At 50.8% G+C, this 109,224-nt stretch carries 134 protein-coding genes, 1 pseudogene and 2 riboswitches (2 of these 137 only partly in view); of the genes and pseudogenes, 30 read left to right on the top strand and 105 right to left on the bottom strand.

The window, feature by feature from the left end:
- On the bottom strand, positions 1-1,094 hold the 5' portion of the coding sequence (locus B2M23_RS11405; protein WP_052237232.1) for a DUF2284 domain-containing protein. It extends 436 nt beyond the left edge of the window; only the first 1,094 of its 1,530 coding nucleotides appear in the window; the start codon lies at positions 1,092-1,094; its stop codon lies off the left edge, out of view.
- Positions 1,095-1,415: 321 nt separating this feature from the next.
- On the opposite strand from B2M23_RS11405, the gene B2M23_RS11400 reads away from it, so the two are divergent.
- Together B2M23_RS11400 and B2M23_RS11395 are read left to right on the top strand one after the other, a co-directional pair.
- On the top strand, positions 1,416-2,108 hold the full coding sequence (locus tag B2M23_RS11400) for an iron-sulfur cluster assembly scaffold protein (protein WP_038352273.1): 693 nt from the start codon (positions 1,416-1,418) through the stop codon (positions 2,106-2,108).
- An 11-nt stretch (positions 2,109-2,119) separates the two neighbouring features.
- The gene (locus B2M23_RS11395) at positions 2,120-3,118 is read left to right on the top strand and encodes a GGGtGRT protein (RefSeq protein WP_038352274.1); all 999 of its coding nucleotides are present in this window, start codon (positions 2,120-2,122) and stop codon (positions 3,116-3,118) included.
- A 162-nt stretch (positions 3,119-3,280) separates the two neighbouring features.
- Here the strand turns inward: B2M23_RS11395 and B2M23_RS11390 are convergent, their stop codons facing one another.
- From B2M23_RS11390 to B2M23_RS11160, 51 genes and pseudogenes are all read right to left on the bottom strand, one after another.
- Positions 3,281-3,583 carry a hypothetical protein gene (locus B2M23_RS11390; RefSeq protein ID WP_038352275.1) on the bottom strand — a complete coding sequence of 101 codons (303 nt, stop codon included), beginning with the start codon at positions 3,581-3,583 and terminating at the stop codon, positions 3,281-3,283.
- A gap of 710 nt (positions 3,584-4,293) precedes the next feature.
- Entirely contained in the window at positions 4,294-5,307 is a 1,014-nt protein-coding gene (locus B2M23_RS11385; RefSeq protein ID WP_052237233.1) for a GH25 family lysozyme, read from the bottom strand.
- A 1-nt stretch (position 5,308) separates the two neighbouring features.
- Entirely contained in the window at positions 5,309-5,590 is a 282-nt protein-coding gene (locus B2M23_RS11380) for a phage holin (RefSeq protein ID WP_052237234.1), read from the bottom strand.
- Entirely contained in the window at positions 5,580-5,906 is a 327-nt protein-coding gene (locus B2M23_RS11375; protein WP_052237235.1) for a hypothetical protein, read from the bottom strand. Before B2M23_RS11375 ends, B2M23_RS11380 begins: the two co-directional genes overlap by 11 nt.
- Before the next feature lie 31 nt (positions 5,907-5,937).
- Positions 5,938-6,279, bottom strand: coding sequence for a hypothetical protein (locus B2M23_RS11370; protein WP_038352277.1), 342 nt, complete (start codon positions 6,277-6,279; stop codon positions 5,938-5,940).
- Positions 6,279-6,539 carry a hypothetical protein gene (locus B2M23_RS11365; RefSeq protein ID WP_038352278.1) on the bottom strand — a complete coding sequence of 87 codons (261 nt, stop codon included), beginning with the start codon at positions 6,537-6,539 and terminating at the stop codon, positions 6,279-6,281. The genes B2M23_RS11370 and B2M23_RS11365 overlap by 1 nt, the downstream gene beginning before the upstream one ends.
- A gap of 258 nt (positions 6,540-6,797) precedes the next feature.
- Positions 6,798-11,069 carry a phage tail spike protein gene (locus B2M23_RS11360; protein WP_052237485.1) on the bottom strand — a complete coding sequence of 1,424 codons (4,272 nt, stop codon included), beginning with the start codon at positions 11,067-11,069 and terminating at the stop codon, positions 6,798-6,800.
- Between the two features lie 3 nt (positions 11,070-11,072).
- Entirely contained in the window at positions 11,073-12,551 is a 1,479-nt protein-coding gene (locus B2M23_RS11355) for a distal tail protein Dit (protein ID WP_038354086.1), read from the bottom strand.
- Complete coding sequence (locus B2M23_RS11350) at positions 12,544-14,679, bottom strand: tape measure protein (RefSeq protein WP_052237486.1); 2,136 nt, start codon at positions 14,677-14,679, stop codon at positions 12,544-12,546. The genes B2M23_RS11355 and B2M23_RS11350 overlap by 8 nt, the downstream gene beginning before the upstream one ends.
- Complete coding sequence (locus B2M23_RS21800; RefSeq protein ID WP_423240880.1) at positions 14,669-14,911, bottom strand: DUF5361 domain-containing protein; 243 nt, start codon at positions 14,909-14,911, stop codon at positions 14,669-14,671. The genes B2M23_RS11350 and B2M23_RS21800 overlap by 11 nt, the downstream gene beginning before the upstream one ends.
- A 152-nt stretch (positions 14,912-15,063) precedes the next feature.
- Entirely contained in the window at positions 15,064-15,342 is a 279-nt protein-coding gene (locus B2M23_RS11340) for a hypothetical protein (RefSeq protein WP_038354088.1), read from the bottom strand.
- An 8-nt stretch (positions 15,343-15,350) separates the two neighbouring features.
- Entirely contained in the window at positions 15,351-15,908 is a 558-nt protein-coding gene (locus B2M23_RS11335; protein WP_038354089.1) for a phage tail tube protein, read from the bottom strand.
- A gap of 13 nt (positions 15,909-15,921) precedes the next feature.
- On the bottom strand, positions 15,922-16,260 hold the full coding sequence (locus B2M23_RS11330) for a hypothetical protein (RefSeq protein WP_052237487.1): 339 nt from the start codon (positions 16,258-16,260) through the stop codon (positions 15,922-15,924).
- Positions 16,257-16,517 carry a hypothetical protein gene (locus B2M23_RS11325; protein ID WP_038354090.1) on the bottom strand — a complete coding sequence of 87 codons (261 nt, stop codon included), beginning with the start codon at positions 16,515-16,517 and terminating at the stop codon, positions 16,257-16,259. The genes B2M23_RS11330 and B2M23_RS11325 overlap by 4 nt, the downstream gene beginning before the upstream one ends.
- Positions 16,510-16,851, bottom strand: coding sequence for a hypothetical protein (locus tag B2M23_RS11320; protein ID WP_038354091.1), 342 nt, complete (start codon positions 16,849-16,851; stop codon positions 16,510-16,512). The genes B2M23_RS11325 and B2M23_RS11320 overlap by 8 nt, the downstream gene beginning before the upstream one ends.
- Complete coding sequence (locus B2M23_RS11315; protein ID WP_038354092.1) at positions 16,848-17,240, bottom strand: Gp19/Gp15/Gp42 family protein; 393 nt, start codon at positions 17,238-17,240, stop codon at positions 16,848-16,850. The genes B2M23_RS11320 and B2M23_RS11315 overlap by 4 nt, the downstream gene beginning before the upstream one ends.
- Positions 17,241-17,251: 11 nt before the next feature.
- Positions 17,252-17,401, bottom strand: coding sequence for a hypothetical protein (locus B2M23_RS21215; protein WP_167617707.1), 150 nt, complete (start codon positions 17,399-17,401; stop codon positions 17,252-17,254).
- Positions 17,402-17,415: 14 nt separating this feature from the next.
- Positions 17,416-18,294 carry a phage major capsid protein gene (locus B2M23_RS11310; protein ID WP_038354093.1) on the bottom strand — a complete coding sequence of 293 codons (879 nt, stop codon included), beginning with the start codon at positions 18,292-18,294 and terminating at the stop codon, positions 17,416-17,418.
- Positions 18,295-18,312: 18 nt separating this feature from the next.
- Positions 18,313-18,807 (bottom strand): DUF4355 domain-containing protein, encoded by a 495-nt coding sequence (locus B2M23_RS11305; RefSeq protein ID WP_052237488.1) that lies wholly within the window; start codon positions 18,805-18,807, stop codon positions 18,313-18,315.
- Positions 18,808-18,904: 97 nt separating this feature from the next.
- Positions 18,905-19,252, bottom strand: a pseudogene (locus B2M23_RS11300) (VG15 protein); the annotation flags it as partial.
- 39 nt (positions 19,253-19,291) lie between these two features.
- Complete coding sequence (locus B2M23_RS11295; protein WP_167617875.1) at positions 19,292-20,092, bottom strand: phage portal protein; 801 nt, start codon at positions 20,090-20,092, stop codon at positions 19,292-19,294.
- A 615-nt stretch (positions 20,093-20,707) separates the two neighbouring features.
- Positions 20,708-21,253 (bottom strand): hypothetical protein, encoded by a 546-nt coding sequence (locus B2M23_RS11285; protein ID WP_152025450.1) that lies wholly within the window; start codon positions 21,251-21,253, stop codon positions 20,708-20,710.
- A 277-nt stretch (positions 21,254-21,530) separates the two neighbouring features.
- Positions 21,531-21,818, bottom strand: coding sequence for a hypothetical protein (locus B2M23_RS11280; RefSeq protein WP_081571195.1), 288 nt, complete (start codon positions 21,816-21,818; stop codon positions 21,531-21,533).
- Entirely contained in the window at positions 21,784-22,320 is a 537-nt protein-coding gene (locus B2M23_RS11275; protein ID WP_081571194.1) for a hypothetical protein, read from the bottom strand. The genes B2M23_RS11280 and B2M23_RS11275 overlap by 35 nt, the downstream gene beginning before the upstream one ends.
- A 140-nt stretch (positions 22,321-22,460) precedes the next feature.
- Positions 22,461-22,838, bottom strand: a complete 378-nt coding sequence (locus B2M23_RS11270; protein WP_038354094.1) for a hypothetical protein — start codon at positions 22,836-22,838, stop codon at positions 22,461-22,463.
- 144 nt (positions 22,839-22,982) lie between these two features.
- Complete coding sequence (locus B2M23_RS21795; RefSeq protein ID WP_038354095.1) at positions 22,983-23,282, bottom strand: HNH endonuclease; 300 nt, start codon at positions 23,280-23,282, stop codon at positions 22,983-22,985.
- Positions 23,283-23,355: 73 nt separating this feature from the next.
- Positions 23,356-24,009, bottom strand: a complete 654-nt coding sequence (locus B2M23_RS11260) for a DNA-methyltransferase (protein ID WP_038354096.1) — start codon at positions 24,007-24,009, stop codon at positions 23,356-23,358.
- A 103-nt stretch (positions 24,010-24,112) separates the two neighbouring features.
- Complete coding sequence (locus B2M23_RS11255; RefSeq protein WP_038354097.1) at positions 24,113-24,523, bottom strand: hypothetical protein; 411 nt, start codon at positions 24,521-24,523, stop codon at positions 24,113-24,115.
- A gap of 170 nt (positions 24,524-24,693) precedes the next feature.
- The gene (locus B2M23_RS11250; RefSeq protein WP_038354098.1) at positions 24,694-24,921 is read right to left on the bottom strand and encodes a hypothetical protein; all 228 of its coding nucleotides are present in this window, start codon (positions 24,919-24,921) and stop codon (positions 24,694-24,696) included.
- A complete protein-coding gene (locus B2M23_RS11245; RefSeq protein WP_038354099.1) occupies positions 24,918-25,322 on the bottom strand; it encodes a hypothetical protein in 405 nt (134 codons plus the stop codon). Before B2M23_RS11245 ends, B2M23_RS11250 begins: the two co-directional genes overlap by 4 nt.
- Entirely contained in the window at positions 25,306-25,557 is a 252-nt protein-coding gene (locus B2M23_RS11240) for a hypothetical protein (RefSeq protein ID WP_013379592.1), read from the bottom strand. Before B2M23_RS11240 ends, B2M23_RS11245 begins: the two co-directional genes overlap by 17 nt.
- Positions 25,554-25,877 carry a Lar family restriction alleviation protein gene (locus tag B2M23_RS11235; RefSeq protein ID WP_038354100.1) on the bottom strand — a complete coding sequence of 108 codons (324 nt, stop codon included), beginning with the start codon at positions 25,875-25,877 and terminating at the stop codon, positions 25,554-25,556. The genes B2M23_RS11240 and B2M23_RS11235 overlap by 4 nt, the downstream gene beginning before the upstream one ends.
- Positions 25,874-26,053 (bottom strand): hypothetical protein, encoded by a 180-nt coding sequence (locus B2M23_RS11230; protein ID WP_038354101.1) that lies wholly within the window; start codon positions 26,051-26,053, stop codon positions 25,874-25,876. The genes B2M23_RS11235 and B2M23_RS11230 overlap by 4 nt, the downstream gene beginning before the upstream one ends.
- Complete coding sequence (locus B2M23_RS21210) at positions 26,050-26,208, bottom strand: DUF7167 family protein (RefSeq protein WP_167617709.1); 159 nt, start codon at positions 26,206-26,208, stop codon at positions 26,050-26,052. The genes B2M23_RS11230 and B2M23_RS21210 overlap by 4 nt, the downstream gene beginning before the upstream one ends.
- A complete protein-coding gene (locus B2M23_RS11225) occupies positions 26,205-26,558 on the bottom strand; it encodes a hypothetical protein (RefSeq protein WP_146209100.1) in 354 nt (117 codons plus the stop codon). The genes B2M23_RS21210 and B2M23_RS11225 overlap by 4 nt, the downstream gene beginning before the upstream one ends.
- A complete protein-coding gene (locus tag B2M23_RS11220) occupies positions 26,555-26,950 on the bottom strand; it encodes a hypothetical protein (RefSeq protein WP_081571193.1) in 396 nt (131 codons plus the stop codon). Before B2M23_RS11220 ends, B2M23_RS11225 begins: the two co-directional genes overlap by 4 nt.
- 342 nt (positions 26,951-27,292) lie before the next feature.
- The gene (locus B2M23_RS11215; RefSeq protein WP_081571192.1) at positions 27,293-27,727 is read right to left on the bottom strand and encodes a hypothetical protein; all 435 of its coding nucleotides are present in this window, start codon (positions 27,725-27,727) and stop codon (positions 27,293-27,295) included.
- Positions 27,720-28,058, bottom strand: coding sequence for a hypothetical protein (locus B2M23_RS11210; protein WP_181396957.1), 339 nt, complete (start codon positions 28,056-28,058; stop codon positions 27,720-27,722). Before B2M23_RS11210 ends, B2M23_RS11215 begins: the two co-directional genes overlap by 8 nt.
- A complete protein-coding gene (locus B2M23_RS11205; protein ID WP_052237418.1) occupies positions 28,042-28,341 on the bottom strand; it encodes a nucleoside triphosphate pyrophosphohydrolase family protein in 300 nt (99 codons plus the stop codon). Before B2M23_RS11205 ends, B2M23_RS11210 begins: the two co-directional genes overlap by 17 nt.
- Positions 28,338-28,649 carry a hypothetical protein gene (locus B2M23_RS11200; RefSeq protein WP_038353644.1) on the bottom strand — a complete coding sequence of 104 codons (312 nt, stop codon included), beginning with the start codon at positions 28,647-28,649 and terminating at the stop codon, positions 28,338-28,340. Before B2M23_RS11200 ends, B2M23_RS11205 begins: the two co-directional genes overlap by 4 nt.
- Positions 28,646-28,900, bottom strand: a complete 255-nt coding sequence (locus B2M23_RS11195; protein ID WP_038353643.1) for a hypothetical protein — start codon at positions 28,898-28,900, stop codon at positions 28,646-28,648. Before B2M23_RS11195 ends, B2M23_RS11200 begins: the two co-directional genes overlap by 4 nt.
- 3 nt (positions 28,901-28,903) lie before the next feature.
- Complete coding sequence (locus B2M23_RS11190) at positions 28,904-29,452, bottom strand: replicative helicase loader/inhibitor (protein WP_052237417.1); 549 nt, start codon at positions 29,450-29,452, stop codon at positions 28,904-28,906.
- Positions 29,445-30,302 carry a hypothetical protein gene (locus B2M23_RS11185; RefSeq protein WP_052237416.1) on the bottom strand — a complete coding sequence of 286 codons (858 nt, stop codon included), beginning with the start codon at positions 30,300-30,302 and terminating at the stop codon, positions 29,445-29,447. The genes B2M23_RS11190 and B2M23_RS11185 overlap by 8 nt, the downstream gene beginning before the upstream one ends.
- Before the next feature lie 39 nt (positions 30,303-30,341).
- Positions 30,342-30,752, bottom strand: a complete 411-nt coding sequence (locus B2M23_RS11180; protein ID WP_038353642.1) for a single-stranded DNA-binding protein — start codon at positions 30,750-30,752, stop codon at positions 30,342-30,344.
- Positions 30,749-31,489 carry a hypothetical protein gene (locus tag B2M23_RS21445; protein WP_038353641.1) on the bottom strand — a complete coding sequence of 247 codons (741 nt, stop codon included), beginning with the start codon at positions 31,487-31,489 and terminating at the stop codon, positions 30,749-30,751. Before B2M23_RS21445 ends, B2M23_RS11180 begins: the two co-directional genes overlap by 4 nt.
- Positions 31,490-31,497: 8 nt before the next feature.
- Complete coding sequence (locus tag B2M23_RS11170) at positions 31,498-31,992, bottom strand: siphovirus Gp157 family protein (protein ID WP_038353640.1); 495 nt, start codon at positions 31,990-31,992, stop codon at positions 31,498-31,500.
- A complete protein-coding gene (locus B2M23_RS11165) occupies positions 31,979-32,236 on the bottom strand; it encodes a hypothetical protein (RefSeq protein WP_038353639.1) in 258 nt (85 codons plus the stop codon). Before B2M23_RS11165 ends, B2M23_RS11170 begins: the two co-directional genes overlap by 14 nt.
- 437 nt (positions 32,237-32,673) lie before the next feature.
- Positions 32,674-32,817, bottom strand: a complete 144-nt coding sequence (locus B2M23_RS21205; protein WP_167617872.1) for a hypothetical protein — start codon at positions 32,815-32,817, stop codon at positions 32,674-32,676.
- A gap of 85 nt (positions 32,818-32,902) precedes the next feature.
- Positions 32,903-33,052 carry a hypothetical protein gene (locus B2M23_RS21200; RefSeq protein WP_167617870.1) on the bottom strand — a complete coding sequence of 50 codons (150 nt, stop codon included), beginning with the start codon at positions 33,050-33,052 and terminating at the stop codon, positions 32,903-32,905.
- 3 nt (positions 33,053-33,055) lie between these two features.
- Positions 33,056-33,193, bottom strand: a complete 138-nt coding sequence (locus B2M23_RS21195) for a hypothetical protein (protein ID WP_167617868.1) — start codon at positions 33,191-33,193, stop codon at positions 33,056-33,058.
- Positions 33,194-33,357: 164 nt separating this feature from the next.
- The gene (locus tag B2M23_RS11160; protein ID WP_038353638.1) at positions 33,358-33,558 is read right to left on the bottom strand and encodes a helix-turn-helix transcriptional regulator; all 201 of its coding nucleotides are present in this window, start codon (positions 33,556-33,558) and stop codon (positions 33,358-33,360) included.
- Between the two features lie 95 nt (positions 33,559-33,653).
- Between B2M23_RS11160 and B2M23_RS21680 the strand changes: the two genes are divergently transcribed.
- Positions 33,654-33,788 (top strand): hypothetical protein, encoded by a 135-nt coding sequence (locus tag B2M23_RS21680; RefSeq protein WP_256198559.1) that lies wholly within the window; start codon positions 33,654-33,656, stop codon positions 33,786-33,788.
- Here B2M23_RS21680 and B2M23_RS21190 read toward each other — a convergent pair.
- The 3 genes from B2M23_RS21190 to B2M23_RS11150 are packed head-to-tail and all read right to left on the bottom strand — an operon-like array spanning position 33,785 to position 34,738.
- Positions 33,785-33,937, bottom strand: a complete 153-nt coding sequence (locus B2M23_RS21190; RefSeq protein ID WP_167617866.1) for a hypothetical protein — start codon at positions 33,935-33,937, stop codon at positions 33,785-33,787. The two genes, B2M23_RS21680 and B2M23_RS21190, sit on opposite strands and share 4 nt — an antisense overlap.
- A gap of 37 nt (positions 33,938-33,974) precedes the next feature.
- Complete coding sequence (locus B2M23_RS11155) at positions 33,975-34,493, bottom strand: Rha family transcriptional regulator (protein WP_052237415.1); 519 nt, start codon at positions 34,491-34,493, stop codon at positions 33,975-33,977.
- Entirely contained in the window at positions 34,490-34,738 is a 249-nt protein-coding gene (locus B2M23_RS11150; RefSeq protein WP_052237414.1) for a helix-turn-helix domain-containing protein, read from the bottom strand. The genes B2M23_RS11155 and B2M23_RS11150 overlap by 4 nt, the downstream gene beginning before the upstream one ends.
- 176 nt (positions 34,739-34,914) lie before the next feature.
- Between B2M23_RS11150 and B2M23_RS11145 the strand changes: the two genes are divergently transcribed.
- From B2M23_RS11145 to B2M23_RS11135, 3 genes are all read left to right on the top strand, one after another.
- Positions 34,915-35,769 (top strand): XRE family transcriptional regulator, encoded by an 855-nt coding sequence (locus tag B2M23_RS11145; RefSeq protein ID WP_052237413.1) that lies wholly within the window; start codon positions 34,915-34,917, stop codon positions 35,767-35,769.
- A 70-nt stretch (positions 35,770-35,839) separates the two neighbouring features.
- Positions 35,840-37,213, top strand: coding sequence for an SNIPE associated domain-containing protein (locus tag B2M23_RS11140; RefSeq protein ID WP_038353637.1), 1,374 nt, complete (start codon positions 35,840-35,842; stop codon positions 37,211-37,213).
- A 151-nt stretch (positions 37,214-37,364) separates the two neighbouring features.
- Positions 37,365-38,765, top strand: coding sequence for a recombinase family protein (locus tag B2M23_RS11135; RefSeq protein ID WP_038353636.1), 1,401 nt, complete (start codon positions 37,365-37,367; stop codon positions 38,763-38,765).
- Between the two features lie 153 nt (positions 38,766-38,918).
- Here B2M23_RS11135 and B2M23_RS21185 read toward each other — a convergent pair whose 3' ends face one another.
- From B2M23_RS21185 to B2M23_RS11090, 9 genes are all read right to left on the bottom strand, one after another.
- Positions 38,919-39,164 carry a helix-turn-helix transcriptional regulator gene (locus B2M23_RS21185; RefSeq protein ID WP_052237412.1) on the bottom strand — a complete coding sequence of 82 codons (246 nt, stop codon included), beginning with the start codon at positions 39,162-39,164 and terminating at the stop codon, positions 38,919-38,921.
- Positions 39,161-39,382 (bottom strand): hypothetical protein, encoded by a 222-nt coding sequence (locus B2M23_RS11125; protein ID WP_038353620.1) that lies wholly within the window; start codon positions 39,380-39,382, stop codon positions 39,161-39,163. The genes B2M23_RS21185 and B2M23_RS11125 overlap by 4 nt, the downstream gene beginning before the upstream one ends.
- Positions 39,370-40,029 (bottom strand): hypothetical protein, encoded by a 660-nt coding sequence (locus B2M23_RS11120; RefSeq protein WP_038353619.1) that lies wholly within the window; start codon positions 40,027-40,029, stop codon positions 39,370-39,372. Before B2M23_RS11120 ends, B2M23_RS11125 begins: the two co-directional genes overlap by 13 nt.
- Positions 40,013-40,825, bottom strand: a complete 813-nt coding sequence (locus tag B2M23_RS11115; protein ID WP_081571189.1) for a Rha family transcriptional regulator — start codon at positions 40,823-40,825, stop codon at positions 40,013-40,015. The genes B2M23_RS11120 and B2M23_RS11115 overlap by 17 nt, the downstream gene beginning before the upstream one ends.
- A 79-nt stretch (positions 40,826-40,904) precedes the next feature.
- The gene (locus B2M23_RS11110; protein ID WP_038353618.1) at positions 40,905-41,462 is read right to left on the bottom strand and encodes a DUF6431 domain-containing protein; all 558 of its coding nucleotides are present in this window, start codon (positions 41,460-41,462) and stop codon (positions 40,905-40,907) included.
- Positions 41,463-41,735: 273 nt separating this feature from the next.
- On the bottom strand, positions 41,736-42,104 hold the full coding sequence (locus B2M23_RS11105; protein ID WP_038353617.1) for a hypothetical protein: 369 nt from the start codon (positions 42,102-42,104) through the stop codon (positions 41,736-41,738).
- 43 nt (positions 42,105-42,147) lie between these two features.
- Positions 42,148-42,215: riboswitch (Fluoride riboswitch) on the bottom strand.
- 362 nt (positions 42,216-42,577) lie between these two features.
- The gene (locus B2M23_RS11100; protein ID WP_146209142.1) at positions 42,578-44,344 is read right to left on the bottom strand and encodes a dynamin family protein; all 1,767 of its coding nucleotides are present in this window, start codon (positions 44,342-44,344) and stop codon (positions 42,578-42,580) included.
- Positions 44,310-45,845: a MutS-related protein gene (locus B2M23_RS11095; RefSeq protein ID WP_038353616.1), complete on the bottom strand. Its 1,536-nt coding sequence runs from the start codon at positions 45,843-45,845 to the stop codon at positions 44,310-44,312. Before B2M23_RS11095 ends, B2M23_RS11100 begins: the two co-directional genes overlap by 35 nt.
- Complete coding sequence (locus B2M23_RS11090) at positions 45,842-47,353, bottom strand: MutS-related protein (RefSeq protein WP_038353615.1); 1,512 nt, start codon at positions 47,351-47,353, stop codon at positions 45,842-45,844. The genes B2M23_RS11095 and B2M23_RS11090 overlap by 4 nt, the downstream gene beginning before the upstream one ends.
- Before the next feature lie 63 nt (positions 47,354-47,416).
- A riboswitch (Fluoride riboswitch) is annotated at positions 47,417-47,474 on the bottom strand.
- A 453-nt stretch (positions 47,475-47,927) separates the two neighbouring features.
- Here B2M23_RS11090 and B2M23_RS11080 point away from each other — a divergent pair.
- From B2M23_RS11080 to B2M23_RS11055, 6 genes are all read left to right on the top strand, one after another.
- Positions 47,928-48,239 (top strand): DUF3784 domain-containing protein, encoded by a 312-nt coding sequence (locus B2M23_RS11080; RefSeq protein ID WP_038353613.1) that lies wholly within the window; start codon positions 47,928-47,930, stop codon positions 48,237-48,239.
- Positions 48,240-48,290: 51 nt separating this feature from the next.
- Entirely contained in the window at positions 48,291-51,053 is a 2,763-nt protein-coding gene (mgtA, locus tag B2M23_RS11075) for a magnesium-translocating P-type ATPase (RefSeq protein ID WP_038353612.1), read from the top strand.
- Between the two features lie 18 nt (positions 51,054-51,071).
- Positions 51,072-51,266 carry a conjugal transfer protein gene (locus tag B2M23_RS11070; protein ID WP_110060342.1) on the top strand — a complete coding sequence of 65 codons (195 nt, stop codon included), beginning with the start codon at positions 51,072-51,074 and terminating at the stop codon, positions 51,264-51,266.
- A gap of 42 nt (positions 51,267-51,308) precedes the next feature.
- Positions 51,309-51,992 carry an MgtC/SapB family protein gene (locus B2M23_RS11065; protein ID WP_038353611.1) on the top strand — a complete coding sequence of 228 codons (684 nt, stop codon included), beginning with the start codon at positions 51,309-51,311 and terminating at the stop codon, positions 51,990-51,992.
- A gap of 111 nt (positions 51,993-52,103) precedes the next feature.
- A complete protein-coding gene (gene mgtA / locus B2M23_RS11060; RefSeq protein WP_038353610.1) occupies positions 52,104-54,764 on the top strand; it encodes a magnesium-translocating P-type ATPase in 2,661 nt (886 codons plus the stop codon).
- 15 nt (positions 54,765-54,779) lie between these two features.
- Entirely contained in the window at positions 54,780-55,286 is a 507-nt protein-coding gene (locus B2M23_RS11055; RefSeq protein WP_013379769.1) for a winged helix-turn-helix domain-containing protein, read from the top strand.
- 60 nt (positions 55,287-55,346) lie between these two features.
- Here B2M23_RS11055 and B2M23_RS11050 read toward each other — a convergent pair whose 3' ends face one another.
- From B2M23_RS11050 to larC2, 7 genes are all read right to left on the bottom strand, one after another.
- On the bottom strand, positions 55,347-55,748 hold the full coding sequence (locus B2M23_RS11050; RefSeq protein WP_038353609.1) for an SRPBCC family protein: 402 nt from the start codon (positions 55,746-55,748) through the stop codon (positions 55,347-55,349).
- Between the two features lie 21 nt (positions 55,749-55,769).
- Positions 55,770-56,519, bottom strand: a complete 750-nt coding sequence (locus B2M23_RS11045; RefSeq protein ID WP_038353608.1) for a GNAT family N-acetyltransferase — start codon at positions 56,517-56,519, stop codon at positions 55,770-55,772.
- 163 nt (positions 56,520-56,682) lie between these two features.
- Positions 56,683-57,501, bottom strand: a complete 819-nt coding sequence (locus tag B2M23_RS11040) for an Rpn family recombination-promoting nuclease/putative transposase (RefSeq protein WP_038353607.1) — start codon at positions 57,499-57,501, stop codon at positions 56,683-56,685.
- A gap of 319 nt (positions 57,502-57,820) precedes the next feature.
- Complete coding sequence (gene larC / locus B2M23_RS11035) at positions 57,821-58,549, bottom strand: nickel pincer cofactor biosynthesis protein LarC (RefSeq protein ID WP_038353606.1); 729 nt, start codon at positions 58,547-58,549, stop codon at positions 57,821-57,823.
- A gap of 9 nt (positions 58,550-58,558) precedes the next feature.
- Entirely contained in the window at positions 58,559-59,308 is a 750-nt protein-coding gene (gene larB / locus B2M23_RS11030; RefSeq protein WP_038353605.1) for a nickel pincer cofactor biosynthesis protein LarB, read from the bottom strand.
- A gap of 117 nt (positions 59,309-59,425) precedes the next feature.
- Entirely contained in the window at positions 59,426-61,210 is a 1,785-nt protein-coding gene (locus B2M23_RS11025; protein ID WP_038353604.1) for a hypothetical protein, read from the bottom strand.
- 23 nt (positions 61,211-61,233) lie between these two features.
- Complete coding sequence (larC2, locus tag B2M23_RS11020; RefSeq protein WP_038353603.1) at positions 61,234-61,734, bottom strand: nickel pincer cofactor biosynthesis protein LarC2; 501 nt, start codon at positions 61,732-61,734, stop codon at positions 61,234-61,236.
- Positions 61,735-61,919: 185 nt separating this feature from the next.
- On the opposite strand from larC2, the gene B2M23_RS11015 reads away from it, so the two are divergent.
- Positions 61,920-62,300 carry a winged helix-turn-helix transcriptional regulator gene (locus B2M23_RS11015; protein WP_038353602.1) on the top strand — a complete coding sequence of 127 codons (381 nt, stop codon included), beginning with the start codon at positions 61,920-61,922 and terminating at the stop codon, positions 62,298-62,300.
- A 179-nt stretch (positions 62,301-62,479) separates the two neighbouring features.
- Here the strand turns inward: B2M23_RS11015 and rsgA are convergent, their stop codons facing one another.
- The 3 genes from rsgA to B2M23_RS11000 all read right to left on the bottom strand — a co-directional run bounded on the left by rsgA (position 62,480) and on the right by B2M23_RS11000 (position 64,865).
- Positions 62,480-63,565: a ribosome small subunit-dependent GTPase A gene (gene rsgA, locus B2M23_RS11010; protein ID WP_038353601.1), complete on the bottom strand. Its 1,086-nt coding sequence runs from the start codon at positions 63,563-63,565 to the stop codon at positions 62,480-62,482.
- A gap of 207 nt (positions 63,566-63,772) precedes the next feature.
- The gene (locus B2M23_RS11005; protein ID WP_038353600.1) at positions 63,773-64,282 is read right to left on the bottom strand and encodes a GNAT family N-acetyltransferase; all 510 of its coding nucleotides are present in this window, start codon (positions 64,280-64,282) and stop codon (positions 63,773-63,775) included.
- 40 nt (positions 64,283-64,322) lie between these two features.
- Positions 64,323-64,865 carry a helix-turn-helix domain-containing protein gene (locus tag B2M23_RS11000; RefSeq protein WP_341473454.1) on the bottom strand — a complete coding sequence of 181 codons (543 nt, stop codon included), beginning with the start codon at positions 64,863-64,865 and terminating at the stop codon, positions 64,323-64,325.
- Positions 64,866-65,007: 142 nt separating this feature from the next.
- On the opposite strand from B2M23_RS11000, the gene B2M23_RS10995 reads away from it, so the two are divergent.
- Positions 65,008-65,589, top strand: a complete 582-nt coding sequence (locus tag B2M23_RS10995; protein WP_038353598.1) for a LysE family transporter — start codon at positions 65,008-65,010, stop codon at positions 65,587-65,589.
- A 2-nt stretch (positions 65,590-65,591) separates the two neighbouring features.
- On the opposite strand, the gene B2M23_RS10990 is transcribed toward B2M23_RS10995, so the two are convergent.
- From B2M23_RS10990 to B2M23_RS10975, 4 genes are all read right to left on the bottom strand, one after another.
- Positions 65,592-66,350, bottom strand: coding sequence for an EFR1 family ferrodoxin (locus tag B2M23_RS10990; RefSeq protein ID WP_038353597.1), 759 nt, complete (start codon positions 66,348-66,350; stop codon positions 65,592-65,594).
- 15 nt (positions 66,351-66,365) lie between these two features.
- Complete coding sequence (locus B2M23_RS10985) at positions 66,366-66,728, bottom strand: ArsR/SmtB family transcription factor (RefSeq protein WP_038353596.1); 363 nt, start codon at positions 66,726-66,728, stop codon at positions 66,366-66,368.
- Positions 66,729-66,739: 11 nt separating this feature from the next.
- Complete coding sequence (locus B2M23_RS10980) at positions 66,740-67,519, bottom strand: nitroreductase family protein (protein WP_341455921.1); 780 nt, start codon at positions 67,517-67,519, stop codon at positions 66,740-66,742.
- A 139-nt stretch (positions 67,520-67,658) separates the two neighbouring features.
- Positions 67,659-68,183 (bottom strand): PadR family transcriptional regulator, encoded by a 525-nt coding sequence (locus B2M23_RS10975; protein ID WP_038353595.1) that lies wholly within the window; start codon positions 68,181-68,183, stop codon positions 67,659-67,661.
- Positions 68,184-68,306: 123 nt separating this feature from the next.
- Here B2M23_RS10975 and B2M23_RS10970 point away from each other — a divergent pair, with 123 nt between their 5' ends.
- The gene (locus B2M23_RS10970; protein WP_038353594.1) at positions 68,307-69,659 is read left to right on the top strand and encodes an MATE family efflux transporter; all 1,353 of its coding nucleotides are present in this window, start codon (positions 68,307-68,309) and stop codon (positions 69,657-69,659) included.
- 102 nt (positions 69,660-69,761) lie between these two features.
- Here B2M23_RS10970 and B2M23_RS10965 read toward each other — a convergent pair whose 3' ends face one another.
- Genes B2M23_RS10965 through B2M23_RS10940 form a run of 6 tightly spaced genes read right to left on the bottom strand, consistent with a single transcriptional unit; the run spans position 69,762 to position 72,857 of the window.
- Positions 69,762-70,259, bottom strand: coding sequence for a hypothetical protein (locus B2M23_RS10965; protein WP_038353593.1), 498 nt, complete (start codon positions 70,257-70,259; stop codon positions 69,762-69,764).
- 38 nt (positions 70,260-70,297) lie between these two features.
- The gene (locus B2M23_RS10960; protein ID WP_038353592.1) at positions 70,298-70,948 is read right to left on the bottom strand and encodes a hypothetical protein; all 651 of its coding nucleotides are present in this window, start codon (positions 70,946-70,948) and stop codon (positions 70,298-70,300) included.
- A gap of 12 nt (positions 70,949-70,960) precedes the next feature.
- On the bottom strand, positions 70,961-71,521 hold the full coding sequence (locus B2M23_RS10955; protein ID WP_038353591.1) for a hypothetical protein: 561 nt from the start codon (positions 71,519-71,521) through the stop codon (positions 70,961-70,963).
- Between the two features lie 3 nt (positions 71,522-71,524).
- Positions 71,525-71,842: a hypothetical protein gene (locus B2M23_RS10950; RefSeq protein WP_038353590.1), complete on the bottom strand. Its 318-nt coding sequence runs from the start codon at positions 71,840-71,842 to the stop codon at positions 71,525-71,527.
- Positions 71,842-72,360 (bottom strand): hypothetical protein, encoded by a 519-nt coding sequence (locus B2M23_RS10945; RefSeq protein ID WP_038353589.1) that lies wholly within the window; start codon positions 72,358-72,360, stop codon positions 71,842-71,844. The genes B2M23_RS10950 and B2M23_RS10945 overlap by 1 nt, the downstream gene beginning before the upstream one ends.
- Before the next feature lie 26 nt (positions 72,361-72,386).
- Positions 72,387-72,857 carry a hypothetical protein gene (locus B2M23_RS10940; protein ID WP_052237408.1) on the bottom strand — a complete coding sequence of 157 codons (471 nt, stop codon included), beginning with the start codon at positions 72,855-72,857 and terminating at the stop codon, positions 72,387-72,389.
- A gap of 537 nt (positions 72,858-73,394) precedes the next feature.
- Between B2M23_RS10940 and rpe the strand changes: the two genes are divergently transcribed.
- The 7 genes from rpe (at position 73,395) to B2M23_RS10905 (ending at position 79,642) form a co-directional block, all read left to right on the top strand.
- Positions 73,395-74,039, top strand: coding sequence for a ribulose-phosphate 3-epimerase (gene rpe, locus B2M23_RS10935; protein WP_038353588.1), 645 nt, complete (start codon positions 73,395-73,397; stop codon positions 74,037-74,039).
- Between the two features lie 76 nt (positions 74,040-74,115).
- The gene (locus tag B2M23_RS10930; RefSeq protein ID WP_038353587.1) at positions 74,116-74,868 is read left to right on the top strand and encodes an SDR family NAD(P)-dependent oxidoreductase; all 753 of its coding nucleotides are present in this window, start codon (positions 74,116-74,118) and stop codon (positions 74,866-74,868) included.
- A 10-nt stretch (positions 74,869-74,878) separates the two neighbouring features.
- A complete protein-coding gene (locus tag B2M23_RS10925; RefSeq protein ID WP_038353586.1) occupies positions 74,879-76,144 on the top strand; it encodes a PTS transporter subunit IIC in 1,266 nt (421 codons plus the stop codon).
- 15 nt (positions 76,145-76,159) lie between these two features.
- Positions 76,160-76,600 (top strand): PTS sugar transporter subunit IIA, encoded by a 441-nt coding sequence (locus tag B2M23_RS10920; protein WP_038353585.1) that lies wholly within the window; start codon positions 76,160-76,162, stop codon positions 76,598-76,600.
- A gap of 58 nt (positions 76,601-76,658) precedes the next feature.
- Entirely contained in the window at positions 76,659-77,198 is a 540-nt protein-coding gene (gene hxlB / locus B2M23_RS10915; RefSeq protein WP_038353584.1) for a 6-phospho-3-hexuloisomerase, read from the top strand.
- 28 nt (positions 77,199-77,226) lie between these two features.
- Entirely contained in the window at positions 77,227-77,526 is a 300-nt protein-coding gene (locus B2M23_RS10910) for a PTS sugar transporter subunit IIB (protein ID WP_038353583.1), read from the top strand.
- A gap of 37 nt (positions 77,527-77,563) precedes the next feature.
- Positions 77,564-79,642, top strand: coding sequence for a BglG family transcription antiterminator (locus B2M23_RS10905; protein ID WP_038353582.1), 2,079 nt, complete (start codon positions 77,564-77,566; stop codon positions 79,640-79,642).
- An 856-nt stretch (positions 79,643-80,498) separates the two neighbouring features.
- Here the strand turns inward: B2M23_RS10905 and B2M23_RS10900 are convergent.
- The 7 genes from B2M23_RS10900 to B2M23_RS10870 all read right to left on the bottom strand — a co-directional run bounded on the left by B2M23_RS10900 (position 80,499) and on the right by B2M23_RS10870 (position 87,705).
- Positions 80,499-81,188 (bottom strand): response regulator transcription factor, encoded by a 690-nt coding sequence (locus B2M23_RS10900; RefSeq protein ID WP_038353581.1) that lies wholly within the window; start codon positions 81,186-81,188, stop codon positions 80,499-80,501.
- Positions 81,181-82,548: a sensor histidine kinase gene (locus tag B2M23_RS10895; protein ID WP_038353580.1), complete on the bottom strand. Its 1,368-nt coding sequence runs from the start codon at positions 82,546-82,548 to the stop codon at positions 81,181-81,183. Before B2M23_RS10895 ends, B2M23_RS10900 begins: the two co-directional genes overlap by 8 nt.
- A gap of 91 nt (positions 82,549-82,639) precedes the next feature.
- The gene (locus B2M23_RS10890) at positions 82,640-83,080 is read right to left on the bottom strand and encodes an MOSC domain-containing protein (RefSeq protein ID WP_038353579.1); all 441 of its coding nucleotides are present in this window, start codon (positions 83,078-83,080) and stop codon (positions 82,640-82,642) included.
- On the bottom strand, positions 83,077-83,568 hold the full coding sequence (gene moaC / locus B2M23_RS10885; protein WP_172611356.1) for a cyclic pyranopterin monophosphate synthase MoaC: 492 nt from the start codon (positions 83,566-83,568) through the stop codon (positions 83,077-83,079). Before moaC ends, B2M23_RS10890 begins: the two co-directional genes overlap by 4 nt.
- A 7-nt stretch (positions 83,569-83,575) precedes the next feature.
- Entirely contained in the window at positions 83,576-84,532 is a 957-nt protein-coding gene (gene moaA / locus B2M23_RS10880; protein ID WP_038353577.1) for a GTP 3',8-cyclase MoaA, read from the bottom strand.
- The gene (locus B2M23_RS10875) at positions 84,529-86,463 is read right to left on the bottom strand and encodes a molybdopterin biosynthesis protein (RefSeq protein ID WP_038353576.1); all 1,935 of its coding nucleotides are present in this window, start codon (positions 86,461-86,463) and stop codon (positions 84,529-84,531) included. Before B2M23_RS10875 ends, moaA begins: the two co-directional genes overlap by 4 nt.
- Positions 86,464-86,481: 18 nt before the next feature.
- A complete protein-coding gene (locus B2M23_RS10870; RefSeq protein WP_038353575.1) occupies positions 86,482-87,705 on the bottom strand; it encodes a molybdopterin molybdotransferase MoeA in 1,224 nt (407 codons plus the stop codon).
- A 273-nt stretch (positions 87,706-87,978) separates the two neighbouring features.
- Between B2M23_RS10870 and B2M23_RS10865 the strand changes: the two genes are divergently transcribed.
- Positions 87,979-89,703, top strand: coding sequence for an amidohydrolase (locus B2M23_RS10865; protein ID WP_038353574.1), 1,725 nt, complete (start codon positions 87,979-87,981; stop codon positions 89,701-89,703).
- A gap of 61 nt (positions 89,704-89,764) precedes the next feature.
- Here the strand turns inward: B2M23_RS10865 and B2M23_RS10860 are convergent, their stop codons facing one another.
- The 4 genes from B2M23_RS10860 to B2M23_RS10845 all read right to left on the bottom strand — a co-directional run bounded on the left by B2M23_RS10860 (position 89,765) and on the right by B2M23_RS10845 (position 94,824).
- Complete coding sequence (locus tag B2M23_RS10860) at positions 89,765-90,562, bottom strand: histidinol-phosphatase HisJ family protein (protein WP_038353573.1); 798 nt, start codon at positions 90,560-90,562, stop codon at positions 89,765-89,767.
- Positions 90,563-90,575: 13 nt separating this feature from the next.
- Complete coding sequence (locus B2M23_RS10855) at positions 90,576-92,189, bottom strand: type II toxin-antitoxin system RnlA family toxin (protein ID WP_038353572.1); 1,614 nt, start codon at positions 92,187-92,189, stop codon at positions 90,576-90,578.
- Between the two features lie 132 nt (positions 92,190-92,321).
- The gene (locus B2M23_RS10850; RefSeq protein WP_038353571.1) at positions 92,322-93,827 is read right to left on the bottom strand and encodes an FGGY-family carbohydrate kinase; all 1,506 of its coding nucleotides are present in this window, start codon (positions 93,825-93,827) and stop codon (positions 92,322-92,324) included.
- A gap of 28 nt (positions 93,828-93,855) precedes the next feature.
- On the bottom strand, positions 93,856-94,824 hold the full coding sequence (locus B2M23_RS10845; protein ID WP_038353570.1) for a sugar-binding transcriptional regulator: 969 nt from the start codon (positions 94,822-94,824) through the stop codon (positions 93,856-93,858).
- 247 nt (positions 94,825-95,071) lie between these two features.
- Here B2M23_RS10845 and B2M23_RS10840 point away from each other — a divergent pair, with 247 nt between their 5' ends.
- From B2M23_RS10840 to B2M23_RS10815, 6 genes are all read left to right on the top strand, one after another.
- On the top strand, positions 95,072-96,112 hold the full coding sequence (locus tag B2M23_RS10840) for an NAD(P)H-dependent glycerol-3-phosphate dehydrogenase (protein WP_038353569.1): 1,041 nt from the start codon (positions 95,072-95,074) through the stop codon (positions 96,110-96,112).
- A gap of 148 nt (positions 96,113-96,260) precedes the next feature.
- Positions 96,261-96,713, top strand: coding sequence for a Cys-tRNA(Pro) deacylase (gene ybaK / locus B2M23_RS10835; protein WP_038353629.1), 453 nt, complete (start codon positions 96,261-96,263; stop codon positions 96,711-96,713).
- Positions 96,714-96,738: 25 nt separating this feature from the next.
- Positions 96,739-97,431: a response regulator transcription factor gene (locus B2M23_RS10830; RefSeq protein ID WP_038353568.1), complete on the top strand. Its 693-nt coding sequence runs from the start codon at positions 96,739-96,741 to the stop codon at positions 97,429-97,431.
- A gap of 472 nt (positions 97,432-97,903) precedes the next feature.
- Positions 97,904-98,827 carry an ABC transporter ATP-binding protein gene (locus B2M23_RS10825; protein WP_038353567.1) on the top strand — a complete coding sequence of 308 codons (924 nt, stop codon included), beginning with the start codon at positions 97,904-97,906 and terminating at the stop codon, positions 98,825-98,827.
- Positions 98,820-99,659 (top strand): ABC-2 family transporter permease, encoded by an 840-nt coding sequence (locus B2M23_RS10820; RefSeq protein WP_038353566.1) that lies wholly within the window; start codon positions 98,820-98,822, stop codon positions 99,657-99,659. The genes B2M23_RS10825 and B2M23_RS10820 overlap by 8 nt, the downstream gene beginning before the upstream one ends.
- 37 nt (positions 99,660-99,696) lie before the next feature.
- The gene (locus B2M23_RS10815; protein WP_038353565.1) at positions 99,697-100,605 is read left to right on the top strand and encodes a sensor histidine kinase; all 909 of its coding nucleotides are present in this window, start codon (positions 99,697-99,699) and stop codon (positions 100,603-100,605) included.
- Between the two features lie 35 nt (positions 100,606-100,640).
- Here B2M23_RS10815 and B2M23_RS10810 read toward each other — a convergent pair whose 3' ends face one another.
- Entirely contained in the window at positions 100,641-101,630 is a 990-nt protein-coding gene (locus B2M23_RS10810) for a 2-hydroxyacid dehydrogenase (RefSeq protein ID WP_038353564.1), read from the bottom strand.
- A gap of 167 nt (positions 101,631-101,797) precedes the next feature.
- On the opposite strand from B2M23_RS10810, the gene B2M23_RS10805 reads away from it, so the two are divergent.
- A complete protein-coding gene (locus B2M23_RS10805) occupies positions 101,798-102,841 on the top strand; it encodes an NAD(P)H-dependent amine dehydrogenase family protein (RefSeq protein ID WP_038353563.1) in 1,044 nt (347 codons plus the stop codon).
- A gap of 52 nt (positions 102,842-102,893) precedes the next feature.
- On the opposite strand, the gene B2M23_RS10800 is transcribed toward B2M23_RS10805, so the two are convergent.
- The 9 genes from B2M23_RS10800 to rffA form a co-directional block, all read right to left on the bottom strand.
- Positions 102,894-103,820: a hypothetical protein gene (locus B2M23_RS10800; protein ID WP_038353562.1), complete on the bottom strand. Its 927-nt coding sequence runs from the start codon at positions 103,818-103,820 to the stop codon at positions 102,894-102,896.
- A gap of 413 nt (positions 103,821-104,233) precedes the next feature.
- Positions 104,234-104,803: a nitroreductase family protein gene (locus B2M23_RS10795; protein ID WP_158308581.1), complete on the bottom strand. Its 570-nt coding sequence runs from the start codon at positions 104,801-104,803 to the stop codon at positions 104,234-104,236.
- Positions 104,804-104,888: 85 nt separating this feature from the next.
- Positions 104,889-106,247, bottom strand: a complete 1,359-nt coding sequence (locus tag B2M23_RS10790; protein ID WP_038353561.1) for an ArnT family glycosyltransferase — start codon at positions 106,245-106,247, stop codon at positions 104,889-104,891.
- Positions 106,237-106,413, bottom strand: a complete 177-nt coding sequence (locus B2M23_RS21180) for a hypothetical protein (protein ID WP_167617862.1) — start codon at positions 106,411-106,413, stop codon at positions 106,237-106,239. Before B2M23_RS21180 ends, B2M23_RS10790 begins: the two co-directional genes overlap by 11 nt.
- 15 nt (positions 106,414-106,428) lie before the next feature.
- Positions 106,429-106,776, bottom strand: a complete 348-nt coding sequence (locus B2M23_RS10785; RefSeq protein WP_038353560.1) for an EamA family transporter — start codon at positions 106,774-106,776, stop codon at positions 106,429-106,431.
- A complete protein-coding gene (locus tag B2M23_RS10780; protein ID WP_038353559.1) occupies positions 106,769-107,116 on the bottom strand; it encodes a DMT family transporter in 348 nt (115 codons plus the stop codon). The genes B2M23_RS10785 and B2M23_RS10780 overlap by 8 nt, the downstream gene beginning before the upstream one ends.
- Positions 107,097-108,062 (bottom strand): glycosyltransferase family 2 protein, encoded by a 966-nt coding sequence (locus tag B2M23_RS10775; protein ID WP_038353558.1) that lies wholly within the window; start codon positions 108,060-108,062, stop codon positions 107,097-107,099. The genes B2M23_RS10780 and B2M23_RS10775 overlap by 20 nt, the downstream gene beginning before the upstream one ends.
- Positions 108,052-109,182, bottom strand: a complete 1,131-nt coding sequence (locus B2M23_RS10770; protein ID WP_038353557.1) for an ATP-grasp domain-containing protein — start codon at positions 109,180-109,182, stop codon at positions 108,052-108,054. Before B2M23_RS10770 ends, B2M23_RS10775 begins: the two co-directional genes overlap by 11 nt.
- A 20-nt stretch (positions 109,183-109,202) precedes the next feature.
- On the bottom strand, positions 109,203-109,224 hold the 3' end of the coding sequence (rffA, locus tag B2M23_RS10765) for a dTDP-4-amino-4,6-dideoxygalactose transaminase (protein ID WP_038353556.1). The gene runs 1,109 nt beyond the window's last position; only the last 22 of its 1,131 coding nucleotides appear in the window; the start codon falls outside the window, past its right edge; the stop codon is at positions 109,203-109,205.

Genomic DNA, 109,224 nt, shown 5'->3' with positions numbered 1-109,224 from the left:
TCAGTCTTTTCTTCTTCCTCGGGAACGTTAAATTTTGGAATCGGACGCTTTTTAAATTCCTCTTCCGCTTCCTCAACACTCCGTTTAAAACCGAGCCATTTGTATTTGGAATCTTCTTCGTCCTCTGAGACAGTCTCTGGCTGAGCGGACGGCTCCGGCACAATGGTTTCCAGTTCCACAGCCGGTTCGGGCTCTGCACTGGACTCAATCATTTCCTCTACCAACGCGACGGTTTCTTCAGGTGCTGCAGGAACCTCCTCAGGCTCTTCCTCCCGCCAGGGGCGCTCTTTGACATAGTCGCCGCTGTCTAAAGCTTCACTCTTAAAGCCAATCCAGCTCTTTTGCGGCTTGTAGGCAGGATCTTCTGCCTTTTCCAGATTTTGCTTTTTCATATTGTCGATCCAGCTCTCCTGGCGTTTAACACTTGGACGTACCTCGTTCCGGGCCTCAGGCGCTGTGTCCGAAAAACGCAGCCAGCTCTTTTTAGCATCCGGAAAATGGGCCTTGATGGCATCCATCGGGATCTTCTCATTACTCATAAGAGCCATCACTGCGCACAGTTTTTCCGGCAGATGGCCTTCCTTTGGCCAGAGCAGGAGCACGCCGATTTCATACTTGCAGATGGCGTCCACGTCAAAGCCCAGGGACTCGAGCGAGAACCGCATGAGCTCTGGATGGCGGCACTTCTGCCCCTTTGGCTTGGCGCAACCTTCTCCGGAAATGTCGCAGACGTGGCAGTTGCCCGGCATTAAAGACAGTGTTCCCGGGAATTCTGCCTCCAGGTCCAGAAGGTCTTTCCATGATTCAACCTTCATGGCCTGCATAACCTGCTTGCAGTACTCGGCCACAGGCTGAATACCGAAGATTTTCTGGCGGTCTTCCCGTGGAATTTCATATTCTCGGGCAATCAGGTACATATACTTAAATTCCTTTAAAAACAAAGCCTCGTCGAAGGCGTAGTCCGGACAGGACCAATATTTGTTGTAGTTGGGACAAGCCGCGCAGTAGCGGCGGGTTTTTCGCAGTTGATGATACTCTTCGAGCATTTTGTCCATTTCTACCGGACCGATGCTAAATTTGTGAATATAATCCATCCCATTACCTCTTTTCATCTATACAAAATTTCATCTCATTAGATACAACGTTCGGGTAAATTTTAGCAAATTTACATTTAGATTCATTGTACCTTACCTTTAAACGAACATCAACCCAACTTTTTGTCTATTACAGATAACTTTTCACAAAAAAAGTTCAATTTTCTAAGAATGGCTAAATTTTACTCTATTAGCCGTTTTCATTTTCTACATTTTTGTCCCAGCGGGACAAAAAATACGAAATGACAAAAAATTACCATATTTTTTTTGAGACACCCATATTATAATAGCTGTAGGAAAAATTCGAAGGGAGTTTAGCGAATGGAATATTCTCATGAAGTAAATAGTATGTGCTGCGTAGCCAGCAATGCAAATCACGGCTGTGCCCCAATCCCTGAAGAGGGCAGATGGGTACAGGCAAAAGAAGTTAAAGACATTTCCGGTTTAACACACGGTGTAGGCTGGTGCGCCCCTCAGCAGGGTGCCTGTAAATTAACCTTAAATGTAAAGGACGGTATTATTCAGGAAGCCCTGATTGAAACCATCGGCTGCTCTGGTATGACACACTCTGCCGCGATGGCATCTGAAATCCTGCCGGGTAAAACAATTCTCGAAGCCCTGAATACAGACCTTGTCTGCGACGCCATCAACACCGCTATGCGCGAACTGTTTTTACAGATCGTTTATGGCCGTACTCAGACAGCTTTCTCTGAAGATGGTCTTCCGGTCGGTGCTGGCCTTGAAGACCTGGGTAAAGGCTTGAGAAGCCAGGTTGGTACCATGTATGGCACACTGGCCAAAGGCCCGCGTTACCTGGAAATGGCAGAAGGTTATGTCACGAAAGTCGCTTTAAACGAAAAAGACGAAATCATCGGTTACTCTTTCGTACAGCTCGGCAAAATGATGGAAAACATCAAAAAAGGCATGGACCCGAAAGAAGCCATGGATGCAGCTTCCGGCCAGTATGGACAGTTCGATGGTGCTGCTAAGTACATCGATCCGAGAAACGAATAGGAGGTTCTGAGATGCCATTATTTGAAAGTTATGAAAGAAGAATCGACAAAATCAATGAAGTCTTAAAAGCAAACGGCATTGCTTCTTTAGAGGAAGCAATGGCCATCTGCGATGAAAAAGGCATTGACGTTGCAGGTATCGTAAAGGGTATTCAGCCAATCTGTTTTGAAAATGCCTGCTGGGCTTATACACTTGGCGCCGCACTGGCCATCAAACGCGGTGCAAAAACAGCGGCTGACGCGGCTGAAATCGTCGGAGAAGGCTTACAGGCTTTCTGTATTCCGGGCTCTGTTGCTGAACAGCGTAAGGTTGGTTTAGGCCATGGTAACCTGGGCGCAATGCTGCTGCGTGAAGAAACCGATTGTTTCGCTTTCCTGGCTGGCCACGAATCCTTCGCTGCTGCTGAAGGTGCTATCGGGATTGCCAGAAATGCTAACAAGGTTCGCAAAAAACCATTGCGCGTTATCTTAAATGGCCTTGGCAAAGACGCGGCTCTGATTATTGCCCGCATCAACGGTTTTACCTATGTAAAAACCGATTATGACTATGCGACTGGTACTCTGAACATTGTGGAAAAAACCGCTTATTCGGACGGTGAACGCGCCGCGGTTAACTGCTACGGCTCTAACGACGTTCAGGAAGGTGTTGCCATCATGCACCATGAAGGCGTGAATGTTTCCATTACCGGGAACTCCACCAACCCGACCCGCTTCCAGCATCCGGTTGCCGGCACTTATAAAAAAGAAGCCCTTGAACAGGGTAAAAAATACTTCTCAGTTGCTTCCGGTGGCGGTACAGGACGTACCCTCCACCCAGATAACATGGCAGCTGGCCCTGCTTCCTACGGTATGACCGATACCATGGGACGTATGCACTCCGACGCTCAGTTCGCCGGTTCCTCTTCCGTTCCAGCCCATGTTGAAATGATGGGCCTGATCGGCATGGGTAACAACCCAATGGTTGGCGCTACCGTATCTGTAGCAGTTGCCATCGAGGAAGCCATGAAATAATCTCAAAACAGCTAAACTACGTGTCTATGCGGGTTTCAACAATTTTAAGAATAAGTAAAAATAAGTAAAAATGACATGATAAGACACAAATAAGACACGCGCAAGACACACACTTAAGACACAAATTAAGCCGTCCTTTTTCGGGGCGGCTTTTGTAATTTCTCAATTTAAATATTTCAAGTCTTCAAGGACGCGCTGAGGCCCATCGGTTTCTCCGTACACCTGTGGATCGTGTATAATGACAGTCCAACTTTTTTCGGTATTATCGAAAAGTAGTTCTGTTTCTTTCCCCTGCGTTTTCACGAAATACCGCAGTCCCGGGGTTCCACACTTTACCATACCCTTCCGGATGCTTAAAATCTCCTCAATTATAAATACCTCTTTCTCGACATGAAAAGCACAAGGGATGTATTTCCCCTTAATCTTTACCAAATCGACCTTTGCATTGCCATATTTTCGCCGCATAGTATCACCTCATAAAGAACGTTTGTATTTATATTATAGAACTTTTGTTTTATTTTTGCAATAAAAAAATAAAACTCCCGATCCGAAGACCGAGAGCTCTAAAAAAGGAAAAGTTAGTTGGGAGAGTAATTTGTATTTTAAAAAGTAAGAGGTATGTGTGTTTAAGATTATTTATACCCCCGCGGAGTGGGTTTTAAACCATCAAAAAAACCGCCTTAACCAATTCGTTAAAGGCGATTTTTCATCCAATAGACATTGGATATCTCCGAATTGTTTTTCAAGCCAAATTGTGCTATAATCTCACTCACAGGGGCATCCGGCCCTTGTGGCACTGGCACGGTCAAATCCAGTCCCAGAAATGGGGTGAGGCTTATGGATAGTAACCAATTGATCTTGGTTTTAATCCTGATCGGGTTCATTCTGGAGCTCATTAAAAATGGAAAAGACCGCTAGCCCTTCCACAGAATAGCGGTCTACTCTCATGTTGTATTGGGGCGGACCGTTGCCGGTGTCCCTGTTTCTTTTTCTATTATACCACATTTCCATCAAAATTCCTTAAGTTTTAAGCTTTTCACAAAAACAAAAAAGGCCGCCCTTCAAAATGGAGGACGGCCAAAACGGAATAGAAATGAAAAAAGATTCCGTTTATCTCTTTATTTATGTAAAAAATACAACACAAACCTTTAAAACAGCTTAAAAGTATAAATGTATCATCCAAATAGCAGTGCAAAGGTCTGTTCTCCGACAATCCCATCCGCGATTAATCCGTTGCTGGCCTGGAAGTCTTTGACCGCCTGGAACAACTGTGGTCCTGGGATACTGTCGAACTCGCCATGATAGAAGCCCAGCTCCGCCAGGCGTTTTTCGTAGGCCAGAATCTGATCTTCCGCTGGAGCCTGGGTCTGATCGCCAAAGAAACCGTCGACCGGCACCCCATAGGCACGCTGCCCGTTCATGACACCAAGGTTTGTTTCCGGTCCCTCCAGATTGTCGATCGGGGCTCCTGGGTTATAGTTGCAGATATTCATCCAATATTGAATGGTATCTACACCCCATGGTGCGGTTCTTGGGCCACTTGGTGCTGGCTGTGGTGGCGGCGTTACACCGGTGCCACCGCCCGCGTAGGCGTCCCAAGCCGCATGATCGCCATAGAACACATTTAAGTCTAAGCGGTCACCCCATCCTGACAGATAGCCGCCAGAAGTGTACTGTAACATGGCAGCATCCGCCCAATAAGAAATGGGATACATGGGCGCATCCGGCCAGTAGCCATCACAGCTGTCGGTACTGTAGTAGGCCACCCACAAACCATAGTCTCCCGCTACAACGGCGGACCAGTCCCATTCGTTTACCACGGAGCCTGACATGTAAATCATGGGCTTAATGCCTGTTCGCGCCTGTACTCTGTCCAAGAATTCTTTGGCGTATCCCGGCCCGCGAGTCACCGCGTGGGTTTCCCAATCTAAAACCAGAACCGCTTCCCCGATATAGCCTTGAATATTATCCACGAAATAATCCGCTTCAGCGATCCCGGAGCTGTTCCCATCCGCAAAGTGGTACACGCCCAGCTTCTTACCGGCCGCTTTGGCCTGCTGGTAAGCGCGGTCACAGTCACCATTCACATAGTCAAGCCCTTCCGTGGCTTTTACAATCACAAAATCCGCAGGGATGGCAGCAGTATCTATGCCCCTCTGCCACGCGCTTATATCAATTCCGTTTAACATCTTATTTGTCCTCCTTCTTTTTCAAAACGTCCTGAGCCGTTTCCTGAATACTTGTTTTTGCCATTGTTACCCCGCTATCCGCTGTCTTTGGTGTTGTTGGGTCTACTAATACACCCCAAGCCACTAAAAGCATTAAGATCGTATTCACAGCGTCCTGGATCGGGCCAAAGTCGATAGTTAACCCAAACAGCGGCGCGATGCTCTGCCCAAAAACAACCAGAGCCGACAACATGCCGGCCCAGAATGGTAAACTCTTTAATCGTATTTTCCAGTTAATGTTCATTTTTTATTACGTCCTCTCTAATTTCTAAATCTAACACACGTTCATACAGTTCTTTAGCGGTCCCATTGCCGCCCATCTCCTGGTAGGGTTCGTAAAGATGTTCCAAATTCTTTAAATCTGATATACACACCCATCCTCTGGAGATAAAAAAATGGCAGGCCTGATAGATCCGGTCATGCAAAATGCTTTGTATTCCCTCTTCCATGAGCTCGATGCGTTTCGTCTGTTCCCTAACCATTTTGCGGATCGGCTTTGTAAATATCCAGATTGCAGTAAGCCCGCCGACAATTTCGACAAGCAATCTAAAATAATCCATCCAATATGTGGACCTCCTTTTCTCTTTTGACCTACACTTCTTCTTCCAGCATAAACTCAAGGGCCTGGAATACTTCCAGGCTCAGATCATGGGTGGCGGTTTCTAAAATGGCTTCTGGAACAGTGTGGACCGGTACGTCATTTTCAATGCTTAGAAGGTCAATGAGTTCTTTCTGGTAAGCATCGCCGCCATCCGGGTATTCTTCCTGAAGCTTGGTGAATTCCTCGAAGTAGCAATCATATTCCTTAATAAAGGTCTTTCTGTTTTTATTTAGAGCATATGAAGCCTTTGCAGGCAAACGCACGTCGATGATCTCACTGATCTGGTTGATATGGTTGATGATTTCCTGGTTGGTCATTTTTACAGTATTCATTATTCTGTAACCTCCTGACTATTGTTTTTCTCTGCGATCATTTCATCCTGAACGCTGTATGCATAAGTTTCAAAGTCCGCCTGGTCTTTCATGGCCTGCACCCGATTGGCTTTATACTGGGCCTGGTTTAAAATAGAACGCCCCATATCCATTGTTTCGGGGGCGTCACTGTTGATATTGGCATAAAACTGACAGATACGGTCATCTCCGACTTTTGAATACTCATTGATATTGATGGTTTTTGTTCTTCCGTCTAACATTTTAATTTTCCTCCTGGTTTAATAATTGTTTTTGAACGTTATAAACATATGCTGTAAATTCAGATTCGTCCTTTAAAACCTGCTCTTGATTTTGATAATATCGTGTTGAATCGAATACTTTTCTGCCAACATCAAGGTCATAAGGACTATTTTTGTTTAGAACTGCGTGAAACTCGCAGATGTCTTCTAAATCAATCCGCGAAAACTCAGTAATGAATATTTTAATACTTTTTCCTGACAGTATGACAAACCCCTCCTTTATGCTACATAGTAAAACGCGGTATATGAAATATCCGGAAGATTGCTTTGTCCCCAGGCCTGGACCGTTCCATTCGGGTTTATGCGAATCTGGCTCAAGCCCTGGTTCCCGTTATTGCCAGAGTATGTCAGGGTTAAACTTGGCCGATAGCCTGCTGGTAAAGTTAATACTGTTACCCAAGGACCCGCTGTGATGTTGCCTGACAGGGTAAAGGCTAAAAAGCAAAATTTCCCCATCGCATTGTAGACAATTTTGTTCATATACCCCGATAATTTTGTAAAGCCGCTTGCTGGTGTAAAGTCCACTTCTTCGGTACAACCAAACCCTTGAACATACGGGCTTTGTCCTGTATTCATTGTAATGCCTGCAACTGCCGCGGTACTTCCTGGTGCCATTAACGATAACGACTTTGTGTTTTCAGAACGCACTGCCTGTAGAAATGGGTATAGCCCCACATCCATTGTCGTTGAACAGGTAGTTGCCCCTAAATAGCCTGTACTTAATAAAAGCTGTTGGGTTCCACCGACAAAGGTTCCATCATAGGCCTGATGTGATACCCACCCTTTTGCCTTGAACTGAATGCGTCCAATCTCGGCGGCACTCGCATTTTTAATCGTGACCGTCTGCGTTCCTTGCATTGAAAGATTCCCAGTCATAGCAACGTTTCCGGCACTGTCCACCTTGAAATTCTTGGTGTCAATGGTGCCATTAGAAAGATCTATCTTGGTTCCAGCACTGTTGGCAACGTAGTTTTTACTGGTGATGGCTGTTCCATAGAACTTATCGGCTGTAATAGCACCGGCCGCAATTTTGTCCGCGGTAATCTGCCCGGCCGCGATCTTAGCGGCGGTGACGGCACCAGCTGCCAGCTGTGTCGCTGTGATGGCATTGGCCGCGATCTGGGCTGCGGTGATGGTCCCTGCGGCAATCTTATCGGCCGTGACAGCGCCCGCCGCCAACTTATCCGCTGTCACTGCGCCTGCCGCCAGTTTGTCCGCATTGATGGAACCCGCGGCAATGGTTCCCGCGGTAACCGCATTGGCGGCAATTTTGCCAGCAATGACCGAGTTAGCTGCCAGTTTATCTGCATTGACCGCGCCAGTGGCAATGGTCGAAGCCGTCACCGCATTTGCTGCGATTTTACCAGCGATGACCGACCCTGCCGCCAGTTTTTCGGCTGTTATGCTTTCGGCGCCGATTCTTGCCGCCGCTAAGGTGCCCGTTGTGATCTTGCCCGCGTCTAAGTTCGCAATTAACGCATTCGTAATGGTGGCATTCGCAATGGCGTTTGTTCCAAACTGCGAAGCTGTCCATTTACTGCCGTCCCAACGGTAAATCCTATTTCCATCATCGGTATCAAACCAGGTGTCCCCGGTTTTTCGCCCCGTTGTCGGCGGCTGTGCGGTCTGGTAGAAGACGGTATTTTTGCCGTCCGCGCTGGTCTGGGCGGTGGCCGCTGCCTTTTTCGCCTGATCCGCAAGCGTATAGGCGCTGTCGGCTTTTGTCTGGGCGGCCGCCGCATTCTGTTTCGCTGTATCGGCGGTGCTCTGTGCCGAAGCAGCTGCCTGAGCCGCTGCGTTAGCCTTGTTTTGAGCTGTTGTGACCGCTTCCTGTGCGGCGGCGATTTCTTCCTCTGTGGCATCCACTCTGCCCGTAACCGCTGCCAGATTTTTTTCAGCGGCTTCCAGGTCTTTGGCGGCCTGGTCTGCGGCTGTCTGTGCCGCGCTGGCATTGCTCTGTGCTGTCTGTGCATCCTTCGCGGCCTGATCGGCTGCGGTTTTGGCTGCCGCCGCATTGGCTAAAGCGGTACTGGCGTTGCTGCCTGCCGTCGTGATGCTGCTGTTTACGGCATCCGACAGGGCGCCTGAACCAAAAGGACTGGCAGACCATTTTGTCCCGTCCCAGACATAAGCCTTATAGCCGTTGGCGGTGTCAAACCAGGTGTCACCCTTTTTATTTCCGGTTAATCCGGGCTGGGTATTCTGATAATAAATCTTATTCTTGCCATCGGCAGTGGTCTGTGCATTATTGGCGGTATCCACCGCCCCATTAATCATTCCAGACACCGTACTGGATAATTTATCCAGATCAATGGCTCCGGGTGCGATCTGCACCCCATTGATGGTGCCCACCGTGATATTCGCCGCATTCAGGTTCACAACCTCAATCTGGGCAGCGTCCAGCCGTCCTGCGGTGATCTTATTCGCTGTTAAGCCGACGATTTTTGCGTCCGTGATGCTGCCGTCTGCGATCTGCGTGGTGCCGATGACCCCTGTGCCGATCATAGCGGTAGTAATGCACCCATTCTTAATGTTGGCGAGGTCAATGTCCGCCTTGCCAATAAGAGCAGTGTCGATTTCTGCGACATCGGCTTTTAAGTTTTCAATGTCCGCTGTTACCGCAGAAAGGTCTCCAATCTCTGCCACGTCTGCTTTTAGTTTTTTAATATCTGCTTCCGTCACAGTCAGCTTATTTGTGATCGTTACATTTTCAGCTTCTAAATCACCAACTCGTGCTACCGCTGCGGAAGCTTCGCCAAGCGCTATATCCGCGGTATCTTTCGCGTCATTCGCTGTGCTATTGGCCGAACTGGCGGTTGTGTTAGCTGTGTTGAGACCTGTGGCCAACGTCGGTGTTGTGTAGGTTATTCGATCATCGGACCAACTGCATTTGTACCGGCTCCAGATGTATTTTCCAGGCTCCCAAGCCGGGCAAACCGCCTGCCACCTTCCGCCGGTTGGCGTGGTATCTGATGTTGACAAGTAGAACTGTTCTTCAATCGCAGTTGCGGAAACACCCTGCTCGCCCCCCGTTCCGTCAAGGACATGTGTGATGGTTACTTCTGCGCTTGTGAGCATGCTGCCTTCTTTATTTTTGGCCGCAAGCTTATACACGGCTTTGCCAATGACGTCTGTCGCGGTGATTGTAATTGAAGGGGTGGTGACCGCCGTCTGGGGTGCATCTGCCCGAACCCAGGTTACTTCAACGGCGGATGTTACATCCACATTGCCTTTTAGCACGCGTGCGGTCAAGGTCGTCTCGCCTTCGCCGTTTCGGAATACCGTCCCGTTATCGCTCAAAATTTCTGCGGTATAGGGTAGCGCCTCCTGAATCAGCTGATCAAGACGCCCCGTAATATCCGTTGAAAGTTTGTTCTCCAGAGCCTTGAAATTGGAAAAGACATTTTTATTCTTTGTTGGATCTGAAAAAGAAACCTCTTGTTCGCTGACCCGCGCCTCCAAAAGCAGTGTTGGCGTAAACTTGTCATCATGGATTTTAACGGTATCGCCAATTTCCAACGTGCGGCTACCATCCACTTCGTAAGTAATTGCTGGTACGCTGATCTCCTTAAGCTTTGCCAGCGCTTGACCATAGAGTGTGTTGATATTGTCGGTCTCATAATTCCAGCGATAGAGAATCCATCGATCATTTTTCCCTGAAATCTGTGCTGGGTATTCTTCTGCCGTCTGAGGAGCGTAGAGATAAGGTTGCCCACTGTGTGTGTAATACAAAACTCGGCCATCCGCGTCGTATTCGGTCTTTTCAACCGTCGTGATGCTCAGGCCGTCTTTTCCCTGCGGATAAATAGCGCTATATAGGTTGGTTTTATCAATTGTTCGGCGGATCGCCTCAATCTCTTTGCCATAGTATAGCGTTACATCCTGCCGGCGAGTTCCTACCCCTTGATGGGTATCGTCATGTTTTTTATAGATATTTAGCACAATACGCTTGAGGGTGCCATCGCGGTTAAGCTCTGTGATAAACTCACATTCCGCGTCAAATTTATTTACAAGCGACAAAAGTCTGGACAGCTTTGAATCCGTCCCCTCCCATTCTAATGTTCTGCTATACTCTGCAACTTCATTGAAGCCGATAACCAGATCAGAATAAAACTTTCCTCCAATCAGCGTCTCATTGTTAAAATAATCAACAAACTTTCCCGGACCATTTGCTTTAAAGGGTGCGGCCTGCTCGTTGAGAAGCTCAAGGTTCAGATTTTCACAATAACAGGCTAAATCCTCCTCTGTTTCCTCGGTCCGCATGATATTAAACAGGTAGTCCTGCCCTTCGTATTGAAAGGAGACATAGTTCTTTTCCGTTAAGTATTGAAGCGCCGCATTGCCTGTTTTCGGAACCGAAAAATCAAAGGTGCTGGTGGCTTCCGTCAGATAGCGGTGCCAGACATCATCAAAAAAGTGAAGTGCCCCCGGCTTCTCGTTGTCAATAAAAGCAACGCGCTGCAAGGTCTTATCGTGAATACTGATTAACATAACCTACAACCACCTCTTTCTATACTCAACTGTGATTTCAGGCGGTTCTTTGCACCAGCTGGAAGTGTAAAATTCAATGTCGGTTTCCCCGGGCGGCAGCGGGTAAAAAGCACTACCGGTCACCATCTCATCGTTTCTGGGAAGTCCGCGAACCGTGATGCTGTCGCTCTCGCAGTCAACCACCACCTCGCTGCCGGCAGAATACCGGTTTGGTATATCTTTATAGGCCTCGACATTATTTTTATCAGCATAAAAATTACCCACCTTATTGATAGACATATATTTCTCTGAATCCCCCCAATCCCCTAAAACAACATAAATGTAGGTTACTTTTTTATTTTCGATTTCAGGAACGTTAATCGAATAATAACTGCCATAGTAATGAAATCTTAATTTGCTTCCTTCTTTTAATAGATCGCATTCACCGTGGTTAACCCGAAACGGATTTTCCACATAAACACTTGGCGTAAACAAAATATCTTTAAACTCTCCATCAGGAACCCAGGTGATTACATGCGCCGTGTTTCCTACCTTATCCGATTTGTACATTCCATACCCGGCAATTAACTTGTCACTCTCATCCGTTAGCAGTACTTGTTGGAGTCCTGTTTGTCCCATTAATCCTGTTACAAAATAAGACCGCCACCAACAATAAAAGTTTTTTGCTCCGACTTCCCCCCTTGAATCTTCTGGCAGCATTGCTCGATAGCACCCGCCATGCCATTGTCTGCCGGACCCTTTATTGTTAAGTGACAGCCATTCATCTTCCTCCAACGTTAGTGACCCATTAAGCAAAATTGATTCATTTTCGGGATTTTGTCCGGTATACGCACTAAAGCTGTAGAACCCTGTCAAAAGCCTTTCACTTCTATCATAAGGCGTTGTATCCGCCTCCTCGATATTGCCCATCTCGAAGGCCCCTCCGGTGTGCACGATGCCGATATAGCCGTTCTCCGCCTTGTGTTTGATTCGATAAACTGGATAAACAGAGCCGCTACCGTCGTTGTTAACATGCGCTACCAACTTGCCCTCTTCCATCTTCGCTTGAACGGTGGTGATTAAGTCAGACTCAAGGTAAGGGTCTGCGCAGTAAAATTCGATCTCGCCAACCACGCTAAGACAGCCAGAATCCGGGGAATCAATCCGAGATAAGGTTCCCGTATAATGGGCGTTTGGTTCATCAGCAAAACGGAGCTTGTGGTTATCGCCACTACAAAAGGCTTTGAGTTTTCGGTAGCGTGCTATAAAGTTACGAGCTGTATAGGCTTCGAGTTTATAGCGTATGATAATGGTGCGGCCTGCTTGGCGTTTTCCGTAGTATTCCATACCATCCATCCCAATAGGACGGTCTTCATCGGAAATGCTATACTCCAAGGACTCACGGCCGGAAACAGAGAGTGTTTTATATCCCTCAACAGCGTCTTCAATATAGACACCATCAAGAGAGATGGCTTCATCACTTGCATTTCTTGCATCATACATCCGTCAATACACCTCCTATCCGATTTCTACGTTTTTCGTCAAAATCATTTTTTTCCTTTGAATACTTTGCAGTGCCATATCCAACCTTCCGACCATCAAGAATTGCCTCCACAACCGCCTGTACCACAATCGGCCTTTTGGCTTCCTCTTTGGGCAGCTGTTCCGCGCTCGCAAGGGCACTCTTGCCGCGGAGCATTGATTGGCGAGGGACCACCGACACGGCCATTTCACCATCAAAGCGCGTAGACATAAGATCATCGGTTAAGCTTGATAGCGTCTTTTCTACGGCCGGAAATCCTTTCTGTAACCCTTTTGCAAGGGATTGCATGATCCACGCCCCATTGGGAACAAGAAGTGCCAAGTCGTAGGCTTTCGGTCCTTTGTGTTCAGCAATCCATGATCCGATGCCAGAAACAAAGTCTTTAACACCCTCAAAGGCGCTCACAAGCCCGTTTTTCAGGCCTTCGATTATGTTAGCGCCAGCGTCAAGCAGCCATGAACCGGCGTCTGAAAAAAAGCCCTTGATCTTGCCCGGCAATCCGCCGACAAATTCAATCACGATATTGGTTGCATTGGATGCGCCTGTTGATAAAGCGTTCCATATACTTGAGAAAAACCCTACGATTCCATCCCATAGACTTCGGATTGTGTCCCCTGCCCTTATAAAGAAGTCACTGATACTGGAAACGAGCGACTCAAAACCCAATGACACAACGCCCCAAAGCCATTGAAAAAAACCAACAAGGGCAGAAAAGCCCTCGGTAAGACCTGTCCAGAATGCTTGTATCTTATCAAAAATTGCCCTCCAGACCGCAGCCCATATTTGTTGCATCGCAACAAGGGCCGGCCCAAGAATGTTTCCGATCCATGTCACGATCTGTACAATCCAGGCGACAACCTGAGAAAGAATTGGCAGAATAACATTTAGACCATCTACAATAACACCGAAGATAATCTCAATGAGTGGGCCAAGTGTGTTACCAAGCATTTCCAGCAATGGTCCTATGGTTTCGGATATTTTCCCAAAAGACTCCGCAATTGTATCTCCAAGACCCGCCACGGAAATTGTATCGAAAAGGTCGGCAAAAAAATCAACGACATTTGTCACGGCTTCGATCAGGCCGTCAAAAAAATTCATGAATGCAGGGCCGATGTTGTTGATGATTGGTTCAAAGGCCAATTTAGCAGATTCATAAAGTCTTCCAAAAGCGTCACCAAGTCCGCTTTCTTTTACTCTTTTAACCATTTCGACAACAACATCGCTAACCCCTTTTATGACACCGTTAATTCCTGCGAAAGCCTTACCGATGGTATCTTGGCCAATGGCGTCAAGCACGTTGGCAATCCCACGGGTTACAGCGGTTTTCATATTTTGCAGCTGCGTCCCGATGCCGCCTGTAGCGCTTTTAGCTTGTTCTTCAAACGACGCAAAGGCGCCCGTTCCCTCTGTGTTTAGCTTCATAATCATATCCATAAATTCATCCATGGATATGGTCCCGGTTCGCAATCCTTCTCCCAATTCGTCCGCACTCATGCCCATAGCCTGTGCCACTTGATTGAGTTGAGCAGGCATAGCGGTTTGAAGCGAACGCCATTCTTCCATGTCCATTTTCCCTTTGGCATAGGATTGTGAAAGCTGCTCCATTGCTGCGCTTTGGATCTCAGTGGATGCGCCCCCCGCCAACAATGCGTTGTTGAGTGCCAAAAACATATCCGTTGATTTGCCGACATCATTGTTTTTAGACGTAAATCTCTGAACGCTTGACGCCGCGGCATCAATGCTGGTGGGCAAACCGGTAAGCTTATCGCTCATTTTTGTAATAGCCGCCTGGGAAGCTTCAGCGCTAATGCCCATGTTCGACATGACTTTTGGGAAGTTGTTCATGATGTCCGTACGTTTAATCGCAGCGTCCATAGACGCAGAGATGGCATTCATGGCTTTAGATACAACCGCACCGACCGCACCAGCGACAGCAAAGCCACCAAGGAATCCAGTACCCGTCTTTTTCCCTATAGCGTTTCCCTCGCTGGTCGTATCTATCCCCCCGAGCTGTTTGGTAATACTTGCCTGCGCCCCCTTAAGCGAGGGAATTAAAGTAATATAAGCCGACGCTAACTCAGTTGCCATTCTCCGTCACCCTCTTTCTGTGTAATATTTCTTGGCACTCCTCAACGGTTTTTCCTTCGCCTTTTGCTTCGGTTTTCCGCATTTCACCTGGCCGCGCGACGCACTCCGGTTGGTTGCGCCCATTCATGCCATCCACAGTTGTAGACCAAAAAAAATAAGACAAGGTGTCCGCAATCCTTGCCAGCAAATGGTGCTCCACGTCCCAGGACAGCCTCTGATCCACAGCGCTCATACATCGCGATCTTAGTGGTAACATTGCTGCCAAATCGGCTGCCTCAGCGATTGACACTGTACAGCCGATGTCATCCGCGCTTATGTGATAATATTGCCTAAAATCGGCTCGTAACTCTGCGGGGTACCTTCTCATAAAAGTTGCGAGCCAAATCAGTTTTTTGCGCCTAATTCCTCCAGGACAGCGCCAAACCATTCCGACATTTTTTCAATGCTCAGTGTTTCATTATCGCCCTTTAATTCCGTTTTGATGCGGGTGTAATCATCCCCAAAAAGCTTCCTGAAAAGCGGAATAATCGCCAACGCATCACCTGCCTGCATGTCCGACATTGCCTCAATTGTTTCGATATCTTCTAACCTGGCCTTGGAAATCGAAACTTCTACGCCGTCCACTTTCACTTTATTAATATCATGAATTTTTTGTTCAGCCATTTTATCTCCTATTTCGCGCTTGCAATGTATTCATACGCGGTATTTCCGTCGCTGTCTGGTGCAGCCGATACTGTAATCTCGTAACCAATGGGCTCATTATCCTTGTAAACAACATCGCCCATTTCGATCACTTTGCCGACCGGCACGACAATTCGCTTTATTCTGTTTCCGGTGAGGATAACCTCCATAACGTACACATAAACGGACTTTTCTTTGCTGTTATGTTTAATGGACAAGCTCCCGGATTCAGGTTCCTCCGTGACATTCCCAGAACCGTAGGCCTGCTCCAATGAGGTCTTGTTTGTTTCGATCATCTTAAAAGCAAAGGTTTCCTCGCGCGATGTCTGTGTGTTTAACACAGTATCACCACCCCATGCTTTTACAGGTTCTGAATCAGTCGTGACAGCATTGGTAACGCCATCCTCGCTGATATATCCAACACATTTGTATATTTCCGCTAACGGAGTCGCCGCGTCAGTTGGCACAGCTGCTCCTGAAGGTGCCACGAAAATTGCACCAGTCGCCAGCGGTTTCCCAACAGATACGTTTTTTGTTTCATTTCCCATGTCTTTTTTCTCCTTATGTTGTTACTAAATCCACTACCAATTGGTAACGGGCCGACCCGGATTCTAAGTCCGGAAAATTGTAAATCGTATTGATAGACACTTTACAAATATCTTTTTCACTTGCCATTTGCACCATCGCATCCTTTACAGAGTATGCGAGTTCTGATGCATCAAGGCGTTTCTTGCTCCATGCCTGGATGGCCACGGTTGGACGGTCGATAACATAGTTATCAAGGCCCCCTCCCGTACGCTCTACTGTTAAAAAGCTCTCTGGGCGCGTTGCTGGAACGTTCGCGTACGTCTGGAAGCCTCTTTTGTTTAAATATGCGATAATTCTTGTTTCAATGTTCATTTGCCAGCTCCCATTGCTTTTAGCAGCGTGTTGTTTTTGGCGTTCGACCGAATCGATACAATATCCGTTGTTTTAACCATAGCATGGGCCCGGTTTTTTCCGGTCTTCACATCAGCCGAATAGGTGCCTTTTCCCATAGTTTCTGCGCTTTGCTTCATACCATTTGCACGGCGCAGCAAGTCAGTTTGTACACTACTGGCGTTAAGCACGGCCCTTGCACCAGCACTGTTTATTTTTACTTTTACATTGTTAGCCATCGCAGCGTTTCACCTCCACAGGATAATTCCAGTCACCTGGCGTATTTTCCGGAGTGTAGTAGGTCGGATTTCCGATAACTTCCATCCACTCACCCCGAACCTTAAAGCGACAACCTCTAAATACATACCGCTCATAACCTTTTGGGATATGCAGCTTATACTCTGCGATATCCCCATCGGGGCGGTTAGAAACACTTGATAAGTTGTCTGTGGCCCCGGGCTCAACAAGCACGTTTTCAATGTCTTCTGTCACTGCAACCACAGAAGGATCCCCCATGGCATCTGGTGGCCCTTCCGCGTATATTTCAAGAGTTACTTTTTCACCGGTGATCATCTAATGCCTCCAATTGCTGGCGAGATGCTCCCCGTGCGTTGAGCGCCAATACCTATCAGCTTTTTTTCGGCCAACGTCATATAGATGTCCCCAGTTGGGTTGACATAAGTCTGAGATTCTGAGTAACTCCCTGCCGTCTGCGCAAAGGTTGAAACAGGCGGTAGATCAATCGGAGACAGCATCGCCCGCTTAACCATCTCACAGTTAATCCCAACCAGCGCATCGCTTTGCAAGTCATTCTCAGGGTCGATCTCAACCCCACTTTGCTCACAAAGAAGCGCTATTTTTGTGGCGGCATCGGACAACAGCATCTCGGCCCGTTCCTTTTCGACGTCTGACAAAGGACGCCATCGTCTCTCCAAGTCCACTAATGTTGCGAACGCGACCATGCTTCTACCTCCTATTTTTCATCCGTTTCTTTAGCTTTTGTCTTTTTGACAGCTTTAGGATTGTCTTTTATGATTGCATATCCTAATTTCAAAAAATTTTCAACACTGTCTGGGTTAACCAAAACCGTTTGACCAGTAATCGGACACATCATCGGGGTCATATTGTGCCCCCTTTTTATGCGTCTTTGTCGGTCAGCTTAACAAAGGCAGTGGTATCCGCCAGTCTAAAGCCGAGCTCAATTTCGGCGCGAACCGCAAACATATTCTGCTGGAATAAGTTGATTGTGTTTTCCCCATCGGTCAAAGTCGCCTGATCAGAGATCGCAATTTGTACGCCTTCGACCGTTCCATATACCGCTTTCGTCCAGTCGCCAGCATAACCAATCGTATTAGCCCCATCACTGGCGCCCGCCAAATAAGCTGCCTTTACAACCTGCACGGGATTACCAAGAAGAACCGGGATGCCGCCGTCGGCCACGCTGTTAATAAACAGTGGTCGTCCATTGCCATCCTTCGCGCTAAGCAGGATGCTCTTAGCCTGCGGGGAGATTGCATAACCGCCAATCACATGCCCTTCCGCAGACACCGCGGCGTCTGCTGCCACAAGTCCAGCCCAAGGGTCAGTTTTAATGTTGACGGATGTCACGTCACTTAATTGGTCGAAGTCGCTCCCGGGCTTTGTGGTACCACCAAACACGGTGCTGTCAAAAGTTTTTGCCAATGCATAGGGCAGGCGTCGGATTAACTCAGCGTAAAGTGCGCTGACATCACGTCGAAACTGGTTGCTAAAAGGTTCGATGACTGCAATAGTGTAAGGCGCCAATGTTTTGGTTCCCAGTGTATGTCTGGATACGGGTTTCTTATCCGTTTCCCCTACCCAGGCAGCCGTAGGCTCGCCCGTAATTGTCTGAATTTTAATCCCAGGGCCCGGTAATTCAATTTTTCGGGCCAACTGCATAACCGCAGAGCTTTCTAAAACCTTCCCCCAGATTTCAGTGGATACTGCTTCCGGCAACGCAACGCCGGTGGTTTTTCTGTTCATATCAATTGCCATGTTTTCTTTACCTCATTTCTACAATTTGTCGCCGAGTGCCTCGGCAAATAAATCCGCTGTTGTTGCGGTTTTGTGCTTTGGTTTTTGCCCGTCGCTTGGCACGACCGGAGCTGTTGGTTGTTCACCAATAAAAGCTTTCAGTTCATCAGCGTGGGCCATTAATTCTTCTTTTGTGCTGCCCCGCAGCAAATTAGCCGGAACCCCCGATGTGTCGGAGACTTCTTTTGCCCATCCTACCAGCTGCTCTCGTTGCTTATAAGCAGCGTTTTCTTTTTCCGCGTTTTCGAGGCGTTCATTTAACTTTTGCATCTCGGTCTTTTGGCTCTCTTCAAAAGCATCATACTTTTCCGCTTTCTCCTTATAAACCTCAAAACCTTCATACTTTTTGCGCTCCCTGGCAACGCGTGCGCCGATAATTTTGTCTAAATCTTCCTGGGACCTTATGGGCTCAAAAGTATTTTCTTGATGGTTGCTTTCGGTGGATTCAGTCCCATTAATCAATTCTTCACTCATTTTATCTCCTATCCCGCTTTTTGGCGTATCGGTGATTTCCGCTCACCGCGGCGTAAATTATAATAAAAAAGAGCTATTAAGCTCTATATAAACTGTTTTATTTGACGTTGTAGTCTTTTCGCATTTGCGCAAGTATATCCTTTGTGGTATTCGCATCCTTATCTGCCTTATCTGCCTCTTCGACCCTTTTCCTTGATTCGAGGTACTGATCTTGCAGAGATTCGGGGTCATACCCTTCTACATCCTCCACTCCCGCAATGATCTGGCAATCGCAGTCGTTGTGAAACTGCATCATCTCTCCGGCTGTCTGTTTAGAAACATACACAAACCCCCGGCTGGCCAGCATCATGCAAAAAGCGCAGGTCTTTGCCCCAGCGGGAACCCGCGCAAACTTCACTTTGTTTTTTCTTGCATTGTCAATCATTGTTTGATGCGCATGGTTTTTCGTTTGCCGCGAATATTTTTATTCACCTCCGGCAGTGGGTCAGCGCCCAGCGCGTCGTATCGATTTGCCGCAATCGCATACCGAATTGGTTCGGTCTAAGCTATCAAGGTCAATCCATTCCGACGCCAGCGCGTTACTGATGCCGGTCTGCTTCTCGAAGAACTCAGCGGCGTTCAGAGAAGCCGCGCCGCCGTATTGGCGTATCAGCCCCTCCGCAACGTCAAAGATCATGTCTTTGTACGGCCAATAATTGCCGTCTTTTATGTTCAGCGTTTTTAAAAACCGACTAAATTTCTCCGACGCTTCCCCCGCCAGCTTAATAGTGGTTTGCCCGTAGCTTTCCAGTTCTCTACTACTCAGTATTATCTTCACCCCGTTACCGTTACCGCTCGCCATAAGCGCTTCAAGCGCCTTTCGGGACTGGAACTTTCGTTTATCGCTTAAGAGCCTTGTAATCTGGCTTTCTGTGTATCCGAGCTCCTCTAATGCCACCTGGCTTTCGGCAATCCACGGAATCGCGGACACCTGCTTAATAATTGCATCGGATTGGCTAACGACCGATGGAATCGCCGGGTTTCTAAAGCGTGGCTGCATTTTCTTTGCGTTATCCGGCAGGGCGTCGATGGTTGTATTCGCCGATATCGCCGCCACCAGCAAACCGATATTTCTTAAGGCTGCCCCGTTTGTTTCGTTTAGACCTTCCGCCTCGATGATCAAATCCTCTTTTGCGGCATAGATCGCTTCTGCTGACGCCGGGTTATCGTGTATCACGCCCAGCGATGATATCGGAATGCCTGTTTCTCCGGCAAATTGGGCGGCCAAATTTTCGCATGTATCCATGTGTGGCTGCATGGAAGCCTGGGGCAATTGCCCAAAACTCGGGAATATCCCCGTCCTCGTCCTTCGATACCGCGAAGATACTTCCGATGTACGCCCTCCCACTTCGAAATTTTCCTTAAAGAGCTGCGGATCTGCCCCCAAAAGATACCTTTTGCGGGCTTTGTGAAAAATTCGGATGATACCTCGGTTCTTACAGCCGTACGGATAGCGCTGTCTGTGATTGACATCACCGCCCGGCTCACCCGGCTTTTTCCGAAAGGCCTGTCAAGTGACGGCCTGTAAACCATGGGCTCCATTAGTGGCCGCCCCTGCTTGTGGGGCTTGTAGTCCGCATCCCACGTGTTGCCATTTCTGCTTATCTCAATGATTGCGCTATTCGTGTACAGGTTTATCTGGGTCGGCTCTCTCGTTTTTGGGTCGACGTCAACAATCGTCAGCCCGCTTTTTATTTTCTTCCGGCGGCTGTCCCACAGCGCGGCGGCTGTTTCGGCATCGTAAGCCGACATCACCACCGGCGGATCGCCCGCACCACCTTTAGACACCGTAATAAAAGAGCACGAATGGATTAATTCGCTGGTTGTCGCCTGCCTGTAGAGCACCGGGAATTATTTTGTTTTAAAATATCGTTGATGCCGTAGTCGTCCGCTTCGTCTGGCAGTACAAACCCATCAAAGCGGCTTCTGGCAGATAACATATCGACCGCTTTCGCTGGCAGCCAAGCGCGCACTCCATTTTTTTTAGCACTGGCGGTACCCGCGATGCCCAAGTCCTTGAGCTTATTTTTCTGGGTCGTAGTATTTCTTTTTTAGCTGGTTTCTCCCCAGTTTCCACTGCCACACTTCGATAGCTCGCTAAACGCCGTCTGGTCTTGCGGCAATAGCCCGCGAATGTTTCCGGCTTAAAATTAAAAATGCTGTTCATCGGCACCCATTTTTCCGTCATATCAACACCTGCTTTCTTTGTGGGTTTCGTTTGGTGGTGCACACCGACCAATAAGCCAGTGCCGCCGCCTCTATTAGCGTGCTGTCCTACTTGCTTGCTGCCAAAAGCCCACCCGCCATTGCTTCCGATCAATCTTTTTTCGCTCATTAACGCTGATTCATTCAGGGCGGGCTGGTTGAAGTGCGTCACCTCGCCCTCCCGGATCGCGTTTAGTAACATGCTGGCCGCAGCCACAACGTCGCCGGACTTTCGGGATTGGTGATCGCCCCTTTGGCGGTAATGCCACCTCTCTTAGCCTTTCGACAAGTACCATCGACGCGTTGAGCCCGTCAATCGCGATAGTGGCCGCTTTGGTTTTTTCGCTTAATCAACCAGTCTGCCAACCAAGAGATGCCGCCCGCCATGGAACGATTTTCGATGATTTCCACATGCGTCAGTCCCTTTTTGTGGCTTTAATGCCACGGCCAGAGACACCGTTGCGCCATCGGCCGAAAATTTAACGCATAGGCCAGCTTTCCATCTTTCGCCGGGCTTTCGGTCGCACATTTTCCCATTCCTTACGGTCAATCACGGCGGCAAACTGGTATTTTGGCAGCCAGTACCCAAGGCGCCCCTGCGCGAAGGATACTTCGTTCATGGTCGAAATTTCCGCCCGGACAACGTCCACATCTAGGCGAATGCCAAGCGACGGGTTTGTGTCATACCATCTCTTTTCATCGCGGGTGTCCCCGACGCTCTCAACGCTCCATTCATTCCATGATACGTCCTTTTCTTCTTCGGTCAATGCCCCTTCCCGGATATGGCGAATACGTCCCCAGATGTTTCTGGCCCCGGCGGTGTGCCGGTAAAGATAAATTGCGGGTTCTTAAGGGGGAGCTGGACGCGGTCGCCATGATAGCTTTTAGTTGTGTATCCGTAAGCTCCTGAGCCTCATCGAACGATGACCACATCGACTGTAAAACCACGCCGCGAGGACTTGGTTCGCGTCGAAAAATAATCCCCGCGCCATTCTTAAAGAAGATGGCCTCTTTTCCCGCTGCCCGCCGAACCGACGACACCCTGGCATTTAGTTCCGGATATTTGCACTCTGGATCATCTTTTTTTTCGCCAAAGAAGTGTTGGACACGGTCAAACAGTTGCGTGACCGTTGAATAATCGTGCGCAGTATAAAGTATTTTCTCGCCCCGAAACAGGGTTCCAAAAATTAATCCGGCTTTCCAAAAGTGCCGTTTTGCCGTTTTGCCTTGGACAGGACAGTCCATTTCGAATATGCACCCATTTTCCACTCACTCCCACCGCCAGCCAATCACTCAAGACATCCGCCTGCCAGTCATCTAATGTGATACCCATCGCACTCGACAAGCGCATTGCTTTTTTGCAATCTGTGTCATCATACGGTTGGCTAATGTGTATCCTTGGTTTTCTGCTACCGCGCATCGGACTCAAATTCAGCAAATAAAGCCTCAAGCTTCGATTCGCCGCCCTCGTCAGTTTTTGTTTCGGTCATTTCGTGGATGGCTTGGATGGTGTCGCGATATTCTTTTGATAGCTTTGCGATGATTGTTGTTGGCGTGTCTTTAGAAAATAGGTTGTCATGCAGCATATCACGTAGCTCAATCAATCGCCTGAGCGTGTCACTGTCTCGGTCATTAAGATTTGCGCTTTCGATCAACGCCTCGGAGGTCATGACGGCTGCCGGCCTGTCGTCTTTTAGGCCCAATGCCTTCACGCGACTCTGGACGCTCGATTTTGATCGTCCCAACTCCGTTGCAATATCATTGAGAGAATACTTCGGATAATTCATACGTATGTATTCATCCTCTTTAATGGTAAACTTTCTTTTTCGTACGATACGATCACCTCCTAAAAGAAAAAAAGCCCTATGCCGCCGGGGTGAAGTCACCAGGTAGGGAGGGTGTACCGCCCCATGCCGTCACGCTCAGACGCTTTACCAGTTTCTCGATTTTGGTATGGGCCGGTTGATGCTCTGGGTTACCTGTGTCTTGTTTGACTTTCTTTGATTGCAAGATCGATGTGTCAATTGTACGTTGTCTTTATCGTACGGGCTTCCGCCCTTTGATACGGGGATGATCTCGTCTACTTCCGCAGACATTGGGTGCGGTGTTTTTAAACTCTTATCTACTGGCTTGCCACACAGGGCGCAATGATCTTGCGTGGCTAAAACCCAACGCCTTATGGCGTCGCGCCTTGCCCCATTAGTTCTTCTTGGGTTTGGATATGTTGACATAAGGTGCCTCTCATTCGTCGTTTCACAGTACTAAAAAGACCCCGGAGCCGGAGCTTACCGAGGTCGTGGTCCACTACAAATTGTTAATTCTGTTCTGTGCGATTTTATAATAATGCTCGTCAATTTCAAATCCGAGATAATTTCGATTGTTTCGAATGCAGGCTTCCGCCGTTGTACCGGACCCCATGAACGTATCCAAAATGACGTCTCCTTCCACAGAAGAATTTAAGAGCATTTTTTCAATCAAAGCAACGGGTTTTTGTGCGTTGTGAAGCTTTGTTGGCAGGGTGTAGTTAATTGGCTTTATTCGCCAAACATCGCGTTCATTGGCCGGAAAAGTACGCTTCCGTTTACCCTTAATCGCATAGATGATAAACTCATGAGAAAAACGATACTGCCCACCGCATTTAATCCATTCATAATCCCAGACGATTAAGTTCGGAATTTCAAAATACTTTTTTAAGATTGGATATAAAAATGGGTAGGTGCGCCAATCCGTGTTAATATACATTGCTGCACCATCTTTCAAGACGCGCTTAAACTCACTAAAGAGAATCTCAAAAAATGGTTCGATTAGGTTGTTGTCGTTCCAGGCCCCTTGCTTTCCGTTGCTGGTAGTACCAATACAATACGGAGGGTCTGTTATAATCAGGTCGATTGCTTCATTCTCGATTTTTTTAATCCCTTCAAGGCAGTTCTGGTTGTATATTTTATTAATTTCTAACATTCCTTTCCTCCACGAAAAAAGACACCGGTTCCCCGATGTCTCTTAATTACATTTTTACATACTATCATAATAACATACAAAACTGTCCTGCGAGTACCCCTCTTTAAAACTTTTTATTTGACATCAAATAGTAGAACTTTCTTCTTCTGTCATAATACATCTTCTTTCCACATGGAATATCCATAACGGTTTTTAAATAGTGATAACTGACATGCTCATTCGTAACCGCCTTTAAAATATACGGATAAATCTCAGAATCTGCTTCCATCGCCGTCTGTTCGATCAACTGGCACTTTCTCTCAAGCTCGGCTCTTTTCATCGCTAAATAGGCCGTAGAATCCGATTTTCCCGTACCAAAAGGCATTCCCGTTAGTTCCTGCGCGCCAACGGTGTGCGTATTATACTTCAATTCGTCCTTCCACTCATTGTACTGGAGGCAAAAGTTATAAATTTCTAAAAAGCGGTACTTGCTGATCTGATATTTGTTTTTGTTTAATGGTCTGACATTTGGCAATGCTTGCGTCCTCCTTTTCTTTCACGCACTCCCCACTCTTCTCCACCGGACACTCTCACCGCTTTTCACAGAACTTGCACTTGTCCGGAATAATATCTTTAAAATTCTCCGCCTCACAGATTCCCGTTCGATCGTAGGTGCAGAACTGGTAGAGAATGCAGGTTTGACAACTAGTCATTTTCTTTATACTGCTCATAAGTCAACTCAAAGATATCTGCCCGAACAGGATATACTTCCCCGTAGATGCCCTTTACAATGTAATCTCCTGGTTGGACAAATAGTGAGCCCTCCAAAGTTTTTATCTCGGTTGAAAATTGCAGAAAGTTTGCCCATTCAGGTGTTGGGTCTACACCAAACTGGAAAGCCTCCACTGGGATTTGCTTTTTAACATATTTCATTCTTCCGCTCCTTCCCACGGCTCCGGCAACTCCCGCCAGGCGAGAACTTCATTGTAGACATGAAAGTATGGAAAAGGCGAACCCCATTCTTTGTATCCCATCCCGCGTCCACCAAGAGCCACTTCACAATAGGACGTTATGTCAACATTTAGTTCTCCATCAATATTGCTTTTATACGTGATTAAAACTTCCCTGTCATCCTCCGGCAAATCCCCCTCAGCCACAACGTGCCATTTCTGTTCTTTTGCCTCCACAAGTGGACAGTCAACCTCTCGCCCATCTCCAAAGTTAACGAAGTGTCCAGTGAACGGACAAAACCCTGTAGTCATATCGCGATGTCTGTATAAACAGTCACACACTCCGCAGCTTCTGGGCATTTCCATATCAATCTGTACTGGCATTTTCTTCCTCCAAATTTTCTACAATTTCAACGGTAGGTCTTTGCTTAAAATATTCAAGGGGTGTGTCCGGTTCACCATCAAACCCACCCCACACTGTGCATATTTTGGATTCATCCATCCCTAAATTAACGTCTTTGTATAGCCGCCCGTCTGCATCAATAAATACAGGCCTTGAGTGCTGATCAATTCCAATTTGTTTTAGTTTTAAAACATTTTTATTTGTTTCAAGTTTCATTTTTCTTCCCTCCGCTCTCCCCAACTGCAAAAATCATCATAGGTCATTTGCTGGTCGCGCATAAGAATATTGGGGTTTCTGCAATTTTCTGGCTCCCAGTAAACACACTCCCCGCACCGCACAATCTCCGGCGTGCGGGTGTTCCACATGTCTACCAACTCTTCCTCGTCTTGCTCTTCGATTTTTGCACCACAATCTACACAATAAACAGCAGTATAAGGATATATCCTTGCTTTTCCTTTTGCATTATATGTTATATCTTCGCATTGCTCTGTTTTTGCTTCTCCCCCGCAGAAGGGACATCTCTTTAGCTTGGTCATTCTTCTACCTCCATGTAAAGCGTACTTAAATCTTCCGGCGTTTCTTCTATGTTGGATCGGGCTTCATCATACCATTCCAAATTATCAACACCGGCACATTCTAAAGCCCAGAGTTCAGCTCGGTTTTCAAGCAAATCCCGTAATTCTTCTTCCGCGATAATATATTCTTTACTCATTCTTCTACCTCCCAATGTGCATTGATCTGATCCCACACCCACTCTTCAAAATAGCAGTCAATGTCTTCCTTGCTCATGTCATCTGCCAATTCCACGGTTTCGCTCACTTTTGAATTTGCCATTCCGGTTGATACCATCATTTTTACTTTTTTCATTCTTCTACCTCCCGGTTCCAGCAGTCAGAACAATTAATGCTGTTGTAACAACCCTCCGGCTTTTTCTTTTCACCAAAAACAGCTACCACACAGGCCGCCGGAACGCCATCCTCTTTTTCCGCATCTGGGAACTTCTCCAAAAACACGCTCATGTACGTCCTTACCGGATGTTCTTTTGCCCAGTTTTCGACGATGGCAACGGCTTCTTCGGGATATCTATGTTCTAATTCGGTGCAAGTGAGCTCGTGTCTGTTATAACATAATCCCAATTTACAATCTTTACAGGAATATGTATTGCACCCATTAGACATACGTCCCCTCTCCTTTAAATATTTTTCTGCATCCATCACTCCCGCACCCCCTTCTTAATCTCCTCGAATTTCTCCAGCATTTCGGGCACTGCTGCCAAGGCCGCCTTTTTTGTTGGGAAGCAATTACCCATGTTAAGCAGGGCAAGGTCATACATGTAATCACTGAAATGGTATTTTTCTACATCACCTTTACCATTAATAGTCCAAAACAACTCACCCTCTTTCGGCCTCCACGGGCGTTTTTGGAGTCTGTAATTTCCTTTCAATAAGTTAAGTAGCGCGGTTTCATGAAGTGTCCAGTTTCCACTTTCGTCTACAAGCCCATCACGCGTAATTTTGTAGGGACCCCAATCCGATTTTTGTCCAGTCTCATAGATAAGATCAAATTCCTCATTAATCTCCACGCCCAGCATCCGGGCCACTTCTGGCATGTAGTTTTACTCATTGTTATACCTCCATTTTGATCTGCCCCTCCAGAGGGCTTTCTAATTCCTTTGCTTCCCACGCTTAACTAGTTCGACAACCTCTCTGCCCTTATAAGGCACATCTGGGTACATCCGCAGGCCATATACGTCGCTTTCAGTCTGTTCCTTCTCCACTGGAATCGCCGTACACCTCGCACTTCCGATAAGTGACGCTATATTGCTTGCGATAGAAATGCTCACATCCTTACAGAACCTGTTTTTGTGCCAAACAGGTAGTGCATAACTCAATCTTTCGCATGGCTCCCCTTCCCTTCACCACATCGTCAATCATGTAGCTCTTGCGCAGAATCAATTCATTCCCCCGAATCGTCGCAGCCGCACATCCACGCCGACGTGTGTGCCGTAAATCCTAATAATCTCTCCAGATTCCCACCGGATTTTATTCTTTCCGTCAAAGGCCACCCGAACCATTTCGCCAACGGCCAAATTTCGCCGTAGCGCCTTCATAGAGCGACGATCTCGATAGTTCCTAACCTGGTCATACTCCAGTTTTATTTTTCGCTTTCTAGGCCGATTTGGCGTTTTATTTTTTAAAATATGCTCCTCCCATTCTTCCCGCCTATATGGCCGCCCAATCCCGGAACAAACTTTAATGATTGTCTCTTCCAGACAGTGTCCGTCATTCATCAATGCGGATATTGGCTGTGTGGAGGTGCCGGACATTTGCGCGATCTGTTTTTGTGTCATTTTACGCTCGGTGGCCCATTGTTTTAGGTCAAACATCCTTCTCCTGTCCTGCCTCCCATTCTCTGTAAATTTCAAACCACTGCTCAAGCGGCATGGTTACCAGCCATTCACAGTTATTTTTTCGGTGGAACACGGCTGGCAGCTTTTTATCGGCGTCCCGTTTAGCCTGGTCGATGGCGTCGTAAAGGTTCAGCCGTTCCACACGCTTGCACTCCACGTGGACCCCCGGCAGCCCGACCACGTCCTCACCTTCCAGCCCGTTATACTGCTGGCCCCGGCGGCAATCATAGCCTTGCTCCCGGAATCGTCTTGCCAGCTCGCGTTCTCCCCGGGCGCCTTTCTGTCGGCTGTTAATCTTTGCTTTCATCCATCCGCTCCTTCAATCGTGCTATTTTAGCGTCAATATACGCCAGGGATTCCCCGAAATACAGGTCTAGCTGCATCAGCATAATATACACATCTGCTTTTTCTTCCAGTAGGTTCTGTCTGGCCTGGATTAAATCTGCGCCGTTAAAGTTTTGTCCGGCGATCTTCAACTTGCAGATCTCTTTTGTTAGCTCGGCCATCTCTTCCACAGCCTTTGTGAGCTGGTTGTCAATGCAGTAATGGTCAAGCGCTCTTTTTAAGACCGCTTCCTGTTCTTTGGTCATGGCCGCCTCCACAAATGCCGGGTATGCGCTTCGATCATGCCGGCGGGGCCCTCATAGACCAGCTTCAGCTCTTCGGGTTTGAAAAACTTCTTTTTCAGCCATTCCATGTCCTGTTCGGATGGCGTTTTATCGCCAAAACTCGCACTCACGTGCTCACGGCCACCGTCGATCGATGCAATCACATGCATAATTGCGCCGTTTCTTTTAAACTCAAAAATGCCGCTGTTCCGCGGGTTGCTAAGGGACAGCATTGCTTCTACAAACGGATTTTTAACCCGATATGGATTCAGTTCTCTTAAATCTTTCATTGGTTCCTCCCATACATTTCTTCAATGTCCATCAGTTCTGCCACAAGGGCGTGGATGTTATCCAAGGCAATGGTCAACGCCTCACCCGTAGAATCGCTTATAATAAGCAGGTGATCCTGCACAATAAACATTCGGGTGCTCTTGAACTGTGTTTCGACCGGGATGCCTTTTTCCCGGTCAATGCTGTATTTCATGGCCCAGGGTGCTAATCGGTAAGTCGGCAGGTCCCGGGCTTTTACGGTTGCTTTCATGCTCTACCCCGCAATCTGCTTCATGTCGAAGGCGCCGCTGATCTGCTCGAAGGTTTCTTTCACATCGGCTGGCAGGGCTGCCATTTCGCGCTGGGCTTTTTTCTTGGCCCGGAAGCTGCGCATAAAGTTGGACTGGATCACGGACTCCACAGCGTCGCATTCCATCTGTGCCCAGTTTCGGATCATACTCGGTGACCCTACGGCCTGCTGAACGACCTCTGGCAGTTTATCAAATTCTTCTTCGGCCCCATAAATGCCGTTTCGCAGGGCTTTGGACACCATGGACCAGGCGTCCATTTCGGTCAGCTCGGGCTCCTGGGTGATTTTCAGCACCATATCCATGATCTGTCCGGGTACGGGCGCAAAGCCTTTCTTGTCGTTGGCAATAAAGCCCATCACTGCGCCGTCGATGGTCTCGTAAGGGTAGTCTTTAAACATCCTTGTCCAAAGGTTCACAGCGGCTTTGGCGTCGGCGGGCTTCACATCCCGATAGGTATTTGGGTAGGCCGCTCTCAAGGTCGCTAAAACCTTGGCGGCTTCTGTATCATTCATTTTTCATTTCCTCCTCCATGGCTATTTTTAAAAAGGGGTTGTCGGTTAGATCGTCAAGGCTCCTGGCTGTTCCCGGAGGGTTTGGAGGTGCTGGTGATTTGTTCGTATAGTTCCCCTCCAGGACTTTGACGAAGTTGGTGGGTTTCATCACCCAGTCAAAGCTGGCGTTCCAGTTGTTGCCGGTTCGCCCGCACAGGAAGTCGCTCTGTTTCACCAAAGCGATGACCCGCAGGACGGTTTCCTCCCCGTGTTCCTTTACCCTTGCCCGAACGGCTTTTTTGCGGTTGTCATTCAGGGCCTGCACCTTTGGCAGTTCGGTGCAGACGCTGTTCCAGTAGTCGGCAATCTTTTTATACTGCACGGTCTCTCTGGGAACAGATTTGGGCGCGTCCTCCTCATGGGGGACTATAGGGGGTATACTCTTTTGTTTTAGTTTATGTTTATGTTTTAGTTTATTTATGTCTACGGTTTTGACTACGGGATTTACTACTGGATTCACTACGCTTTGTACTTCGGTATTCACTACGCTTTGTGCTTCGCTGGTGAAAGTGTTATTGTTTTTTACTTCTGAAAGCGAAATCAGTTTGTACCGGTTCGGGCTGCCTTTTTTGCCTTTCTGGTACTCGATTAATCCGGCCTCCACCAGCTTATTCCGGTAGTCAATGAAGGTGGCTTCTCTTTTTACCTGGATTAAACCCATTAACCGCTGGTTATCTACTGAAATCCACTCAGCCCACCCACATCTGTTGAACAGCGCAACCATTTTGCGCCACAGCAACTCGGACAGTGCGGGCAAGTAATTTGTTTCGAGCCATCGGTCGAATGCATTTAACTCTGCAATGTAATTCAAGGGGCCACCTCCTTTCTTGTGTTTTTGTCACGCATACTTTTAAAATGGCGGTTCGTCATCATCGGCCATCAACGAGAAGTCATCGCCTAAGTCTAAGCTGTTAAATCCGCCTGCGTCTGCCGGTGTTGGGCTGTCATTTTTACTGCCGATAAAATCAAACTCTTCCAGGATGACTTCTGTCACGTACTTTTTAGTACCGTCCTGGGCGTCATAGGATCGGGACTGTAATCGCCCGGTCAGAGCGATTTGTCGGCCTTTGCCAAGGTACTGGCAGATTGTCTCTGCCTGTTTACCCCATGCCACAATGTTAAAAAAATCGGTGGTTGGCTGTCCTTCTGCTTTATATCGCCGGTCAACAGCCAGCGAGAAGGTCGCCACGGACTTTCCGCTGCTGGTTGTTCTCAATTCTGGATCGCGGGCGAGTCGCCCGACCAGGATCACTTTGTTCATGCTTTTCCTCCTGTTTTTGGTGCTTTTTCAACGACGCTGACCAGTTTGTCGTATTCGGGCTTGGTCATGTCTTTTAAATGTTCTTTTCCGAAATAGTTCATACAAGTCTTATCGAGTTGTTTTTTGGTAACCCCGTATTCACCAGCGATGGCGAACAATCGCTTTAATTGTTTATCGCTAATGCCTTGCGGTGGTCCCTCTGGGATATCTGCGCATCCTTGTTGTGCTTCATCCGGACGCATGCGATAAACAACACCGCTGCCTTCCTTAGTAATTACCAGATCCGAAATCACGCCATCTTCTACGTCCATTTTTGACACGATAAACTTATCGTAACAAGCATAACGCTGTCCGTTCTGCTTTATGGAAGCCTTCTGGCTGCTGATCCAGATAAAAGGCGCGGTGTAAAGCTCGCGGCCTATTCCCCAGTTAAAGCAAGCGCGTTTAAAGCTGTCTGACGCCTGCCCTTTTTCTTTTTCCGTGTTGCTTTCGGTGCCGACGTCTTCTTTCCAGATCCACTGTTTTTTGTCGTCATCCCATATTCCGACGGAGCAGTATAAGCGGCCATCTTTAAACTCATGCTTTCTTTGCCAATTCATCGGCCCCACAGTCTTGTCCAATAGCCGCATATCGCATCTTGCGTCCTTATACAGCAACAGACTCAAGCCATTTTGTTTCACCATTGCGACTCGGCATTCAATGTCCTCGGCGCTCAGACAATCAAACTTAAGGTCCATTTCTTACCTCACTTAATCTGTAAGTTTTGTTTTTCGACCAGATACGCGCCATTGATATGCACTCCTTTTTTAAGCTCTGCCTTGATGGCGTTTTTGTCTGGGGTAACAACGGTCTTAACGGTTGTCAGCTCAGGATGCATGGCTTTCAGCTCCAGTTCATCGTCAATAAAGACGCTTACGGAAGGTCTAAAAGAAAGCTTGTTTCGAGGCGTCTCTAACTTCTTTTGGCCGACTGCAAGCATCTCGGAAGAGAGGTAGGCCTTAAGCCATTCCACTCTTTTCACTGCGGATTCACGGCGCTTTTTAAGGGCTTCTTCCTCAGATTTAATGCCAGCAATATCAGCGTTTAAACCTTTAATCATGCATGCGATGGAATCTGCTTTGTTTTCAAAGTCATCTTCGATGATTTTAAGCGCTTCTTCCATGCTCTCGGCGGTGCATTCTTCATTTTCGATTGCAGATAAAACACCATTATAAATATCTGTTATTTCATAAAGTTTCATTTAAAATTCGCTCCATTTCTTTTTCGTTTTCCTGAAAGAACAGCACGCCATCATAGTTAAAAAAATAGGCTCTCTCTGATTCCTGAAGCTCTACACCTGCCCCATAGGCCAATGCCTGGATTCCCTCATACACGTGCACTTCGGGCTCTGTGTTGGCGCAAATGATGGCCTTTTCGTTACTCCTCAATGCGACGCGCTCCTTCTCATTTCTGGCAAGCGCGTCCACATATTTTCGAATACTCATTGCATTTTTCCTCCAAAGGGTATATACTTTTAATAACTAATTTTTTCCAAGTCCTTATTTGCTGTTCCGGCGTAAGGACTTTTTTTATTTTCATAAAAATTAAAACATTTATCCGCCGGAGTGACAGTGCCCTGCCCTCCGGCTTTTCAAAATCCATTAAAGCTTAAAAAATTTGACTGTTCAGGTTGGACGGGCGCTCATTCCCGTCCGTTTTTATCTTGTGTACTTGTTTACAAACGATTTTTAATTTTTTATTTCCGCGTTTTTAGCCCTGCGGATAAGGCTTTTGACTTAAAGATGAATAATATGGCGCAGCGCGTTTTCGCTATGGCGGAAGACCCATGTATAAGATCATTGTTTTTTCTCCATTCCTGTGGTACAATAACCACGTAACATATGTCTGGTCCCTAATGCGTGGCATCGCTTTGGGACCTTTTTTATTTGCTAAACTCTTTGATCGTCCATGCCAGAAGAGCGATAAACGCAAGGGTATAAACACCGATGGTGGCTAATGCCATTCCATAAATATGGGCGCCTGTCTGGCATAAGGAGGTCAGAATTTCTAACATTAATCCTTCCATAGCCACCCCTTCCGAACCGCCAGGCAGATGCCACCATAGACAGCGATGCCGAGGAGGACGAAGGGTAGGCCTGCTGTTGACAGGTTCATGAGGCGGCCTCCTGCTCTTTCTTACGTTTTTCCATCTCTTCCAAAATGATCCGGTATGCTTGGCTTGTCATAACGTTTGGTGTGACGAGAATATAATTCGGGTCTTTAATCGGGTTCCTGTTGCAATCCTGTAAGTAAACAGCCATTTTCTATGCCTCCTTTAACTGTTTTCGGTACGCTTGCAAGGCCATGTTGGCACCTGCCAGAGCGACCTTGTCCCATTTCGGGATGTGCTTTATTCTTTCTTGTTGCAGGTGGTATGCCTGCCATAACGCTTGCTTTTCCATTGTTTTCTCCTAAACCCCAGCCAACACGATTAACGGGGTCGCAGTGTAGATTAATGAAAGTTAGGGGTTATGCCGTCAGCAAACAACTAGTACAATTTATTTGGAAGGAGATTCATGCTCATGAAGTTTGCGGCCCCGTTAATACTGCTGGCTGGGTGTGCTTGTTATTCTGTTTTATTTCGAATAACAATTTCTTTCCCGAGCGCACTCAATACTTTCTCTGCGTTCTCGAAAGAAATATTTCCTTTTCCAGACTCCCATATGTAAATCGACTTAAATGCGCATCCGCTCTTCTCTGCCAGTTGTAATACGGAAAGTCCCTTTTCTTTTCTACTCTTAATAATTTCTTTATAAATTATGTCCATATTTTGCAACTCCTTTGTAATATGATACAATATATAGTATCTAATAACTTTCGCACAACTATATTGTGTATATCCTAAGAAAGGAGGTTACTTATATGGCTAAAGGCAAATCATGTAAACCGTCTCCAAAAGTTAGTAAAGCAGGAAAAACACTTGCCACCAGCAAATCCAAACCTGCAAAATCTAAAGCGGGAAAAACATTAGCCGACCATAAGGCTGCAAAGCATTAAATTGTTCGAAACAATAGCTTTGTAATTTCGACCATCGCATTTACTTCTGCGTTGGTCGGATTGTCTTTATTTGCAGTCCGAATAACGAACGCTGACAAATCGGTTACCATTTCCTCATAGAGTGATTTTTTCTTTTTGCTTTTTTTCATTTCTATCTCCTTTCTGGTTGATCGGGGGTTTCAAGTTCTACCCTTGCAATAATCCAATCTGCTCATAATTCGGAACCCTTACGAACCCATCAATCAACCGGATACCATACTGCTCACAGATAAGCTGGGCATTACGGGCCACATCCACAGGTGCGGAATCGTTTTTCTGCATCACAGAGGATAGTGCGTTGATCAGCTTTGCAATCTCACCGGGACGATCCGTCAGCGGGGCTTTTCGCATCTCAGCCTCCATCATGTTAAAGGCTTCGATGTATTTTAGCTTCCATTCGATGGCCTTGGGGCCTGTGAAACCCATCGCCAGTAACGAGAAGCCATCTCTGGTGCAAAGATACTCTTTTCGCATTTCACCCTTGGAATCCTTGTATTCTGAGGCAATAAAGTAACGGGCCGGATTTTCGGCCGGTTGAATGGCATCGATCAATTCGACGATTTTTTCTAAAACATGTTTGTGCTGCTTCTCAAAGTTTGCAGCCACTTCACGACTACTTACCACTGTGGTTCCGTTTAGGTTTTTGATTTCTACTTTGTTGTTCATTTTTGAGTTGCCTCCTTTGGGGATGGGTTTTGGGTTTTGAATAACTCTTGTGGTTCGACCCCTAGCACCTTCGAAATTTGTAGCGTGTCTGAAACTTTGATAATCCGTCTGCCATTTAGCATGTCGCTAAAAGTTTGAGCGGGTAGATTAAGACGTTCCGCTACTGCTTTTTGCTTTAGTCCCTTATCGTTGATTATTCTTGCAACATTTTTTGCCACTGGTTGATTTAGGTTTTCGATATTCAACTTTTACTACCTCCGATCTTATGATAGTTTGTATTTCTCAACCTTTATGCTTATTATATTCGTATTTCTCGACTTTGTCAAGGTGCTTCGCTAAAAAAATTCGAGTTTTTCAAACTTTTTATATTGACTTGTCTTTATTTTCTGATTATAATGTAAGCATGAAAGAGGTGGTTCTAATGGCTTTTAAGGATAGAATAAAGGAAGCTCGATTAAATAAAAAAATGACACAAGAACAGTTAGCGCAAAAAATAGGAGTGGCAAAGTCTACGGTCACTGGATACGAAAAGGGTAATAGCGAGCCAAATATGTTAACAGTCTCAAAAATGATGGAAGCTTTAAACGTTGATGCTAATTACCTTTGGCAAGATGAAATGGCTGGTAATTTCCCAGAAAAAGTATCTTATGATGAGTTGACTTTAATTGAAAAATATCGTCAACTCGATACTTACGGCAAAGACACTATTGATTACCTATTATCACGTGAACTTGACCGTTATAACCAATTCAAGCAACAGCAAACAGAGCAGCACGAAGCCGAACTTCAAGTACTCAAAGAAGAATACCAAGACCAGCTTGACCTATATGCCCGACGAATCCCATACGGCGGCACTGCCAACAATGCCCCGCCAATTCCAAAGAAAGGGCATAAAATGGTTAAAATAAATCAATTTGAGGGTGCTTACGGTGCTGGTGGTGGTCAGTATAACGACAACACGGAAATGGTCACAATTGAAGTACCAGAAGATGAACTTCCAGAAGGTGCAGATACCACCATGCACGTTGCGGGCAATTCCATGGAGCCCACCCTCTCCCATGGGGATTCAGTTTATATTCAACACACCGATACCCTTAATATCGGCGATATCGGTGTTTTTTACCTGGACGGTGAATGTTTCATAAAAGAGTATGGTGACGATGAACTGATTTCCCACAACCCCGAATACGCACCGATCCAGATCAGTGAGTTCTCAACGTTTGTGATTCAAGGTAAGGTGCTTGGGAAGAAGATTGAAGGGTTTGTGGAATTGTAAGATATTGTAAGATTCAGTGTCAAAGTTTTAAGAAAAATTTGATAAATAGTTTTTTTTTGAGAGGTGTATAATGGCATTATTTGATAAATTTAAAAAACAAATTTCGGACAGTTTATCTTCTGCGCAAGAACAAATTAAAGATAAAGCAGAAGAATTAACCCCTGCGGCCAAGAACAAAGAGTATCAAGCAAAGATCAAAACATTAGAAGCAGAAAATAAACGCCTACGGTCTGCCCTTTCGCCCGAATTAATGAACAGCACAGAAACAATTTCTGCTTTAGACAAAGAGAGGGAGTCGCTTGAAATTAAAATTAATCGGTTAAACAATAAACTCCTTAACCTAAAAAACGAAATACAAATTAAGAAAAAAGAACTTATTATTTTAGATGACGAGACGCTTTATCAAGACTTTGGTCTTTACTCCCCTATTTATGATCTTGTTAATTCTGAAGCCTATAAGGATAAAATTGCTATTATTCGTCAGCGTCAAAAAGATATGATTAAAAATGACACAGCATGTACTTATAGCAAGAATATGACTCTTAACAACAGCCTGAGTAAAGGCCAAAAAATGGTCAAAGACAATGTCAAGCAGGCTCTTCGCACTTTTAATAATGAATGCGAAACGGTCACCGCAAAAGTCAAATTTAATAACATCGAGTCCATTCGGAACCGTATTGTTAAGTCCAAAGAAAGCCTAGAAAAGCTCAATAAAGCAATGGATATTCAGATTAGCGAGGAATACCTAGATTTGAAATTGCAAGAACTGAATCTCTGTTATGAATATGCTCTAAAAAAACAACAGGAAAAGGAAGCTGCCAAAGAAGAACGCGAGCGCTTAAGAGAAGAAGCTAAATTAGCAAAAGAGATTGAGGAAGCCCGAAAAAATATTCGAAAGGAGCAAAACCATTATCAAAATGCTCTAAAAATGGTTACGCAACAAATCGAAAAGGCTTCTCCAGAGGAACTACCTGACTTAAATGCTAAAAAATTAGAAATTGAGAATAAAATTTCCGAGATCAACGCAGCTATTAAAGATATTGATTATAGAGAAGCTAACAAACGCGCAGGCTATGTATATATTATTTCAAACATTGGAGCCTTTGGCGAAAATGTTTATAAAATAGGCATGACTCGACGCCTAGAGCCATTAGACCGCGTAAACGAACTCGGGGATGCTTCCGTTCCTTTTAATTTTGATGTGCACGCTATGATCTTTTCTGATGATGCTCCATCCCTTGAAAATGCATTACATAAAGCGTTTGAGGATAAAAAAATCAATATGGTAAATCAACGGAGAGAATTTTTTAATGTAACACTGGACGAAATTATCAATGAAGTTCAGAAAAATCACGATAAAACCGTTGATTTTATTAGAACCCCACAAGCCGAGCAATACCGCGAGAGCATGATGTTGAAAAAGCAAGCCCATAAAGCGCAATAAAAAAACGCCCCCGTGCTACCAACACAGAGGCGATGACATACACAAAACCGAGAGGTCTCATATAATGTCCCTGAACAAGATAATTATATCAGACCTCCCGGTAAAACTCAATACCGGGTATTTTTATACCCTTTTTTAGGAGGTCTTTGATATGAAAAAGAGAGCGGGTCTTTATATCCGCGTAAGTACAGAAGAACAAGTGGACAATTATTCGATTCCAGAACAGAAACGCCGCCTTGAAGCTTACTGCCAGAGCCATGATTGGGCGGTAGCCGAAGAATATATTGACGGCGGTTTCTCTGGCGCTAAACTAGACCGGCCGGCCATGCAAAAGATGATTACGGATACCAAGGCTGGGAATTTGGACGTAGTCGTGTCCTTGAAACTCGACAGGCTATCCCGAAGCCAAAAAGATACCCTGCACCTTATTGAAGATATCTTTCTCCCCTGCCACGTTGATTATGTCTCCGTAAACGAGAGCTTCGACACCGGAACCAGCTTTGGCCGGGCCATGGTCGGGATTCTATCCGTTTTCGCCCAGCTTGAACGGGAGCAGATTCTTGAGCGAATGCACAGCGGAATGGAAGCAAGAGTCCGATCCGGTCTGATCCATGGTGGACTGCCTTTTGGATATGATCGCAAAGAAAAAGGGTTAGTCATTAACGAATCCCAAGCCGCAATTGTCCGTGAAATTTTTGATTATTGGTTGAAGGGGGCTAGCTACTCCGAAATCAGTCGAATCATGACAAAGAAATATCCCGGTGCACTAGCTTGGCACGCCATCACCTCGGTGATACAAATACTTAAAAACCCTGTCTACATTGGCAAAGTAAACTTTAATGGTGAAGTCCTTGATGGTCTGCACGACCCCATTCTCAGCGATGCCGTATTTGAGCAAGCGCAGGTCCTGATCCAGACAAAAACACGGTGGCAAGGGAAACAAACCCGGTATCTATTAACCGGAATTCTCTGGTGTGCTAAATGCGGTGAACGATACGGCGTTCGGTCAACAAAGTGCAATGGGGTTCAATACTCTTATTACTGTTGCTGCCCTAATCGAAAGAAGCCAGGCAGCGAATTTAAGAAAAAGTGTAAGTCAAAAAGCTGGCCAACACATAAATTGGATAGTATGATTATAGATACGATCAAACGATTATCTTTCGATCGGCAGTATTTTGAGGAACTGAGCAATCCCGCTGCCGATAGTAACATTAATAATCTGACCCGTCTTGACAAAGAGATATCTGAGTGCGACCAACAGGTCGAAAAGCTGATGGATCTTTATACACTGGATAAATTACCACTGGATAAACTGAATAAAAAAATAAATGCATTATATGAGAAAAAGAAAAAACTTGAAGACGATCTTTCCAAATTGAGAAAACCAGTTGTTCAGTCTTATGAAGATTACAAAGAGATATTCGATTCTGTTGATATAATTCTTGAAACCGGAGACATAAAACAGAAAAAAGCACTAATTCGTTCGATCATCAAACGAATCGAAATCAATGACGACGACGTCACCATTATATTTAACTTCCAAAACGGCTAAAAATGGCCGTTTTTTTTAGTTTAGTTAATTTTATAACTGACATTCCCGCCGATCTCGCCGTAGTTCAGGTTCATCTTGAGCTCGTGCTTGGTTTTGATGCGTTCATAGGCCATGGGGTGTTCCTCCTTTCGTTTTTCTGGTTTAAGTTTACCATCACAGCAGCTCCCGGTATATGGACAGTATAAAGTGTCCACTCTGGCCCATTTGGTCAGCGGTTTCCGGGGGCGGGCTGCCCAGGCAGGCAGTCAGCTGTTCCCGGCTGTAGGCGCTCACGGCCTCGCCCCGCTCTGCCCGGAAAACGGTCTTATGGCTGAGGCCGGCCGCCTCGGCCAGGGCCTGCTGGGTCAGCCCTCTGGCGCTGCGGCTCTCCCGCAGCCAGCGGGCAAAGGCGGCGGTCACGTTTCCGCCACCCACTGCTGGCGCAGGGTAAGGCCGGGGTGGTTGTCCTCCGCCTCGTCGAGGACTTCGGCAAACCGGTTCTCGGCCTCCTCCAGGGTGTGGGCTCTTATGGTGCAGCGCAGGGTGCCCTCGGCCATACATTCATAGGCGGTGTAGCCCGGCGCTTCGTAAAAGCGCTCGCCGTAGAGATCGGCGTAGCTGTCCTTTAAAATTCCCATGCTTTCTCCTCCTCTGCCTTTTGATCCCTGAGGGCCATGCCTGCCCAGAAGCGCTCGACCGGGTCGGGATACGCTGCCTCGAGCTGGCGCTCTTCCTCCTCAGTGAGTTTTGGCGGAATGTTGAAGCCGTTGGGGTTGGTGTCCGCATACCCTGGAATACTCTTTGTGTTTATATATTTATTATTTATATCTGAATCAGAAGAAAACCGGTTTTGTTCCCGAGGGCGTTCCGGTTGGAATCCCGCCGGGTTTCCACTGCATTCCGCGGCGGGCTTCCAGAAGAAACTGCTGCCGGAATGGGCTGCGGAACTCAGGCGAACCTGCCGCAGCCCTGTGTCGAAGGGAATCAGGGCGTAGCGGGCGGGGTGGCCGCCGGAAGCCTTCTGGTATTCCAGCCGGGAATACCGGATAAGCTCCTGCCGGAGTTCCCAGAGGCGTTTCGAGGAGATTCCGTCCATGAAGGCGCGCAGCGCGCTGCTGTCCACCTCGAACCATACGGGCCAGTACCAGCTGCCGTCCTCGTCCTGGACGGCGGCGGCGTTGTTTTTTATAAAAAGGTACACCCAGAGGCCCAGGATCTCTAAGGACCTGCGCGGCCGGGCCATGAGCCAGGCCATGAAGCCTAAAAACTCAGTCACAAAGTTCATGGCTGCCACGCTCCAGTACAGGGTAGATGTTGTTTTCGGCCAGCAGACCGCGGATAAAGCGTTTGCCCTTCTGGGTCCACTGCAGGCTCTCCACCACCTTGACGCTGCCGTCTTTTTTGCGGATGGTGTCGGTGTTGGTGGCCGCGTAGCCTGCGTCCTGCCAGGCCTCGTACAAATACCAGCGCTTCCCCTTTTTGAACTGGACGCCCAGACTGTGGAGCAGGCGGTTCATAAAATCCGCGGTCATGCCGTAATCTTTGGCGATGCCGGTGATGGGGATGAGCGCCTGGCTGTCGAGGACGCGCTTCGCGTAGTCGGCCTCTGCCTGCAGCCCGGCGATGACCTTCTCGGCCTCCAGCACCGCGGCGGCCAGCAGGGCCTTATCCTGGGGCATGGAAAGGGCCTGCCGGCAGAGCTGTTCCTCCATGGCGTTAAAGGCCTGGATGTACCGGAGCTTCCATGAGAGGGCCTGGGCGCCGGTAAAGCCCATGACCAGCAGGGCGAAGCCGTCCCGGGTGACGAGGTATTCCTTCTGTGTTCTTCCGTACTGGTCAACATAAGTGGAGCTCATAAAAAGATCGGCGCAATTTTGTGCCGATGTCTCCCGCCTCAGCAGGGTGATACGCCTCAGCACGCTCTTGTGGGCCCGCTCAAAGTCCCGGGCTATCTGCCGGCTCCCTACCACCGGGCGGTTTTTCCACAGGGTGACTTCAATCATTTTGTCCGTTTTTGAATTTTCTGCACAATGAACAAGGCCGCGGGATGTCTCCGGACCTTTGTTTTGGGTTTTCATCATTGTACCTCCTCAAGCATCAGAAATTTCATCTTTTTGAGATGATACCGTGAGTTTACCCTATTCCTATGTCAATCACATCCTAAACCCAGTGCAAACCCCCGCCCCGGCCGGCGGCCCTTCCCACCACCCGGGCAAGCCAATTTTCACCGCCTCCGGCTATATTTCTCAGACGCTCCAGGGGACTCTCCGTCCTGCCAGCCACTTCGTTAACGTTTTCACAATCCGGCATAAAAAGCCCGCAGGACAGCACAAAAGCGGCCAGGCCGAGGAGCCATCTGTAAATGCGGTGAATGGTGTTGTCAGCGCAGGGCACATCGCGGCGGCCCTCGGCAATGGCCTGGTGCACCTCCGCGCTGTATTGGCGTCTGGGCACAACACCCTGGGGCAGGTTGCGCTGCGGGCGTGTGTGCAGCTCGCAGGTCTCGCAGGTGCAGACCAGACGGCGCGGCCGCATCTCCCTCCGGACGCCGTCCATACCGATAAGCACGCGCCAGAAGTGGTCGCGCACACTCATAGGCGCGCTGCACCGCGGGCAGTCCGGCATCTCCTCGTAAACAATCTTCAGGAGCTGCCGGGCTTCATGTCCCTCGCCGCCGGTCTCCCCTTTCACAATAAGCTGTGCTTTAGATATGAGCATATTTTTCTCCCCGGGACTCCCGGGCGCCGCAGGCCAATAAAAAAACCGGCACACAGCGCCCATTGAGCGTCTGTGTGCCGGTTGATTGACATGTGTCCCGGAAACCATTATTTATTTTGGTAGCTTTACCACTTTAATGCTGTTTTTTCATTAGGGATATTATATCACATTCGGTTTGTTTTGTCTCGATTTTTTTATGCGCTGAGTTTTTCTTCCGGTCATTTTTCTTTATTCCAGCGGCCAATAGGGTTTTACTGTCCGCGGGCTGTGTTTTTATCTGGGCTGTGTTTCCACTTTTTCCAGCGAATAGGCCACCACAGCCGGGTGCAGGAGATGGAGGTTCTCAAGATTTACATGGTCGGCCCTGCCAAAGCTGTACCCGATTTCCAGATCGATCTCACAGTGCTCTCCCGCATGGCAGGTGTAATGCACGTGTTTATTGTTTGGCGCCGGTGCGCTCCAGGCGCCGCCGTCCGGGTTAAAGACTGCGTGGTTCAGCCGCACATCGCCCTCCAGAACCTGGATAGCACACCGGCATTTTCCTGGGCTCACAGGCAAAAGGCAGAAGCCGGAGCCGGGACGAAGCTGTCCGGACAGGCGGACAATTCCCTTGTTTTTTGAATACTTTGGCCGTGTAAGCATAAATGTCCCTTCTTTCTCGCAATAAAAAAAGCGGACAACCCCCATTGATGTAGAAGTTATCAGCCTGCGCGTTTTTGGAAATCCACGGGAAACTTCATTCCCTTGTCGTTCTTTTTGGATTTATTATACCATATTTCGGAAATTATTCAAGTTTTTTGTAAAACGCGCAGAACTAAACAGCGAGAAGCCGGGAAAGACTCCCGGAAACCGTCCGCTCTCAAAATGAGATATGTCAGGGGAACTTTCAGATTTGGGACGATTTCCCGGGGGGCGGGTTTTAGTACAGCCTTCGGCGCTTTTTACACGTCAAGCTGGTTTTTTAATGCTTCGTACAATTTGAGCAAAGGGTTATAGTACAGCATAAGCGCACCTCCTGTCTAAATGGTTTGTCCCGGCGATTTATGCCGGTGCTCAGAAGCTATCAGAGGCTGGCTGTCAACCACAGTTAGGAGGAAGCTTCATTCCTCAGCCGTTTAAATTCCAGAGCTTTTTTCCTGTATGGGCTTGCGCCTCTCTGCTCCGGCGGCGGCTTTTTTGTCAAGGGCTGTTTCGATCTGACGGCTGTAATCCATCAGCACAGCGCGCTGCCTTTCCAGGACGCTGACGGTGTCGTCTGTCGATGCTTTCACCTCGGCTCTCTGTACAAGGGTTTTGGCCATAAAGGCGTCCAGGGCGTCCTCCACAGCGCCGACCTCTTCCTGGAACTGTTTACCAAACTGGCGCTGGCTCTCCCTCAGCCGGTAGCGGTTATCGCTTAAAAGGCTGGTAAAGCCGCGTTTCAGGCTCTCCTCTGCCGCGGTCTGTGCCTGCTTAAGCAACCGTGCCCGCGCCCTTTTAGGCGGCAGTAAAAACACCAGGCGGTCTGGACTCAGGGCCAACTCCGCCTGGTAGGGAAACACCTCAAAACGGAGGTCGCTGGCGGCTGACAGGGTATGGGCCTCAGCGGTAAATATCTCCGCTGCCTGAAAGCAGGCGCTGATCTCCCGGTAAAGGGTGCGGGTTATTTCCTGAAGGGCCTGGCTGAAGCTGTTGGCGGCCGCTTCGTAGTCTGCCCGCATTCTGGCAAGGTTCTCCTCCCCGGCGCAGGCGACTGCCGCGGACACCTCCCGCTCGACCGCCGAGCGCAGGGCCTTGTCAAAGGCTTTTGGCGGCAGGTCGCCGCTCCTGCCGTTGAGGTCGTCCAGTACAGCACCCAGAGTCCTGAGCGCTTCGGGCCTGCGGCGGTTTAATTGGGCCTCAAGGTCACTGATCAGCTGGTCGCTGGCCATCTGCATAAGGTAAACGGCCTCGTCGGCCATGCGCCGGGCCTTCTGTTTTGTGCTTTGCAGGTTTTCCGAAATGGCCTGGAGCTGTTCAAGGGGCATCTCATAGGCTGACTGTGAAAGGGCCAGCTTATGCTCTGCGGTTATTAAAGCCCTGGCGGCTTTGCGGGCTACAGAGTCTGCCAAAAGGTGTGTGCCCATTCTCTCAAAATCCTCAAATATCCGGTTCATCAGCCGCTGTATACCCTCATCTTCCGGCGTGGCCGCGCTGATGGGGTATATGGCGCTCTCCTGTCCGCCCATGAGCTTCTCCAGCTGGGCCTGGCAGTAATCCAGATAGCGCCGGAGATCTTCCCCGCTGATAGTATCGGTTTTATTCACTGCGAAGTAAAGCCGTACCTGGTCCTTTTGCAGCTGTTTAATAAATCGGCACTCAATCTCGTTGATGGGGCTGTCCACAGACAGCATAAAAATCGCCGCGTCTGTTTTTCCGGTAAAGCCAGACGCCATGTCGGTATTGCCCCGGTGCAGGGAGCCGACCCCCGGTGTATCGACCAGAACCACCCCACTTTTCAAAAAATCCGCGGGGTAGCCGATGGCTACGCCTGTTACCTGACGGTAATTCTCGGGGTTTTCACCCTCATCCACAAAGGCCTTGACCGCCTTCAGCGGAATTTTTTCGGAAGCTGCCTTTTCATAGCTTACTTCTGCCCCGGCCTGCTCTTTATAGAACAGCTGGGTCACCACCGAGGTGACGGGTACAATGCCTGTGGGCAGCACGGGCGCGCCGAGCAGCTGGTTGATGAAGGTACTTTTGCCGCGCTTAAACTGTCCGAAAACAGCTAAAACAAGCTGGTTTTCCGCAAGCCGCTTTCTCAAATTTTCAAGCTGACGGGCCTCCTGGCCGCAGAGCGGGTTCTCTCTCAGCAGCGGCAGGGCAGCGTCAAGCATTGTCCATAGGTCGTTCGGTTGTATCACTTGTGTCCTCCTTAAATATCTGACGGTATAAGTCCATGCCAAAGCTGACAGGCTGCGGCGCTCCGGTCTTTATTTTAAAGGTCCGGCTGCCGTTATCCTGGCGTTCTGCCCTCAAAAACAGGATATCCGGGCGCTCCAGATCAAAAAGCTCCTGGGAAAAACGGTAAAAATGGGTAACGAACACCACACGCACCCCGGCTGCCAGCAGCGCCAGGGTGATCTGCTCTGCGATCTCTGAGCCCTCGCTCTCATTGGTGGCTGAAAAAGACTCATTGAGAAGCACCAGGGAGGCTGGCCTTAGCTGGCTGACTATGTCATTCATGCGCTTAAGCTCCTCCTCCAGCTTTCCGCTATCCATTCCGCGATCCTCGGGCCGTCTGAAATGGGTAAAAATTCCATCGCACAGGCTGGCCTCAAAGGCCTCGGCCGGCACAAAAAGGCCGCATTGCAGCATGAGCTGTGCCAGTCCAAGACTTCTGAGAAAGGTAGATTTCCCGCCCTGGTTGGCTCCGGTGACAACGGTGAGGGCAGCGCCGTCCTCGATCAGTGTGTTGCCCACCACTTCCGCGCCCCGTATAAGGGCAAGGCCAATATCATAAAGACCGCTGTAGCTCCGGGCGCAGTCCACAGCCGGCCTTATCACCGGAAAAGCTGTGGGAGCGCCCACGTCCACCAGAACCTCATACAGGGCTAATCCGGCCATGTAAAAGTCCAGCTCTGTCAAAAGCTGTTCATAAAAACGGGACAGCGTCCGGGCACTCCTGACAATGGCCACGGCGGCCCGGGCGCTGCTCTGATCCTTGAGGGCTGTCAGTGTCGCCAGGCCGGACATGTCCCTTGGGTCCACATGGATCACCAGCTCCCTGTCCCTGTGAAGCCAGTGCCTGAACGGGCTGCCGGCTGGGCGTTCAGGCTTGAGCAGGGTATACCCGGACAGCGGGCCGCCCGGGCCGACACCTGCGTTGGCTGTCAGACCTCTGGGAAAAGAGAGACCGGCCAGGTGTGCTTTCATCTCTGTGTAGGCTGTCTCCGGCACACGGTCAGAGACCTGGGCGAAAAGCTGCCTGAAGCCCTCCGAATGAAAGCTTTCTCCTTTTTCCTCTGCCAGCAGCCTGAGCTCCCTGGTCCGGTCCAGGGCTTTATCCAGATAGTCTGAAGCGCTGGACAATGACGCGCTGGGCCTTTCCAGCTCACTGAAAAAGGAAAGGTAGATACCCCGCCGCTCGCGGACTGCGTCCCGGGCGATGCTGTAGAGCGCGCGAAAGGCCTCAGGCTGCTCAAGGCAGTCTTTCAGAACAGCCTGCCGGTAACGCAGCACCTGCACATCTTTTTCGCTGTTCAGCAGCACCCACCTGGCTGTGTGCCACCGGTCCAGATCGTCCTGGGCCATAACCTCCAAAAGGGTTTCCAGTCCCAGATCCTTTATGAGCGCCTCCTGGTGGGCCTTCAGATTTTTCTGGACCAGCAGGTCCTGATCGGGGTACAGCATGTGGGGCTTCATGAGCTCACCCGCCTTTTGATGTCTGCCTCCCGCAGGCAGTATTTCCTTACGAGAGCCTGGGCATAGGACTGCCCGTCCGCCGGCCTGCGCAGGATTTTAAAGGACCGCTCCGCTGTTCCGGCGTCGAGGGTGCTCACAAAGCTGGCTGTTGTCTTGCTGTATTTGGACAGCTCGGTCATAAAGGTTACGCAGACACAATACGCCCCCAGGGCCTGGAGCCGCGCAAAGACTTTCCGGCCAAGGGCCAGTCCGTCCTTCAGCGCAGTGGAGGTGAAAATTTCATTCAGGAGGACCAGGCTGTGGGCGTCTGCCTGGGCCAGGATGGCATGGACACGGAGCAGGTCGTCCTGAAGCTTCCCGTTTTGGCCGCGGCTGTCCTCACCGCGCTCAAAGTGGGTGAATATCCGCGACGGCAGAAAGAGCGCTGCCGATGCCCCGGGGACTGGCAATCCCAGGGCCGCCAGACAGCACAGCTGGCCAAGCATCCGGGCAAAGGTGGTTTTTCCGCCCTGATTGGGGCCTGAAACCACCAGAATACGCTCCCCTGGCCGGGTTACACAGCTGTTGACCACTATGCCCCGTCCCCCGCTCTTTTTTGCGAGCACCAGATCAAAGGCATCTCTGACCGCCAGACCGCCGCCTCTGGCTACTTCCGGCACACAGAAGGGCAAGCCGCTGTCCTCAAGGGGTTTGATATAGCGGAGATAGGCCTGTAAAAAACAGTATTCACGCTCGAAGCCCAAAACTTCCGCCTCCAGAAAATCCGGATACGCCCCGCAAAACGCCCCCAGGGCGCCAAAGGCTTCGGGGTAATCGTCCACCGCCTGTCCAAGAATCGCGCGCTCGATATGGTTTAAGCGCGCACTGACACGAAAGCGCATTTCCGACGGGTCATAGGGGCTTTCCGAAAGCTTTTCAAAACACTGCCCGACCACCGCGCCATAATCCTCTGGCTCCGCCTTGCCCTTTCCCACACGGATGGTGGTCCCGTTAATATTAAGCCGCAGATATACTTTTCCAAGCGCCTCCCTCACTACGGCTATTTCCGACTTCATGCAGACAAAGCGCCGGCTCTGGGCATAGGCGGCCAGCCAGCGCCGCAGGCCTGTGAGGGCGGTCGAGTCCAGGGCAGAGGCCTGAAACACGCCGCTCAGGCCCTCAACCGCCTCACAGTAGAGCGCTGCCGCCTCAAAAAACCATCCCCGCTGGTTCCAGGTGTCCGACAAACTCCGGGCCAGCTTTAACTGTCTTCGTACTTCCGCCATCTGCTCTGTAAACTGGTCGGACGCGGCCTTTATTTCCGGCCTCATACAGTCCCGAAAAGCGGCCTGGCGGTAGGCGACCGCCTCCCTGTCGCCGCACAGCGTGTAATACAGCGGGCGCAGGCGGCAGCGATCCTCTGCCCCTATCATGCGCTCAAGCAGCTGGTCAAGGTTCAGATCCACAAAATAATCTGGCATAGCGGACACTTCGTCCTGGGGCGTTGGCCATAAAATACTGGTATTCATTGTCATTACTCCTTTTTGCTGAGGATAAAAGGAGCAATAAAAAAACCCCTGCAAATCCTCTCAGAATTTACAGGAGTCATCAGCTTACGCGGTCAAGGTGAACTCCATCACCTGCCTATAATATAACACGGAACCCGGCGGCTGTCAAACCCTCTTTGGTTTTCTTGCGGTTTGGCAAGAAAATCGCAAGGTTTTAACCATAGGATTTTATAGCCGCTGTGCGTATACTGTTAAAGTGCTTACGGGCACAGCTTAAGAAATTAACGGAAGGAGATGAAACACCTTGGACAGTTGCAGTAACAGCGGACCCGACAAAACGATCAGAAAAGCAGGCCTGCAGGCAGGCGGCGTGCCCGCCGTATCCCCAGGCGGCAGACTGCCCTCTGGGTGTTGATACCTCTGCCTTTTTTCCATAATCTGTTTTCCATCGTTTATGTTTTCCACTCACTGTTGCATACCCAAACCCCAGGAAGCTTTCGGAAATGAGGGGATATGCGCTGAAGCGGCATAAGGCGGTGGTTTTTTTATGCCCTTTTTCAGCCTTTCCCAGAAACACAGAAGGAGTGTGGCACCAATGAACCTATACTGCATTATTTTCGGGCTGATCTTTCTGGCGGCCGGAGCTGCCTTTTTCGCCGGTCTGACCCCTGGCTGGCTCAACGTCTGGCAGAGAATGTCCGAACGCGAAAAAAGCAAAATACGCATTGACCGGCTCAGCCGGAACATCGGATGTGTGGTGGGCGCTGCCAGCGCTGTATTTCTGGCCGCTGGCTTTAACCCGGCGTTCCACCACGCTGCGTTCATGTGGTGCATGATTGCCTGGTTTATCCTGACCGGCCTTGATATTGTTTTTATCAACCACTCAGGCTGGTACAAATCGGAGTAAGCAAGCCCTGCATTCACGCACCGCACCATTATTATCAGGAGGTATGGACCCATGAACAGGATTCAAAAAAACAACGGAGCTGTAAAAAAGAGAATTGACAGCGCTGCCCGCAGAGAACAGGCCAGCGCAGTCATCCATTTTGCGGCGGCCAGCAAAATCCCTGCGGTTTTAAAAAAATTCAATACCACGCTGGGGGGCCTGACGGAAAAGGATGTAACCGCCAGCCGCAGCGCCTATGGTAACAACAAAGTCACCCATGAAAAGAAGAAAACACTGCCGAGAAGGCTGGCGGAAGCCTTCATTAATCCCTTTACTGCCATTTTATTCTGCCTTGCCTTTGTGTCCGCGATCACCGACATTATTCTGCCGCTTATCCAGAATTCACCGGATGACTTCAGCCTGCAGACTGTCGTCATTATTCTGACCATGGTTCTGATCTCAGGAACCCTGCGCTTTTTTCAGGAATCCCGCTCCGGCAGCGCGGCCGAAAAGCTGCTGGGCATGATCACAACCACCTGCACCGTTGACCGCGAGGGCGGCGCCACCCAGGAGATCCCTCTGGACGAGGCCGTCGTCGGGGACATCATCCACCTCTCCGCCGGCGACATGATCCCCGCGGACGCGCGGATTATCCACGCCAAGGATCTGTTCGTCAGCCAGGCGGCCCTGACCGGCGAAAGCGAACCCACCGAAAAAACCCCACTTGCCTGCGACGGCACAGCTGGCACCGTCACCGATTATACGAACATTGTCTTTATGGGCAGCAATGTCATCAGTGGCAGCGCCACCGCGGTCATCATCTCTGTGGGCGACGACACGCTCTTTGGCTCCATGGCTTCCTCTGTGGCGGGGGAAGCTGTGGAAACAAGCTTTACCAAGGGCGTCAACGCCATCTCCTGGGTGCTTATCCGCTTTATGTTTGTCATGGTACCCGTAGTCTTTGTCATCAACGGGCTGACCAAGGGCGACTGGCTGGAGGCTTTCCTCTTCGGCATTTCCATCGCTGTCGGGCTGACCCCGGAAATGCTGCCCATGATCGTCACCACCTGCCTGGCCAAGGGCGCGGTGTCCATGTCCAAGAAAAAAACCATTGTCAAAAACCTGAACGCCATCCAGAACTTCGGGGCCATGGATATTCTCTGCACCGACAAGACCGGCACCCTGACCCAGGAACGCGTGGTGCTGGAGTATTCTCTGGACGTGATGGGCAATAAGGACAACCGGGTGCTCCGCCACGCCTACCTCAACAGCTATTTCCAGACAGGGTATAAAAACCTGATGGATCACGCCATTATCCGCAAGACCGAGGAGGAGGAAGCCTCTGACCCAAGGCTGACGGACCTGTCCGAAACCTACACCAAGGTGGATGAAATCCCTTTTGATTTCACCCGCCGCCGCCTTTCCACTGTGGTCAGCGACAAAAACGGCAAGACCCAGATGGTCACCAAGGGGGCGGTGGAGGAAATGCTCTCGATCTGCGCCTTTGCGGAGTACAGGGGCAGGGTCGAGCCGCTGACCGACGAAATCCGGGAAAATATCCTGAAGACCGTCGACGCCTACAACAACGACGGCATGCGGGTCATCGCTGTCGCCCAGAAGACAAACCCGTCGCCGGTGGGCACCTTTGGCGTGAAGGACGAGTGCGGCATGGTGCTCATGGGCTACCTTGCCTTTCTGGACCCGCCGAAAGAATCTGCCTTCGCGGCCATTAAGGCGCTGCGGGAATACGGTGTGACCACCAAGATTCTGACCGGGGACAACGAAAAGGTTACCCAGTTTATCTGCCGCCAGGTGGGCCTTAAGATCAACAACCTGCTCCTGGGCTCCGACATTGACAAAATGGATGATTTCACCCTGGCAAAGATGGCGGAGCGCACCGATGTGTTCGCCAAGCTCTCACCCGACCAGAAGGCCCGCATTGTCACAGTGCTGCGCGAAAAGGGCCATACGGTCGGCTTTATGGGTGACGGCATCAATGACGCGGCGGCCATGAAATCGGCCGACGTCGGTATCTCTGTGGACAGCGCGGTGGACATTGCCAAGGAATCCGCGGACATTATCCTCCTTGAAAAGGACCTGATGATCCTGGAGCAGGGCATTATCGAGGGGCGCAAAACCTACGCCAACATGAACAAGTACATTAAGATGACGGCCTCCTCAAACTTTGGAAATATGTTCTCAGTGCTGGCCGCCTCTGCCCTGCTGCCCTTTTTACCCATGCAGAGCGCGCAGCTGATCTTTTTAAACCTGATCTATGACCTGACCTGCACCGCCATCCCCTGGGACAACGTGGACGAGGACTTTCTGAAGCGGCCCCGCAACTGGGACGCCTCATCGGTGGGCAGCTTTATGCTCTGGCTCGGACCCACAAGCTCCATCTTCGACTGGACCACCTATGCCGTCATGTACTTTGTGTTCTGCCCCATGTTCATATCTGGCGGCGTCCTGTACAATGACCTGGCGGCCCACTTCTCCGGCGCCGAGCTGGCCCAGATGCAGATAAGCTATACGGCGCTGTTCCAGGCCGGCTGGTTTGTGGAATCCATGTGGAGCCAGACCATGGTCATCCATATGATCCGCACCGACAAGCTGCCCTTTATCCAGAGCCGGGCCTCCGCGGGCCTTACCCTGCTCACCTTTATCGGGTGCGGGGTGGTTACAGCCCTGCCCTTTACCGCTTTTGGCGTGAGCCTGGGCTTCATGCCGCTGCCGTCCCTCTATTTTGCCTACCTGGCCCCATGCATTATCCTGTACATGTGCCTTGCCACCAGTGTGAAAAAAGCTTATGTACGGCATTTCGGGGACCTTCTCTAAAACGAAAGGAGTATGATGATGAACTTTAATATGCTTTGGTTAAGCCTTTTTAACACTACGGAGCTGCTGGGCGTCAACCTCGGCTTTTGGGCCGCCATGCTGGTCTGCCTGCTGGCTGTGGTTGTAATGAACGCAGTGCTCTGGGGCCTTAAGCCTCAAAAACAGGCGGTGCAGTCTGCCGCGCAGGCCCGCGCCCACAGCCGGCCGCAATAAGCCTGCGGCTTTCTGAAATAACAAACCGAAGGGGGTGTCACGATGAACATCTATGATTTTGTATTCCGCCTTGGCGTCGCGCTGCTGCTCGGCTTTATCATTGGACTGGAGCGCCAGTTCACCGGGCACCCTGCCGGCATCCGGACCAATATTCTTATCTGCCTGGGAACCTGCCTGTTTTTACAGCTTCCCATGGTGATCGAGCTTTACTCCGACATCGGCCGTATCGAGAGCTACATTATCTCGGGGGTCGGTTTTTTATGCAGCGGCGTCATCTTCAAGGAGGGCGGAAACGTCAAGGGGCTCAACACTGCCGCCACACTCTGGTGCACTGCGGCGGTGGGCTGCTTCTCGGCAACCGGCAGGATCCTTTTCGCCCTGGTGGCAGCGCTGATCCTCATAGCGGCCAATATCCTCTCCCGCCCGGTGGCCAGGCGGATCTACCCACTGGTCAATTTCTCTGAGACGGACAACCGCTACACTGTATCCGTTGTGTGCGACGAGCGGTATGAGGGCCGCCTGCGCAGCTACCTCATCAACGCGGTGCGGAACCGGAAAATGTACCTGGTGAGCCTGGACAGCAACGACCTGCCCGGCGGCCGCATCGAGATCATCGCAGAATACACCTGCTTTTACCGGAACCCCATCCCTGTCATTGAGCAGATCACCACGAGCTGCCTGAAAAATGAGGACAAGGTTTCCGCCAAGTGGGAGCAGGTTCAGTAGCCGGGCTTATGTCCGGCTTTTTTAATCGCAAGAAATCGCAAGATTTTTTACATGTAAGGTGTGCTACAATAGGAACCAGCAAAATGAAATTTTCAGGAAGAAGGTGTTCCCTTGAAAAAAACATCGTCCTTAAATGAACGGATCAAAAAATACGCCCACTCCGATGCCGCCGCCCTGTACCGGGACCTGGGCACCACCAAAAACGGGCTGCGGCTAGACCAGGTCGGCGCCATGAAGGAAAAATACGGAGCCAACACCGGGGTTACCGGAAAGGCCGAGGCCATGAGCGCCCGACTCCGCCGGGCTTTTGTCAACCCCTTTACGGTGATCCTGTTTGTGCTGGGCCTGGTCGCCCTGGCCACTGACCTCTGGTACAGCGGCAGCTCCCCCAGAAACACCGGCACAGTGGTCATCATCGCTGTGATGATCCTCATCAGCGGCACCGTGCGCCTGACCCAGGAGCTGCGTTCAAAGCGCGCCTATGACCGGCTCGACCGGCTGGTCCACACCCATGCGGCTGTAAAGCGGGACGGTGTGCGCCTCGCCCTCCCCGCCGAGGAGCTGGTGGTGGGCGACCATGTCTTCCTGGCTGCCGGCGACCGCGTCCCGGCGGATATACGCCTCACCCATACCGAGGACCTCTTTGTCTCCCAGTCGGCCGTCACCGGCGAGAGCGGCATCCTGGAAAAGGACAGCCGGGTTTACAGCTGTCAGGAGGAGATGGCCTTCTCCCAATATCAAAACCTTGTCTTTATGGGCACCACCGTCATCAGCGGAAAGGGCGAGGGCACAGTGCTGGCTGTGGGGCGGGAGACCCTGTACGGCAGCTTTAAAGGGCCGGACGCGCTGTCCCCGGCCAGCTTTGAAAAGGGCGCCGCCTCCATCGCCTGGGTATTGTTCCGGTTTATGGCTGTGCTGGTGCCCATTGTCTTTGTGGCCGCGGGCGTCACCAAGGGCAGCTGGGTGGAGGCTTTTCTCTTCGCCCTCTCAGTGGCTGTGGGGCTCACGCCGGAAATGCTGCCCATGGTCATCACCTCCTGCCTGGCAAAGGGCAGCGTCGCCATGTCAAAAAAGCAGACCATTATCCGGGACATCAACGCCATGCAGGGCTTTGGCAGCATGGATATCCTGTGTATGGATAAAACCGGTACCCTGACCAATGCGGGCATCCTCCTGGAATATTACATGGATATCCTGGGTAATGAAAGCGAGGCGGTGCTCCGCTTCGCCTACCTCAACAGCCTGTACCACTCCGGCGTCAGGAACCCCATCGACGCCGCGATTCTGGAATGCCGGACCATGCCGGGAAAGGGGGACGCCTGCGCCGCCCTGGCCAGGCAGTACCAAAAGGTGGATGAGATTCCCTTTGACTATAACCGGAAGTACGCCAGCATCCTCCTGGCCGGCAGCGGCGGGCATACCCTGGTCATGAAGGGCGATGTGGAGGCGGTTTTTTCCCGCTGTGCCTTTGTGGAGTACCAGGGCGCTGTCCGCCCCATTACCCGGGACGGCCGAGCCAGCCTGGACGCGGTGGTGGCCGAGATGCTGGAGGACGGCATGAAGGTGGTGGCTGTAGCCCGGAAAGACCTGAACAGCCAGAGCCATGTCACCACAGACGACGAGCGGGACATGATCCTGATGGGCTATCTGGCGTTCTTTGACGCGCCCAAGCGCACCGCGGCCCAGTCCATTGCCGGGCTGAGAGCACTGCAGGTCCAGACCAAAATCCTGACCGGCGACCACCGGCAGATCGCCCGCTCGGTCTGCCAGCGGATTGGCGTCGACGCAGACAGCCTGCTCACCGGCACAGAGCTGGACGCCCTGTCCGATCTGGAGCTGCGCCGCGCCGCGGAAAAAACCGCTGTCTTTGCCGAGCTGAGCCCGAGCCAGAAGGTGCGGATCGTGGAGGCTCTGCAGGAAAACGGCCACACCGTGGGCTTTCTGGGCGACGGCATGAACGATATTCCGGCAATCTGCCAGGCCGATGTTGGCATCTCGGTGGATACCGCCGTGGACGCGGCAAAGGACATGGCGGACGTCATCCTGCTGCAAAAGGATCTGAACGTCCTGGAGGCTGGCATTCTGGCGGGACGAAAGACCTTTACCAACATGACCAAATACATCAAAATCACCGCCAGCTCAAATTTTGGCAACATACTCTCCATTGTCTTTGCCAGCGCCTTCCTGCCCTTTCTGCCGATGGCGGCCATCCAGCTTCTGCTGCTGAACCTGCTCTACGACACCCTGTGCATTGTGCTCCCCTGGGACCACGTGGACAGCGGGGCCTGCGCCTCTCCCAGGGACTGGTCGGGAAAAACCCTGGGGCGGTTCATGGGTTTTTTCGGGCCCATCAGCTCACTGTTCGACGGGATCACCTTTCTGTTTCTGTACTTTGTGCTGTGCCCCTCCCTTACCGGCGGCCTGCTCTATACCCAGCTCACCGACCCGGCCCTGCAGCTCCAGTACATGGCGGTATTCCAGACTGGGTGGTTTTTAGAATCCATGTGGACTCAGGTGCTCATCCTGCATATGCTGCGCACCGAAAAAATCCCGTTTCTGCAGAGCCGGCCCTCGGCGCCGGTCATGCTCATCACCGTTGCCGGTATCCTGCTGTTCACCGGGCTTTCCTTTACCCCGCTGTTCAGCGTGCTGGGGCTGACCATCCTCCCGCCGCGCTACTTTGGCTTTCTGCTGGCTGTCGTGGCGGCCTACATGCTGCTGACCACTGTGCTGAAACGGCTCTACACCGCGAAATACGGCGAACTGATCTAGAAAGGAGGAACCCAGATGAAAAAAAACGCAAGCTTTATCATGATGGATTCCGCCCTTGCCCAGTCTTTGTACCAGGCCCTGGAGACCCTGCCGGTCCAGTCTGCCTACGCCGAGGAGCTGCGCCAGGGCCTGCGTGACCTCCTCGACGGTGACGCGGCGACCCTTGTGCTGGGCCTGGCCGGCCAAAGCGAGAGCCTGGCCGGCCTCATGGACGACGGCATCTACGCCGGCGCCCTTGAGATCCACCCCAAAAGCCGGCGGGTACTCTACGACGGAAAAGAGATCGGCCTGACCCCCAAGGAGTTTGACATCCTGCACTTTCTGGCTAAAAACAAAGGCGAGGTCTTTACCAAGGAGCAGATCTACCAGGCGGTGTGGGCCGAGGACTACCTCATGGCCGACAGCAACATCATGGCCTTTATCCGCAAGCTCCGGAAAAAGATTGAGCCCAACCCCGACGCGCCAGAGTTTATCCTGACCATCTGGGGCATTGGCTATAAGTTTACAGACCCGCGCTCCTGAAAGCCGGACGCGCAAAAAAACAGCGCGCGGACAGGTTCTTCCACACGCTGTTTTTTGCGCTTATTTTTCTTTCATCAGCTCTTTTTCCAGATCGGCCGCATACCGGGCCTGCTGCTTTTTCAGGTAGGGGCCAATAAAAGCGCGCATGAAAAACTTTTTGGGCGCGGCCTCCTCGGTAAAGGTTAAGACTGCCTGGCCGTCCTCCTCGCTGAAAAAGCCCTCCCACCGGCCCTTCATATTGCCGTTTTCCATATCAAAGGCATAACGCTTACAGGGCTCCAGGGCTGTGATCGTAAAAAAGGTGAGGTAGCCCTTTGCGGTGTACTCCACAAACCGCCTCTCGTCCAGAACCTCGATCCGGCTCAGATCGCTGCGCCAGCCACTGTTTTCATTGTCGGTCACGACCCGCCACAGGGCGGAGACGCTGCAGGGTAAACTTATTTTCAGCCTTGCTTTTGCCATCTCTGTCTCCTTTCCTAACGCCTATTTGGCCAGCAGCTTTTTCAGCTGGCCCTCGTTTAACAGGTGGACGGTCTCAAACCGGCCATCCTTAAAAACGGCCCAGTTGTTAAACACGCAGGGCAGTGCCTTTGCGGCCTCCAGGCTGTCCACAGCCACCAGCTCCAGAGGGACGCTGTTCGCCTCGCAGTAGCTCTTTACCTGCTCGATGCAGTTCGGGATAAAGGGGCACTGCATGCCATAATAAATGGTCAGCTCCTTGCCCGGGATGGCCTGTTTTTTGACATTTTGGGCAAAGCGGGGCAGGCTCCCATCAAAGGACAGGGCCAGAAGCTCATAGCCATCGTCCGTGGTGTCAACAGTCTCAAAGCCATATTTCATAAAAAACTTCTTATCTGCCATAAAGGGCTTTTTCTTTCTGGCGCTCAGCACGCACACGCCGGATTTCCCACGCGCTTTTGCGTCCTCAATGCAGTAGCCCAGCAGCGCGGCGGCGTGGCCCTTTCCCTTAAAAGACCCGGCCACCCACAGGCAGTAAATATACAGGTAGTTGTCCCCCAGCACCGGCGTCCAGGCAGTCTCGAGGGGCGCGTACTCGATAAAGACCTTCCCCCGGTCGTCCAGCTTCCTGAAAACATGCCCCTCGGCCAGCCGCTCCCGCAGCCATTTCTTTTTCGCTGCCACACCGCACTGGTGCTTTTTGTCGGCTATGGCACAGCACACATGCTGGCTGTCCAGGTTTTCGGCTGTCAGATTAATATACGCTTCACTCATTGATTTCCTCCCTCTGTTGCCTTTTGGCTCTTTGTACCATTATACCAAAAAAACCTGACAATGTCTGTCAGGTTTTTGGCATACCGGCATAGTTTACTCCATAAGCCGCAGGGCAAACCCGAGAGCACGGCACAATTATGCGCAATGCTCTCAGAAAGAGCCCTTAAAGTTCTTGCTTCAGCTCTTCGATTTCCGTTTCGCTCAAGCCAGTGGCATTGGCGATAAGGTTGACCGGCAGGTTTTGTTTCAGCAGATTTACAGCCACTTCCCGGGCCTTTTTTTTCTCGCCTTTTTGCATGCCTTTTTGTATGCCTTTTTGCATACCAATTCTCTCCCGGTCGTATAGTTTCATTTCCAAATTCATGACTTCTCGCCTCCATCCCTTGTCTTTATTCGCTATTTCTACCGCGGTTTCCATTTTTTTTACCAGCTCGGTGGGTTCCTTTACGGGCTTGTTGTCAAAATAGTCCAGTACAATCTTCAGGTTTGGACGGTTTCGGCCCTTTCTGCCTTTGGTGTTCAGGAACAGCTTCCAGGTGCCGTCCTCAAGCTTCAGGTCTTTGACTTCGTCACACTGGTTCTCGAAGGTGTAGACATACTCTTCAAATCCGAAGGGGTCGAAGGTGCAGATAAAGATGATGTAGCTGTCCCTGAGCTCATCGTATTTCTCTCCCTTCTTTAACAGGTCCATATCGACATGGCCCTGATAGTACCGCGCCCGGCGGCCAAGATCACCCTGAGGTACGGTCTGCATCTCAATGTCGTAGACTTTGTCATTGTCCTCCACATACACGTCCAGGCGCACGCCGTGAGCGTCCACATTGCCCTCCAGTGTTTTCTGGGGCTCCAGATAGTGCAGATCCCGGATACGGATGTCGGGCAACACCTCCTGCAAAAATCCCTTGCATATCTCCGGATCCTGCATAACCCTTGTGAACATAAAATCATTGGTGATCGGCAGCGCGCTGTATTCCTCTTCCATGCGGTTCCCCCCTCTTTTTCTTTAGTATAACAGGATTTTCTTAATTCTGCAACGGAGACTTAGCCTTTGAGTCTTCGCACTCTGCAGTGACTGCACCATTGGTTCCATTCTGGCGGCACGACAGGGCATTGTGCCCTGCCTTTAAGCGAAAGATTCTTTTACTTTCCACAGAGGCCCGCGGTCTGCCGGGGCTGCCGTCTCGGCCTGCTATGCCTGATATTCCACAATACTGAGAGCAGCTCACCCACATGTCAAAAAAACCTGACAATGTCTGTCAGGTTTTTGAAGATCGTTACTGGACGGTTCAGACGCGAAGCGATCAAGCGTCGTCCTCACCGATAAAGACGCGCAGGGCGTTAAGCACTTCAAACTCACGCTCGCCAAAGCCATAGCCCACCCGGTGGATACGCATGGCGGGAAAACCATCTGCGGGGCTGGCCAGCTCTGCCAGAATGGCCGCGCCGGTCGGTGTTACGGCCTCGCCCCCGGCACATCGGGCGTAAACCTTAAAGTCTGTTCCCGCCAGAATCTCGGCGGTGGCCGGCGCCGGCACTGGCAGGACGCCGTGGGCGCATTCCACAAAGCCCTGGCCTGTGTTCACCGCAGAGGCCAGGATTTTATCCGCTGCCACCGCGTGGGCGCAGATGGCCGCGCCCACAATGTCCACAATGGAATCCACTGCCCCCACCTCATGGAAATGGACCTTTTCGGGCGGTACGCCGTGTACCTTTCCCTCGGCCTTTGCCACCCGGCCAAACATGGACAGGGCTGTGGCCTTGACCGGCGCGTCCAGGCTGCTGCTTTCAATCATCTCCTGAATCTCTGCAAAATGGCGATGGCAGTGCTCCTCCCGGTCGGCGGCTACCTGGCAGCTGGTGCCGGTGATCCCCCGCTTTTTTGTCTTTTCAATCTCAAGGTGAAAGCCGGGCAGACCAAGCTTTTCAAGCTCCTGCCGCAGGATCTCCGGACTCACACCGCAGTCCAGAAAGGCCCCGAGGGTCATATCGCCGCTGATGCCCGCAAAGCAGTCAAAATACACGATTTTCATGAATGCCTCCTAAAGCTGGTTGATTTTCGAGGCCATACAGGCCGCCCCAAAGCCGTTGTCGATGTTGACCACGCCGATGCCGCTGGCGCAGGAGGTCAGCATGCCCAGCAGGGCGGAGATGCCGCCAAAGTTGGCCCCATAGCCGATGCTGGTGGGCACAGCGATCACTGGCTTGTCCGTGAGACCGCCGACCACTGAGGCCAGTGCGCCCTCCATGCCCGCCACCACAATGATGACCCGGGCCCGGTTGATGACCTCCACGTTGTCTAAAAGCCGGTGGATTCCGGCCACGCCCACATCGTACAGCCGCCGCACCGCGTTGCCCATGACCATGGCGGTCACAGCCGCCTCCTCAGCCACCGGGATGTCCGAGGTGCCTGCGGTCACCACTGCGATATAGTCCTCTGATACCGGGTATTCCTGGCGTTTGACCACCACCGACCGGGCGTCCTTGTAATAGACGGCGTCTTCGGTCAGCTCCCGGATGGCCGCATAGACCTGCTCATCGGCCCGGGAGGCCAGGATATTGCCTTTTGTGCGCTCCAGCATATCTGCCACAATGCCCTGGATCTGCTCAAGGCTTTTCCCGGGGCTGTAGATAACCTCGGGAAAGCCGTTTCTCAGCTCTCTGTGATAATCCACCTTGGCGTATTCCAGATCTTTGTAGGGCATTTCCTGCATCTGCTCCAGGGCGTCCCCGACGTCCATGGCGCCGGAGCGCACCGCGGTTAAAATGCGTTCCATCTCTTTTTTTATCATTTTATTTTACCCTTTCTCCTTTAAAGCGCCCCGCCGCAGACAGACAACGCCCGCGAATCCCAAAATCCTCGGATTCGCGGGCGGTCACACTGCTGAAGAGGGGATGCTGTTTACAGGCTATGCCTGGTATTCCACAATACTGAGGGCCAGCGCCGCAACCTTCTGGGCTGCGAACTTGCCGCCCGGGATGGCCCGGGTCAGGTGCGCGGCTTTTTCCACAATATCCGCCGCCTCTGCAGGGTCATGCTTCTTCATGGCAGCCGCCACAGCCGCGGGCACGGTCACGTTCAGAATACTGCAGGCGCACAGGGCCAGCTCATCCATGACCGCTGCGCCAAGAGGCACGGCCCAGGCCACATCCTGACATTCCCCTTTCACAACCCTGGGGATAATATCATGGACAAAGCCGTCCATTTCGGCCACGTTGTCGCCCACAGTCACGGTGATGTCGACCGAGGGGTCAAAGGACCAGTATTTCTGGGCCAGCTTGGAGGTTCTGCGGGCAGCAGGCTCAATCCGGCGCACCTTGATGCTCACCGGTTCGCCCACCATGCCGGAGAGCAGAACACCCGCGTTCTTTTCGACCTCGGCGATGCGGTCATCATCAAATTTGGAGACGATGGTCTCCAGGCTCACGCCGGCTTCAAGCTGTTCGCAGGCGTACTCGGCCCGACGGTGGATGGCCCAGGCCCTTGCCGGTTCGGTGGCGTCGATGAGCATATTGGTCACCGGTCCGCGCCACAGCTCGTTGGCCTTGCGGCAGATGGTGTTAATGCTGAGCTGGGCCACCTCCGGGTCAAAGGAGCAGGCACTGCGCTCGGCCACGATTTCCTGGCCTGTTTTGGCCGCGTCGCCGTTGTTCTTGATCAGAGCTTTCATGCCAATGACCGCGTAGGCGCCCACATGCCCCAGAGGGGCGTTGACCGGGCCGCCGGAAAAGCCCGCGATGCCCTCCTGGAAGCAGGAAAAGATTTCATCAAAGGCCATCATGCCAATGACCGACGGGGCGCCAATGTCCTTGAGGATCAGGCCCACATCGCCCACCAGTTTGGCAGTATCCACTGCCTCGCCCGTTACCTTGAAATGTACCTCTTCGGGCAGTCCTGCGGTAGCCACCGCGGATTTCCCCACCAGATAGGCCGAACTGGTGCGCCCGTAAACGCCCTCGCCCTCTGGCACCTCGGCGTCGGGGTGGATGATTTCAAGAATCGCCGCTGCGCCCAGCACTGCAGCGGTGAAGGGATGGGGTACCATCACCGCCCCTGCCATGGCGTCCAGCATGGCCTGGGTGCCGATGCGCGCGCCGTTGACCGCCAGCTCAGGCCAGACATAATCCTCGCCCAGGGTGCTGTGGCCGTAGAGCGGGCCGCCGCCAACGTTCATGGGCACATTGCGCCCGTCCAGCGTGGAGAGGGTTCCCTCCAGCATGGCCTTGTTGATAGCCAGCACCGCCGGGAACGCGGAGATTTTATTGTTCATCTTGGCGGTCGGGATCGCCGCAACGCCGCTGCGGTCCACACCGGCCAGCATACGGGCCGTGGCCCCCAGCTTCCGGTTGCCTGCCGGAATGCCTACCTGGGCGGCAGAGCCTGCCAGGTACATGATGCAGGCTGTGATCAAGGCCGCGTTGGCCCCGTCGGCGCCGGATTTCTTGGCGGTCTTGACGGCCTTTTCCATGATGTCGTCAATGGGCAGCCGCCTGGCGTCCGCGAACTCAATGGAGAGCTTTTCCCCTTTTAACAGCTCGTCTGTAATCACATTGGCAACGGTATGGATGGCCATGTTAACCATGCCGTGACCGCCGGCCAGGGCCTCGATCCTGTCGTTGGTCAGATTTGAAATATTGGATACCGAAGCCATCTCAACCGCAGAGATCACTCTGCATTTTGCGTTATCATTCATGATAATACCTCCTGAAAATTCCTTTAAATTTGAAATACACTTTTTTCACTGTCCAGCAATGCTGAAACCGCCATATGATAAGCCGCTTCGTAGGTCACGGGCTTATGCCACTTTTCATAAACCGCCTCCCGCAGCGCCACAACACTGTCGTGCTCGGGCCGCAGACTGCCGCTTTCAAATTTCTTGCCCTCCACGGTAAAGGGGAGCGTCTCTCCCTGAAAACAGAGTTCCACAAGGCGCTTCAGCTTCTCATTGTACTGATAGCGGTGCACGGTGTCGATGCGGTGCCAGCCGCCGCTGGTCAGCTCCCCGGCAATGGCCTGCTCCACCCTGTCCGCCGAATCCGGCGCACAGTCGATAAAAAACAGATAGGACGGCCGGTTTTTCTTGGTGATGGCCGGCACCACCTGCACGTTCGCGGCCCCGGCGGTGTAGAGACGGTCGATGGCCTGCCCGACGCACTCGCCGCTCAGATGGTCGGCCTGTACCATAAAAACAAGCCCGTCTTTAGAATGAAAGTCCATAGCTCCCTCCTTTTCATGATGTAATCAGTCTCTTAATTCATTTTAGCACCATTTGCCTCCAAAACAAGTTGTTCACAAATTTATGAGCCACTCATAAATTAATGAGTAATGGGGAAATCTTAAATTCTTCTTTTTGCTGACTGGATTTGTGTTAGAATAACCTTAACAAACAGGAGGAGACGCTTATGAAATACCAGCACAAACTCGAAAAGGAAAGAATGTGCCCCATTGAGCACGGACTGGATGCCTTTGGCGGCAAGTGGAAAGCCCGCATTATCTGCGTTCTGTCAACAGACGATACCATGCGTTATAAACAGCTGAAAAAAGAGCTGAACAACATTACCGATACGGTCCTGGCCTCCATGCTGAAGGACCTGATCGCCGACGGCCTCATTGCCCGCACCCAGTATAATGAGATTCCCCCAAGGGTTGAATACGCCCTGACCGATAAGGGCAGGTCAGTCCTGCCCATTCTCCAGAGTATCTGCGCCTGGGCCAAGGCCCATACCACCAGGGATCTCGAGGCAGAGCTGCCCTCCTGCAAAAGCTGCAGCCAGCTGCCCTGATGCCGCCCCTGGGGTATCGGCCTTCCAATGTAAACATTTTCTTAGCTCCATTGTAGCACGTATTTCATTGAATGCAAGTCTTTTGCCCTCAGCGCATCATCACTAAATCTTTCGTTAAGCTTTTGTCTATAAACACAAAAAGACCGGCGCAAAATTGCGCCGGTCCTGTGCTTTTCGTGCTATCGCTTTCTTCTTTTGTCTTTTTCCTTCATAAAACGCCGGGCGTTTTTCATACCGCCTACGCTCTCAAACATCCGCTCAAGCTTCTTGGCCTCAATCTGCCTCGAATTCAGCCCTTCATAGCCTGCTTCCTTTTTCAGCTTCTGGTAGCTCGCGAACCGGTCTGCGCCCAGCGCGCCGTCTTCCACTGCCCGGAGTACCGCGCAGCCCGGCTCAGTGGTATGGGTGCAGTCCCGGAACCGGCAGTCCTCTGCCAGGGCCTCGATGTCGGCAAAAGCTCTGTCCAGGTCTGCGCTCTCCACGCCCAGCTCACGCATCCCCGGTGTGTCGATGACCATGGCGCCGTCTGGCAGTTTAATCAGCTCCCGCCGGGTGGTGGTGTGCCTGCCCTTGTCATCGTTTCTCAGGCCGCCTGTCGCAAACATTTCCTCGCCGGCCAGGCCGTTGATGAGCGTGGATTTGCCCACGCCGGATGAGCCGATAAAGGCTACAGTCTGCCCGGGCCGCATGTAGGGCATGGCGGCCTCAAAGCCTCCGCCGCCCTGGGTCGTGGTCATGATGACGTCTGCTCCGATGGCCACTGACTGCGCCTCTGCCAGGCGCTCTGCCGGATGGCCGTACAGGTCGGATTTGGTCAGAACCACCACAGGCACTGCGCCGCTGTCCCAGCCAATGGCCAGATAGCGCTCCAGCCGCCTTAAGTTAAAATCCTTGTTCATGGCCATACAGATAAAGACCGTGTCGATATTGCTGGCGACCACCTGCCCGGCCTGGGCTGTGCCCGCCGCTTTGCGGATAAAGGCGCTTTTTCTCGGGAGCACATGGTGGATGATGGCATGGCCGCTCGCGTCGCTCTCCCGGTCCAGCATGACAAAATCGCCCACTGCGGGAAAATCCGCTGGCCCCTCCGCTTCATGCCGGAGCTTGCCGGAGACCTCGGCCATCAGCGCGGCGCTTTCGGTCATAACCCTGTAAGAGTCCTTGTACTGTGATACCACCCGTCCGGCGTAAAGCCCGCTGTATTCGCCTGCTGCCTTTATTATCCGGTCGTTCATTCCCATCTGCTTCAATATTATTTTATTCAATGTTTTTTCCTCCTTAAAGTTGTATGATACAAACCTATGGGAGGTTTTCTGCCGCGTTACTCTGCGCAGACCTCCCGGCCTGCTGCAAGATCCGTTTTACGGTTTTTATACATAAATCATTTTCTCCTTTTCACTTATTTGTTCCGGTTCATTTTAACATATTCCGGGACAAAGGCAAAGCCCCCGGCCCATCCCTTAAGCTTTGTCTCAAAGGCCAAATTCCGCCGCGTACCGCAGCACGCCGCTCACCGGGGCCGCGTCTTCACGCAGGCGCAGAGCCATGAAATTTTCGGACGGCACCTCAAAGGGCGCCCGGATACCCAGCTGCTCCGCAGGAATGTAGCCCGCCCGGGGATAATAGTCCTCACTCCCCAGCACAGTGATATAGTCATAGCCCAGGGCCTCTGCGGCCTGGCGGCCTTCCTCCATGAGCGCGCTGCCAATGCCCTGCCTCTGGTTTTCCGGCAGTACAGACAGCGGCGCCAGAACAAGCACATCCCGGCCGCCCACAGAGCCTTTGGTCAACAGGATATGCCCGACGATCCGTCCGTCCTTTTGGGCGACCAGAGAGAGCTCCGGCACAAAGGCCGCGCCCTTTCTCAGGGCAGCCACCAGGTCCTGCTCATTGCCGTCGCTGTGCTCTGCGCGCTCAAAGGCGGCCTTCACAACCGCGTAAACTTCATCATAATCCTTTTCTGTCTCCTGTCGGATAACCATCTTTCTACCTCCGTTGTTTTATCAAAAGTCCGCGCTGCCATCATGGGTTAAAAAGAATCATGTGCAGCACGGCGGTCTCATCCCCTGTATTCCTGTAAGAATGGGCGGTATCGGCCTTAAACCGGATGCTTTCACCCTTTTCCACTGCAAGCCGCTGGCCGTCTGTACAAATTTCAATACTGCCCGCGAACAGGGTAATAAACTCAGTGGTTCCTCTGAGGTGCGGCTCAGACGCCCAGCAGCTGCCCTTATCCAGCTCCAGATAATAGACGGCAAAGCGGCGGTTCTCATCGTCGGGGAAAAGCGCGTAATTCTTCACCCTTCCGTCATCCTCAAGCAGGGGCTGGAGCTCAGCTGTTTTCACAATCTCATAGGGTTTTTTCGGGCGGACCGTCAGCGCGTCAAAGGGGACGCCCATACCGTTTGAGATCTTCCACAGGGTGGATATGGTGGGGTTGCCCTCTCCCCGTTCGATCTGTGCGAGCATGCTCTTGCTTACACCGCTCAGTCTCGCGAGCTCCTCCATGCTCAGCTTATGCTCCTCGCGCAGCCTTTTTATATTTTTAGCAATGATCTGATTCATGGTATCCAAAAAAACACACCTTTCCATTGACAATATATCGTACAAGTTATATCATTATATCACACATACTGTGCGATATAATATTTACTTTGTATTATTATATAATCTAAAAGCACTTTTGTAAAGGAAAGAGGGGATTAATTTGTTCCATTTATACGATTTTCTGATTTACTGCTTCATCACTGCCTACACGCCGGGGGCCAACAACCTGTTGTCCATGAGCAACGCCGCGCGCCTGGGTTTCCGGCGCAGCATCCGCTTTAACCTGGGAATCCTGGCCGGGTTCATGGTCATTATGGCGCTCTGTACGGTTTTCAGCGCAGCGCTCTACACCCTCCTGCCCAGGGTAAAGCTCGTCATGCAGGTCCTCGGCGGCGCCTATATGCTGTACCTTGCCTGGAAGGTCTGGAAAAGCGCGGCGGATTTAAAGGCCGAAGGCGGCAGAGAGGCCCGTTTTATGTCGGGCATGCTCCTGCAGTTCGCCAATCCCAAAATTTATATCTATGCCATTACTGCCATGTCTTTGTATATTCTGCCGGTTTACCAGTCCCCCTGGGCCCTGGCCGGGTTCACGGCGCTCCTGGCCCTCATCGGCGCGTCCGGGTCTTTTGTCTGGGCCCTGTTCGGCGCGGCTTTCTGCCATTTTTTTGCAAGGCATACCAAAACCGTAAACCTGATCATGGCCCTTTTACTGGTTTACTGCGCAGTGTCGCTTTTCCTGTAAAATCAGTCTCCAAGAGCCTTTGGGCAGCGGTAGCGCGGCTGTCCCTGGCTGTGCTTCCCGTACTCGATGGCCTCCCTGGGGCAGCGGCAGATGCAGGCCATACAGTGGGTGCACTGCTTCCCCCAGCGTGGCCTTCCATTCTCCAGGCGGATATTGGAAAGGGGGCAGACCGCCTCACATTTTCCGCAGGAAATACAGGCGTCGGTGACCCGGAACTTGCCGGCACGCACCACTACCGGGTAAAAGACGTCGTTGATCAGACCGCTCTGGACCTTATCCTTAAAAGCGACCGTCTGCCCGGGCAGGGCCTGTCCCGCCCCGATGCGCCGGGCAATACCGCTGATGGCCGGCTCGGCCCGGCCGATGATTTCTAGGGCCTCCTCCCTGCCAGGCGCGTCGTAAAGGGCAATGTAGTTTTCCGGCATCTTAACCCCTGCGCACCCGCGAAAGCGCAGCCCTCTGGCTTCGCTCAGCCTTCTCAGATAAGCGCCGGCGTTGCCGATGCTGCCGCCGCAGGTCAGCACAAAATAAATATCCTGGGCGCCCTCGAGGGCTGTTTTCATGAGCCAGTCACTCACCAGCCGGGGAATCCGCCACGCGTAGGTGGGCGCGACCACCACCCAGGGCCGCTCCGAGGACAGGGCGCTGTGGTCCTGATTCCATATTTTATCAAAAAGGTTCAGGGTCTCGTCCTGGATTTCCTGTCCGATCCTTTTGGCTGTGTAGGCACTGTTTCCGGTGCCTGAAAAATATAAAATCATTTTAAGCTGCTCCTTTCAAAGGCCTGGATGCCCGTTTCCACCGATGTGCACCACGCCGTCGTAAATCTTGTTTACCAGCTCTGCCAGGGCTTTCCACTGGGTTTCATCCGCGCTGATATAATAGTAGTTCCGGGTTCCCTCCCGCCGCATGTTCACAATGCCCGCCTCTTTCAAAATCTGGAGATGGTGGGAAACCGAGGGCCTTGTCAGGTGGGTTTTTTCAGCAATCTCACCGACCCGGATACCGGACAGGTCGCTCTGCAGCAGCACCAGCAGGATGAGCTGTCTGGTCTCATCGCCGATGGCGGTAAAGGCATTCCGGCAGGCCTCAAAGCCCTGCGTAATCTCAGCGATCCGCTCTTCACATGTTTTTTCCATAAGTCTCGCTCCTATAAATACCGGACATCCAGGGCCTCACGCTGGGCTGACCGCTGGTACCTCACCGCCGGATAGCCCAGTACCAGTGTGGTGACAGCCTTTTTGCCTCTGGGGACGCCAAGGGCTTTTCTGATCCTGCCCGACGCGCCCGCGGCTGTGGTAAAAAAGCCGCTGAACAGCACGCCCAGCCCGTTGGCCTCTGCCACAAACTCCATGTTCTGAGCCGCCAGCGCACCGTTTATCGGGACCTTTGCCGCAATGACGATCACGATGGGCGCGTGAAAAAAGAAAAAGTGATCGCCGATCTGGCTGCGCCGCGCCAGAGGGCTGAAAAGCCCGGCCAGCGGCTTAAGCCTGCGGAACAGCCTGACCGCCATCTGCTCGATTTTTGCCTTTTCTTTGTCCAGCACAATAAAGGAAACGTCCTGCATATTCTTCGCGGTATGGGTCATTCTCCCTGCTTCCAGCACCTGCGCGAGCACCGACTCCGGGATTTCCCGGTCCTGAAACTGCCGGATGGTACGGCGGCAGCGGATCACCTCCAGCACCGACTCCGGGTCCAGGCGGCCGCCCTTGTCCGGGACTGGCTTCTCCCCATAACCGCTGATGGTGACCGCCGCCTTCGGGCAGACTGCCGCGCAGTGCCCGCAGAGGATACAATCCTGGGCCCTTACGCGGGCCTTTCCGTCCTCCAGCGCGATGTTGTGGGCCACACAGTCCCCCTCGCACAGGCCGCAGCCGATACATTTTTCCCTGTCAATTTTGATGTGATGTTGATTGATGACTTCCACCTTCTTTCGTTAACATTCTTTAACCATTATAGCAGATCGGATCAATTGTGCCACATTGGTAAAGAAAGTCGTTACCATTAAAAAAGATCGGCGCAAAATTGCGCCGATCTTTTTTTCCGTCCATGCCGCTGCGCCTGCCCTAAAAACGCTCCTTAAGCGTGGCGATCCAGGCCTCGATGGCCTCGGCCAGTATAAACTGCTGCTGCAGCACAGCCTTGCCGGTTTCGGGAATCTCCGGCAGGTTTTCCTTCAGCGCGATATTTTCTTCCAGATAGCCCTTCAGAGTTTTTACATTTGCCTCGATGTTGTCCAGGCACTGTTTTTGATTTGCGGGCGTAAGGCTGTCCAGATTGACGATGACCGCGTTAAAATCCAGAAAGATATTGATGGGCTTACAGGCGATTTCCATCATCAGCTTCTCAAATTCTTTTTCACCCGCGCCGGTTAAGGAATAGACGGCTTTCTCCGCCATTTTTCCCTCCTTCACAACATTGCTTTTAATATACCCCTTTTCCTCAAGCTTGATAACCTTTTTATAGATGGAGGGTGTACTGATTTTCACCCATCTGGATATGTTCCGGTATTCCACCTGCTTTTGGATATCGTAAGCGCTCAGGGCTTCCTTTCTGAGCATGCCGAGTACAATCAGATCAATGGTTGCCATAATAACCTCCTTTTTCTTCTTGACAGATACTATAATTTATAGTATCATGGGTTCCTCAATCATTTTACTGTAATTTATAGTACTATATTTTAAATTTTATGTCAAGTAAAAGGAGATTTAAACATGAAAGAACACAACTCTAAAATGGCGCTGCTCGGGAGCGCCCCCATTCCAAGGGCCCTTCTGGCCCTGGGCCTCCCAACCATGATCGGCATGCTCATCAACGCGCTGTATAACCTGGCAGACACCTATTTTGTCGGCGGCCTTGGGACCGATGCGATGGGCGCGGTTACCGTGGCCTTTCCCCTCGGCCAGATAGTCGTGGGCCTTGGCCTTCTTTTTGGAAACGGCGCCGCCGCTTACCTCTCAAGGCTGCTGGGCCGGGGCGATGGCGAGACCGCTGACAAGGTGGCCAGCACAGCCCTTTACAGCAGTATTCTGACCGGAGCCCTCGTCATTCTCGGCTCGGTCCTTTTTCTGGAGCCCATTTTAAAACAGCTCGGCGCCCTCGAGAGCGTTATGCCCTACGCCCTTTCCTATACCCGTATTTACATCCTGTTTTCAATCTTCAATGTATTTAACGTCACCATGAACAACATCGTGTCCAGCGAGGGAGCGGCCAAAACCGCCATGTGCGCGCTCATGGCCGGCGCTGTCCTGAACGTGGCGCTGGACCCTGTTTTCATCTATACCCTCGGCCTCGGCGTTGCCGGTGCGGCCATCGCCACAGCCCTTTCCCAGATGGTCTCCACTCTGGTCTATCTGGGCTATATCCTCAGGAAAAAAAGCGTGTTCAGCTTCAGCCCCCGGGAATGCTGCTTTTCCCGGGAGATCCTGTCCGAGATTCTGAAAATCGGGATTCCCACACTGGTTTTCCAGCTGCTGACCAGCCTTTCAATCGGTATGATCAACGACGCCGCCAAGGATTACGGCGCTTCCGCCCTGGCTGCCATGGGGCCGCTCACCAAGATCATGTCCATGGGCACGCTGGTGGTGTTTGGGTTTTTGAAGGGCTTCCAGCCCATTGCCGGATTCAGCTACGGAGCCGGAAAATGGGGGCGGCTTCACGAGGCCATCAAAACCGCCCTTCTCTGGTCTACCCTGTTTTGCGTGGCCTTCGGCCTGACAGTGGCTGTCTTCTCCCCACAGCTAATGTCCCTGTTTACCAGGGAGGACATGGAAATGATCCGGATCGGCGCGGTGGCGCTCCGTGCAAACGGCCTGTCCTTCACGCTCTTTGGCTTTTATACGGTTTATTCATTTCTGTTTCTGGTCATGGGCAGGGCAAAGGAGGGCTGTATCCTGGGCGCCTGCCGGCAGGGGCTCTGCTTCGTCCCGGTCATTCTGATTCTCCCGGCCTTTTGGGGCCTGAACGGTATCCTGTACGCCCAGCCCATGGCGGATGTGCTCTCCGCCGCCGTAACGGTGTTCATGGCCGTACAGCTTCACAGGGAGCTGGCTTTGGTGCGGGAATAGGTTTGTTTGAAGATAAAAGCATAAAAGACCGGCACAAAATGGTGCCGGTCTCAGACTTCAGACAGAGTTGAAGGTTTGAGGTAAAATCAAATCGCCTCCTGCCTACTGTTCCTGCACGATCCGGACATCATAGCGGATGATGCCCTGATAGCTGCCGGCTACGGCGTTCGCAAAGGCGTGCTGGGCAAAGGAGACGCTGATTGGAACCGGGGTATCCAGACAGAGCGGGGTTTCGTTTTTCTTTCCCCCGCCCGGATGGCCGATAAAGGGCGAGGCCTCCACCCGGTTGCCGAGGCTCACGGCACTGTCAAGTCGGATGGCACCGGGCAGGACAAGGCGCAGGCTGCGGCTGCCGTAAAGGTGCACCTCGGTCAGGCGCACCTCGCCCACAGCGTATTCTCGGCCACCCACACCGGGTGTGATGGTGAGGGCTCTGGGGATTACGACCACAAATCCCTCTTCGATGTTCATATCAACCTCAACTGGTCCCTCGGCCCCGTAGGTGCCGGGGCCGGGTGTGATTTCCTGATCAGCCGCGAGGGCCGGCTGTGCGCTCAGCAGGCACAGGGCCAGCAGGAACAGTGTTAATCTCTTTTTCATAATGTTTTCTCCCACGCGGCACATACCGCGCTTTAAGCTTAGCTGATGGCGCCTTTATTGACGACCTCTGCGTGAAAATACAGATATCCGGTTAAAGTCATGGAGCTATTTACCGGCAGGTTTTCCGGGTTCGCCAGAACCACCTTTCCCGCAGCTATTGATTCTTCTTCGTTGAAGGGATGTAAAAAGCTGGCGAACTCCCCGTGTGGCTTTACCTCTGTAAAGCTGCCGGCGGATTCTTCTTTGTACAGGCTATAGGCAAGTTGGTACATATTTCCACCGCCTCCGTCACCTTCAAGCAAAAATTCATCATTGTTTTTGCCGCCGCTTCCGGTAACCGTCACGGCTATACGGTACAGGCCGGATTCAAAAGTCTTGCAGTTTTTAATGCTTATCTCAAAGGGGATCGTCCTTCCATCTTCATCGTACTGGTAGATCATCCCATTATTGCCGGCCTTAATGTAGGGCGGTATGACCAGTGTATAACTTGGCGACGCGTTAAGGGTAACGCTGACCTCTGCATGCCCATCGGCGCTGCCGTCGGCTTTGGAGGGATACTCGGCCGGTGTGGGAATCGGCGTGGGGGTCACAATTGGGTCGCTCCCGTCACCGGCAAAAACCGGCTGGGCGGACAGCAGCAGGCACAGGGCCAGCAGCAGGGACAAAATACGGTATTTTTTCTTTTTCATAGAATTGCCTCCTTACGGGGTTGTCTTAACCGGAGGAACCAATGCCGCTGAAAATACCAGGTTTCCCTGATATTGTCCGGCATTGGCGCTGTCTGCCGGTGAGTTCAGTGTAACGGTGCCTGTCTGGGGCGTATTATTTGCCTTAAAGGTGGCAAACTCACTGTTGGCTGGGATCTCTGCGGCCCCGTTTTTAACCGTGTAGGCGATTGTGGGGCCGCCGCTCCCCTTTTCCAGCGTGTAAGCGCCGCCCGAGCCGCTGCCGCTTGTCTTCACATCCACCACGTAGCCCAGCTTCAGGGCCTCCTCCGCCATGCCAAAAACAGAGACTTCAAAATCCTTTGTATAATGCTGCTGCTTTACCCAGAAGGTGTCTCCAAAGGCTAAGGTTTTCGGGATGACCAGCGTATAAGCCGGAAGCATAAAGGTAACCTTGATCTCGCTTCCCCCGCTGGCTTCTCCTCTAGCGTCTGACGGAATGGTTGTCGTGGGAAGGGGCTCTCCCTGGGCTAAAGCTGGCTGGGCCAGCAGCAGCAGACCGAGTGCCAGAACAAGTGCGGTTATTTTCTTTTTCATGATTTACTCCTTTTGCGCTTTGTTTTTACCACCCTGGACGGGTGCGTCACTTTTTTGGTTTCTTTTCCTGTAAAGGGCCGCGGCTGCCAATACGCCGATGGCCGCTGTGCCCGCCGCCAGAAAACCGGCCTGCCGGACGTTGAGAACACCGCCGGTGCGCGGATTATCCTCAGACGGGCTCTCCCGGTCCGCGTCGATGAGCTCCTGAGAAACGCTGACGGTCAGGTCGCTGCCATAGGTCTGGCCCTCCTGCGCCATTGCCGGCGCGCACCAGAGCAGTGTCAGCAGCACAAGGGACAGGCTTATTATGAACTGCCTCATTACGGCACCTCCACAACTTCAAATTTCAGATAAAGGGTATCGCCTTTAGCCGGACTTTTGGGGCGGTATTTTCCTGCGCTCACCTGCCGGGCCTCATCAAAGCTAAAGCTTGCGTACAGATCGTACCGATCGCCCTGACGGAGCAGAGCTTCGCTGGCTTTTGGGCCGTCTTTCTGCTGCCAGGGTGTCATATAGGCCGAATAGGCCAGCTCTCCCTGGCCGGGCTGGTCCGGGCTGAGGAACAGCCGCAGAGTGCGGTCTGGAATGCTCACCCGCAGGGCCTTCCCCTCGGGCATGGTTATCTGCGGGGCGTACACGGTGCCCAGCGAATAGGCGGTGCCGCGGTCATAGCTCAGGCTCACACTTTTGGGCATGACCACCACATAATCCGGCTTTACCAGAAAATGGATGGACATGGGGGTTTTGCCTTCCTGTTCTCCCGCCGCGAGGGCATTTCCTCCCAGAGACAGCAGCAGAAGCGCTGCGGCTGCCGCGGCTGTTAATCGCTTAAATTTCATCACGCCACTCCTTTTCTCTCATCGTTTTACTGAACAGTCAGCTCGGTCTGGATCGACGCGCCGTTCATGGAGCTGTTATCCGTCAGGCTCTGGGTGTTATAGACAATCACGGCGCTGTAGACGCCTGGCGCTGGTATGGTGTCAAGCTTTGGGCTCTCGATCCCTGTGCCGGGCTCAAACAAACCTGATTTGTAGATGGTTTCGCCGGTATCCTGAAGCACCAGGTCGATCTGAAAATAGCAGGGGTTCCCCTCCGGATTCTGAAACATCACACTGACAACGCCTGTGGCACTGTCGGCAACGAGCTGGGGATAGCCGGGAATCTGAATGCCGTCCGGCGCCTGCTGGCCTGTGGGCGTGGGTGTCAGGGCAACCGCGCCCCGCTCCAGCTCCGGCGCCGCCGGCCGGGTAAAATACCAGGCGATAAAGCCAACAGCTGCCAGCAGCAGCACCGCCAGAACGACGATGATGATGTTTTTAATTTTGGAATGTTCCATAATGCCTCCTCCTGTCGCAATATATTATAAATAAAACAGGAAGCCGCGCAATTGTCAGCTTCCTGTTTTTTCGGGGATGTCTACCCCTGCCTCTATTATACAATGCTTCTGTTCTAAAAAGTAGAAAGGTTACTAATTTGTAACCTTTCCGATTCTATGATGATTCTATTACAAAAACAGAATCATTACTAATTTATAACCTTTTAGGCTATTTTTTTATTGATTTGATAGACAAAAATCCTCTTATAAGCCCTCATAACTGTTTATGCTATCCTGCAGGAAAGGAGTACGGCATGAACGACATTGTATTTCAAACAACGTGGAAAACCGACTGATTTCAAAAGTGAAAGTCAGTCGGTTTTTTTTGTGCTGTTTTTAATTAGTAAATTCACTTCTAAAACGTCAGTAATAAATTGCTCTTTAAAAGCTAATTATATGCTGATATAATAAAAACATAAAGTTGATGCGCGAAAAACTTTGCAATACCAACATAAGAAACTGATCACTTCTTAGAACTGGAAACTTGGAGGATTACCAATGGCTGAAATATTACCCTCGATTTTTGGAGCGGATATTCTAAGATTAAAAGAAGAGATAGATTTTTTAGAAAAAGAAAACACCAGAATTTTGCATGTTGATATGATGGATGGGAATTATGTTTCAAATATTGCTTTCGGACCTAATCAGGTTGCTGCAATGAAAAAAGCTTCTAAAATGATTTTTGATGTTCATATGATGGTAGATCATCCTAAAGATCATTTGGATGATGTGATTGCCACCGGAGCAGAAATGATTTCGGTTCATTACGAAACAACGCCGCATATCCACAATATGGTCCAGCGAATTAAAAATGCGGGAAGAAAAGCCGGAGTCGTTCTTAATCCGGGAACACCGGAATCTGTTCTTGAATATCTGCTAGATGATATTGATTATGTGCTGATTATGACAATTAATCCAGGGACACCGGGGCAGACTTTTATTAAAAAAAGCCTGAAAAAAATTAGCAATCTGAAAAATATGATTGGTGAGCGTGACATTCAGATCGAAGTTGACGGCGGCATGAATGATATTATTGCTAAACAGGTAAAGGAAGCTGGAGCAGACTTAATTGTTGTGGGAGGATATTTATTCACAGACAATCCGAAAGAACGCTACCGTAAACTCCGCGAAGCAATAAAATAGCGATCGTGATCGTAATCGGATTGGCAGTGTAAAGATTAAAATTCAAATAATATAAACGCAGAGGTAGAAAACAAAAATGCAAAAATTTGAAAACAAAGTAGTATTGGTAACAGGAGCGGCACATGGGATTGGAAAGCAGATTGCGGTACAGTTTGCAGGCCAAGGGGCAAATACGGTAATCGTTGATTATAATGAAGCAACCGGAACGGAAACAGCAGCAGAAATTACACGCGATTATGTGAAATCTCTGTTCGTCCAGGCAGATGTATCAAATCCAGAAGCAATGGTAAACGTTCGTGATAAAGTGTTTGAAGCGTTTGGACGAATTGACACACTCGTACTTAATGCAGGTGTAGCGTTCAAAAACAAAGTTAATGATATTACTTTTGAAGAATGGAATAAGACACTTAGTATTAATTTAAACGGATTATTCAATACTGTAAAGGCGTTTTATAACGATTTCCTAACAAATAAAGGCTCTATCGTATACATTAGTTCTGGATCTGCATTGAGCGGAACGGGTGGCGGCGTATCTTATCCGGCCTCAAAGGCAGGCGGGGAAGGTCTGATGCGCGGATTGGCTAAAGAATTAGGACCAAAAGGAGTAAATGTAAATGCCATTGCGCCGAGATTAATTGATACAGGTGAAATGATGCGCGTAAATTACCCGACACAGGCTGATTTGGATGCCGTGCTGGAAAAAATTCCTGTACGTCGTCTTGGCACGGTGGAGGATGTTGCCAATTTGGCAGTATTCCTGGCCGATCCGGCTAATTCATACATTCAAGGTCAAACAATTCTGATGGATGGCGGACGAACAATAGCATAGGAGAAATTATATGGGAGCTGTATTAGAATTTTTTCAGGGATTTATTAATCTGGGCGCGGCGGTCCTGCTTCCGTTTGTCATTGCCATCTTAGGTAAGTTCTTCGGGATGAAGATCGGGCATGCCATTAAATCAGGGTTGCTGGTTGGTATTGGTTTTCAAGGTCTTGTTCTTTCAGTTAACTTATTAACGACATCTGTCCAGCCGGTTATGGAATATTACAAAGCATTGGGCTCGGGCTATGATACTTTAGAAGTTGGATTTGCAGCGCTTGGTGCTGCATCATGGACTGTACCCTTCGCTGTATTTGTAATACCGGTTATCATAGTCCTGAATTTGGTTTTGGTTCGTTTAAAGATAACAAAAGTACTGAATGTAGATATTTGGAACTTCATGCACTTTCTGGTTCCAGGAGCCCTGGCATATGCTTTGTCAGGAAACGTATTTATCGGTTTTTTTGTTGCAGTGGCATGTGGGCTGGTTGTACTGTTCTTTGCGCAGTGGCTGGCGCCAAAATGGGGTGAGTTCTTTGGATTGGAAGGAACGACATGTACGACATTTGCATTTTGTGCATGGATCTATCCAATTACATTTTTAATTAATAAACTTATAGATTTGATCCCCGGACTAAACAAAATTGATGTAAATGTTGATAAAATCGGAAAAAAATTAGGTGTGTTTGGTGATCCGGCAATCATTGGACTGTTCGTTGGTGTGCTTTTGGCACTATTAACAAGCCAAGATTTCGGTTCCATTTTGACAATTGGAATGGGCGTTGCCGCAGCTATGGTGCTGATACCAAGAATGGTCAGTATTATGATGGAAGGTCTGACCCCTATGGGCAATGCGGCGAATGAATACATGCATAAGAAAATTGGTGAAGATGCAGATATTTATATTGGTATGGATATTGCACTTGGCTTAGGTGATCCAGCCTGTATCACATGTGCTGCAATCATGATTCCAATTACAATTTTGTTAGCTTTTCTCGTACCTGGGATGAGGTTCTTTCCACTTGGAATTTTGGCAGAAGTTTGTTATTTGGCGCCAATGTGTGTGTTGACAAGTAAGGGTAATATTTTCAGAACACTAATCAGCATGACAATTATGATGTATATGACTTTGTTCTTTGCAAATATGTTTATACCCGAAGCTACACAGATGATGTCCGTTACAGGTGTTCATTTTGATAATTTGGTAACTGCATCTCATTTTGGATGGAATCCGGGTAATCTGATCGTTTCATTGGTGCATAAGCTGTTTGGATTATTTGGTTAAAAAAAGGAGATTTATATGGGAAATAAATATGTAGTTATTCATGGCTCTGCAAAGGATGGAGAGGAAGCAATACGAATGTGTGGCGACGCTTTATTTAAAGCGGGATATGTCAGTGACAAGTTTGGAGAACTATGTGTAAAACGCGAAAGAGATTATCCCACAGGATTACCGTCGGAAATACCGACAGCCATTCCACACGTACAAGATGATGGGATTACACAGAGTAGCGTATGTTTTTTGAAATTGGATAAACCCGTTGTTTTCCGGCGGATGGATGATGATATACAAGTTGTTCGTACAGATATGATTTTTAATCTGGCGATAAAAGATCCGAATGAACATTTGGATGCGCTGCAGAATATGATGTCTTTCTTAGATAATCCAGAAGCACTGCTAAAATGTAATTCACTTTCCGATGAAAAGATAGTTGAATATTTACAGGAACAAATTGGTTAGTTTTTTACAATTTATTTAGATATAAAAACTGGTTTTGAAGTATAATGAAAGGGATAAAATGGAATTACTGGATATTAACGTAGAATTAAAAAATGCTTCTAAACAAATAACAGAAGAACAAATCGATCAGTTTATTGAAACGATCGATGAACATAAAAGGATTTTTGTATATGGAACAGGGCGTTCAGGTCTGATGCTCAAGGCATTGGCTATGCGTCTAATGCAGATTGGATACCAATCCTACGTGGTAGGAGAAACGACAACACCATCTATAGAAAAAGGCGATTTATTGATTGTTTCCTCTGCTTCAGGTGAAACCCAGAGTGTATGTACGGCGGCAGATGACGGAGTCAAACAAGGTGTAGATGTGCTTGTCATAACAGGCAGTCAGGAATCAACTTTAAGCAGAAACCACGAACCATTAATACAGATTGAAGCGGCTAACAAATTTTCAGAATCAAAAGCCAGCATCCAGCCCTTAGGAAGTCTGTTCGAACAGATGTTGCTAATGATTTTTGATGCGGTAATTCTGAAAATGAGCAAAAAAAATGAAGATACAAATAAAAAAATGGCAAAGCGCCATGCAAGTATAGAGTAATAAATATAAAATAAAGGGAGAAAAAATTATGTCAAAGGAAATTAAAATTTTAGTAGCATGTGGAAGCGGAGTCGCAACTTCAACGATTGCACAACAAGCCGTAAAGGAAATTGCAGAAAATGCAGGAATTAAGGTCAAAATCATTAAAGCAACGATTGCGGAAGTTCCGGAAAAACAGAAAGACGTCGATCTTGTACTGACGACAGCAAATTACCGCAATCCGTTAGAAAAGCCGTACATGAGTGTATTTGGCCTGATTTCTGGAGTAAACAAGGCAGGTGCAGAGAAAAAACTATTGGAATTGATGAAGCAAATTGCAGAAGCATAAAGATTAAAAAATATTAAAATAATGGCGAGAGTGACATATGAAAAAGAGAAGTACAGAAATCTTACAGAGACTCCTGCAAAATCCAACTGGCGAATTGAACCTTCTAAAACTGGCAGACGAATACCATATATCTGAAAAAACACTGAGGAATGATGTACAAGATTTGCTGAATTTCACCAGAGAAACGGGTTTTAAATCAACTTTGTTTTGTGACAGTCAGAAGCTTAAACTTAATAAAAGACAGAATATCAGAAAACTGATAGATAATGTGTATGCCATGGATCCTTATCAATACAAAATGTCTCCGGAAGAACGCAAAATCTATATCATAATTGTACTTCTCTATCATAAAGGTTATTATTCGATGCAACAACTTGCAGATGAGCTATATGTTACAAGAAATACCATTGTGAATGATTGCAGGCTGGTAGATGAGTATCTGAAGGCATATGAAATAAACTTTGTAGCCAAAAGTAAACATGGAATCAAAATTGAAGCAATAGAAGAAAAAACACAAAAACTTTTAGTCGGTATATTTCGAAATCTGATTCCGAATATAAAATTGGAGAAAACGTTTTTTGTAAGGTTTATCATCAAAAAGGCAGGTTTTATTTATTCACTTAGAGATACCATCTTTCATATGAACAGTTTCACCAGAGAAAATAACCTGATATTTCCAAAGGATATATTTTTTGAGATCGCGATCATTATTTTTGTCTTACTCAACAGACTGCAGCAGATTGAACGTGAAGAGCAGGACTTTAAAGAACTGAATTTATCTTCCCGGAAGTTAGATATGATTGGGAACATGGTAAATGAGGTTGCAGCAGAATTAGGATATGTGTCTTTGGGCGTCAATGGGATTCTAACCGTTGAAAAGCAAATACTTGAAAGAAGACTGCTCCCCCAAATTAAAAATCTTAATGATTTTGGGCTATACAGTGTTATCTGCCATTTTCTGATGGAAATAAGCAAGGAAATCGATGTAGATATTCAGTTAGATAATCTTTTGGTTGAGTCTCTGATTTCCCATGTGAAGGGAATGAACCTCTGGAATGATGCAGATTATGACTGGGATATAGAGTATAAAAATAACAGTGATTTTTTGCGGATACAGGAGATAGCGGAAGGAAAATTCTATATATTAGAAAAATATCTCTATTCCCCCCTGACCTCAAAAATGAAAGATAGTATTATTATTCATATCTGTGCCGCCTTGTTGAGAGGCAGAAAAAACAGTCCCCCCCTGTCTGTTATCATATCCTGTCCGGGCAGTATGGCTACCAGTAAATATTTGGAAGCCCAGATAAAGAATTATTTTAATTTTGATATTGTAGACACGATGACAACCCAACAGGTGGAGGAAGCTAAGGGCTGCTTTAAAAATACTGATTTTATTATATCGACAGTCCTGATTCAAGATAGTGTCCTTCCCGTTATTGTCGTCAGTCCACTGCTTACAGTAGAGGACATCAATAAGATACAAAATCTGGCTTTTCAGCGGAACAAAACAAAATTGTCTAACACAAGAGTACGTTTTCCAGTACTATCAAAAATTTATGCCATTTATGAATCAGACAATAGCCAGAAAATTGATTTTATGAATCGTGAGCTTGAACGGATTTTGGAAGCATCTTTTGATATGGATAACGCAGGCACAGATTTCGCGCTGCTGAATATGCTCAAATCAAAATATATCAAAATTGTAAACGGTGAACTCCATTGGCGGCAAGCAATGAAAATTGCACCTGAAGATATGATAAGAGATGGCTTTTTTGATGAAAGATATGTCCAGGAAGCAATCGGTAACATAGAGGAATATGGCAGTTATATCATTGTTAACCAAGGTGTTGCACTTGCTCATGCCAGCAAAGAGAGTGGCGTATATGAGGATGGTATCAGTCTGATGGTAAGTCGGGATGGTATTACTTTTGATGAAGGGGACACCATTTATCTACTGTTTTTTTTCTCACAAAAAGGCGAAACAGATTATTTGGAATTGTTTAAACAAATCATCAAATTAGGTAAAAATCAAGATGATATAGACAGGATAAGGACTTTACCAGACAGCAGGAGTGTCTATCAGGCTTTATATGAAATTTTATCGAAGGATTAATCGATTGTGATTTGAATCAGGAAAAGAGTAATGCAAAATGTATTGCGCGTGGTTATGCCAGTCAGGCTCCCGCCTAGGCGGGAGCCTGACTAAACTCTATCGGTTATAAATACTAGGGAAAACATGTTGCAGCTGTTTTTAAAAAGTCGGCTCAAATGTCCCTGACTGATGCTACAGTTATTTATAATGTCTGTCAGACTGACAGCATTTTCAAGATGAGACTGTGTATAATAGAAAACATCGTTTGAAATTGGATATTTAAAGCATGTGCGCAATTGGAGCGGCGGATTATCAGTTCGAAAAAATCGAGTACAAATTACCCGGATTCCAGAAAAGTTGTTTTTTGAGCAGTATATCAAACCATTTTTGACAATGGCATAATGCAAAGTGAAAAAGGTTCAAAATTTCCAATGTAATGTATAAAAACTTGCTCACCTGTGGCCTCCACTTGTAAAACAAGAGTATCAAGTACCCGGCATTTATCGTCAAAGTCAACCGGACTCTCAATCTTTCAAGTACCCTGTTATGCTTTCAACCTATGGGGACGAAATTCTGTTATATAAATAAATCAGACGCCCTATTCTCAAAAACTTAGTATATAATCAAGAGAATAGATGGCAGAAAACAGGCAATATGATCATGAATACAAAGTACAGTCTGTCAAACGAAAGCATTGATATTTTCCGCAACATCTTATATTTTTTTACAGCTTTTTATAAACCCTCGTGGAGCGCAGGCGTCAAACAGCATTTTTAGAACACTAAAGCAGAAACACATAAAGCATAGTGTTCGTGGGGCTTTTCGGCATTTTACGAAACAAAATTTATTGTTGAGATTGACAGCTTACTCTACTTTTTTATTGTTCCTTCTCAAAGCAATAGCCCCGGCCCCGGGTAGCGGTAATGGTAAATCCGCTGCCCGCCAGCTTTCTGCGCAGACGGGAAACCGCTGTTTTGACTGCCCCCGCATTGCCGGCGGCCGGGAGCTTCCAGACAGCTTCATAGAGCTGCTCGGCGGATACGCCCTGGCCCTCGTTTTGGATCAGGAACAAAAGAATGGCATATTCCTTCGGCTGCAGCAGCATATCCCTGTCAAACAGAAACCCTCTCTGGGCAACGGTATCCATTACCAGTGGCCCCCGCACCACCTCTGCCGGCGGACGCATTGCTTCCTTCCGCCGGAGCAGGGCCACAATCCGGGCCAGCAGCTCCTCGATGCGGTAGGGCTTTGTCATGTAGTCGTCCGCCCCGCCGGTCAGGCCTTTCACAATATCCTCATAATCCCTCCGGCTGCTCAGCAAAAGCACAGGTGCGTGGGTGGACTGGCGCAGCTCGCCGATAAACGCGAGCCCATTGCCGTCCGGCAAAAGGATATCCAGCACCACCATGCTGATGTCGGGCTTGCTTGCCAAAATCGGGCGTGTTTCCGCAAGACTCTGTGCTGTCAGCACTCTGTAACCAGCACGCTCCAGCACAGAGCAGTTGAGTGCCCGCACGTGCTCATTATCCTCGACCATAAGTATCACAGGCGCTTTCTTCTCATTCATCCTGATCTCCCCCTCTCACTGCCGGTATGGTAAAACGGACGCTGGTTCCTCTGCCCGGCTCACTTTCAACGCTGATTTTTCCTCCGTGGGCATGTATGATCTGCTCTGCGATATACAGCCCCAGGCCACTGCTGTCCGGGGTTCGCCTGACACTGTGCCGTGTGAACAGCCTAGGCATCAGTTCTGGTTGAATCCCCTCGCCATTATCCACCACGGCTACGGCCACCATTGTGCCCTCAAGCTCTGCCTCAAGGGTAATCCGTCCCCCTTCCGTGTGCTTTACACTGTTGGAAATAAGGTTGAGCACGACCTGTAACAGGCGTTCCCGGTCGCCGTACACAGGCGGCAGGCCATGAGCTGCCTTTACCTCAATGGTGTTATGCCGGCCGATGTCGATCAACGGAAAATAATTTTGGGCGGCGGTTTCCAGAAGAATGGACAGATCCATGGGCTGGCGCACCAGGGCAAAGCTGCCGTTCTCGATGGCGGCAGCGTCCAGAAGCTGGGTTACCATCCGCTCCATGCGTCCGGCCTCACTGTCTACCCGGCGCATATTCTCCCGGACAGCGTCCCGGTCAATCGCCGCGTCCCCCATCATGGCTCCGGTGAGCTGGGCAAACCCGGAGACAACGGTAATGGGCAGCTGAAGCTCATGGGACAGGCCGTGGAGAAATTCCTCCTTCATATCGGCTACCTCCTGTACCCGTACCAGTGCGCTCTCCTTCCTGGCCTGCTCACGGACATGCCCCAGACAGATGACCAGAATCGCACAGGTGATCACACTGACCAGACCCAGCAGCGACCGGATCACCACATAGCTGATCTGCGCTGCGCCCAGCATCCCCGGCGTGGCGACGGCTACCAGAATGGCAGACAGCATAGGCGGCACCCATATGATGTTCCAGATTCTCGTATTATCCAGATCCATGACCGGCTCCAGCATCCTGCGGAAAAAGTAAAAGATCACCGGATAGGTCAGCAGGTCAAACAGCAGGGTAAAAAGAATCATGGTCAGAAATCCGCCGCCGAGACGAACCATGGCAAACTGGGCGATGCCGATATTCACTGCCATCAGCGTGTAGGAGATCAGATAGACAAAAAAGTGCCGGACAAACCGGTCCCTTATCACAAAACAGGACATGATAAAGAAAAGGACAAAGGTGATATTACGGTAAATGTCCGCGGAGTGTTCCTCTGAATAGCCAAAAGCCAGAAGCGCTGCCACCACCCCGGCCCAGACAACCACAACCGTCAGCCCCAACGCCCAGACCGGTATTCTCAGCTTTTTACGGAAAGGGTAATACCGCATAAACAGCGGCCCCAGAAAGGTTATAAAACTTGCCAGCAATTCCATCCACATAGTGCTCCTCCTTGCCTTTATTATACTCGATCTGAGCAAGCTTTAAAAGTAAAAAAGATCGGCGCAATTTTGCGCCGATCTCAGTCTGTATCTAATCCTCCAGCACCTCGATGGTGTCTCCGGGCTTTACCACGCCGCCCTTCAGGATAATGGTAAAAATCCCCTCTCTGGGCATAACGCAGTCGCCTACTTTTTTGGCGATCTCGCAGCCCTTGTGGCATTCCTTGCCGATCTGGGTAACCTCCTGCAGGGTCTCGCCGATTTTCAGGCGGGTGCCCACAGGCAGCTCATAAACGGTGATGCCCTCGGTGGTGATATTCTCGGCAAAATTGCCGGGCGTCAGCTCTCCGGCGCCCAGGGCCACCATTTTGTCAATGCTCTCCTGACCCAGAAGGCTGACCTGGCGGTGCCAGTTGCCGCCGTGGGCGTCGCCCTCCAGTCCAAAGTTTTCGATAAACACGCCTTCACCGACGGGGGTTTTCATCACACCCTTTTTTTCGCTCCGGTTAATGGCAATTACTTTTCCTTTCATTTCTTTTCCTCCTTCCGCTCAAAGGTGCCGGAGTGGCCTCCGGTTTTCTTAATGAGCCTGATGTCGCCGATGACCATTTCGCGGTCCACAGCCTTACACATATCGTAGATGGTCAGGGCCGCCACCGAAACGGCCGTCAGCGCTTCGATCTCAATACCGGTTTTTCCTGTGGTCCTGAGCTCAGCCTCGATATGGATGCAGCTGTTTTCCACGTCGGGCTCAAAGCGCAGGTCACTGCCGGTGATGAGGATGTTATGGCACATGGGGATCAGCTCCGAGGTGCGCTTGCACCCCATAATGCCCCCGATCTGGGCCACGGACAGCACATCCCCTTTTTTCATCTGGTTGTTCAGGATTTTCTCAAGGGTTTCGGGCTTCATGTAAATGGCGCCCCGGGCCAGGGCCATGCGCGCCGTGTCCTTTTTGTGGGTGACGTCCACCATGCGGCCCCGGCCTTCTTCGTTAAAGTGGGTAAATTCATCTGAGATGGCCATATTATCCTCCTATTTCGTTCATATTGCGTTTTTTAATGGTTTCATGCTCGTCGATATGGTGGCGTTCCGGCTTGGCCGAAACCGCCATTTCGAGGATTTCTCCGTAGCTTCTGCCTGCCCTGTGCAGCGCCTTCACGTCCAGCTCCTCATCGGAGTGGAGGCAGGGCTTAATCTTGCCGTCAGCCGTCAGGCGGATGCGGTTGCAGTCTGAGCAGAACCGGTGGCTGATGGGGTTGATGAGCCCCACCTTTCCCAGGGCGCCGGGCAGGGTACAGAGCCTGGCCGGCGCGCCGGGCGCGGACGCTGACGGTACCAGCTCCGGCACCCGCGCAAGCACTGCCTCGCCGGGCATGTACTGGCCAAAGGCGTACTCGGCGCCCTCGCCCAGGGGCATCAGCTCGATAAAGCGCACCTCCACCGGATTTTTTCTTGTATAATCCACAAAGGCCTCGATCTCGTCATCGTTAAAACCTTTTATTAAAACCGTGTTGATCTTCAGCGGTGTCAGCCCTGCCGATACCGCCGCGTCGATACCCGCCAGAGCGTCCTCAAGCCTTCCGCACCGGGTGATCCGGGCGTACTTTTCAGGGTCAAAGGTGTCCAGGCTGATGTTGACCCGCCTGAGCCCCGCAGCCTTGAGATCCGCAGCCATTTCAGGCAGCAGAATGCCGTTGGTGGTCATGGCGAAATCTTTGATGCCGGGGATGGCACCGAGCTTTTTCACCAAATCCAGCACCCCGGCCCGCACCAGGGGCTCTCCCCCGGTCAGGCGGATCTTGTCGATACCCATGTCCGCCCCGGCCCGCACCAGTGCCTCGATCTCCTCAAAGGAAAGGTTGGTGGCGTGCCGGCGCTTGGGCACGCCCTCCTCGGGCATGCAGTACACACAGCGCAGGTTGCACAGGTCGGTGATGGATATCCTCAGATAATTGACTTTTCTTCCAAAGTGGTCTCTCAAATCAGCACCACTTTTCCGGGCTCATCAAACCCATAGCCTCCGAGCTCTGTGAGGGCCTCCCTCAGCTCGCTGCCTCGCAGCGCTTCTAAAAAGACCTGAACCTTTTCATCCTCCAGGTTTTCCTGAGCCACGATAAAGTCGTACTCCTCATCGCCGACCGGGATAAAGTCCAGCCCCATCATATTGGCGGCGGACAGCACGCCCATGCCCACGTCGCAGGAGCCGGACTGCACCGCAGAGGCCACCATCATGTGGGTGTTGAGCTCGCGGTCATAGCCCACGATCTGCTCTGCCTCAATGCCCTTCTGTTTTAAGAGGTAGTCAAAAAGCACCCGGGTGCCGGCTCCGCGCTGGCGGTTGACAAAGGTCACGCCGTCTCTTGTCAGATCCTCAATGCTTTTAATGTTTTTGGGGTTGCCCTTTGGGATCATAAAGCCCTGAACACGCTTTACACCCTTTATGAGGGCTGCCTTCCCCTCGCCCAGATATTTTTTTATAACGGGAACATTGTAGTCGCCGGTTTCCTCATCCAGCAGATGGGTGGGGGTCAGGTGGCATTCGCCCTTCTTAAAGGCCATGATGCCGCCCAGGCTCCCAACATGGGCCGAGGACAGGTTCACCAGCTTTTTATTTTTATGGATGATATTGGCCATGATGTCAATCATGACATCGTGGCTGCCGATGGTGACCAGTGTATTTTCGATCTCCTCCACCGGGCGCAGCAGTTCGATGTCTACCTCCTGGCCGGCTTCATAGCCCTCGACATTTTTAGGCACCCGCAGGATACCGTCGGCGTTGACCAGAGACATGGTCACGCCAGCGCCGCGGTCAAGGGGCGTGGCCACAAAACGGCCTCCCACTTTGCCGCATTTCATGCGGACAAATTCCAGGTATTTGAGGGTGGACATGAGCCGCTTGGACAGGGTGGCCTTGATGACCGGTCGGCTCACATTAAGCTGGTGGGTCATGCCCAGGATCACAGGCTTCACAAAGTTTTCAAACACAAAGTAAGCCGATACCGGGTAGCCCGGAATGCCGATGACGGGCTTGCCCTCAATAAAGCCCAGAATAGCAGGCTTGCCCGGCTTTATGGCCACGCCGTGAATGGCGACCTCGCCCAGCTCCTCGACCAGAGCTCTGGTGTAATCCTCTGTGCCGGCTGAGGAGCCGGCTGAGATGAGCACCATGTCGTTTTCGGCCACTGCCTTCTGGATCGCGGCCCTGATGACCTCATAATCATCGGGCACCGGGGCGTAGCGGGTGGGCTCGCCGCCGTATTCCTTAATCAGGGCCTCGAACATACGGGTATTGGAATCAATGATCTTTCCCTTTTCCATGGGCGATCCAGCCTCGACGATCTCGGTGCCCGTGGGGATAATGCCCGCCCGGGGCTTTTTCAGCACCGCCACGCTCAGAATCCCCCCGGCCAGCAGGGCGCCGATGTCCATGGCCCGCAGCTTATGGTAGGCCGGCACAATGAGCTCTCCGGCCACAATGTCCTCCCCGATGGGCCGCACATGCTGCCACAGCGCTACAGGCTTCGCGATGCGCACATGGGCATCGTCCACTGTCACCACGTCCTCGATCATCACCACTGCGTTGTAGGGTTCCTCGATCACATCGCCGGTGTCCACAAACTCAAAGTCCTCATGGAGGGTTAGCACTCTGGGGCTGCGCTCATCAACACCCACGATCTCCAGCGCCTTGACACAGATACCATCCATGGCCGAGGCGTTGTAATAGGGCGAGGATATTTTCGCAAAGACCGGCTCTGCGGTTACCATGCCCAGACAGCCGGTGACCGGCACCATTTCTTCTGCCGCGCGGGTTCTGCCCGCCTCGGTCATTTTCAAATATTTAGAGACAGCGTCATCCAAATCCTCATTTTTGAGGTACAGGTTGCGCTGGCTGATATCCACTATTTTTGCCATTGCTCTCTCCTTCTTTCCTTAAAACAGCATCACCTTAACGGGGTCGCCGGGATTTTTACCCTCCTCGTTTTCAGTCATCTCAATATATCCGTCCGAGTAGGCCAGCAGGGTGATCATGCCGGATTTGCCATAGGTCGGCTTCACAAGCACGCCGTCCCTTCCTGCCTCAACCGCCACTGTCTGGAAGGTTCTGCGCCCCGGGGCGGCGTGGACATTTTCGGTCAGGGTTCCCACAATGTACTGGTTTTTATACAAATCGGTCCGGTGGAAAATATTCATCAGCTTTTTCATGACCACCATGTATACCATGATGGCAGAGGCGGGCTGCCCGGGCAGGCCGATCACCGGCTTTCCAAGGGCTTTGCCCATGATGGTGGGCTTGCCTGGCTTAATGGACAGGCCGTGGAGGAACACCTCACCCAGATCATTCAGCACCGTCAGGGTATAATCCCGTTCCCCCACCGAGCTGCCGCCGGAGAGCACCACCGCGTCGCTGGTTTCCAGGCCCCGGGTGATGGCTGCTTCGATGGCCTTCGGGTCATCGGCCGCGTAGGCCATCTCAACGACCTCAGCGCCCAGCTTTTCGGTCAGTGCCGCGATGGCCGGGGTGTTGATGTCCACGATCTCGCCCAGCCCCGGAGTCTGTCCGGGCCGCACGATCTCATCACCGGTCGAGATAATGGTAATCCCCGGCTTTTTGTACACCAGAGCGTCCACCACGCCCACCGAGGACAGCACGCCCACATCCTGGGGCCTGATGGTGTGCCCGGCCTCAAAAACCGCCTCGCCGGCCCGGATGTCGTCGCCGGTCAGCATCATGTTTTCCAGAGAGCCGGCCCCTTTGTAGATGGCCAGCTCATCCTCGCTAAACTTTTCAGTATACTCGATCATCACCATGGCCTCAGTACCCTCAGGCACCATGCCGCCAGTGGGCACATAGACAGTCTCACCAGCGTGCAGGGAGAGCTTTGTCTCCCTGCCCATTTCCGCCGCTCCGGTCAGCTTTAAAAAGGCCGGGATGGACGCGCTGGCGCCCTGGACATCCCGCAGCTTTACCGCGTAGCCGTCCACCACAGACCGGTCGAAGTGCGGGACGTTTACACCTGAGACAACAGGCTCGGCCAAAATTCTTCCGAGGGCACGCCCAAGGGGTACCCTTTCGGTACCGAGCGCATAGTCTGAGAAATATTTCTCCATCAGCGCCTTCATTTCATCGGTTGTTTTTACTTCAAATAGCTCCATTTTTATATAATCTGCACTTTCTATAATTCATATCTTCTATTGTAGCTGAATTTACATAAAATGACAAGGCTGACAAAAATTTATCAGGATTTACCCGATAACAGGCGGCGGTTTTTGTTCTTCCGAAGAGCGGAATTCCGGCCTTTTTAAATCTTGATTTATCCTTAATTAAAACGTCCTTCCTGTTTCTCATTATGCCGTAAGGTGTATATTTTATTGCAGACTAAAGGCATATGGACAAATTGTATTCACATTATTTGGGAGGACTAACAAATGACTCAATTATCTAAGAAAATCCGGGCCGCCACCGTCGGCCTGCTGGTCTCTGCTGTCATCTTCGCGGCTGGGTGCTCAAACACAGCGGTGAACCAGGGCGGCGAGGTGTATTACAACGCCAAGATCTTCACCTCGGACGATGACCAGCCCGAAGCCAGCGCCCTGGTGGTAAAAGACGGGAAGATCAGCTTTGTGGGCAGCAGCGATGACGCCCTTAAATTCGCCGGCTCGGGCGCCGCGTCCCACGACATGGGCGGCCGTTTGATCCTGCCCGGCCTCATCGACAGCCACGCCCATTATCTGGCCATCAACACCTGGACCAGTGACGTCATGCCCCTCCAGATCGACCTGGCCATGACCCACGACCAGATCCTGGAGGCTGTGAAGGACTACGCCGAGCAGTACCCTGCCGAGGTCGCGCCTGTGATTTCAGGGATGGGCTACGGCACTGATGCCAGGCCTCTGGCCTCGGAGCTGGATAAGGTCGTCTCCGACAGGCCTGTGGTACTCACCAACAGCGGCGGCCACGGCGGCTGGGCCAATACAAAGGCTCTGGAAATGGCCGGCGTCACTGCCGCGACCCCAGACCCGTCGCCGGGGATCAGCTATTTTGTACGGGATGAAAACGGCAATCCCACCGGAGAATTCAAGGAAGCCTCCACCATGGCCATCATGCTGCAAAACCTTGGCTTAACCTCGGGCAAGGCCATCGAAACCCGTTTTCCGGTCTTTACTCAGACAGTTCTGAGCCCCTATGGCTACACCTCTTACTATGACGCGGGCCTGCTCGTCGCTGACGAGGAGGAATCCATCGACGCTCTCAGCAAGGCAGACGCCAACATCCGCGTTTTCACCTCCTTTGTCTACAGAGACCCTGTCCCTGTCGATGAATTCGTGTCCAAAATGACCTCTATTCGCGACAAGTACACCTCGGACACCGTACGCCCCACCACCCTGAAGCTTTTTAAGGACGGCACTCTGGAGGACTATTCCTCCCTCATGTTTGAAAATTTCAGTGACCACTCCGGCGAGGGCGTCGAGATCCTGGACAATGACCATATGATGGCGATCGCCAGGGCCGCGGCCGCTAAGGGCTTCAACCTTCACACCCACGCCATCGGCGACAAGGCCATCTCCGAAACCCTTGACCTCTACCGGGACCTGGGGGATATCGAGGGCACCAAAACCATGGCACATGTCCAGATTTTGCCCGAGGATGGTATCCAGCGCTTTGCAGAACAGACCGATGTCTTCTACCAGACCACCCCTGTATGGGCTCTGGGCGATGAATTTACCAAGTCCGCCCTGGGTGATGACCGCTACGGCCGCCAGATGCCGCTGAACACCGTTTCCCAAAACGGCACGCTGCTGACCTTTGGCAGCGACGCCCCGGTGAGCAACGGGCTGGCTGGCATCAACCCCTTTACAGAAATGTACCATGCTGTTAAGCGCGGCGAATCCGACGATTATGACCCGCCAAAGAGCGAAGGTATCGACATCGCCACCGCCATCAAGGCTTATACCATCAACGGGGCCAAACAGGTCAACGCCGGGGATGAAATCGGCAGTATAACCGCTGGTAAAAGCGCGGATTTCATCGTTCTGGACCGCGACCTTTTAACCGTCCCGACCGATGAGATCAAGGATACCACCGTGCTCCAGACCTACTTCAAGGGCAATGAAGTTTACAATGCCCAGGACCAGCAGGGCACCGCAAAATAATCTAAAAAAAGTGTAGGGAACCGCACTCAGATGTGCCTGTTCCTTACACTTTTTTGTTGTCCTAAGCTCTGATGGGCATAAGCCTTGGCCGCCGTTTTTCAAAGACCGCCAGCGCCTCAAAGCCGCAGTCTCTCAGCAGCGCAGCCGCCTCGGACAGCCCGTCGCCCACCCGGCCGGCGCTGTGGGCGTCGGAGCCAAGGGTGATGATCTCGCCGCCCAGCGCTCTGTAGCGCGCCGCGATCCAGGGGTTTGGCATAAACTGCCGGCAGTTTTTACTCAGGCTGGAGGTGTTGATCTCAATGCCCCGGCCCCGGCGGATCACAGCCTTCAAAACCGCTTCAATCTTATCCGTATAGGCGTCGAGCCGGTAGATTCCCTGCTCGTCCCAGGCATAGCGGTTGACCAGGTCGAGGTGTCCCAGCACATCGTAGTCGCCCTCCTCGGCCAACCCCAGCACCTCGTCATAGTAAGCGTCAAAAGCGTAGTCGACGCCGCGCTCCCGGATGGTCTGGCGGATGGTAATATCCCCGATATTGTGAACCGAGCCGATGATAAAATCGTAATCGGCCTGGGCCAGAAAATCGTCCAGGGTATCCCGCCGGTACTGCCCCTCCCCAATCTCAAGGCCGAAGCGCACTGCCGGGCCCTCCCCGGCGCTGTCCCTGAGGTACTCCTCATAAGCCTCCCGGTAGGGGTAAAGGCCAAAGCTCTTATCCTTTGGGTTTACTGTAAAGTGGTCTGTAATGCACACCTCGTCCAGCTCCCTGGCGTCCGCCATCTTGCGGATAGCACCGATGGTCTCCTCCGAGTCAAAGGAAAAGCGGGTGTGAACGTGGTAATCGGCAAGATAGGAAGACATGGGCGCACCTTCCTCAGATGGTGATGGTCATCTCTTCCAGATGAAACTGAAAGCTGGCCGCCTCCAGGTTCTGCAAGGCGCTGATACAGATGTCCTCGGCCGCTTCCCGGCTGCCAATCACCATGACATTGTCCAGATTGGCGTGGAACAGGGCGTTTCTGTAGCTCCCAAAGTTCTCAAAAATGGACTGGAGCATCTCGCCCTTCATGGAGTCGTTGATCATCTGCAGATACTGGTGCTTCTGGCGCCCGACGGTTTTAAAAATCTTGCCCACCGGCTGGTTGGCCAGGTCGATGCCGCTCAGGTCTGCCAGGTATTTGAGGTACAGCTCAACCCCGCGGTATACGGAGAAAACCATGGGGCTGTAGTCGGTCAGCTCGATACTGGCGTCGTTCAGCAGCACAAAGGACGGCGAAATCAGGTTGATAAACTGGTCCGCCTGATCCTTTAAGATCCGGATGGTATAGGGGATCTTTTTCCGGATTACCTCATTGATGGATTCCTTTTCCACCCTGCGGTCACCGGTGTTGTTCTCAAAAATATCCTCCAGACGGATAATACAGTCCCGCAGCAGCTCGGTGTTCAGGCCCTTCATCTCACACACGCCGGTGTTGTTGTTGCGCTTGAAAAATACGGACTGTCCCTCAGAGACCATCTTAAAGCCGTTTTCCAGAGACTCATTGGCTGCGCCGTCCAGCCAGCTGTTCCGGCAGATATAATCCCAGGTGGCGGTTTTCATGGGGAAACGTAGCTCAAAGGATAAGGGCTCAGGTGATTCGGCCTTTACACAGTCGATGGCTTCCACCAGGTAGCTGTTAATGTTGCTGGTCAGGGTGACCGCCTGTTTTCTTTTTCCCGGGCCTGTATTTTCAATTTTCAGGCTGACGCTGTTATTGCTTTTGTCCGTTATGGCCTTGAGCTTCTTGGTCGAGCTGAGGCTCAGCTTCTCGCCGGTGACCACAATGCGGTTAATGCGGAAGCTGATGTCCTGTACTGTCCAGTGGGGCTCGCTCTTTTCAAGCCTCAGAGGCTCCTCGGCCACGGGCAGGGCTGTGAGCGCGGCCACGGGCTGCTTTTTCTTTTCCCACTTGTAGCCTTCGTTTTTCACCGCCGCCTTTTTGGCCGGCTCTTTTTTGGCGGTTTCCTTTTCAGGTGTCTCCTTTTTGCTGGCTTGACGGTCAATGGGCTCTCCCCACTGGCGGTCGAACAGGGGGGCCAGGTCTGTGTCAAACAAATCGTTGCTGGCATAGACGGTGGCAATGCGCTTTTTGTTAAAATAGGAGATGGTGAACTTGCGCTTGTTCACATAAAAAACCCGGTGGTATTTTTTATTATATTTGGGATTGTTGGTAAAATCCGACCGTTTCATCAGGGTTTCGATCAGCTCCTCATACCCTTTCTCACTCATGGAGAAGGAGTAGGTACAGGATATGCGGTGCGCAGAAACAGACAGCACCTCCAGATCCCGGTCAATGGCCTGTGAGGGGGCCCCGGAGATAAAGCAGTTGTTTTTTCCAGCTGCCTTGGTAAATTTAGCCTTGGAGGCCAGCACCATATTATCCGGTATGTCATACGCCGCAATGGTGAGGTTTTCCAAAGCCTTCAGATCGCAAAGTTTTACTTTCATAGCAACCCTCCTTTTCTCTATTGTTATTTATACGCCTTTTTCGCTCTATTAATCATACCACAGAGGGGGGTGAATGTATATTAAATTCCAAAAAGAGCACCGCTCACCGCGATGCTCATGATAACAGCCTCTTTATTGGGCCATGGTTCCCTTCAGCTGATTGTAGATTTCCACATATTTTTCAAAGATGCCTTCGTACACCGCATGGGTTTCCGGGTTTGGCTCGACCACATAGGCTTCCTTAACCATGCCGCGGGTGGCTTCCTCAAAATTCGTGTAGGCCTTAGAGCCCACAGAGGCCACAATGGCACAGCCCAGAGCGCTGGCGCCTGCGTCCTCGGTCACCACAATGGGTTTTCCGGTCACATCCGAGATGATCTGCATCCAGACCTTATCCTTGGTGACGCCGCCGCAGCCCACAATGGTATTGACTGGGCTGCCATTCTGCTCAAAGCTGTCAATGATGTTCTTGGTGCCAAAGGCCACGGATTCCAGCAGGGCTCTGTAAATATGCGCCTTGGTATGGCTGAGGGTCAGGCCATAGATAACCCCCTTGGCGTTGGCGTCCTTATAGGGGGTACGGTTCCCCTGGAAGAAATCCAGGGCCACCAGTCCCTCGGCCCCGGGGGCAATGCCCTCAATCTGTTCATTCATATAAGCGTAGGGGTTGTCCATTTTGTCCACGCCAAACTCACGCATGTACCATTTTACAATGGAGCCGGCTGAGGTCTGTCCCCCCTCCAGCAGCCAGGCGTCCGGGATAATGGGCGCGTCGTAAGGCCCCCAGAGGCCGTCCAGCTGAAGCTTCTGTTCGGAGAAGCAGAGCTGTACAAAGCTGGTGCCCATGATCATGGCCATTTTACCGGCCCGGTCTACCCCCAGGCCAAGCATACCGATGTGGGCGTCGATGCCCCCCTGCACCACGAGCATTTCCGGGTTCAGATCGTATTTTTCCGCAAAGTCCTTATTGATGGTACCCAGCACATCACCCACCCGGGTCACGTCCAGAATCATCTTATCCTTATAATCCTCAAGGCCTGCCTGGTTGAAAAAGTCGTCGGACCAGCCGCCCTCACATGCCACATAATGGGCTTTACAGGCCGCCTGGCAGACCGAGTTCGTAAATTTGCCGCAGAGCTTATGGTTGATATAGTCAAGCTGCTCGATGATCTTATAGCTCCTCTGGTAAACCTCCGGCTGATTATTTTTAATCCAGAGCATTTTCGGGATGGTCCACTCCACAGAATCCTCGCCGCCGCAATAGTCGAGGATCGGGTGGTGGGTCGCGTTGACAGACGCCGTCTCCTTAACCGCCCGGTTGTCCATCCACATGATGGCATTGGTCAGGGCCTCGCCGTTTTCATCCACCGGGATAATGGTAGGCGAGGTGGCGCATACGCTGATGGCGGATATGCTGTAGCGCAGGCCGATGGACAGCTTATCCGTCACATTGGCGACCGCGGTGTTCAGACAGCTCCACCAGTCCGCGGGCCGCTGCTCTGCCCATCCCGCCTGGGGGTACAGGGTTTCATAAGCCTGCTCGTCCGATACCACCACGTTGCCGCTCATATCAGCTACCACCACACGCACACTCTGTGTGCCCAAATCAATACCCATAAAATAATTCGCTTGCTTCATTTAAATTTCCCCCTTAGAAATTTGAAATTTATTTTTTCGAGTCCTCTGAATTTTCGTCGATCTCCAGAACTTTTCTCGCCAGCGGCTCGTCAAGATAAAGCACATCGGCATAGCCGCCGCGCAGAGCGCCCAGAACGGCCTCGGCCTTTTCAAGCCCCACTGCTACCATCAGCTTATTCGGTATTTTCTTAATGTGCTCAAGGGAGGTCCCCACAACTCTGCCGTCCAGATTTTCATCCGCCACGTTGCCATCAATATCAATATAATGTGAGCAGACATCGCCCACTGCACCCTTGGTCTTAAAGCTCATGTACTCCCGCGGGCTAAAGCAGCCCAGCTCATAGAGCACCGAACGCTCGGTGATGTTGCCCACCGAAAAGACCGCTGTCCGGCAGCGCTGTGCCAGCTGGAGCACTGAGCTGATCTGGGAATCCCCCATGATCACCCCGGCAATATGCGGCGTGTCCACAATAGCCGGCGCGGGCAGCAGATAGCCGTCCCCGCCGATGGCGTTCTTGAATGCCTTGACAATATCCGTCGCGCCCGACTCGTACAGGGCCCTTGAAGCCCCGCCGTTGAGCTGGATGGTCAGGGTATTGCTGCGGGTCATTTTTGGCAGGTGCTTAATGAGGACATTCAAGGTCCGTCCCCAGGCCACGCCCACTACGCTGTCATCCTCGATGTACTTGGGCAGGTCTGCCGCCATGGCGCTGCAGACATCCTGCACCAGCACCTCTCTGTTTTCCACAACATCCGCCGCAATCACAACCTTGCGGATTCCGAAACGGTTGGTAAATTCAGCCTCCAGATCGGCCAGCGCGTAATGCGGCTGCCGAATCCGAACCTCCACAAACCCCAGGTCCATGGCGTTTTTTAAAAGACGGCTGACGGTGGATTTTGAAATGTTTTCCTTGGCGCCGATATCCTGCTGGCTCATTTTGAGTTCATAGTACATCTTAGCGACGCGAAGGATCTGATTGACTTTGCTCTGTTCCATAATGCTGTCTTCCCTTCTTGATGGTAGAGAAAAATTTCAATATATGAGATTATTTTCATTGTAATGGTTTTTCAGTACTTTGTCAAGCTTAATTTTGTGAAAAAACAATACTAATCAAATACATGAGATATTTTTCAATATTTGAAAATAATCTCATTTTTCTCTTGACAATTCAAAAAAACAGGCGTATTCTATAATCAACAACGAATTACCACGAGAAACAAAAGAACCAAAGGAGATTAAAACTATGAGCATTCTTACCTATGTCGGCGCAGGCCAGATGGCGTCTGCATTAACTTATCCTGTAATTGAAAACGGACACGAAGTACGGTTGGTGGGTACCCCGCTTGACAGAGAAGTCATTGACGAGCTTCGCAAATCAAACTTCCATATCAATTTAAAACGAACCCTACCAGACACGGTTAAATACTATCAGGTAGAAGAAGTGGAAGAAGCCCTCAAAGACGCAGATGTTGTATTATGCGGCGTCAGCAGCTTCGGCGTAGACTGGTTTGCAGAAAATATTCTTCCAATCATCCCCGACGATGTCCCGATGATCGCAGTGACCAAGGGCATGATCGACCAGGAAGACGGCTCCATGATCACCTATCCCCACTACTGGGAATCCAGACTGCCTGAGGGCAAAAAGCTTTCCATCAACGGCATCGGCGGCCCATGCACCAGCTATGAGCTGGCCGACAAGGACAATTCCGCCGTTGCATTCTGCGGCCGCGACATTGAAACCCTGCGCAAAATCAAGGCAATGTTCACTGCTCCCTACTATCATGTAAGCCTCTCAACCGATGTGATCGGCGTTGAATGCGCCGTCGCGCTCAAAAACGCTTACGCCCTGGGCGTTTCCCTGGCAGTCGGCATCGCGGAAAAGAATGAAGGCATCGGCGTTCAGCATTACAACTCCCAGGCCGCCCTGTTCGGACAGAGCGTGAAGGAAATGAAGCAGCTTCTGAATTTAGTCGGCGGCGGTGAAGAAAATATCATCTACGGCGCCGGCGACCTCTATGTTACCATCTTCGGCGGCAGAACCCGTAAAATCGGTACCCTTCTGGGCCGCGGTTTGTCCTTCGACGACGCCATGGAAGAGCTGGCAGGCGTCACACTGGAATCCATCGTCATCGCCACCCGCACCGCGAAGGCAGTCCGCAGACTGGCTGAAAACGGCAAAGTCGACCTGGCCGACTTCCCGCTGCTCATGCACGTAGACGACATTATTAACAAGGGCGCCGAAGTGGATATCCCCTGGAAAGCCTTTGAAACCGAAAAATTCTAGACAACCCTGCACCTCATATATAACCCCAAAAAGATCGGCGCAATTTTGTGCCGATCTTTTTTTGTGCTATAATATCTCCGTAATCAACCCACAGATAAAAAGGAAGTGACTTAAATTGGCAAAAAAGGATAAAAACAAAACCAATGTGATGCGCATTTTAGATAAAGCGAAGCTCCCCTATACCCCCCACGAATACGACCATGAGGACGGCGCTGTAGACGGCGTTACCGTCGCTGCCCGCCTGGGCCAAAAGGTGGAGGAGGTCTTTAAGACGCTGGTATGCCACGGCCACTCCGGCGATTACTGCGTCTTTGTGATCCCGGTGGCAGAGGAGCTGGATTTAAAAAAAGCTGCCCGGGCAGCCGGTGAAAAATCTGTTGAAATGATCCCTGTCAGGGACATCAACAGCGTCACCGGCTATGTGCGCGGGGGCTGCTCACCCATCGGCATGAAAAAATCCTTCAAAACTGTTTTTGATGAAAGCTGCAAAAACATTCATCATATTATTGTCTCCGCGGGAAAGATCGGCTATCAGATCGAGCTGGAACCCGAAGCCCTTGTCGCCTTTGTGCGGGGCAGCGTGGCCGATATTATAAAATAAGCCCGGCAAAAGAAAGGAATCGTTTATGAGCCCATACAATATTCTTATCGTAGAAGACGACGCAGACATTAACAGCCTTCTGGAAAAGCTGCTGACCAAGGCCGGCCATCACGTGCGCCCTGCCTTTTCCGGCAGCGAGGGTAAAATGTGCCTGGAGCAGTACCAGTATGACCTGGTGCTCCTGGACCTCATGCTTCCCGGCGTTACCGGAGAGGAGCTGGTCGCCCAGATCCGCAAGTCGAGCACGGTGCCCATCATCATCATTTCGGCCAAGGCCTCTGTGGCCGACCGCATCGACCTGTTAAAGCTCGGCGCGGATGATTTTATCTGCAAGCCCTTTGACGTGGGCGAGGTGCTGGCCCGTGTCGAGGCGCAGCTGCGCCGCGCTGTGGCTTTTTCAGAAGCCGGTGGCAGCGTGAAAATTCTGACAAGCGGCGACCTCGTCCTGGACGCGGACAGCATGGAGGTGCGCCTGAAGGATCAGCCTGTTTCACTGACGGTCCGGGAGTTCAAAATCCTTCATCTGCTCATGTCCCATCCCAAAAAGGTCTTTACCAGAGAGAACCTCTTTACCCAGGTCTGGGAGGACGCGTTTCTGGGCGAGGACAACACCGTCAACGTCCACATCAGCAATATCCGAAGCAAACTCGCCAAAATCGACCCTGGCACCAGCTATATCAAAACCGTGTGGGGCATCGGGTTTAAGATGGAAAATTGAGAATGATTGTTACGCAAAAGCAATTAAAAAAGCGACTTTCAGCCGCGACATCGTGTCAAAAAACCTGAAAGACGAAGCCTTTTACCTAAGGAAGAAAAAGGTGTCCTGCAGACACTTCCCTTGCAGGGACAGCTTCTTCACTAAAGTGGAGCCTTGATCTCACCAGTGACCGGCTGTTCCGGTATTTTGGCACGATTCCTGGTCGTTATTCGCAGCGCCTGGACCTTTTTTTATCTGGATAAAAGGCGCAGTCTCGGGCCGCGCCACTTTTTTGACAGTCTGAAGATTCCAATCAAAATGCACAGTATTTTTATGCTTTCGGCAAGCCTCTGGTTTGGCCTAAAAAAAGGTCGAAGTGCAAGGCATGGCGGCTTTTTTCGACGGCCAAACTTCACGCTTTCTTAACATTTGCTAGAGCAAACCTTACAGTTTTCCCGGTATAATAAAGCCAACGAAAGGACAGGTGAACAACATGAAAACAACCGTACTTAAAACACGAAACCTTACTAAAAAATACCATCATGTTCCGGCTGTAGAGGACGTATCCCTCTCCCTTGAAAAGGGCGACATCTACGGCCTCATGGGCAAAAACGGCGCGGGTAAGACCACGCTGATCCGCCTGATCACCTCGCTGGCATTACCGGACGCAGGCGAGATCGAGCTCTGGGGGGAAACCGCGGCGAGCGGGCTGAACACCATGCGCCACCGCATTGGCGCCATTGTTGAGGATTCCTGCTTTTATCCCTTTATGACGGCCCGCGACAATCTGGAATATTACCGGATACAGCGGGGCATTGCCGGCAGGGAATGCGTGGACGAGGCTCTGGAGCTGGTTGGTCTCAGCGATACCGGAAAAAAGAAATTCCAGAAATTCTCGCTGGGGATGAAACAGCGCCTTGGCCTGGCCCTGGCCATCATGCACCGGCCCGACCTGCTGATTCTGGACGAACCCACCAATGGGCTGGACCCCATGGGCATTGTGGCAATCCGGAACGTTCTGCTGCGGCTTAACCGGGAGCAGGAGGTCACCATTCTGATTTCCAGCCATATTCTCTCTGAGCTTTCCACCCTGGCAACCCGCTATGGCTTTATCCATCAGGGGCGTCTTGTCAATGAAATTACCGCCAGGGAGCTCGAATGCGAATGTCAGGAGTATCTCGAGGTGGTCGCGGACAACACCGAAAAGGCTGCCATGGTTTTGGAAACCTGCCTGGACTGCCGCGCCTATGAGGTTCTCCCCGACGGCGTACTGCGTGTCTACGGCTTTCTGGACCAGGTGCCGCTCTTATCACAGACACTGGCGCAAAACGGCGTTGGCCTTTACTCGCTGACCCCCAAAGGCTCCAATCTCGAGGACTATTTTATCTCAGTTATCGGAGGTGAAGAAAATGCTTAATTACATCAAGGCAGAATGCTTTAAAACCTTTAAGCGGGTTTATATGCGCAACACGCTGTTGATTTTTGTGCTGCTGGCAGTTGCCGTCAACGTCCTGTTTTTTGTTGCCTTCCGGAGCAACCCCGCCGATTCTCAGGAGCTCATCCGGACCAGCCTCTCCATTATTGTCCCAATGCTCCTGATTATGGTATATATGATGCTGATTATGATTGATATTGTGTTTTCTGAGGAGTATAAATACAAAACCTTTAAAAACACGCTGTCTTTTGGCTTCACGCGAACCCAGGTCTACTTCGGGAAGCTGGCTGTCTCCATTATTGTAGCAGTTGTCGTATTCTTTATCACTCTGGCGGTTTATCTGGTCAGTCTGTTCCTGCTGCTGGGTTTCCCCGAAGATATGAGCATGATCGGCCTGGTTTTTAGCCGCATTGCGGCGGCCATTCCCCTGTACATCGGCGCACTGTGCCTCTGTAACGCCTGTGCCTTTATCATTCCCAACAGCACGGCCTTCAGCTTTGTGTACATGGGTTTTCTGATCGTCCCCTATCTTCTGTTCTATACCTTGACCCTGCTGAATCCGGCTTTTATGCCGCTGTTCAGCACTGCTCTGGTAACGCCCTTTTACACAGCCATCATGGGGATGGACATCAGTATTGCCAACATGGGCGATATGATGGCAGTAGGCTTTAGGGTGAATAACATTGAATACCTCCAGAATGCCTCCTCCCTTCCCGGAACCTCTGTCGCCTACTGTCTCATCCTTGGTCTGGCCTACGCGGTAATCGCTACCCTGATCGGCCTTGCGGTTTACAGACGCCGGGAAATACGTTAGAGGGCTTTATCGTACATTTCTGAAAGGAGTCAGAAACATGTTCCTGACACTCATCTTTTTTATCGCACTGTCGGCCGTTTTACTGGCTCTTTTACTTCTTGAGCGCCGGAGCCTCGGCAAGCTCAGGGATGACCTGGGCGCCGTCAACCATTCTGATGAAAGCACGCCGAACAGGCGCCTGTCCCTGCCGGCGCCCGGGCGCTCCCTTGAGTCGCTGGTCCGCGAGATCAATACCCTGATGGACCAGAAGCAGGCGGTTCAGGTGGAATCCCTGCGGCGGGAGAAGGCGCTTAGACGCCAGATCGCCAACATCTCCCATGACCTGCGGACACCGCTGACGGCCATTCTTGGCTACACCCAGCTTTTAAAAGATCCCACCCTGTCCGCCGAGGACCGGGCCGAATATCTGACCGTGGTGGAAAAGCGCTCCCACACCCTCCAGACCCTGCTCACAGGTTTTTACGATCTCTCCCGGATGGAATCCGGCGAGTACCCCCTGAACCTCTGCCCGGTTGCGCTCCACCCCATTCTCTGCGAGCTGCTGGCCGCTTTTTATGAAGACTTTACGGACAAGGACATTCATCTTGAGATTGACCTTGAGGATGGGCTGCCCGAGGTGCGTGCTGACGCGGGCGCAGTCACCCGCATTTTCACCAACCTGATCCAAAATTCCCTGAAGCACGGAGGCCGGCACCTTGAAATCCGCCAGTACGCCGAGGGAAATACCGTAGTCACGATTTTCAAAAACGAGGCCGGTGGTCTGACCGAGTCGGACATCGCTTCGATTTTTGACCGCTTTTTCACAGCCGACCGCATGCGCACCGGCCAGAACACCGGGCTGGGTCTGGCCATTGTCAAAAATCTGGTGGAGGCCATGGGCCACCGGGTCACCGCCAGTCTGGACGGCTCACTTTTCAGCCTCCGCATTTACTGGAATCAGGCGTAAAAAGAGCACGGCACAATTTTGTGCCGTGCTCTTTTTTATGGTTTGATCACAATGTTTTCCGGCTCTTTTCCCTCAGATACCAGGCGCAGGTTTTTCCAGCTGTCCCGGTGCATCTTATGAAAAACGTGATAGGTCGTGCCCGCCACATGGGGCGAGACGGCCAGCTTCTTTTCCCTGACTTCCTCAGGCAGCCTTAAAATGGGGTTATCCAGCGTAAAAGGCTCTGGCGCAAGGGTATCAATTCCGGCGCCGGCAATGGTTCCATCAAGCAGCGCCTGGGCCACAGCCTCCTGATCCATGATCTCACCCCGGGCTGTATTAATGAGGATTCCGGTCTTTTTCATCCTTCTCAAAAAGTTCCCGTCGATAAAACCAGTGGTTTCCGGCGTTACCGGCAGGTTGACACTCACAATATCCGAGGTCTCGAGCAGAGTATCAAGGTCGCAGTAGTCAACATTCCGCTCCGCCTCCTCTTTCTCGGGCAGGCGGTGCCGGTTATAATAGAGCATCCGGCACCCAAAACCGTCCAGCCTTCTGGCCAGCTCCTTACCGATAGCGCCAAAGCCGACAATGCCCACAGTGCTGTCTCCCAGCTCCATGAGCCCATCCAGTATGAACCGCTGCTTGGCGGCTGCCTGCTCGCCCTCATACACCATGCGGGCACCCTCCATAAACCGGCGCTGCAGCGCTAAAATCAACAGGATGATCTGCTCAGCAACGGCGCCGCTGTTGGCGGAGGCGTTATTACACACATATACGCCCTTCTCTCTGACGGCCTCCAGGTCAATCCGGTTATACCCCACGCCTTCAGACTGGATCAGCTTCAGATTGGGCAGGCCCCGGATCAGGCTGCCGCTGACCGGCAGCACCGGGTCGGCAAAAATAAAGGCTGCGTCGCCGGCCTTTTCCAAGATTTCGGCGTCGGTCATCTTCTGGGCAAAAACGAGCTCCCAGTCCTCTGGAATCTGGCTGAAATCGGTGTATTTCTCAATCCGCGCTCTGGCGGCTAAAACAATGACTTTCATTTTATCGCTTCCTTTCTTTCCCCATTGTAGCGGTTTCTGCCGGTAATTTCAAGGCAGGTTCCTTAGGTTTTTTAAGCCCTTGTTTAATCCTTTGCTTTTGGGTATATTCTTAAAAGAAGATGCACGCAGGGAAACCTGCAAATTCAAAGAAAAGAGGTTTTAAGCCAATGTTTAGAGAAAAAGTCCGTGTGGTTCAATACGGCTGCGGCAAGATGGCCAAGGTCATCATCCGCTATTTATATGAAAAAGGCGCAGAAATTGTGGGCGCCATTGATGTTAACCCGGATGTTGTCGGGATGGATATCGGCGATTTTGCCGAACTTGGCGTAAAACTGGGCATCACCATCAGCGATGATGCCGACGCGGTTTTAGACAATACAGACGCGAATGTCGCCATTGTCACCATGTTCAGCTTTATGGACGATATGGAGGAAGCCCTTGAAAAGGTAGCGAAACGCGGTATTAACGCCATCACAACCTGTGAGGAAGCGATTTACCCCTGGAATACCTCCCCAGCCATCACTAACCGGCTCGATGTCCTTGCCAAGGAAACCGGCTGTACCATTGCGGGCTCCGGCATGCAGGATATTTTCTGGATCAATATGATCGGTACCATCGCGGGCGGTGTTGACCGGATCGACCGCATCGAGGGTGCTGTGAGCTACAACGTTGAAGATTACGGCCTGGCGCTGGCCAAGGCCCACGGAGCCGGCCTGACTGCCGAAGAATTTGAAGAACAGATTGCCCATCCCGAAACCCTTGAGCCCTCCTACGTTTGGAACTCCAACGAAGCGCTGTGCTCAAAAATGGGGTGGACCATCAAGTCTCAGACACAGAAAAACGTCCCCTTCTTCTCTGACGAGGATGTTTATTCCGAAACTCTGGGCGAAACCATTAAACGCGGCAATGCCATCGGCATGAGCTCTGTGGTCACCACTGAAACCTTCCAGGGACCTGTGATCGAAACACAGTGTATCGGCAAGGTTTATGGCCCCAATGACGGGGATATGTGTGACTGGAAAATTTCCGGTGAACCGGATACCACTTTCTATGTGGAAAAGCCAGCCACAGTGGAACACACCTGCGCCACTGTTGTCAACCGGATTCCGGCGCTGCTGAACGCACCTGCCGGTTACTTTACCGTTGAAAAAATGGAACCCGTCGAATACATGACCTATCCGATCCAATATTATGTGGATGAATTTTTCTAAAAAGCCACAAAAACGGCACCGCTTTTAGCGTGTGCCGTTTTTTATGCCCATTTTACAGCTTTCCAAAGTTTCTCAAAAACAGGGTGTTCATAATGGCCCGGTTGCCCTTCCACCAGTTTTCACTGAGGATAAAGGCATCGCCGTACTGCGCCATATTATCGAACCAGGTCCAGGTAATCCCCCAGACACCATCTTTGGGCTTGGTGTCCAGCAGATACTGCAGCTCTTTGCCCACCATTTCCGCGTTATCTTCATAGAAAACACTGGAAGGGCTGTTGATGTAATTTGACGGACGGACGCCGTACTGCGCCCAGACGGTTTCATCCTCCCCGATGGCTTTTTTTATTTTCCCGCCCAGTGCCTTTACCAGGGCGTCACAATCATAGCCGCCGAGCCTGATCTCTATGATGGTGTCGATGAGCACCATATACCCGCTCAGGCCCATTTCTCCGTAACTCATATCCTGTGCCAGCATGTTCATAAAAATATCGGTGAATGTGAGTGCCTTCTGGTAAAGCGGGGACTCCGGATCGCCGTATTTCAGGATAAAGGCTGAGAAACTGGCTGTCATGCCGAGATACTCCTTACGGTTCATTTCCTCGCTGTAATTCCACCAGGGCGCGTGAGGGTAGTCATCGTTGCTTTCCACTGTAAAGCGCCAGCCATAGTCTGCCAGATCCTTCCCTGCCTCCAGGTATTTCCAGATTCCCTGATAAACGGGATGCTCCATGTCCTCGAAGCCGACAAGTCTCAAAAGCCCCAGGGCGTGGTCGGTGCTCGTGGGGGTGGAATTTGGATTCCAGTTGTCCGGCTCCAGAACATGGCCAAAGCCGCCGTCCTCATTCTGGTAGGATAACAGCGCGTCGGCAACTGCTTTTTTATCCCCATCCTCAAAAAAATACTGCCACAAGCACAGTTCCACATGCCGCGCGTTTCGGTACATCCATGTTTTAATTTCATTATAAAGGGCGTTCTGCATCGCAAGTCCTTCCTTTCGTTGTTATATCTGTTATTATACCATCTCAGATTCTGGGGACTTGTAAAAAAGCGACATTCTTGGCGCTGTTAAGTGTCAAAAAACACGAGAGACGAAGCCTTTTACCTAAGAAAGAAAAAAGTGTCCTGCGGGCATTCCCCTCACAATAATATCTTCTTCTCTAAAGTTGAAGCTTTATCTCGCCAGTGTCCGGCTGTGCCAGCAGCACGGCACGATGCCTGTCCGTGATCCACAGCGCCTGGACTTTTTTCTTTTCTGGATAAAAGGCACAGTCTCGGACCGCGACACTTTTTTGACAGTCTCAGCCCGCATTCTTGGCGCTGCTAAAATTTCCATGCGCCAATAAAAAAGGACACTGTCCGAAAACAGCGTCCCATACTTTATGTGAAACCAGATTACAGAAAACGTACTTTTGAGCCATCCCTCGGCTTCGCTTCCGGCGCTTCGTCCGGATAGCCCAGGGCCAGGCCAATGATAAACTCGTAGCCCTCAGGCGCGCCGATCTTTTTCATCATGTCCGCACCGTCCTCGCTGGTCATATAATCTAAGATCATACCGATGATACAGGTGCCCACACCCATAGATTCCGCCGCCAGAGCCATGTTTTCAACCACAATGCCGCCGTCCACATAGCGCCATTTATTGGCCGTATCGCCCACAATAAAGGCAAAGGCCGGCGCGTGGTAATAAACCGAATAGTTATCCGCAGACAGATCATAGCGGCTGCCGTGCTCGTTGGCATAGGCCTTAAAGCCAGCGTTCATTTCCATTAGCAGATCCTTGTCCTGGACCATAATAATATCGCAGGACTGCTCGTTCCGCCCGGTCGGGGCCTGAAGGGCTGCCTCCATAATGCTTGCCAGCTCGCTCATTCCGACAGACTCCTGTTTGTATTTCCGGATGCTCCGGCGGTTTAAAATACTGCTCATGGTTGGATTTGAAATCATCTGAATAGTTTCCATCATTACCTCCATCATTTTATAATCACATTGGGCTTATTTTGTTTCACCCTGACACTATTATATCATACCTGTAAAGCGGCGGCGCTTGTCAGGAAAGCACCGCTGCCGCCAGATTGCCGCAGAATGCGTAAAAAACGACCACCACCTCAGCAAAAATTGTCAAAAGTGTTACTGGAATGGCAAGACCTCTTGATTGCAACGCATTTTCCACCCATACCAGGCCCTTTGCCAGAAAATACATGAGCGGTATGAGCGCGGTGATCACATAGCGCCCCTGGGGCTGGTAATCCGACGAATAAGAATACCATATGCTCAAACCAATGGGCAGCAGAATCGCCAGTATCAGCGTAACTGTCCATAAATGGCCGCGGACGCCCTCTTCTTTTCGCGCTTTTTTAAACCACCAAAGGAGAAAACCAACGCCCCCCACACCAAAAATACCCGTCAGGACAACATAGGCAATCTTCGACATGGGAATACTCATAAAACCAAAGTTCCCCAAAAAGCTGATATAGGTCACAAAAATCCAGGGCGGGCTTACCTTATCCATATTTTGATAGGAGGTAAACAGCATCTGCAGAATCGAATAGCCTGAGCTCATGGGCGTCACATGCTGCGAGGGCTTATAAGCTGGCTGGGCCAGCTGTTCTGCCAGCGCGGCGCTTGTCCGCATGCCGAAAAAATCGCCGTCGTGCAGCAGGGCGCTTCTCACAAACCACCAGCCTGCCAGCACAGCGCAGATCCCGATAATGATCAGGCCCAGGCCCAAAAACTTCCTAATCGGCCATTTTTTACGGTTTATCAGGTAATCTCCTGCATACAAAATCACACTGCACAGGATAAATCCATAGGCATTATAATAGGATAAAAAGCAAAGTGAAAGCCCCACAGCCATCACCACACAGCTTTTTAAATCCCAGTGGCGTTTCATTCCCAGTATCCACGAGTAAAAGATCAGCGCTGTGGAAAACAGCGCCAGGGTGTCATTATTCACATAAGAAGAAATAAAAACAAACTGCGGCAGAAGACAGACCAGCACCGCGAAAAGGTAAACCCCTTTTCCATTAAAGCACTTTCTGCCAATGGCCAGCACCAGCACCACTGTGCCCGTGGCAATGAGCGTATTGGCAAAACGGGCCGCAAGGTAAAGCTGATCCTCAGCCATGCCGAACAGCGCCCCCGCATGCATAAATACCGCGGCGATCTGGTAGGCAAAAATCGGCTGATAGGCGTAAGACTGTCCCCAGAGGGGATTGACAATTTCCGGTTCATTGCCAAAGGGCAGCACCCCGTTCTTAAAAATAAAATGGGCGATGTCGTACCGCATGTCCTCATCCGGCGCATTATTGTAAGGAATCAGCTGCGACCAGGCAAAATAAAAGAAGAAACAGAACAACACAAAGAAAATTTCCCGCTGATAGGTTTTGAAAAAAGCTTTAGTCTGCATCCCGATCCTGTTCCTTTCCGAATACCAGGCTGAACCAGAATGCCAGAAACGCCGCGGCCGCAAGCACAAGGGCACCATTCAGCACAAAATTACCTGTTTTGAACAAAAAAGGCAGCGCAATGTAGAGCAGCAGCAAAACCAATAATACCGTCAATATTTTTTTCATCCATTACCTCCTCGCTTAAAACAACGCAAAAATCATAATCCCCGCAATAATCAGCACATTACCGATGATTTTTCTCCGGCTGAGCTTTTCCTTTAAAATAAGTGTTCCCAGCACCGCCACATAGATATAGCCTGTCGCCTCAAGGACCGGCCCCAGCGAAAGCGGAACTTCTTTATAGGCAAAGGTCGTCAGCAGGGTGGAAGCCAGGAAGATGGTGTAGGCGGTAATGACCATGGGGTTTAAATACTCCCGGATAATACTCGCGTACTTAACCTCCGCGCTTTTTTTCAGAATAATCTGGGAAATGGAGGATATAAACACAGAAACCAGAAACAGGATTGTATAAAAAAGCATATTATTCATCGTCACTCACCACCAGATAAATGCCCGCGATAATGATAACAGACCCGACTACCATGGAAATCCGAAGCGTCTCACCAAAAAAGAGCATGCCCCAGACAATGCCCCAGATGATCACCACCGCTTTGTTCGCAAAGGCCACCGTCAGCGGCATCCGCTTAAGCACCTGCTGCCACAGCAGCGCGTAAACTGCCAATATCACCAGCACCAGGCCATAATAAATGAAAAACTGAAATGATAAAAACGCCTGAGCCGCGGCCGCCTTTGAGCAAACTGAGGAGAAGGAGTAAACCAGCAGGAGGACGTGGAGAAAAACAAAATCCTTAATGCGTATCTTTTCCATTTTTTCCGTCCTCAATATTCAGTGTGTTCCGCACCACATACTGCGGCGCGTTGTTCTGGCTGATATAAATACGGCCGATGTACTCGCCCACAAGCCCCAGCATCACCATAATCATACCGCCCAGAAAAACCGTGGCTGCCATCAGCGACGCCCAGCCGGTAACCTCACTGGGTTCTACAAACTGTCTGATAATGGTCACCACCCCGTAGACAAACCCCACCATCGCGATCAAGAAACCTAAAATCGTGGCGATTCGGAGGGGCTTGACTGAAAAGGCCGTGAAGCCATCCAGCCAGAGTGAAAAAAGCTTGCTGATGGTATAGCCGGACTCCCCAGCCTCGCGCTCCCTGTGAGGAATCTCAACAGCGCTCACTCGCTTGGTAACACGCATGAGCAGCCCGTCAATATAGGGAAAGGGCTTATCATACCGCAGCACCTCATCGATGACAAAGCGTCTGGCGCAAAAATAACTGGTAAAAACCAGATGTCTGGGCTTGCCGATCAGCGCATCTGCCATCATATCATTGACCTTGGAGCCAAAATTCCGAAACGCGCTGTGCTTTTTTTCCGGATATTTGGCGTAGACCACATCGTCGCCCTCGTGCACCCGGTCCACCAGCTTATAAAATTCCCTGGGATCGGTCTGGCCGTCATCGTCCAGATTGATGACCAGGTCGCCGGTCACATAGTGATAACCCGCCATAATGGCTGACGCCTGCCCAAAATTCCGAGCCAGGTTAACGACCCGCACCCTTGGGTTTGTGTCTGCCAGACGCATTAACACCTCATAGGTATTGTCCGGCGAGCAGTCATTGACCAGAACAACCTCATAATCGTAGCCTGGCCGCTGCCTGACAGTCTCATCAATATCCCGCACCACAGCCTCTATGGTATCCTCTGAACGGTAGCAGGGAATGACAAAGGATATTTTTTCGCTAATCGACATCCGCCCCCATCCTTTCCTTTTCAAAAATATAAAAGCCGTAGCGGCTGGAGCTGTCTGTAACCGGATGATCATCCAGCTTTTCAGGCAGAGAGGTACACACGATCCGATCCTCTGCCGCCTCTTTCATAGCCTCGTAGCCTGCCAGATCCTCCGGCCCGAAAATAAAACGGATTTCGACCGGGGAGGGCTCGTGGATAATTGAAAAATCCGGCACCTTCCCGCAGGCAATATCAATGACCATGCCCACAAAGTCATAGCCGGTTGACAATGGCACCAGATGTGAGCCAATACAGTCTCCTCCCATTCGTCCGCCAATCTCCACAATGCGGATAACTCCGTTTTTCTGGATAATGATTTCTGAATGGGACGCGCCGAATCTTATTTGAAGGGTGTCCAGAGCTTTCTTGACAATGGTGATGATCTGGTTGCGCAGGGCGGGTGTAACCTCAGCTGGCTGTAAATGGCCCTTTTCGATAAAATTAGGCGCGCCAGTGGTTCTTTTCTCCGTCAGCGCAAGAAAAACATGCATCCCCTCATAGGAGATACACTCCACGCTGTACTCCCTGCCCTCCACAAATTCCTCAATCATCACCTTTTTTTCAAAGGAATCCTCAAGGGCTTTATGAATGGCGCCTTCCAGTCCATCCGGGCCTTCAATCTTTGTAACCCCCCGGCTTCCGGAGCGGTCCGTGGGTTTTACAATCAGCGGATACTTAAGCGCCACATCCTGCGGGCGGGTGGCCGCATCCCCCTCCATAAATCCGGGGATCGGATCATCCGCAGCCTTAAAGGCGCAGCGCATGGCATATTTATTAGTGCTGAGCTCAGCGGATGCCATGGAATTCCCCCGGAGCCCCAGCGCTTCAGCCACATAGCTGACCGTCAGGGACGCCAGGTCTGAGCCGATGGAGCAGATCCCCGCAACCCCCTCCGATCTGCAGATTTCCAGAATCTTTTCCTTATCAACAATGCTGACAGGGTGAAAGACATCAGCTGTTTCTTCTCCGATGTCCCCTGCCTCCCAGGCAAAGACGTGGGTCTCATAGCCCTTTTCCTTTGCCCTCAGAATCAGCGGATTCTGAAACTCGCTGGCTCCGATTATTGCAATTTTCTCCTTCATCGATCCATTCTCCTTCACGTTCACACCCGATAAAAGTCTTCG

Source organism: Eubacterium limosum (assembly GCF_000807675.2).
Taxonomy (GTDB): Bacteria; Bacillota; Clostridia; order Eubacteriales; family Eubacteriaceae; genus Eubacterium; species Eubacterium limosum.
The sequence above is the reverse complement of the archived record's forward strand: the minus strand, read 5'-3'. Positions and strand labels throughout refer to the sequence as shown.

Excerpts from the sequence above, each read along its gene's own strand:
- B2M23_RS11400 (WP_038352273.1), top strand. The coding sequence starts at position 1,416 with ATGGAATATTCTCATGAAGTAAATAGTATGTGCTGCGTAGCCAGCAAT.
- B2M23_RS11395 (WP_038352274.1), top strand. The coding sequence starts at position 2,120 with ATGCCATTATTTGAAAGTTATGAAAGAAGAATCGACAAAATCAATGAA.
- B2M23_RS11390 (WP_038352275.1), bottom strand. The coding sequence starts at position 3,583 with ATGCGGCGAAAATATGGCAATGCAAAGGTCGATTTGGTAAAGATTAAG.
- B2M23_RS11385 (WP_052237233.1), bottom strand. The coding sequence starts at position 5,307 with ATGTTAAACGGAATTGATATAAGCGCGTGGCAGAGGGGCATAGATACT.
- B2M23_RS11380 (WP_052237234.1), bottom strand. The coding sequence starts at position 5,590 with ATGAACATTAACTGGAAAATACGATTAAAGAGTTTACCATTCTGGGCC.
- B2M23_RS11375 (WP_052237235.1), bottom strand. The coding sequence starts at position 5,906 with ATGGATTATTTTAGATTGCTTGTCGAAATTGTCGGCGGGCTTACTGCA.
- B2M23_RS11370 (WP_038352277.1), bottom strand. The coding sequence starts at position 6,279 with ATGAATACTGTAAAAATGACCAACCAGGAAATCATCAACCATATCAAC.
- B2M23_RS11365 (WP_038352278.1), bottom strand. The coding sequence starts at position 6,539 with ATGTTAGACGGAAGAACAAAAACCATCAATATCAATGAGTATTCAAAA.
- B2M23_RS11360 (WP_052237485.1), bottom strand. The coding sequence starts at position 11,069 with ATGTTAATCAGTATTCACGATAAGACCTTGCAGCGCGTTGCTTTTATT.
- B2M23_RS11355 (WP_038354086.1), bottom strand. The coding sequence starts at position 12,551 with ATGTATGATGCAAGAAATGCAAGTGATGAAGCCATCTCTCTTGATGGT.
- B2M23_RS11350 (WP_052237486.1), bottom strand. The coding sequence starts at position 14,679 with ATGGCAACTGAGTTAGCGTCGGCTTATATTACTTTAATTCCCTCGCTT.
- B2M23_RS21800 (WP_423240880.1), bottom strand. The coding sequence starts at position 14,911 with ATGAGCGCTGTGGATCAGAGGCTGTCCTGGGACGTGGAGCACCATTTG.
- B2M23_RS11340 (WP_038354088.1), bottom strand. The coding sequence starts at position 15,342 with ATGGCTGAACAAAAAATTCATGATATTAATAAAGTGAAAGTGGACGGC.
- B2M23_RS11335 (WP_038354089.1), bottom strand. The coding sequence starts at position 15,908 with ATGGGAAATGAAACAAAAAACGTATCTGTTGGGAAACCGCTGGCGACT.
- B2M23_RS11330 (WP_052237487.1), bottom strand. The coding sequence starts at position 16,260 with ATGAACATTGAAACAAGAATTATCGCATATTTAAACAAAAGAGGCTTC.
- B2M23_RS11325 (WP_038354090.1), bottom strand. The coding sequence starts at position 16,517 with ATGGCTAACAATGTAAAAGTAAAAATAAACAGTGCTGGTGCAAGGGCC.
- B2M23_RS11320 (WP_038354091.1), bottom strand. The coding sequence starts at position 16,851 with ATGATCACCGGTGAAAAAGTAACTCTTGAAATATACGCGGAAGGGCCA.
- B2M23_RS11315 (WP_038354092.1), bottom strand. The coding sequence starts at position 17,240 with ATGGTCGCGTTCGCAACATTAGTGGACTTGGAGAGACGATGGCGTCCT.
- B2M23_RS21215 (WP_167617707.1), bottom strand. The coding sequence starts at position 17,401 with ATGACCCCGATGATGTGTCCGATTACTGGTCAAACGGTTTTGGTTAAC.
- B2M23_RS11310 (WP_038354093.1), bottom strand. The coding sequence starts at position 18,294 with ATGGCAATTGATATGAACAGAAAAACCACCGGCGTTGCGTTGCCGGAA.
- B2M23_RS11305 (WP_052237488.1), bottom strand. The coding sequence starts at position 18,807 with ATGAGTGAAGAATTGATTAATGGGACTGAATCCACCGAAAGCAACCAT.
- B2M23_RS11295 (WP_167617875.1), bottom strand. The coding sequence starts at position 20,092 with ATGGATACATGCGAAAATTTGGCCGCCCAATTTGCCGGAGAAACAGGC.
- B2M23_RS11285 (WP_152025450.1), bottom strand. The coding sequence starts at position 21,253 with ATGTTACTAAACGCGATCCGGGAGGGCGAGGTGACGCACTTCAACCAG.
- B2M23_RS11270 (WP_038354094.1), bottom strand. The coding sequence starts at position 22,838 with ATGAATTATCCGAAGTATTCTCTCAATGATATTGCAACGGAGTTGGGA.
- B2M23_RS21795 (WP_038354095.1), bottom strand. The coding sequence starts at position 23,282 with ATGTCAACATATCCAAACCCAAGAAGAACTAATGGGGCAAGGCGCGAC.
- B2M23_RS11260 (WP_038354096.1), bottom strand. The coding sequence starts at position 24,009 with ATGTTAGAAATTAATAAAATATACAACCAGAACTGCCTTGAAGGGATT.
- B2M23_RS11250 (WP_038354098.1), bottom strand. The coding sequence starts at position 24,921 with ATGAAATATGTTAAAAAGCAAATCCCAGTGGAGGCTTTCCAGTTTGGT.
- B2M23_RS11245 (WP_038354099.1), bottom strand. The coding sequence starts at position 25,322 with ATGCCAGTACAGATTGATATGGAAATGCCCAGAAGCTGCGGAGTGTGT.
- B2M23_RS11240 (WP_013379592.1), bottom strand. The coding sequence starts at position 25,557 with ATGAAACTTGAAACAAATAAAAATGTTTTAAAACTAAAACAAATTGGA.
- B2M23_RS11235 (WP_038354100.1), bottom strand. The coding sequence starts at position 25,877 with ATGACCAAGCTAAAGAGATGTCCCTTCTGCGGGGGAGAAGCAAAAACA.
- B2M23_RS11230 (WP_038354101.1), bottom strand. The coding sequence starts at position 26,053 with ATGAGTAAAGAATATATTATCGCGGAAGAAGAATTACGGGATTTGCTT.
- B2M23_RS21210 (WP_167617709.1), bottom strand. The coding sequence starts at position 26,208 with ATGAAAAAAGTAAAAATGATGGTATCAACCGGAATGGCAAATTCAAAA.
- B2M23_RS11220 (WP_081571193.1), bottom strand. The coding sequence starts at position 26,950 with ATGCCAGAAGTGGCCCGGATGCTGGGCGTGGAGATTAATGAGGAATTT.
- B2M23_RS11215 (WP_081571192.1), bottom strand. The coding sequence starts at position 27,727 with ATGTTTGACCTAAAACAATGGGCCACCGAGCGTAAAATGACACAAAAA.
- B2M23_RS11210 (WP_181396957.1), bottom strand. The coding sequence starts at position 28,058 with ATGAAAGCAAAGATTAACAGCCGACAGAAAGGCGCCCGGGGAGAACGC.
- B2M23_RS11205 (WP_052237418.1), bottom strand. The coding sequence starts at position 28,341 with ATGACCAAAGAACAGGAAGCGGTCTTAAAAAGAGCGCTTGACCATTAC.
- B2M23_RS11200 (WP_038353644.1), bottom strand. The coding sequence starts at position 28,649 with ATGAAAGATTTAAGAGAACTGAATCCATATCGGGTTAAAAATCCGTTT.
- B2M23_RS11195 (WP_038353643.1), bottom strand. The coding sequence starts at position 28,900 with ATGAAAGCAACCGTAAAAGCCCGGGACCTGCCGACTTACCGATTAGCA.
- B2M23_RS11190 (WP_052237417.1), bottom strand. The coding sequence starts at position 29,452 with ATGAATGATACAGAAGCCGCCAAGGTTTTAGCGACCTTGAGAGCGGCC.
- B2M23_RS11180 (WP_038353642.1), bottom strand. The coding sequence starts at position 30,752 with ATGAACAAAGTGATCCTGGTCGGGCGACTCGCCCGCGATCCAGAATTG.
- B2M23_RS21445 (WP_038353641.1), bottom strand. The coding sequence starts at position 31,489 with ATGGACCTTAAGTTTGATTGTCTGAGCGCCGAGGACATTGAATGCCGA.
- B2M23_RS11170 (WP_038353640.1), bottom strand. The coding sequence starts at position 31,992 with ATGAAACTTTATGAAATAACAGATATTTATAATGGTGTTTTATCTGCA.
- B2M23_RS11165 (WP_038353639.1), bottom strand. The coding sequence starts at position 32,236 with ATGAGTATTCGAAAATATGTGGACGCGCTTGCCAGAAATGAGAAGGAG.
- B2M23_RS21205 (WP_167617872.1), bottom strand. The coding sequence starts at position 32,817 with ATGGAAGGATTAATGTTAGAAATTCTGACCTCCTTATGCCAGACAGGC.
- B2M23_RS21200 (WP_167617870.1), bottom strand. The coding sequence starts at position 33,052 with ATGGCTGTTTACTTACAGGATTGCAACAGGAACCCGATTAAAGACCCG.
- B2M23_RS21195 (WP_167617868.1), bottom strand. The coding sequence starts at position 33,193 with ATGGAAAAGCAAGCGTTATGGCAGGCATACCACCTGCAACAAGAAAGA.
- B2M23_RS11160 (WP_038353638.1), bottom strand. The coding sequence starts at position 33,558 with ATGGACATAATTTATAAAGAAATTATTAAGAGTAGAAAAGAAAAGGGA.
- B2M23_RS21680 (WP_256198559.1), top strand. The coding sequence starts at position 33,654 with ATGGCTAAAGGCAAATCATGTAAACCGTCTCCAAAAGTTAGTAAAGCA.
- B2M23_RS21190 (WP_167617866.1), bottom strand. The coding sequence starts at position 33,937 with ATGAAAAAAAGCAAAAAGAAAAAATCACTCTATGAGGAAATGGTAACC.
- B2M23_RS11155 (WP_052237415.1), bottom strand. The coding sequence starts at position 34,493 with ATGAACAACAAAGTAGAAATCAAAAACCTAAACGGAACCACAGTGGTA.
- B2M23_RS11145 (WP_052237413.1), top strand. The coding sequence starts at position 34,915 with ATGGCTTTTAAGGATAGAATAAAGGAAGCTCGATTAAATAAAAAAATG.
- B2M23_RS11140 (WP_038353637.1), top strand. The coding sequence starts at position 35,840 with ATGGCATTATTTGATAAATTTAAAAAACAAATTTCGGACAGTTTATCT.
- B2M23_RS11135 (WP_038353636.1), top strand. The coding sequence starts at position 37,365 with ATGAAAAAGAGAGCGGGTCTTTATATCCGCGTAAGTACAGAAGAACAA.
- B2M23_RS11125 (WP_038353620.1), bottom strand. The coding sequence starts at position 39,382 with ATGGGAATTTTAAAGGACAGCTACGCCGATCTCTACGGCGAGCGCTTT.
- B2M23_RS11120 (WP_038353619.1), bottom strand. The coding sequence starts at position 40,029 with ATGAACTTTGTGACTGAGTTTTTAGGCTTCATGGCCTGGCTCATGGCC.
- B2M23_RS11115 (WP_081571189.1), bottom strand. The coding sequence starts at position 40,825 with ATGATGAAAACCCAAAACAAAGGTCCGGAGACATCCCGCGGCCTTGTT.
- B2M23_RS11110 (WP_038353618.1), bottom strand. The coding sequence starts at position 41,462 with ATGCTCATATCTAAAGCACAGCTTATTGTGAAAGGGGAGACCGGCGGC.
- B2M23_RS11105 (WP_038353617.1), bottom strand. The coding sequence starts at position 42,104 with ATGCTTACACGGCCAAAGTATTCAAAAAACAAGGGAATTGTCCGCCTG.
- B2M23_RS11095 (WP_038353616.1), bottom strand. The coding sequence starts at position 45,845 with ATGAAGCCCCACATGCTGTACCCCGATCAGGACCTGCTGGTCCAGAAA.
- B2M23_RS11090 (WP_038353615.1), bottom strand. The coding sequence starts at position 47,353 with ATGAATACCAGTATTTTATGGCCAACGCCCCAGGACGAAGTGTCCGCT.
- B2M23_RS11080 (WP_038353613.1), top strand. The coding sequence starts at position 47,928 with ATGAACCTATACTGCATTATTTTCGGGCTGATCTTTCTGGCGGCCGGA.
- mgtA (WP_038353612.1), top strand. The coding sequence starts at position 48,291 with ATGAACAGGATTCAAAAAAACAACGGAGCTGTAAAAAAGAGAATTGAC.
- B2M23_RS11070 (WP_110060342.1), top strand. The coding sequence starts at position 51,072 with ATGAACTTTAATATGCTTTGGTTAAGCCTTTTTAACACTACGGAGCTG.
- B2M23_RS11065 (WP_038353611.1), top strand. The coding sequence starts at position 51,309 with ATGAACATCTATGATTTTGTATTCCGCCTTGGCGTCGCGCTGCTGCTC.
- B2M23_RS11055 (WP_013379769.1), top strand. The coding sequence starts at position 54,780 with ATGAAAAAAAACGCAAGCTTTATCATGATGGATTCCGCCCTTGCCCAG.
- B2M23_RS11050 (WP_038353609.1), bottom strand. The coding sequence starts at position 55,748 with ATGGCAAAAGCAAGGCTGAAAATAAGTTTACCCTGCAGCGTCTCCGCC.
- B2M23_RS11045 (WP_038353608.1), bottom strand. The coding sequence starts at position 56,519 with ATGAGTGAAGCGTATATTAATCTGACAGCCGAAAACCTGGACAGCCAG.
- B2M23_RS11040 (WP_038353607.1), bottom strand. The coding sequence starts at position 57,501 with ATGGAAGAGGAATACAGCGCGCTGCCGATCACCAATGATTTTATGTTC.
- larC (WP_038353606.1), bottom strand. The coding sequence starts at position 58,549 with ATGAAAATCGTGTATTTTGACTGCTTTGCGGGCATCAGCGGCGATATG.
- larB (WP_038353605.1), bottom strand. The coding sequence starts at position 59,308 with ATGATAAAAAAAGAGATGGAACGCATTTTAACCGCGGTGCGCTCCGGC.
- B2M23_RS11025 (WP_038353604.1), bottom strand. The coding sequence starts at position 61,210 with ATGAATGATAACGCAAAATGCAGAGTGATCTCTGCGGTTGAGATGGCT.
- larC2 (WP_038353603.1), bottom strand. The coding sequence starts at position 61,734 with ATGGACTTTCATTCTAAAGACGGGCTTGTTTTTATGGTACAGGCCGAC.
- B2M23_RS11015 (WP_038353602.1), top strand. The coding sequence starts at position 61,920 with ATGAAATACCAGCACAAACTCGAAAAGGAAAGAATGTGCCCCATTGAG.
- B2M23_RS11005 (WP_038353600.1), bottom strand. The coding sequence starts at position 64,282 with ATGGTTATCCGACAGGAGACAGAAAAGGATTATGATGAAGTTTACGCG.
- B2M23_RS11000 (WP_341473454.1), bottom strand. The coding sequence starts at position 64,865 with ATGAATCAGATCATTGCTAAAAATATAAAAAGGCTGCGCGAGGAGCAT.
- B2M23_RS10990 (WP_038353597.1), bottom strand. The coding sequence starts at position 66,350 with ATGATTTTATATTTTTCAGGCACCGGAAACAGTGCCTACACAGCCAAA.
- B2M23_RS10985 (WP_038353596.1), bottom strand. The coding sequence starts at position 66,728 with ATGGAAAAAACATGTGAAGAGCGGATCGCTGAGATTACGCAGGGCTTT.
- B2M23_RS10975 (WP_038353595.1), bottom strand. The coding sequence starts at position 68,183 with ATGGCAACCATTGATCTGATTGTACTCGGCATGCTCAGAAAGGAAGCC.
- B2M23_RS10970 (WP_038353594.1), top strand. The coding sequence starts at position 68,307 with ATGAAAGAACACAACTCTAAAATGGCGCTGCTCGGGAGCGCCCCCATT.
- B2M23_RS10965 (WP_038353593.1), bottom strand. The coding sequence starts at position 70,259 with ATGAAAAAGAGATTAACACTGTTCCTGCTGGCCCTGTGCCTGCTGAGC.
- B2M23_RS10960 (WP_038353592.1), bottom strand. The coding sequence starts at position 70,948 with ATGAAAAAGAAAAAATACCGTATTTTGTCCCTGCTGCTGGCCCTGTGC.
- B2M23_RS10955 (WP_038353591.1), bottom strand. The coding sequence starts at position 71,521 with ATGAAAAAGAAAATAACCGCACTTGTTCTGGCACTCGGTCTGCTGCTG.
- B2M23_RS10950 (WP_038353590.1), bottom strand. The coding sequence starts at position 71,842 with ATGAGGCAGTTCATAATAAGCCTGTCCCTTGTGCTGCTGACACTGCTC.
- B2M23_RS10945 (WP_038353589.1), bottom strand. The coding sequence starts at position 72,360 with ATGAAATTTAAGCGATTAACAGCCGCGGCAGCCGCAGCGCTTCTGCTG.
- B2M23_RS10940 (WP_052237408.1), bottom strand. The coding sequence starts at position 72,857 with ATGGAACATTCCAAAATTAAAAACATCATCATCGTCGTTCTGGCGGTG.
- rpe (WP_038353588.1), top strand. The coding sequence starts at position 73,395 with ATGGCTGAAATATTACCCTCGATTTTTGGAGCGGATATTCTAAGATTA.
- B2M23_RS10930 (WP_038353587.1), top strand. The coding sequence starts at position 74,116 with ATGCAAAAATTTGAAAACAAAGTAGTATTGGTAACAGGAGCGGCACAT.
- B2M23_RS10925 (WP_038353586.1), top strand. The coding sequence starts at position 74,879 with ATGGGAGCTGTATTAGAATTTTTTCAGGGATTTATTAATCTGGGCGCG.
- B2M23_RS10920 (WP_038353585.1), top strand. The coding sequence starts at position 76,160 with ATGGGAAATAAATATGTAGTTATTCATGGCTCTGCAAAGGATGGAGAG.
- hxlB (WP_038353584.1), top strand. The coding sequence starts at position 76,659 with ATGGAATTACTGGATATTAACGTAGAATTAAAAAATGCTTCTAAACAA.
- B2M23_RS10910 (WP_038353583.1), top strand. The coding sequence starts at position 77,227 with ATGTCAAAGGAAATTAAAATTTTAGTAGCATGTGGAAGCGGAGTCGCA.
- B2M23_RS10905 (WP_038353582.1), top strand. The coding sequence starts at position 77,564 with ATGAAAAAGAGAAGTACAGAAATCTTACAGAGACTCCTGCAAAATCCA.
- B2M23_RS10900 (WP_038353581.1), bottom strand. The coding sequence starts at position 81,188 with ATGAATGAGAAGAAAGCGCCTGTGATACTTATGGTCGAGGATAATGAG.
- B2M23_RS10895 (WP_038353580.1), bottom strand. The coding sequence starts at position 82,548 with ATGTGGATGGAATTGCTGGCAAGTTTTATAACCTTTCTGGGGCCGCTG.
- B2M23_RS10890 (WP_038353579.1), bottom strand. The coding sequence starts at position 83,080 with ATGAAAGGAAAAGTAATTGCCATTAACCGGAGCGAAAAAAAGGGTGTG.
- B2M23_RS10875 (WP_038353576.1), bottom strand. The coding sequence starts at position 86,463 with ATGGCAAAAATAGTGGATATCAGCCAGCGCAACCTGTACCTCAAAAAT.
- B2M23_RS10870 (WP_038353575.1), bottom strand. The coding sequence starts at position 87,705 with ATGGAGCTATTTGAAGTAAAAACAACCGATGAAATGAAGGCGCTGATG.
- B2M23_RS10865 (WP_038353574.1), top strand. The coding sequence starts at position 87,979 with ATGACTCAATTATCTAAGAAAATCCGGGCCGCCACCGTCGGCCTGCTG.
- B2M23_RS10860 (WP_038353573.1), bottom strand. The coding sequence starts at position 90,562 with ATGTCTTCCTATCTTGCCGATTACCACGTTCACACCCGCTTTTCCTTT.
- B2M23_RS10855 (WP_038353572.1), bottom strand. The coding sequence starts at position 92,189 with ATGAAAGTAAAACTTTGCGATCTGAAGGCTTTGGAAAACCTCACCATT.
- B2M23_RS10850 (WP_038353571.1), bottom strand. The coding sequence starts at position 93,827 with ATGAAGCAAGCGAATTATTTTATGGGTATTGATTTGGGCACACAGAGT.
- B2M23_RS10845 (WP_038353570.1), bottom strand. The coding sequence starts at position 94,824 with ATGGAACAGAGCAAAGTCAATCAGATCCTTCGCGTCGCTAAGATGTAC.
- B2M23_RS10840 (WP_038353569.1), top strand. The coding sequence starts at position 95,072 with ATGAGCATTCTTACCTATGTCGGCGCAGGCCAGATGGCGTCTGCATTA.
- ybaK (WP_038353629.1), top strand. The coding sequence starts at position 96,261 with ATGCGCATTTTAGATAAAGCGAAGCTCCCCTATACCCCCCACGAATAC.
- B2M23_RS10830 (WP_038353568.1), top strand. The coding sequence starts at position 96,739 with ATGAGCCCATACAATATTCTTATCGTAGAAGACGACGCAGACATTAAC.
- B2M23_RS10825 (WP_038353567.1), top strand. The coding sequence starts at position 97,904 with ATGAAAACAACCGTACTTAAAACACGAAACCTTACTAAAAAATACCAT.
- B2M23_RS10820 (WP_038353566.1), top strand. The coding sequence starts at position 98,820 with ATGCTTAATTACATCAAGGCAGAATGCTTTAAAACCTTTAAGCGGGTT.
- B2M23_RS10815 (WP_038353565.1), top strand. The coding sequence starts at position 99,697 with ATGTTCCTGACACTCATCTTTTTTATCGCACTGTCGGCCGTTTTACTG.
- B2M23_RS10810 (WP_038353564.1), bottom strand. The coding sequence starts at position 101,630 with ATGAAAGTCATTGTTTTAGCCGCCAGAGCGCGGATTGAGAAATACACC.
- B2M23_RS10805 (WP_038353563.1), top strand. The coding sequence starts at position 101,798 with ATGTTTAGAGAAAAAGTCCGTGTGGTTCAATACGGCTGCGGCAAGATG.
- B2M23_RS10800 (WP_038353562.1), bottom strand. The coding sequence starts at position 103,820 with ATGCAGAACGCCCTTTATAATGAAATTAAAACATGGATGTACCGAAAC.
- B2M23_RS10795 (WP_158308581.1), bottom strand. The coding sequence starts at position 104,803 with ATGATGGAAACTATTCAGATGATTTCAAATCCAACCATGAGCAGTATT.
- B2M23_RS10790 (WP_038353561.1), bottom strand. The coding sequence starts at position 106,247 with ATGCAGACTAAAGCTTTTTTCAAAACCTATCAGCGGGAAATTTTCTTT.
- B2M23_RS21180 (WP_167617862.1), bottom strand. The coding sequence starts at position 106,413 with ATGAAAAAAATATTGACGGTATTATTGGTTTTGCTGCTGCTCTACATT.
- B2M23_RS10785 (WP_038353560.1), bottom strand. The coding sequence starts at position 106,776 with ATGAATAATATGCTTTTTTATACAATCCTGTTTCTGGTTTCTGTGTTT.
- B2M23_RS10780 (WP_038353559.1), bottom strand. The coding sequence starts at position 107,116 with ATGGAAAAGATACGCATTAAGGATTTTGTTTTTCTCCACGTCCTCCTG.
- B2M23_RS10775 (WP_038353558.1), bottom strand. The coding sequence starts at position 108,062 with ATGTCGATTAGCGAAAAAATATCCTTTGTCATTCCCTGCTACCGTTCA.
- B2M23_RS10770 (WP_038353557.1), bottom strand. The coding sequence starts at position 109,182 with ATGAAGGAGAAAATTGCAATAATCGGAGCCAGCGAGTTTCAGAATCCG.